The sequence below is a fragment of the Agarivorans sp. Alg241-V36 genome (assembly GCF_900537085.1).
GTDB lineage: Bacteria > Pseudomonadota > Gammaproteobacteria > Enterobacterales > Celerinatantimonadaceae > Agarivorans.
The window spans coordinates 173,015-288,357 of record NZ_UNRE01000005.1; the positions used below are offsets into that span (position 1 = coordinate 173,015).

98 protein-coding genes and 1 tRNA gene (1 of these 99 cut by a window edge) are annotated in these 115,343 nt (G+C 44.2%); 65 read left to right on the top strand and 34 right to left on the bottom strand.

What is annotated here, in order from left to right; translation table 11 throughout:
* The first annotated feature begins 26 nt into the window (after nucleotides 1–26).
* Together G6R11_RS12785 and purF are read left to right on the top strand one after the other, a co-directional pair.
* Entirely contained in the window at nucleotides 27–518 is a 492-nt protein-coding gene (locus G6R11_RS12785; RefSeq protein ID WP_163133468.1) for a CvpA family protein, read from the top strand.
* Nucleotides 519–532: 14 nt separating this feature from the next.
* Nucleotides 533–2,056, top strand: a complete 1,524-nt coding sequence (gene purF, locus G6R11_RS12790; RefSeq protein ID WP_163133469.1) for an amidophosphoribosyltransferase — start codon at nucleotides 533–535, stop codon at nucleotides 2,054–2,056.
* Nucleotides 2,057–2,129: 73 nt separating this feature from the next.
* On the opposite strand, the gene G6R11_RS12795 is transcribed toward purF, so the two are convergent.
* From G6R11_RS12795 to G6R11_RS12815, 5 genes are all read right to left on the bottom strand, one after another.
* The gene (locus G6R11_RS12795) at nucleotides 2,130–3,086 is read right to left on the bottom strand and encodes an alpha-L-glutamate ligase-like protein (RefSeq protein ID WP_163133470.1); all 957 of its coding nucleotides are present in this window, start codon (nucleotides 3,084–3,086) and stop codon (nucleotides 2,130–2,132) included.
* The gene (locus G6R11_RS12800) at nucleotides 3,086–4,609 is read right to left on the bottom strand and encodes an inactive transglutaminase family protein (protein WP_163133471.1); all 1,524 of its coding nucleotides are present in this window, start codon (nucleotides 4,607–4,609) and stop codon (nucleotides 3,086–3,088) included. Before G6R11_RS12800 ends, G6R11_RS12795 begins: the two co-directional genes overlap by 1 nt.
* Before the next feature lie 5 nt (nucleotides 4,610–4,614).
* The gene (locus G6R11_RS12805; protein WP_163133472.1) at nucleotides 4,615–5,328 is read right to left on the bottom strand and encodes an ATP-dependent zinc protease; all 714 of its coding nucleotides are present in this window, start codon (nucleotides 5,326–5,328) and stop codon (nucleotides 4,615–4,617) included.
* Between the two features lie 72 nt (nucleotides 5,329–5,400).
* Complete coding sequence (gene cmoB, locus G6R11_RS12810) at nucleotides 5,401–6,375, bottom strand: tRNA 5-methoxyuridine(34)/uridine 5-oxyacetic acid(34) synthase CmoB (protein WP_163133473.1); 975 nt, start codon at nucleotides 6,373–6,375, stop codon at nucleotides 5,401–5,403.
* Nucleotides 6,376–6,495: 120 nt separating this feature from the next.
* The gene (locus tag G6R11_RS12815) at nucleotides 6,496–7,059 is read right to left on the bottom strand and encodes a hypothetical protein (RefSeq protein WP_163133474.1); all 564 of its coding nucleotides are present in this window, start codon (nucleotides 7,057–7,059) and stop codon (nucleotides 6,496–6,498) included.
* 268 nt (nucleotides 7,060–7,327) lie between these two features.
* Here G6R11_RS12815 and G6R11_RS12820 point away from each other — a divergent pair, with 268 nt between their 5' ends.
* Nucleotides 7,328–9,193: a methyl-accepting chemotaxis protein gene (locus tag G6R11_RS12820; RefSeq protein ID WP_163133475.1), complete on the top strand. Its 1,866-nt coding sequence runs from the start codon at nucleotides 7,328–7,330 to the stop codon at nucleotides 9,191–9,193.
* Nucleotides 9,194–9,236: 43 nt separating this feature from the next.
* Here the strand turns inward: G6R11_RS12820 and chrA are convergent, their stop codons facing one another.
* A complete protein-coding gene (gene chrA / locus G6R11_RS12825) occupies nucleotides 9,237–10,400 on the bottom strand; it encodes a chromate efflux transporter (protein ID WP_205472793.1) in 1,164 nt (387 codons plus the stop codon).
* 148 nt (nucleotides 10,401–10,548) lie between these two features.
* On the opposite strand from chrA, the gene G6R11_RS12830 reads away from it, so the two are divergent.
* Complete coding sequence (locus G6R11_RS12830) at nucleotides 10,549–12,000, top strand: hypothetical protein (protein ID WP_163133476.1); 1,452 nt, start codon at nucleotides 10,549–10,551, stop codon at nucleotides 11,998–12,000.
* 58 nt (nucleotides 12,001–12,058) lie between these two features.
* Nucleotides 12,059–12,478 carry an HIT family protein gene (locus G6R11_RS12835; RefSeq protein WP_163133477.1) on the top strand — a complete coding sequence of 140 codons (420 nt, stop codon included), beginning with the start codon at nucleotides 12,059–12,061 and terminating at the stop codon, nucleotides 12,476–12,478.
* Between the two features lie 59 nt (nucleotides 12,479–12,537).
* Here G6R11_RS12835 and cmoA read toward each other — a convergent pair whose 3' ends face one another.
* Entirely contained in the window at nucleotides 12,538–13,266 is a 729-nt protein-coding gene (cmoA, locus tag G6R11_RS12840) for a carboxy-S-adenosyl-L-methionine synthase CmoA (protein ID WP_163133478.1), read from the bottom strand.
* A gap of 247 nt (nucleotides 13,267–13,513) precedes the next feature.
* Between cmoA and aspS the strand changes: the two genes are divergently transcribed.
* Nucleotides 13,514–15,274: an aspartate--tRNA ligase gene (gene aspS, locus G6R11_RS12845; RefSeq protein WP_163133479.1), complete on the top strand. Its 1,761-nt coding sequence runs from the start codon at nucleotides 13,514–13,516 to the stop codon at nucleotides 15,272–15,274.
* Nucleotides 15,275–15,343: 69 nt separating this feature from the next.
* Here aspS and G6R11_RS12850 read toward each other — a convergent pair whose 3' ends face one another.
* The 3 genes from G6R11_RS12850 to G6R11_RS12860 all read right to left on the bottom strand — a co-directional run bounded on the left by G6R11_RS12850 (nucleotide 15,344) and on the right by G6R11_RS12860 (nucleotide 19,520).
* Entirely contained in the window at nucleotides 15,344–17,818 is a 2,475-nt protein-coding gene (locus tag G6R11_RS12850; RefSeq protein WP_163133480.1) for a bifunctional diguanylate cyclase/phosphodiesterase, read from the bottom strand.
* Between the two features lie 75 nt (nucleotides 17,819–17,893).
* Nucleotides 17,894–19,087, bottom strand: a complete 1,194-nt coding sequence (locus tag G6R11_RS12855; RefSeq protein ID WP_163133481.1) for a hypothetical protein — start codon at nucleotides 19,085–19,087, stop codon at nucleotides 17,894–17,896.
* On the bottom strand, nucleotides 19,056–19,520 hold the full coding sequence (locus G6R11_RS12860) for a hypothetical protein (protein ID WP_163133482.1): 465 nt from the start codon (nucleotides 19,518–19,520) through the stop codon (nucleotides 19,056–19,058). Before G6R11_RS12860 ends, G6R11_RS12855 begins: the two co-directional genes overlap by 32 nt.
* 414 nt (nucleotides 19,521–19,934) lie before the next feature.
* On the opposite strand from G6R11_RS12860, the gene G6R11_RS12865 reads away from it, so the two are divergent.
* From G6R11_RS12865 to G6R11_RS12890, 6 genes are all read left to right on the top strand, one after another.
* Entirely contained in the window at nucleotides 19,935–20,678 is a 744-nt protein-coding gene (locus G6R11_RS12865; protein WP_163133483.1) for a YebC/PmpR family DNA-binding transcriptional regulator, read from the top strand.
* A 6-nt stretch (nucleotides 20,679–20,684) separates the two neighbouring features.
* A complete protein-coding gene (ruvC, locus tag G6R11_RS12870) occupies nucleotides 20,685–21,206 on the top strand; it encodes a crossover junction endodeoxyribonuclease RuvC (RefSeq protein WP_163133484.1) in 522 nt (173 codons plus the stop codon).
* A 125-nt stretch (nucleotides 21,207–21,331) separates the two neighbouring features.
* Nucleotides 21,332–23,680 (top strand): endopeptidase La, encoded by a 2,349-nt coding sequence (gene lon, locus G6R11_RS12875; RefSeq protein ID WP_163133485.1) that lies wholly within the window; start codon nucleotides 21,332–21,334, stop codon nucleotides 23,678–23,680.
* Between the two features lie 212 nt (nucleotides 23,681–23,892).
* Nucleotides 23,893–24,165: a nucleoid-associated protein HU-beta gene (hupB, locus tag G6R11_RS12880; protein WP_016402624.1), complete on the top strand. Its 273-nt coding sequence runs from the start codon at nucleotides 23,893–23,895 to the stop codon at nucleotides 24,163–24,165.
* Between the two features lie 84 nt (nucleotides 24,166–24,249).
* The gene (gene ppiD, locus G6R11_RS12885; protein ID WP_163133486.1) at nucleotides 24,250–26,118 is read left to right on the top strand and encodes a peptidylprolyl isomerase; all 1,869 of its coding nucleotides are present in this window, start codon (nucleotides 24,250–24,252) and stop codon (nucleotides 26,116–26,118) included.
* A 68-nt stretch (nucleotides 26,119–26,186) separates the two neighbouring features.
* The gene (locus tag G6R11_RS12890) at nucleotides 26,187–26,546 is read left to right on the top strand and encodes a DUF2850 domain-containing protein (RefSeq protein WP_163133487.1); all 360 of its coding nucleotides are present in this window, start codon (nucleotides 26,187–26,189) and stop codon (nucleotides 26,544–26,546) included.
* Nucleotides 26,547–26,600: 54 nt separating this feature from the next.
* On the opposite strand, the gene fabV is transcribed toward G6R11_RS12890, so the two are convergent.
* A complete protein-coding gene (fabV, locus tag G6R11_RS12895; protein ID WP_163133488.1) occupies nucleotides 26,601–27,803 on the bottom strand; it encodes an enoyl-ACP reductase FabV in 1,203 nt (400 codons plus the stop codon).
* 294 nt (nucleotides 27,804–28,097) lie between these two features.
* On the opposite strand from fabV, the gene G6R11_RS12900 reads away from it, so the two are divergent.
* Nucleotides 28,098–28,961, top strand: coding sequence for a PEP-CTERM/exosortase system-associated acyltransferase (locus G6R11_RS12900; RefSeq protein ID WP_240352466.1), 864 nt, complete (start codon nucleotides 28,098–28,100; stop codon nucleotides 28,959–28,961).
* A 9-nt stretch (nucleotides 28,962–28,970) separates the two neighbouring features.
* Here the strand turns inward: G6R11_RS12900 and G6R11_RS12905 are convergent, their stop codons facing one another.
* The 6 genes from G6R11_RS12905 to pspF form a co-directional block, all read right to left on the bottom strand.
* A complete protein-coding gene (locus tag G6R11_RS12905; protein WP_163133489.1) occupies nucleotides 28,971–29,750 on the bottom strand; it encodes an ATP-binding cassette domain-containing protein in 780 nt (259 codons plus the stop codon).
* On the bottom strand, nucleotides 29,743–30,750 hold the full coding sequence (locus G6R11_RS12910) for an oligopeptide/dipeptide ABC transporter ATP-binding protein (protein ID WP_163133490.1): 1,008 nt from the start codon (nucleotides 30,748–30,750) through the stop codon (nucleotides 29,743–29,745). Before G6R11_RS12910 ends, G6R11_RS12905 begins: the two co-directional genes overlap by 8 nt.
* Entirely contained in the window at nucleotides 30,750–31,637 is an 888-nt protein-coding gene (locus tag G6R11_RS12915) for an ABC transporter permease subunit (RefSeq protein ID WP_163133491.1), read from the bottom strand. Before G6R11_RS12915 ends, G6R11_RS12910 begins: the two co-directional genes overlap by 1 nt.
* Entirely contained in the window at nucleotides 31,624–32,589 is a 966-nt protein-coding gene (locus G6R11_RS12920; protein WP_163133492.1) for an ABC transporter permease subunit, read from the bottom strand. The genes G6R11_RS12915 and G6R11_RS12920 overlap by 14 nt, the downstream gene beginning before the upstream one ends.
* Before the next feature lie 3 nt (nucleotides 32,590–32,592).
* Nucleotides 32,593–34,191, bottom strand: a complete 1,599-nt coding sequence (locus tag G6R11_RS12925; protein WP_163133493.1) for an ABC transporter substrate-binding protein — start codon at nucleotides 34,189–34,191, stop codon at nucleotides 32,593–32,595.
* A 72-nt stretch (nucleotides 34,192–34,263) separates the two neighbouring features.
* Nucleotides 34,264–35,244 carry a phage shock protein operon transcriptional activator gene (gene pspF, locus G6R11_RS12930; RefSeq protein WP_163133494.1) on the bottom strand — a complete coding sequence of 327 codons (981 nt, stop codon included), beginning with the start codon at nucleotides 35,242–35,244 and terminating at the stop codon, nucleotides 34,264–34,266.
* A gap of 172 nt (nucleotides 35,245–35,416) precedes the next feature.
* On the opposite strand from pspF, the gene pspA reads away from it, so the two are divergent.
* From pspA to G6R11_RS12965, 7 genes are all read left to right on the top strand, one after another.
* Nucleotides 35,417–36,085, top strand: coding sequence for a phage shock protein PspA (gene pspA, locus G6R11_RS12935; RefSeq protein ID WP_163133495.1), 669 nt, complete (start codon nucleotides 35,417–35,419; stop codon nucleotides 36,083–36,085).
* Nucleotides 36,086–36,093: 8 nt separating this feature from the next.
* Nucleotides 36,094–36,318, top strand: a complete 225-nt coding sequence (pspB, locus tag G6R11_RS12940) for an envelope stress response membrane protein PspB (RefSeq protein ID WP_163133496.1) — start codon at nucleotides 36,094–36,096, stop codon at nucleotides 36,316–36,318.
* On the top strand, nucleotides 36,318–36,692 hold the full coding sequence (gene pspC, locus G6R11_RS12945; RefSeq protein WP_163133497.1) for an envelope stress response membrane protein PspC: 375 nt from the start codon (nucleotides 36,318–36,320) through the stop codon (nucleotides 36,690–36,692). Before pspB ends, pspC begins: the two co-directional genes overlap by 1 nt.
* A 259-nt stretch (nucleotides 36,693–36,951) precedes the next feature.
* Complete coding sequence (locus G6R11_RS12950; protein WP_163133498.1) at nucleotides 36,952–38,424, top strand: TyrR/PhhR family helix-turn-helix DNA-binding protein; 1,473 nt, start codon at nucleotides 36,952–36,954, stop codon at nucleotides 38,422–38,424.
* Between the two features lie 263 nt (nucleotides 38,425–38,687).
* Nucleotides 38,688–39,794, top strand: coding sequence for a 3-isopropylmalate dehydrogenase (gene leuB, locus G6R11_RS12955; RefSeq protein ID WP_163133499.1), 1,107 nt, complete (start codon nucleotides 38,688–38,690; stop codon nucleotides 39,792–39,794).
* Nucleotides 39,795–39,908: 114 nt separating this feature from the next.
* Nucleotides 39,909–41,087, top strand: coding sequence for a cystathionine beta-lyase (locus tag G6R11_RS12960; RefSeq protein ID WP_163133500.1), 1,179 nt, complete (start codon nucleotides 39,909–39,911; stop codon nucleotides 41,085–41,087).
* A gap of 148 nt (nucleotides 41,088–41,235) precedes the next feature.
* A complete protein-coding gene (locus G6R11_RS12965) occupies nucleotides 41,236–42,312 on the top strand; it encodes a DM13 domain-containing protein (protein WP_163133501.1) in 1,077 nt (358 codons plus the stop codon).
* A gap of 55 nt (nucleotides 42,313–42,367) precedes the next feature.
* Here G6R11_RS12965 and G6R11_RS21710 read toward each other — a convergent pair whose 3' ends face one another.
* The 4 genes from G6R11_RS21710 to pdsR all read right to left on the bottom strand — a co-directional run bounded on the left by G6R11_RS21710 (nucleotide 42,368) and on the right by pdsR (nucleotide 49,116).
* Nucleotides 42,368–45,145, bottom strand: coding sequence for a bifunctional diguanylate cyclase/phosphodiesterase (locus G6R11_RS21710; RefSeq protein ID WP_205472801.1), 2,778 nt, complete (start codon nucleotides 45,143–45,145; stop codon nucleotides 42,368–42,370).
* Nucleotides 45,146–45,384: 239 nt separating this feature from the next.
* Complete coding sequence (locus G6R11_RS12975) at nucleotides 45,385–46,137, bottom strand: ABC transporter substrate-binding protein (protein ID WP_163133502.1); 753 nt, start codon at nucleotides 46,135–46,137, stop codon at nucleotides 45,385–45,387.
* Between the two features lie 124 nt (nucleotides 46,138–46,261).
* The gene (gene pdsS, locus G6R11_RS12980; RefSeq protein WP_370525661.1) at nucleotides 46,262–48,421 is read right to left on the bottom strand and encodes a proteobacterial dedicated sortase system histidine kinase; all 2,160 of its coding nucleotides are present in this window, start codon (nucleotides 48,419–48,421) and stop codon (nucleotides 46,262–46,264) included.
* 2 nt (nucleotides 48,422–48,423) lie between these two features.
* On the bottom strand, nucleotides 48,424–49,116 hold the full coding sequence (pdsR, locus tag G6R11_RS12985; RefSeq protein ID WP_163133504.1) for a proteobacterial dedicated sortase system response regulator: 693 nt from the start codon (nucleotides 49,114–49,116) through the stop codon (nucleotides 48,424–48,426).
* A 221-nt stretch (nucleotides 49,117–49,337) separates the two neighbouring features.
* Here pdsR and pdsO point away from each other — a divergent pair, with 221 nt between their 5' ends.
* The 3 genes from pdsO to G6R11_RS13000 all read left to right on the top strand — a co-directional run bounded on the left by pdsO (nucleotide 49,338) and on the right by G6R11_RS13000 (nucleotide 52,996).
* Nucleotides 49,338–50,078, top strand: coding sequence for a sortase-associated OmpA-like protein PdsO (pdsO, locus tag G6R11_RS12990; protein WP_163133505.1), 741 nt, complete (start codon nucleotides 49,338–49,340; stop codon nucleotides 50,076–50,078).
* Nucleotides 50,079–50,104: 26 nt separating this feature from the next.
* Nucleotides 50,105–52,288: a marine proteobacterial sortase target protein gene (locus tag G6R11_RS12995; RefSeq protein ID WP_163133506.1), complete on the top strand. Its 2,184-nt coding sequence runs from the start codon at nucleotides 50,105–50,107 to the stop codon at nucleotides 52,286–52,288.
* An 87-nt stretch (nucleotides 52,289–52,375) separates the two neighbouring features.
* A complete protein-coding gene (locus G6R11_RS13000) occupies nucleotides 52,376–52,996 on the top strand; it encodes a class GN sortase (RefSeq protein WP_163133507.1) in 621 nt (206 codons plus the stop codon).
* Between the two features lie 58 nt (nucleotides 52,997–53,054).
* Here G6R11_RS13000 and G6R11_RS13005 read toward each other — a convergent pair whose 3' ends face one another.
* A complete protein-coding gene (locus tag G6R11_RS13005; RefSeq protein WP_163133508.1) occupies nucleotides 53,055–54,131 on the bottom strand; it encodes a DUF3179 domain-containing (seleno)protein in 1,077 nt (358 codons plus the stop codon).
* Nucleotides 54,132–54,533: 402 nt separating this feature from the next.
* On the opposite strand from G6R11_RS13005, the gene G6R11_RS13010 reads away from it, so the two are divergent.
* From G6R11_RS13010 to G6R11_RS13065, 12 genes are all read left to right on the top strand, one after another.
* Complete coding sequence (locus G6R11_RS13010; RefSeq protein WP_163133509.1) at nucleotides 54,534–55,400, top strand: AraC family transcriptional regulator; 867 nt, start codon at nucleotides 54,534–54,536, stop codon at nucleotides 55,398–55,400.
* A gap of 150 nt (nucleotides 55,401–55,550) precedes the next feature.
* Entirely contained in the window at nucleotides 55,551–57,689 is a 2,139-nt protein-coding gene (locus G6R11_RS13015) for a TonB-dependent siderophore receptor (RefSeq protein WP_163133510.1), read from the top strand.
* 45 nt (nucleotides 57,690–57,734) lie between these two features.
* Complete coding sequence (locus G6R11_RS13020) at nucleotides 57,735–58,481, top strand: siderophore ferric iron reductase (protein WP_163133511.1); 747 nt, start codon at nucleotides 57,735–57,737, stop codon at nucleotides 58,479–58,481.
* Nucleotides 58,469–59,239, top strand: a complete 771-nt coding sequence (locus G6R11_RS13025) for an ABC transporter ATP-binding protein (RefSeq protein WP_163133512.1) — start codon at nucleotides 58,469–58,471, stop codon at nucleotides 59,237–59,239. Before G6R11_RS13020 ends, G6R11_RS13025 begins: the two co-directional genes overlap by 13 nt.
* A complete protein-coding gene (locus tag G6R11_RS13030) occupies nucleotides 59,230–60,141 on the top strand; it encodes an iron-siderophore ABC transporter substrate-binding protein (RefSeq protein ID WP_163133513.1) in 912 nt (303 codons plus the stop codon). Before G6R11_RS13025 ends, G6R11_RS13030 begins: the two co-directional genes overlap by 10 nt.
* Nucleotides 60,138–62,108, top strand: coding sequence for a Fe(3+)-hydroxamate ABC transporter permease FhuB (gene fhuB, locus G6R11_RS13035; protein ID WP_240352467.1), 1,971 nt, complete (start codon nucleotides 60,138–60,140; stop codon nucleotides 62,106–62,108). The genes G6R11_RS13030 and fhuB overlap by 4 nt, the downstream gene beginning before the upstream one ends.
* 99 nt (nucleotides 62,109–62,207) lie before the next feature.
* On the top strand, nucleotides 62,208–62,987 hold the full coding sequence (locus G6R11_RS13040) for a DUF3450 domain-containing protein (protein ID WP_163133514.1): 780 nt from the start codon (nucleotides 62,208–62,210) through the stop codon (nucleotides 62,985–62,987).
* Complete coding sequence (locus tag G6R11_RS13045; RefSeq protein WP_163133515.1) at nucleotides 62,984–64,318, top strand: MotA/TolQ/ExbB proton channel family protein; 1,335 nt, start codon at nucleotides 62,984–62,986, stop codon at nucleotides 64,316–64,318. Before G6R11_RS13040 ends, G6R11_RS13045 begins: the two co-directional genes overlap by 4 nt.
* Nucleotides 64,308–64,847: a MotA/TolQ/ExbB proton channel family protein gene (locus G6R11_RS13050; protein ID WP_163133516.1), complete on the top strand. Its 540-nt coding sequence runs from the start codon at nucleotides 64,308–64,310 to the stop codon at nucleotides 64,845–64,847. The genes G6R11_RS13045 and G6R11_RS13050 overlap by 11 nt, the downstream gene beginning before the upstream one ends.
* On the top strand, nucleotides 64,844–65,248 hold the full coding sequence (locus G6R11_RS13055; protein WP_163133517.1) for a biopolymer transporter ExbD: 405 nt from the start codon (nucleotides 64,844–64,846) through the stop codon (nucleotides 65,246–65,248). Before G6R11_RS13050 ends, G6R11_RS13055 begins: the two co-directional genes overlap by 4 nt.
* A complete protein-coding gene (locus tag G6R11_RS13060; protein ID WP_163133518.1) occupies nucleotides 65,248–65,886 on the top strand; it encodes a TonB family protein in 639 nt (212 codons plus the stop codon). Before G6R11_RS13055 ends, G6R11_RS13060 begins: the two co-directional genes overlap by 1 nt.
* Nucleotides 65,879–67,072, top strand: a complete 1,194-nt coding sequence (locus G6R11_RS13065; RefSeq protein WP_163133519.1) for a hypothetical protein — start codon at nucleotides 65,879–65,881, stop codon at nucleotides 67,070–67,072. Before G6R11_RS13060 ends, G6R11_RS13065 begins: the two co-directional genes overlap by 8 nt.
* Here the strand turns inward: G6R11_RS13065 and G6R11_RS13070 are convergent.
* The 4 genes from G6R11_RS13070 to G6R11_RS13085 form a co-directional block, all read right to left on the bottom strand.
* Nucleotides 67,069–67,515, bottom strand: a complete 447-nt coding sequence (locus tag G6R11_RS13070; protein ID WP_205472803.1) for a copper resistance protein CopD — start codon at nucleotides 67,513–67,515, stop codon at nucleotides 67,069–67,071. The two genes, G6R11_RS13065 and G6R11_RS13070, sit on opposite strands and share 4 nt — an antisense overlap.
* Nucleotides 67,516–67,808: 293 nt before the next feature.
* Nucleotides 67,809–67,885, bottom strand: a tRNA-Pro gene (locus tag G6R11_RS13075).
* A gap of 87 nt (nucleotides 67,886–67,972) precedes the next feature.
* Nucleotides 67,973–69,787, bottom strand: a complete 1,815-nt coding sequence (locus G6R11_RS13080) for a DUF3413 domain-containing protein (protein ID WP_163133520.1) — start codon at nucleotides 69,785–69,787, stop codon at nucleotides 67,973–67,975.
* A 27-nt stretch (nucleotides 69,788–69,814) separates the two neighbouring features.
* Nucleotides 69,815–70,036: a DUF1414 domain-containing protein gene (locus G6R11_RS13085; protein WP_163133521.1), complete on the bottom strand. Its 222-nt coding sequence runs from the start codon at nucleotides 70,034–70,036 to the stop codon at nucleotides 69,815–69,817.
* A 75-nt stretch (nucleotides 70,037–70,111) separates the two neighbouring features.
* On the opposite strand from G6R11_RS13085, the gene yejK reads away from it, so the two are divergent.
* From yejK to G6R11_RS13110, 5 genes are all read left to right on the top strand, one after another.
* Nucleotides 70,112–71,116, top strand: a complete 1,005-nt coding sequence (gene yejK / locus G6R11_RS13090; protein WP_163133522.1) for a nucleoid-associated protein YejK — start codon at nucleotides 70,112–70,114, stop codon at nucleotides 71,114–71,116.
* Between the two features lie 285 nt (nucleotides 71,117–71,401).
* Nucleotides 71,402–72,583 (top strand): maltose/maltodextrin ABC transporter substrate-binding protein MalE, encoded by a 1,182-nt coding sequence (gene malE, locus G6R11_RS13095; protein ID WP_163133523.1) that lies wholly within the window; start codon nucleotides 71,402–71,404, stop codon nucleotides 72,581–72,583.
* A gap of 87 nt (nucleotides 72,584–72,670) precedes the next feature.
* Nucleotides 72,671–74,302 carry a maltose ABC transporter permease MalF gene (malF, locus tag G6R11_RS13100; protein WP_163133524.1) on the top strand — a complete coding sequence of 544 codons (1,632 nt, stop codon included), beginning with the start codon at nucleotides 72,671–72,673 and terminating at the stop codon, nucleotides 74,300–74,302.
* Nucleotides 74,303–74,314: 12 nt separating this feature from the next.
* Complete coding sequence (malG, locus tag G6R11_RS13105) at nucleotides 74,315–75,205, top strand: maltose ABC transporter permease MalG (RefSeq protein ID WP_163133525.1); 891 nt, start codon at nucleotides 74,315–74,317, stop codon at nucleotides 75,203–75,205.
* Between the two features lie 87 nt (nucleotides 75,206–75,292).
* Nucleotides 75,293–76,429: an ABC transporter ATP-binding protein gene (locus tag G6R11_RS13110; protein ID WP_163133526.1), complete on the top strand. Its 1,137-nt coding sequence runs from the start codon at nucleotides 75,293–75,295 to the stop codon at nucleotides 76,427–76,429.
* A 69-nt stretch (nucleotides 76,430–76,498) separates the two neighbouring features.
* Here the strand turns inward: G6R11_RS13110 and G6R11_RS13115 are convergent, their stop codons facing one another.
* Nucleotides 76,499–77,215, bottom strand: a complete 717-nt coding sequence (locus G6R11_RS13115; protein ID WP_163133527.1) for a PilZ domain-containing protein — start codon at nucleotides 77,213–77,215, stop codon at nucleotides 76,499–76,501.
* A 117-nt stretch (nucleotides 77,216–77,332) separates the two neighbouring features.
* On the opposite strand from G6R11_RS13115, the gene G6R11_RS13120 reads away from it, so the two are divergent.
* The gene (locus tag G6R11_RS13120) at nucleotides 77,333–78,205 is read left to right on the top strand and encodes a 6-carboxytetrahydropterin synthase (protein WP_163133528.1); all 873 of its coding nucleotides are present in this window, start codon (nucleotides 77,333–77,335) and stop codon (nucleotides 78,203–78,205) included.
* Nucleotides 78,206–78,262: 57 nt separating this feature from the next.
* On the opposite strand, the gene G6R11_RS13125 is transcribed toward G6R11_RS13120, so the two are convergent.
* Nucleotides 78,263–80,200 carry a methyl-accepting chemotaxis protein gene (locus G6R11_RS13125; protein ID WP_163133529.1) on the bottom strand — a complete coding sequence of 646 codons (1,938 nt, stop codon included), beginning with the start codon at nucleotides 80,198–80,200 and terminating at the stop codon, nucleotides 78,263–78,265.
* Nucleotides 80,201–80,613: 413 nt separating this feature from the next.
* Between G6R11_RS13125 and G6R11_RS13130 the strand changes: the two genes are divergently transcribed.
* The 6 genes from G6R11_RS13130 to G6R11_RS13155 all read left to right on the top strand — a co-directional run bounded on the left by G6R11_RS13130 (nucleotide 80,614) and on the right by G6R11_RS13155 (nucleotide 86,192).
* Nucleotides 80,614–82,074 (top strand): COG3014 family protein, encoded by a 1,461-nt coding sequence (locus tag G6R11_RS13130; protein ID WP_163133530.1) that lies wholly within the window; start codon nucleotides 80,614–80,616, stop codon nucleotides 82,072–82,074.
* Nucleotides 82,075–82,087: 13 nt separating this feature from the next.
* Nucleotides 82,088–82,477 carry a YcfL family protein gene (locus G6R11_RS13135; RefSeq protein WP_163133531.1) on the top strand — a complete coding sequence of 130 codons (390 nt, stop codon included), beginning with the start codon at nucleotides 82,088–82,090 and terminating at the stop codon, nucleotides 82,475–82,477.
* A gap of 14 nt (nucleotides 82,478–82,491) precedes the next feature.
* Nucleotides 82,492–83,082 carry a penicillin-binding protein activator LpoB gene (gene lpoB / locus G6R11_RS13140; RefSeq protein WP_163133532.1) on the top strand — a complete coding sequence of 197 codons (591 nt, stop codon included), beginning with the start codon at nucleotides 82,492–82,494 and terminating at the stop codon, nucleotides 83,080–83,082.
* Nucleotides 83,083–83,088: 6 nt separating this feature from the next.
* The gene (gene nagZ, locus G6R11_RS13145) at nucleotides 83,089–84,120 is read left to right on the top strand and encodes a beta-N-acetylhexosaminidase (protein ID WP_163133533.1); all 1,032 of its coding nucleotides are present in this window, start codon (nucleotides 83,089–83,091) and stop codon (nucleotides 84,118–84,120) included.
* A gap of 44 nt (nucleotides 84,121–84,164) precedes the next feature.
* Nucleotides 84,165–84,713, top strand: coding sequence for an alpha/beta hydrolase YcfP (ycfP, locus tag G6R11_RS13150; protein ID WP_163133534.1), 549 nt, complete (start codon nucleotides 84,165–84,167; stop codon nucleotides 84,711–84,713).
* A gap of 183 nt (nucleotides 84,714–84,896) precedes the next feature.
* Nucleotides 84,897–86,192, top strand: a complete 1,296-nt coding sequence (locus G6R11_RS13155) for an NAD(P)/FAD-dependent oxidoreductase (protein WP_163133535.1) — start codon at nucleotides 84,897–84,899, stop codon at nucleotides 86,190–86,192.
* A gap of 100 nt (nucleotides 86,193–86,292) precedes the next feature.
* Here the strand turns inward: G6R11_RS13155 and G6R11_RS13160 are convergent, their stop codons facing one another.
* The 4 genes from G6R11_RS13160 to G6R11_RS13175 are packed head-to-tail and all read right to left on the bottom strand — an operon-like array spanning nucleotide 86,293 to nucleotide 91,903.
* Nucleotides 86,293–86,676 carry a DUF2919 family protein gene (locus G6R11_RS13160; protein WP_163133536.1) on the bottom strand — a complete coding sequence of 128 codons (384 nt, stop codon included), beginning with the start codon at nucleotides 86,674–86,676 and terminating at the stop codon, nucleotides 86,293–86,295.
* Between the two features lie 3 nt (nucleotides 86,677–86,679).
* The gene (locus tag G6R11_RS13165) at nucleotides 86,680–87,876 is read right to left on the bottom strand and encodes a CsiV family protein (RefSeq protein WP_163133537.1); all 1,197 of its coding nucleotides are present in this window, start codon (nucleotides 87,874–87,876) and stop codon (nucleotides 86,680–86,682) included.
* Nucleotides 87,860–91,315, bottom strand: a complete 3,456-nt coding sequence (gene mfd, locus G6R11_RS13170; RefSeq protein ID WP_163133538.1) for a transcription-repair coupling factor — start codon at nucleotides 91,313–91,315, stop codon at nucleotides 87,860–87,862. Before mfd ends, G6R11_RS13165 begins: the two co-directional genes overlap by 17 nt.
* Nucleotides 91,316–91,324: 9 nt before the next feature.
* Nucleotides 91,325–91,903 carry a hypothetical protein gene (locus G6R11_RS13175; protein ID WP_163133539.1) on the bottom strand — a complete coding sequence of 193 codons (579 nt, stop codon included), beginning with the start codon at nucleotides 91,901–91,903 and terminating at the stop codon, nucleotides 91,325–91,327.
* A gap of 212 nt (nucleotides 91,904–92,115) precedes the next feature.
* Here G6R11_RS13175 and G6R11_RS13180 point away from each other — a divergent pair, with 212 nt between their 5' ends.
* From G6R11_RS13180 to lolE, 3 genes are read left to right on the top strand one after another with little or no spacing between them, the layout of a single operon-like run.
* Complete coding sequence (locus tag G6R11_RS13180) at nucleotides 92,116–93,300, top strand: lipoprotein-releasing ABC transporter permease subunit (protein ID WP_163133540.1); 1,185 nt, start codon at nucleotides 92,116–92,118, stop codon at nucleotides 93,298–93,300.
* A complete protein-coding gene (gene lolD, locus G6R11_RS13185) occupies nucleotides 93,293–93,991 on the top strand; it encodes a lipoprotein-releasing ABC transporter ATP-binding protein LolD (protein WP_163133541.1) in 699 nt (232 codons plus the stop codon). Before G6R11_RS13180 ends, lolD begins: the two co-directional genes overlap by 8 nt.
* A gap of 1 nt (nucleotide 93,992) precedes the next feature.
* A complete protein-coding gene (gene lolE, locus G6R11_RS13190; RefSeq protein ID WP_163133542.1) occupies nucleotides 93,993–95,231 on the top strand; it encodes a lipoprotein-releasing ABC transporter permease subunit LolE in 1,239 nt (412 codons plus the stop codon).
* A gap of 52 nt (nucleotides 95,232–95,283) precedes the next feature.
* Here lolE and G6R11_RS13195 read toward each other — a convergent pair whose 3' ends face one another.
* Nucleotides 95,284–95,787 (bottom strand): DUF2062 domain-containing protein, encoded by a 504-nt coding sequence (locus G6R11_RS13195; protein ID WP_163133543.1) that lies wholly within the window; start codon nucleotides 95,785–95,787, stop codon nucleotides 95,284–95,286.
* 68 nt (nucleotides 95,788–95,855) lie between these two features.
* On the opposite strand from G6R11_RS13195, the gene G6R11_RS13200 reads away from it, so the two are divergent.
* The 6 genes from G6R11_RS13200 to G6R11_RS13225 are packed head-to-tail and all read left to right on the top strand — an operon-like array spanning nucleotide 95,856 to nucleotide 102,237.
* Nucleotides 95,856–98,036: a DNA internalization-related competence protein ComEC/Rec2 gene (locus G6R11_RS13200; RefSeq protein WP_240352468.1), complete on the top strand. Its 2,181-nt coding sequence runs from the start codon at nucleotides 95,856–95,858 to the stop codon at nucleotides 98,034–98,036.
* Between the two features lie 56 nt (nucleotides 98,037–98,092).
* Nucleotides 98,093–99,841 carry a lipid A export permease/ATP-binding protein MsbA gene (gene msbA, locus G6R11_RS13205; protein ID WP_163133545.1) on the top strand — a complete coding sequence of 583 codons (1,749 nt, stop codon included), beginning with the start codon at nucleotides 98,093–98,095 and terminating at the stop codon, nucleotides 99,839–99,841.
* 3 nt (nucleotides 99,842–99,844) lie between these two features.
* Nucleotides 99,845–100,825, top strand: coding sequence for a tetraacyldisaccharide 4'-kinase (gene lpxK, locus G6R11_RS13210; RefSeq protein WP_163133546.1), 981 nt, complete (start codon nucleotides 99,845–99,847; stop codon nucleotides 100,823–100,825).
* On the top strand, nucleotides 100,815–101,003 hold the full coding sequence (locus tag G6R11_RS13215) for a Trm112 family protein (RefSeq protein ID WP_163133547.1): 189 nt from the start codon (nucleotides 100,815–100,817) through the stop codon (nucleotides 101,001–101,003). The genes lpxK and G6R11_RS13215 overlap by 11 nt, the downstream gene beginning before the upstream one ends.
* On the top strand, nucleotides 101,000–101,734 hold the full coding sequence (gene kdsB, locus G6R11_RS13220; RefSeq protein WP_163133548.1) for a 3-deoxy-manno-octulosonate cytidylyltransferase: 735 nt from the start codon (nucleotides 101,000–101,002) through the stop codon (nucleotides 101,732–101,734). The genes G6R11_RS13215 and kdsB overlap by 4 nt, the downstream gene beginning before the upstream one ends.
* 26 nt (nucleotides 101,735–101,760) lie before the next feature.
* The gene (locus G6R11_RS13225; RefSeq protein WP_163133549.1) at nucleotides 101,761–102,237 is read left to right on the top strand and encodes a DUF2947 family protein; all 477 of its coding nucleotides are present in this window, start codon (nucleotides 101,761–101,763) and stop codon (nucleotides 102,235–102,237) included.
* 71 nt (nucleotides 102,238–102,308) lie between these two features.
* Here the strand turns inward: G6R11_RS13225 and gltA are convergent, their stop codons facing one another.
* Nucleotides 102,309–103,580, bottom strand: a complete 1,272-nt coding sequence (gene gltA / locus G6R11_RS13230) for a citrate synthase (protein ID WP_016402545.1) — start codon at nucleotides 103,578–103,580, stop codon at nucleotides 102,309–102,311.
* 399 nt (nucleotides 103,581–103,979) lie between these two features.
* Between gltA and sdhC the strand changes: the two genes are divergently transcribed.
* The 9 genes from sdhC to G6R11_RS13275 form a co-directional block, all read left to right on the top strand.
* On the top strand, nucleotides 103,980–104,360 hold the full coding sequence (sdhC, locus tag G6R11_RS13235) for a succinate dehydrogenase cytochrome b556 subunit (protein WP_163133699.1): 381 nt from the start codon (nucleotides 103,980–103,982) through the stop codon (nucleotides 104,358–104,360).
* Entirely contained in the window at nucleotides 104,354–104,695 is a 342-nt protein-coding gene (gene sdhD / locus G6R11_RS13240) for a succinate dehydrogenase, hydrophobic membrane anchor protein (protein ID WP_163133550.1), read from the top strand. The genes sdhC and sdhD overlap by 7 nt, the downstream gene beginning before the upstream one ends.
* A gap of 5 nt (nucleotides 104,696–104,700) precedes the next feature.
* Entirely contained in the window at nucleotides 104,701–106,470 is a 1,770-nt protein-coding gene (sdhA, locus tag G6R11_RS13245) for a succinate dehydrogenase flavoprotein subunit (RefSeq protein WP_163133551.1), read from the top strand.
* 10 nt (nucleotides 106,471–106,480) lie between these two features.
* Nucleotides 106,481–107,194 carry a succinate dehydrogenase iron-sulfur subunit gene (locus G6R11_RS13250; RefSeq protein ID WP_137673005.1) on the top strand — a complete coding sequence of 238 codons (714 nt, stop codon included), beginning with the start codon at nucleotides 106,481–106,483 and terminating at the stop codon, nucleotides 107,192–107,194.
* Nucleotides 107,195–107,318: 124 nt separating this feature from the next.
* The gene (sucA, locus tag G6R11_RS13255) at nucleotides 107,319–110,120 is read left to right on the top strand and encodes a 2-oxoglutarate dehydrogenase E1 component (RefSeq protein ID WP_163133552.1); all 2,802 of its coding nucleotides are present in this window, start codon (nucleotides 107,319–107,321) and stop codon (nucleotides 110,118–110,120) included.
* A 21-nt stretch (nucleotides 110,121–110,141) separates the two neighbouring features.
* Nucleotides 110,142–111,326, top strand: coding sequence for a 2-oxoglutarate dehydrogenase complex dihydrolipoyllysine-residue succinyltransferase (odhB, locus tag G6R11_RS13260; protein WP_163133553.1), 1,185 nt, complete (start codon nucleotides 110,142–110,144; stop codon nucleotides 111,324–111,326).
* A 92-nt stretch (nucleotides 111,327–111,418) separates the two neighbouring features.
* Nucleotides 111,419–112,585 carry an ADP-forming succinate--CoA ligase subunit beta gene (gene sucC / locus G6R11_RS13265; protein WP_163133554.1) on the top strand — a complete coding sequence of 389 codons (1,167 nt, stop codon included), beginning with the start codon at nucleotides 111,419–111,421 and terminating at the stop codon, nucleotides 112,583–112,585.
* Complete coding sequence (gene sucD, locus G6R11_RS13270) at nucleotides 112,585–113,457, top strand: succinate--CoA ligase subunit alpha (RefSeq protein ID WP_163133555.1); 873 nt, start codon at nucleotides 112,585–112,587, stop codon at nucleotides 113,455–113,457. Before sucC ends, sucD begins: the two co-directional genes overlap by 1 nt.
* 216 nt (nucleotides 113,458–113,673) lie before the next feature.
* Nucleotides 113,674–115,343, top strand: the 5' portion of a protein-coding gene (locus G6R11_RS13275; protein WP_163133556.1) for a hypothetical protein. Its footprint extends 418 nt past the window's final position; 1,670 of the gene's 2,088 nt are visible here — the first part of the coding sequence; its start codon is at nucleotides 113,674–113,676; its stop codon lies off the right edge, out of view.

The following is a 115,343-nucleotide window of genomic DNA, read 5'->3' on the forward strand; positions in this document are numbered from 1 at the left end:
AGCGTTTTTCAACAAGTAGAAAATTTATGGCTTGGGTAGACTACGTCATCATCGGCGTAATAGTATTGTCGGCATTAATTAGCTTGGTTCGCGGCTTCGTTAAAGAGGCCCTGTCGCTGGTCTCTTGGGTAGCGGCTTTTTTCATCGCGTCACAGTTTTATCATGATCTATCCAGTTATTTCACTCTCATTGAAAACCCTTATTATCGCAGTGGCGTAGCCATCGTTCTGCTGTTTATAGCCACCCTTATACTTGGTGCGCTGGTTAATTACTTATTTAGTCACTTGGTCAACTCAACGGGTTTAACCGGTACCGATAGGGTATTGGGGATCTGTTTTGGAGCTATCCGAGGGGCATTAGTGGTAAGCGCTTTGCTGTTTGTATTGTCGTTTACTGGTTTTCCAGAATCCTCATGGTGGAAGGGATCGTTATTGATTCCCGAGTTCACAGTGATTGTTCAATGGTTTTTTGAGTTTTTAAAAGATTCTTCTAGTTTTTTACATAACTACCAATCTTAATAAGGAAAAGCTTCATGTGTGGTATTGTCGGCATTGTCGGTGCTAGTTCCGTTAACCAAGCGATTTATGATGCGCTAACAGTTTTACAGCATCGTGGTCAAGACGCTGCGGGTATCGTTACTATTACCGAAGGCATGTTTAAACAACGCAAAGCCAACGGATTGGTAAGAGATGTGTTTGAAGTTAAACACATGCAGCGTTTACGTGGGAATTTAGGAATAGGCCATGTGCGTTACCCAACCGCAGGTAGCTCTAGTGCTGCTGAAGCCCAGCCTTTTTATGTTAACTCTCCTTTTGGTTTAGCCTTAGCGCACAATGGTAACTTAACCAACGCCAAAGAGTTACGCGAAGAAATGGCCAAGCGAGCTCGCCGTCATATCAACACCACCTCTGATTCAGAAGTGCTACTTAATGTGTTAGCGCACGAGCTAGATAGCATCGTTAAAGATGAATTATGTGAAAAGCAGGTGTTTACCGCGATTAGCAGGGTGCATAAGAAGATTCGTGGTGCTTATGCTGTTGCTGCGTTAATCATTGGCCAAGGTATGGTGGCATTTCGTGACCCTAACGGTATCCGTCCTTTGGTTCTTGGTAAGAAAACCAGTGATGAAAACCCAGAGAAGATGGAATACATGGTTGCCTCTGAAAGTGTAGCCCTTGATGCTGTCGGCTTTGAGTTTGTGCGTAGCGTAGCCCCTGGTGAAGCTGTTTATGTAACTGAAGATGGTCAGCTATTTACTCAGCAATGTGCAGAAAACGCGGCTCATAACCCGTGTATTTTTGAGTATGTTTACTTTGCTCGCCCTGATTCTATTATCGACAAAATTTCGGTTTATGGCGCTCGAGTAAATATGGGTACCAAACTTGGTGAGAAGATTGCGCGCGAATGGGATGATTTAGACATTGATGTTGTGATCCCAATTCCTGAGACCTCTTGTGATACGGCGTTGCAAATTGCCATGCACCTTGACTTGCCTTACCGCCAAGGCTTCGTTAAAAACCGTTACATTGGCCGTACCTTTATTATGCCGGGGCAAACTCAGCGTCGTAAATCGGTTCGCCGTAAACTGAATGCCATTGATGTTGAGTTTAAGGGCAAAAATGTACTGTTAGTTGATGACTCGATTGTTCGTGGTACCACTTCAGAGCAGATTATTGAAATGGCTCGTGAAGCAGGCGCAAACAAGGTTTACTTTGCTTCAGCATCTCCAGAAATCCGATTCCCTAATGTTTACGGCATTGATATGCCTTCAGCGAATGAGTTAGTTGCTCATGGTCGAGAAGTTGACGAGATTTGCCAGTTGATTGGTGCTGATGGTCTGATTTTCCAAGACCTGGAAGACTTAATTGTGGCTTGTCGCGAAAGTAACCCTGAGATTCAAACTTTTGAGACCTCAGTATTCAACGGTAAATATGTAACCAACGATATTGATCAAGATTACTTGAACTACTTAGATCAGCTGCGCAATAACGATGCGAAAGCCGTTCAAGCTCACGAAGAAGTAGCAAACCTAGAGTTACATAACGAAGGTAGTTAATACTTTTAGTGTTCTTTAGATATTAAAAAAGCACCCAGATGGGTGCTTTTTTGTTATAGCGTCGAGGGTAATACTACCTAGAGAATTCAGTTTTACTGAATTCAACTCGCTCAAGCGGGTCTCTTTGAATCCCTTCGGCTATAATTTTCTCAACCAGTTTAAGGCGGGGTAAAATACCCTCACCATTGGCGATTTGGATAGCTAGGCCTGGTCGGGCATTAAGCTCTAACAGCATCGGGCCATTGGATTTATCCAGTACCATATCGGTACCCAAATACCCCATCCCTGACATTTCATAACAGCTAGAGGCCAGTTCAAGTAGGCGTTGCCAATGAGGAACTACCAACTCCTTCAGCGGCCGGTCAGTATCTGGGTGTTTTTCTATCGGTCTATCAAACTGTACAGCATGTAATGCGCGGCCAGTACCAATATCAATACCAACTCCCACAGCACCTTGGTGTAAGTTAGCCTTACCGTCTGAAGCAGCAGTAGAAAGGCGCATCATAGCCATAACGGGATAACCCTGAAAAACAATCACTCGCACATCTGGCACACCTTCAAAGCTGAAGCCATCAAAACACGAATCGAATTCGATTAAGGCTTCAATCACCGCTACATCTGGGCTACCACCTAGTGAGAACAAGCCCGCTAAGATATTTGAACAGTGACGCTTAACATCTTCTTCATGAGTAGGCGCACCACTGGGTTTAAAGAATACCCCAGACTCTTGCTTGGTAATCACCAAAATGCCTTTACCACCGGAGCCTTTAGCTGGCTTTATCACAAAGCCAGGGTGCTTATGCAGTAAAGGAATGATGGACTGAATATCATGCTGAGTGCGCACCACTCCAATTAGAGCTGGAATAGTAACGTCATCACGCTGAGCAATAATTTTAGTTTTAAGTTTATTGTCCACAAGAGGATAAAGCTTACGCGGATTATACCGGCTAATATAGCCGGTATTGCGCTGATTCATCCCCATGATGCCCTTGCGGGCAAGTTTAAAGGGGCTAGTGAATTGACTAAGCATTAGCCCTCCTTATCCGCAAGAGGCTTAAAGCGGCGTAATTCTAATAGACGGTATCCGGTGTAGTTACCCAGAATCAAAATAACACCTAGTACAATAAATTGAATACCCATGAAGTTAAACGTTAAATGGCGAACGTATTCGTTGTTCATGGCGAGGAAAGCCAAAACAGCAACTAGCAAACTACCGCCGCCTTGCATAACCACTTCTTTAGGGCCTTCTTCTTCCCACAGTACCGACATCCGTTCGATGGTCCAAGAAAGAATAATCATCGGGAAGAAGGTGATTTTTAAGCCTTCAGTTAAACCTACTTTGAAACTCATTACACTGAAGATAGAAATGATACCAATTACCGTTATGATTACCGCGGATATTCGCGATACCAGCAGCAAGTTTAAGTGGGATAGGTAACCTCGTATCACTAAGCCAGTACCAACAACCAATAGGAAGCCAATTAGTCCGGTCATTAGTGAGGTTTGCATAAATGCCATGGCGATAAGCACTGGCATAAAGGTACCAGAGGTTTTAAGCCCTACTAGTACTCGCAGTAAAACCACAATTAGCACACCAATAGGGATCAGTAAGATGCCTTTAAATAGTGCTTGTTCTTCCAGTGGTAAGCTATCGATAGAGAAGTTAAGGAAATCTGCTTCACTAATTTTAGGAGCAACCGCTGACTGAGCGCTTTGCTCTACCAGTAACATTGAGAAGGTCACTTGAGAATCTTTACCACCAACTACTTCAAGTAAGCTGTTGCCGTTGTATTCCCATAATAAAGTGTTGTCTGGTCGACCTTGAATACCGGTGGCCAAATCAAATATTTGCCAATCATTTTCATCTTTAAATACTTGAATATATTCGGTAATACCTTGGCGGCGGCGACCATCTTCTAGCTGTAAGCCTCGAACAATACGTGCAGGAACATCGGCATTGTTTAATAGGTCTACCACTAAGCGATTTTTAGGTTTGTAATCTAAAATTAGGCCGGTATTTTGGCTTTTACTCGCGGTGTCGCCGGTTAAGGCTTTAATTAGCTCGCGGGTAAAGCTATAAGCATCTGCCGAAACCTCTTCTGCTTGCTTGGCTAAATGATTAGCGGCAGTGAAGTAGGGTTCTGGGTATTCGGTAAATGGGGTATCAGGCATTTTAGGCTGATAAATATCTGCGGCTTTTGGATCAACCAAGAAGTCTACTTTATAGTACATCTCTTGGTGACCATCGGCAGTTCGCTTAGTCCAAATAGCGCGAGGATTATCTTGGTCATTCACAAAAGATAAGCCGTAAGCTAAAGATGCTGTTGATTCGTGGATACGGGTATAGCCACGTTGGGTTAGTGGCAAAGCAAGAACTGCTTCAACGCTTTCACCTTTGGCGTCAAATTCTACTTTGGCTTCTATCGACCAAATCTGACGCTTTTCGCCAGGAAACCAAGGCACTTCAAATTGAACATGCCGATAAAGTGTCATGCTTATTCCTATCAGCATGCACAGGGTAACAATAAAATAAAATATATTGCGAGAACTCATGGGCATTAATCCTTAAATGTCGGCTTCGCTTGGGTAAATTTTTGGCTTATATCTACCACACTTATATCCTTAAGAAAGCTACGTCCCAGTAGCACTGGATAACTAAGGTGGTTTCGGTCGGTTAGGGTAAATTGGGCTTTTTCAGAAATCGGGCCTAGTTTCACTAGCATTGAGACTACCGGGCGTTTATCAACTTTGTTAGTTGATGATTGAGTTACCTCGGCGGTGCGTATTACTGGGCGTTCTACAATAATATCGCTATCAAGGGTTTTATGGCGCATGTTAAAGCGTACCCAATTTTTACCGTCGCGCTCAAATTTTACAATGTCGGTAGCATTAAGTGATGATGTTGCTGCACCAGTATCGATACGCGCTTGAAAGGCCTTTTTTTGTCCCTCTAGACTTACCCACTCAGATTCACCTAATACAGTTTTATTACCAAGTTTGTAACTCGTTTGCTTACCACAGCTCTGTGGGCTTGCCTTTGAAGAGGCTACAGGTGCAGGAACAATGGCGACAACTTTCTCTTCAAGTTGGTCAAAACGTTGCTGTTGTGCAGCGAGTTGTTCAGAAATAGATTCACATTGACTCAAAACCGAAGTCTGCTGAGCCGAGAGAGCTGACAATTGTTCGAGAGTTTGATCGTTAGATTGAGAGGCTTGTTGGCTCGCGCAAGCGGTAAGCGCGAGAGACAATGAAATTATTGAAAGCTTTTTCATAGTTCAAATCCATTAGGCAAAAGTAAAAACTGCGGTTTAAGTAATTGTTTTAGCATAGCGTATGAAAACTGTTTAGTCTGGATTAATTGCAATTAAAACAGCACGTTTGGGAGCCGGTAGCCCTTCTACAGTTTTCGAATTATCATTTGGGTCTAAGTAATCTTCAAGCGACTCGTGGGTCATCCATGAGGTACTTCTTTGCTCCTTGGTTGAGGTAACATCAATATCCACAACTCGTACATCAATAAAGCCGACTTTTTCTAGCCAGAGCTTTAAGGCGGCGGTACTTGGCAAAAACCAAACATTAGGCATTTTGCCGTATCTGCCAGCAGGCACCAGTACTTGATTTTCATCGCCATCTACCACTAAGGTTTCAAGCACCAGCTCGCCGCCTTTATGTAGTTGTTCTTTTAACTGAATCAGGTGATCCATTGGCGAGCGGCGATGATAAAGCACTCCCATCGAAAACACCGTATCAAAGGCGCGCAGTTTAGGAAGCTCTTGAATGCCTAAAGGCAACAAGTGAACGCGTTGGTCATTGTTGGCAAAATTGCGAATGGCTTCAAACTGCATAAGAAAGAGGGTAGAAGGGTCGATACCTACTACAAACTCAGCGTCATCCCCTAGCATTCGCCACATGTGATAGCCGCTGCCACAACCCACATCTAATACATAACGATGTTTTAGAGGAGAGATATGATTGCGGATACGCTCCCACTTCCAATCAGAACGCCATTCGGTATCGATGTTTATACCATAAACTTCAAATGGGCCTTTACGCCAAGGGTGTAAGTGGCGCAGTAAACTCTCAATTTTTTTTCGCTCGCCTTCAGGCATTTCTTCGGCTTTGCCAATACTGACTTTATCTTTAAGTTCTATGTGAGCGCTTGTTTGTTGGGGAAATTTATTGAGCACACGCTGCCAGCGTGGAAAATCGCCATGAGCATGTTCTTTTTGCCAGTCACCTAGTTGTGCAGGGAGTGTATATAGCCAGTGCTTTAGGCGGTTTTTAGCAATTATTTGGTAAAAATCAGAGAAGTCTATCATTGGTTACAAGAGCTTGATATTACGTAGTTATATGTGGCTAATTGTAGCAAGCTTTAGCAATTATTGGTGATATTGCTGCAAAGATACTTGGCTAAAGTTGGCATTTGCTCACTAAACGCTCTAATCCACCCTGTCGATTTTTATCCATTTTATAAGCTGCCCATTTTCGTCGCTCCAATTGCCGCTATCACATACATCAATAGCCTTACTTGCGATGATGAGTTGGTCTTTAAAGTGAAGGCGCATTCCTAGCCGCTGAAATTCACCGATAGCCGATTTACTTAGCGGCTCATGCACCTTAACAAATACGATCAAAGGGCTACGTTGAGCAATGAAGTCATCGTTTAAAGCACTAAGTAATTGTTGGCTATTGTTACTACTGATACTTGCTAGTGCTAGCGTTTGTCCTTGGTAACGGGCAAGCGCTAAAAAGGGAGCAGGTTTTAGCTGGCTTTGATTGGAGTTATAAGCACTAAACCATTCGAAGCTTTGTTCTCGCCAAGCATAAGATAAGGGGAAGTCACTACTTTTACTTGAGTTGAAGTTTATCTTTTTGTTGTTAGGTGAATAATTTCTATAGTTTTGTTGTTGTGCGTCGATATTTAAAGAGGGAAGAGTTGCCACCAAGATACTATCATTAATGGTGGAACGCGCTTCAAGTGAGAGCTTATCTAGTTGGGTCATCACTGATGACTGCGTTGTGCTTATGGTTATAGCGGATTGAGAACAATCATTAATGAGCAGCGAATCGTAATCCAGTTGCTCTACTTGTACGGTGGCTTGTACTTGAGCTGTTAGGCAAAGTAAGGCAACTGACGCTAAAACTCTTTTTATTAAAATCATAATTAAATACATAGGGTTAGTGTGAGCACCATTGATGCTAGCACATATTCTAAATAACAAGAAAATCGGTCAATAATAAATACAGCGGGATGCTGGCAAGGGGTGTTTGATGGGCAACTTATCGATTAAACAACGTTTAATCTTAACAATCTTAATCCTGTTAGCGGTGTTAAGTGGGGTGCAAGCATGGTTTCAAGCTAGGACTTTATCTGAAGAAACTCGCTTAGATATTGCGGGTGATGCCAAACAGTTGTCGCAAGCTGCTACTGACCAAGTCAGCTTGTGGTTTGATTCCAAACTGGCGATTGCCAGAGGAATGTCTTCAGATCCCAACTCATCTGGCTTTGTATCTGATCTTGTTCAAGCCAAACAAAGTGGTGATTTTATCTATTTTTACTTTGGTAGCAGCCAAGGGAAAATGACCATGCATGACCCAAACGAAACCTTACCAGATGGTTATGACCCCAGAACCCGGCCTTGGTATAAAGGAGCGCAAGCTAATGGTTCATTTGTTTCCGACCCGTACGTTGATGCTACCTCGGGTCAAATGGTTATATCGGTAGCTCAACGAGTTAGCGGCGGCGTTTACGCCGGTGATTTGGGCTTAGATGTTGTGACTCAACGAGTGTTAAACCTTGCCAGCGAACAGGTTTATCCGGTAATTGTTGATCAGCAAGGTTTGGTGATAGTTCATAGTGATAACAATTTAGTGCTAAAAAAAGCCACTGAGTTGTCTTCTGAACTCAGCGCTAGCTTCATTGAAAAAACCGCTAACACTGGAGAGATGAGCGATCTAAATGTAAGTGGCAAAGATAGCTTTGTAAGCATTACGCCTATAGATGGTACTGACTGGTATTTGATGTTTGTTTATGACAAGAAAATAGCCTTAGCGCCAGTGCAAGCCATGGTGCAAAGTTCGGTTATTTTTGCTGTTATTCTATTTATTATCATTGCCGTCGTAATGCTTAAAGTGATTTCTGCGATGCTTAAACCAATCGAAGTATTAGGCGATGCGATTCACGAGCTATCTTCGGGTGATGGAGACCTTACAAAACGCATTAACTTAGAGCGAAGTGACGAAATAGGCACCTTAGCTGCGGGAATTGATAGTTTTATTGACCAATTACATGCCTTAATGAAAGACATTGCACAGGATGCTGATCGCTTACAGCAGGCAGCAGCGCTTACTAACAGTTCAACCAGTGAGTCAAACCTACAGATTGAGCGTCAGCAAGCTGAAGTTACCCAAGTAGCTACCGCTGTTAATGAGATGGCAGCTACTGCCAATGAAGTTGCCAACAATGCTGAACAAACGGCTGAAGCTGCACGCGAATCCGCAGATTCTTGTGAGCAAGGCAAAGTATTGATTGGCCGAAACCAACAGCAAGTGAATAGCTTGGCTGGCCAGTTAGATGGTGCAGCGGAAACCGTGCAAGAGCTAGAGAGGAATACTCAAGAAATTAGCGATATCTTATCAACCATTCAGGGCATTGCAGAACAAACTAACTTGTTGGCACTAAATGCTGCTATTGAGGCCGCGCGAGCCGGTGAGCAAGGGCGCGGATTTGCGGTTGTTGCAGATGAAGTACGTAACTTGTCGCAGCGCACTCAAAGCTCAACAGAAGAAATTAAAGCGATGTTAGAGCGTTTGCAGGGCAATACCCATAGCACCGTTCAAACTATGGATGAAAGCCAACAACTAGTAAGAATAAGTGTTGAAGAGGCCACTAAAGCAGCAGAAATGCTAGAGAATATTACTAATTCAATTACCCACATTAGCGATATGGCCACGCAGATTTCTAGTGCCGCAGAGGAGCAAAGAGCGGTAACTGAAGAGGTGGGGCGTAATACGCAAGGCATTCAAGATGCATCCTTAGAGTTGGCTGAGCAAGCAGCAGGTAGCTCGCAACGAGCGACTGAACTAGATGAAATTGCCGATAAGCTACATAAAGAAGTCGGTGCGTTTAAGATATAAACGCTTTTATACTAAAAGGCCTGCGAAAGCAGGCCTTTTGGTTTTAGCTCAAAAATAATAATCCTGCGCCACCGAGGCATATTAACATTACGTATAGTGGCAACTTAAACACTCGCAACAAGCAAAAGCCAAATAAGGCTAATACTACCTCCAAATTAGAGTGGATGGCGCTGGTGAAAATAGGTTGATACAGAGCCGCTACAAGTAAGCCAACCACTGCGGCGTTTACCATTTGCATTGCTGCAGAGAACTTCGCCTTGTTGGCTAAGGCTTGCCAAGCATCAACAAAGGCCAAAACCAATAGGAAACCCGGTAGAAAAATCGCTATGGTGGCAACTAAGGCATAAACAATAGGACTTTGTTCACCGACTATCGCCCCAAGGTAGCTAGCAATAGTGAACATTGGGCCTGGCACAGCTTGAGCTGCAGCATAGGCGGTTAAAAACTGTTCTTGGTTTACCTCATTAACTAAGGTTTGTTGCAGCAATGGCAGAACAACATGACCACCACCAAATACCCAACTACCTGCTTGATAGAATTGGCTAAAGCTTGTTGCTAGTTGCGGTAGCTCAAAAAAGGCTAGCAGAAGCAAAACACCAAACACCAGTAGATAAGGCAGCTTAATGGCGCCGGATTGTTCATTTGGTTTGGTTGCTATGGGTTTAAGTGCGTTTAACTTTTTTTGCAAGCTAAGCCCAGCAATGGCCGCTATAGCCAAACACAATAACTGCGTACTCAAATTGGGCAGCAATAACAATGCCGCAGCGGTGATAAAACAAGCACAACTTAAATATAAGTTACTGCAAAACTGGCCATACATTTGGCGAACAGCATCAACTACAACAACCAAAGCCGCTATTTTTAAACCTGCGATTAGCCCCAATACCAAAGGATTATTGTCGCTATAGCTTGCTGCTAGAGCCAAGGCTGTCATTAATGCGGCAGAGGGCAGGGTAAAGCCAATAAAAGCGGCTAGCGCACCGAGTTTTCCGGCGCGACGCAAACCTATAGCGAAACCTACTTGCGAAGAACCCGGACCGGGAAGAAATTGACTTAAGGCCACCAAGTTTGCGTATTCTTGCTGACTCATCCAGTTTCGGTTGTCAACAAACTCTTGTTTAAAAAAGCCAATATGCGCAGCTGGGCCACCAAAACTAACTAAACCTAAGCGAAGAAACGCGACAAATACTTCTATTATTGCTGTCATAATTCTTAATGTTATAAGCAAAAATTCGATTTTATGAAGCTTTTGTTACAGGAATATTTCCTTTAACAAATTGTTTAGCATGTACTAAGTGACTGTAGTGAAATAAGCTTAAGCGGCGTTGAGCGAAGTAAAGGAATAGGTCGTTTTCATGAGTGCTTATAATAATGCCTTAAAGCATTGGTTATTAATCATCCCTGTATTGTTGATACAAGCCTGTAGTACTAAGCCTGAACTGTATTCTTGCGAAGGCGCGTTAACTGACTTTGACCAGCTACTCGAACGAGAGATTGGAACGCTCAATGCCAAACGCATTTCTAAGCATCCTGGCTTACGCTATGACCGTTTTGTCTACAGCTATGTTAGAGAGCTAGATAAGGGCTCAAATGTTAGCCAGCAGGATCTTATCGCCTACATGAGCGATGCAGCCAAAACTGGCCTACTGTTGGAGTGGCAGAACCTAAACAGCCAACAAATGGGTGAATGGAAACAGCGTTATCCAGAATATTCATCAGATACTTTTATTGAAAGCTGTGTGGCGAAAGCTAAGCAGCAATATCTGGCTCAAACAGAGCAAAGCGCAGCGCTGCTTAGCAGCTTGTTACCAGATGATGATTACTCAGATACAGCAAAGTTTTTCGGCATTTACCCAATTAGCTCAAAAGTATTTGCCAGTGCGGTTAAAAAAGAACAGCAGAGCTTAACAGAACACTGGCAGCAAGCTTCACTTGAGGCTCTCTCTGGGTTTAATCCAAACCAAGCAATACTTTATACACCTGAACCGCAAAAGCATTTAGCTCCCCCCTTAAGCCTAGAGCACTTAAGCTTTGATCACTTAGGCAGGCTAAGTAACGAGCAGCAAGGCCAGCACTTGCTAGATAAGTTTGCCCCGCAGTGGTTAATAGAAAATGCACATCAAGACAATCTGCCGGGCAGCCCGGTTTGGCAGGGCGAACAGCTGCAAGTAGATACAGATAAAGCCACTAGCTTTTCACTGATTAGCTATGGCAGGTATAAGCAGCAAACCACCATTCAGCTCAACTATGTAATGTGGTTTAAACAGCGGCCTGAACTTAGCGCGGTTGATTGGGTAGCAGGGCAGCACGATGCGGTTATTTTTCGTATTCACCTAACGCCTCAATTAGAGATACTGGCTTACGATAGCATTCACCTTTGTGGCTGCTGGTATACCTTAATGCTGCCAAATGACCAAGCGTATCAAGCCGTTCAAGATAGTTCTCAAGAGCCTGTATTGATGTATAGAGTGGATGCTCAAAGTAAAATGCGTATTAGCATTAGCGCCGATACCCATCACATTGTGGGATTGGCTCCAGCAGAAGAACATCCAGATTTGAAGACTATTGAATATCAGTCTTTAGCTTGGCAGCAGCTAAATGTGTTAGCTAAATCTGAGCTGACAAAAAGCGTATTTGATAAGCAGGGCTATGTTCATGATTCACAGCGTTTGGAACGTTGGTTTTTTTGGCCAATGGGAGTAAAACAACCGGGTAGTTTACGGCGCTTTGGTGACCATGCCATAAGCTTTGTTGGTGAGCGTTATTTTGACCAAGCCTACTTGTTAGAAGAACTAGGTGTGCAATAATGCTTGGCACTTACTTTAGTGCCTTGCTAACTATATAAAATATTTAGGAATAAAGACGATGAGTTACGATAATAACAATATCTTCGCCAAAATTTTGCGTGGTGAAATGAGCTGCTTAAAAGTATATGAAGATGAACATACTTTAGCGTTTATGGATATCATGCCTCAAGCTGATGGTCACACCTTAGTTATTCCAAAAGAAGCTGCAGAAACCTTATTAGAACTGTCTGATGAAGCAGCTGCCGCTACCATTAAAACCGTGAAAAAAGTGGCTAAAGCGGTTAAGCAGGCTATGCAAGCCGAAGGTGTGAGTTTAGTGCAATTTAACGGTGCAGCAGCGGGCCAAACGGTTCCCCATATTCACTTCCATATTATTCCTGGATCTTTAGCCGACGCGCGCAGTCACGCTAGAAATATGGTGGATAATGAAAGCCTGAAACCTTTTGCGGATAAAATCTCAGCCTTATTGGCTAGCTAATTACTGATAGCTAAAGCCTGCACTTTTTTTGAGAGCAGGCTTGGCTAATTAGCACTCAGTTATTTGATGGCCACCAATGAGCCAAAGTTAAAGCATTGAAACCACAACTCACTGGCCGAGAAGCCGGCATCAGTAAAGCGCTGCTTATGTTGCTCAATGGTATCTGGTACTAATACATTGTCTAAAGAGCTGCGCTTTTGACTTATTTCTAATTCGCTATAGCCATTGGCTCGTTTGAAATCCAGATGAAGTTCGCTAATTAAGCCTTGGATGCTGGCTTGGCTAAAGTGAAACTTTTCACTCACTATCAATATTCCGCCAGTTTTCATGCCTTGGTGAATCTTCTTCAGCAATGTTAAACGTTGCTCTTGGGCAACAAATTGTAGAGTGAAGTTAAGCACCACAACAGAGGCCTCACTTATTTCGATGTCGCAAATATCCTCGCAGATAACAGCAACGGGTACTGAGCCGCGAAAAGCATCTAAATGTTTTTGGCAACGTTCGACCATGGCAGGGGAGTTATCGACGGCCACAATCTCGACGTTCTCTTGTTTTACCGCACGGCGCATGGCCAGTGTTGCAGCACCTAGCGAGCAGCCTAAGTCATACAGCTTGCTGTTGGGCTGGTGAAACTGTTCGGTTAAATGGCCAATAGTAGAAATGATGTTGCTGTAGCCGGGCACCGATCGCTGGATCATGTCGGGGAAAACCTCAGCAACCTGGTCATCAAATTTAAATTCGCCCAGCTGAGTAATGGGTTGAGAGAAAAGCTTATCTTTGCCTTGCATGGCGGAGTCTCGTAGAAAACGTGTGTGAATTAAGCGCTGTTAATCGTTAAGCGGGCTATTGTAACCAGCAAATTCCTGCTTGTCTTTGGCAAATTTAAGCCCTTCGCTAGATTTATTGCTCTATCACTATTCTTATTTGTAGTCGCTTTCCTTTATACTATCGCCCTTTCACTGAACAAAGCTAACCAGCGCTTTGTTCAAGATGATTATTCGCTGAAATTTTAAAACGTAAAACGGGAAAGGCCAAATGCGCACTGTTTACTGTGGACAAGTAACCAAAGAGCTAGTTGATCAAGAAATAAATTTAGTGGGTTGGGTAAATCGACGCCGTGATTTGGGCGGTGTTATTTTCATCGATTTACGTGACCGTGAAGGCATTGTGCAAGTGGTGTTTGACCCGGATCGTGAAGACGTATTTAGCACTGCAAACAGTTTGCGTAACGAGTTTTGTGTTCGACTAAAAGGTCGCGTGCGTGCTCGTCCAGAGAGCCAGATAAATAGCGACATGACTACCGGTGAAGTTGAGTTATTAGGCTTAGAGCTTGAGATCTTAAACCGCTCAGCACCTTTGCCGTTAGATAGCAACCAAGACAACTCGGAAGAGCAGCGCTTAAAGTACCGCTACTTAGATTTACGTCGCCCTGAAATGAGCCAGCGTATGGTGTTCCGTGCCAAAGTAACCGGCTTTGTTCGTCGCTTTATGGAAGACAATGGCTTCCTAGATATTGAAACGCCGATCCTTACTAAAGCTACGCCAGAGGGCGCGCGTGACTACTTAGTACCAAGCCGTACTCATAAAGGCCAGTTTTTTGCTTTGCCGCAATCGCCGCAAATCTTTAAGCAATTACTAATGATGTCGGGCATGGACCGTTACTACCAAATCGTAAAATGTTTCCGCGATGAAGATTTACGTGCTGACCGCCAACCTGAATTTACTCAGATTGATATCGAAACCTCATTTATGAGCTCAGACCAAGTAATGGCTGTTACCGAGCAGATGGTTCGTGAGCTGTTTGTTTCGATGTTAGACGTAGATCTTGGCGAGTTTCCGCAAATGACTTACGCAGAAGCGATGCGTTTGTACGGTTCAGACAAGCCTGATTTGCGAAACCCTATGCAGCTAGTAGATGTTGCAGACTTGCTCAAAGAGGTTGAGTTTAAAGTATTCTCAGGCCCAGCCAATGACGAGAAAGGGCGTGTAGCAGTATTACGGGTACCTGGCGGCGCTAAGCTTTCACGTAAGCAAATTGATGATTACGGTAAATACGTAGGCATTTATGGTGCTAAAGGCCTAGCGTGGATGAAGGTTAACGACTTGTCGGCTGGCCTTGAAGGTCTACAATCACCCATTCTTAAATTCCTGAACGAAGACGTGGCGAAAGCTGTTGTTGAGCGTGCCGGTGCACAAGATGGTGACTTAATTCTATTTGGCGCAGATAAAGCTAACATCGTATGTGAAGCGATGGGCGCACTGCGCTTGAAAGTTGGTGAAGACTTAGGCCTAGTGTCTGACGAGTGGAAACCGCTGTGGGTTGTTGACTTCCCAATGTTTGAAGAAGTGGACGGTCAGTTCCATGCTATTCACCACCCATTTACAGCGCCAGTACAGGGCGTAACAGCAGAGCAGCTTACCGCTTCACCTGAAGGTGTATTGTCTAATGCCTACGACATGGTGTTAAACGGTTGTGAACTTGGTGGTGGTAGCGTGCGTATTCACAAACAAGATATGCAAGCGGCAGCCTTTAAAGTACTAGGCATTAGTGATGAAGAAGCTCAAGAGAAGTTTGGCTTCTTGTTAGAAGCGCTGCAATATGGTGCTCCACCACACGCTGGTTTAGCCTTTGGCTTGGACCGCTTAGTGATGCTAATGACTGGCGCAAGCTCGATTCGTGACGTGATGGCTTTCCCTAAAACTGCCACTGCAGCTTGTCCGTTAACTAGCGCACCAAGTGCAGCCAACCCGGCAGCACTAGAAGAGCTAGCACTAAATGTAAAACTGCCTGAGTAGATTTTACCTGATTAAAAAAGGCGAGCATCTGGCTCGCCTTTTTTGTATCTACTGTTTCTTAGCGCTTAGTTAACTTGTGCCGTTAGAGTGGCTGGGCGCTTGAGGAATTTTGAATAAAGGATGCAGGTGCAACACATTGCCATCTTTATCTAGCAACGCGCCTTTCTCGGTACATTGTTGATAAAAGGCCAGCGCTTCTTGTTTGGTTTGGGGCCGACCAAAGAAGTAGCCTTGCACTTTATCAAAACCGTTTTTCTTCAGCCAATTCGCATGCTCAAGGGTTTCGACTCCTTCCACCAAAATCTCGTAATCAAGAGTATCCATAAGCCTACGCATGCTTAAAACAATGTTTTGCGTAGACACCGATGTGATGGCGTTATGGCCAAACTCGCGGTCAAACTTAATTTTGTCGCAAGCTAGGTTGCTTAAATAACTTAGAGAGGTAAAGCCCTTACCAAAGTCATCAAAGGCCACACGAATCCCTGCGGCTCTAATCTCATTAAGCTGGGTTTTAACTTGCTGATAGTTTTGCACTGCTACGCTTTCGGTAATTTCAAGCTCTAGGTAATTACTGCCTACGTTTACGGTTTTGAATTTACTAATGAGCTTTTGAGCAAAGTGCTTATCTTCAAATTGTCGCCCGCTAATATTGAAGGCAATGGTTAACTCTTCATAGCCCTTGCTGGTTAGCTCTTCAAGCAAGGCTAAAGACTTATCGATTACCCAGTAACCCAGCGGTAGAATGTGTCGGCCTGATTCAACAGTATCAAGGAACTGACCAGGGTTCATTAGGCCTTGAGTAGGGTGATTCCAGCGGAGTAATAATTCAAAGCCAGTGACCCGTTGGTGCTGCATTGACACTTGTGGTTGCAAGTAAAGCTCTAGCTCATTATTGCTCATGGCATTTTGAAACTGGTTCTCAATGGTGAACACCATGTCGTTTTGGCGGGCTAATTCGATATCAAAATGGGTGCAGCAGTTTCTGCCTTTGCGTTTTGAAGAATACATGGCTAAGTCGGCATATTTCACCAACAATTGCGGCTCGTATTCAGCTTGTTTGGCTGTGGCAATACCAATACTCAGCGTTACCTTCATCGAAATACCCGAAATAGTAATATCGCGAGCAATTTCTTGGGCCAAGCTATACGCAAAACCTAGTACGCTATCTTTGTCTTTTTGATTGATAAGAAGAGTGAATTCATCACCGCCGAGCCTGAAGGTACTGGAAGCGAACTGACTGAGACGCATAATGCGTTTAGCGACTTGTACTAACAGCAAATCACCAAAGTCATGGCCCAAGGTATCGTTAATGGTTTTAAAGTTATCGAGATCAATATATATCAGGCTGAGCTCTTCGCCTTGTTTAGCTGCTTCCTCTAAAGCCTCACCGAGCTGCTTCAAAAAGGCGGTTCGGTTAGGCAGCTCTGTGAGTGGGTCTTCCATGGCCATTTTTTCGAGCACTTTAGTATTGGCCGCAATGCTTGAGCGCATGTCTGAAAAACTGTTGGCGAGTTCAATGGATATATGGTCTAAGGAGTCAAATTCATCATTAAATAGGTGTAATTTATTTTGTGGTTTGTAGCTTTCATTTTCTAAAATCGTTGGCAAGCTTGCGGTGTGGTAGCGCAGGTTGCTTAGTGGCCGACGCATAAGCATAAGGCCAATTGCGATGGCTAAGGCCATGGTGAACAATAGCAGCATTGTTAGCTGGTTCTCGAAGCGAGTTTGTAAGAAAACTTGTTCGCTCCAATCTTTTAGAATCACTAACTTAAGAGTGCTATTTGAGCTGTCTTTAATGGGGTAGAGCTTACCAACAATAGTTTTATCTTCTACCTTGAATTCCATGTTGTCATGATTGCGATACTCAATTGCGCTGTCGAACCATTGCTGACTTAGCACCTGAGTATTGGTGGCTAATAATATGCTTTTATATAAGGGGCGATCTAAATCGACTATCGCTAGCTCAATGTCATCACGTTGAGTTACGTTAATTAGCGCATCTGCCAATTCAAGTTGAAAGGCTAAAACACCTTGTTCAGCATTGAGAGTTCTGATGGGAAGGGATATCCACAGATAACATACTTCGTAACACTCGATGAGGCGCATCGGCTTTGAGCGCAAGGTGACTTGTTCAAGCAGCTCTTTAGGTGGCGGGGAATCTAATACACTACAAGCATAATTATCTATGGCAAATACCGTACAGCCGTTGGCAATTGGCATCAACCATTGTAAATCTGGTAACTGGCGGTTGAGGTAACGCTCAAGGTCTTGCATGCTTTCTGCTTGACTCAGTAAGGTTTGAGCTTCAAAAATATACGTGATGCTATCGCTTAAACGTTCGATTTGGTCGTTAAATTCTAAAGCATAGTTATCTAGGTAGCTTAGTTTCAATTGCGCTTGTTGGTTTTGGTAGTGTTCCATTGCAGTTAAACCAAAAATAGAAACTACAATGCCTGCCGCGAGAATGAGCACCAAAGTGAGTTTTAGTCGCACGCTAACGTAGCGATTTTTGAGATCCACCAAGGGGAACTTGCTTAACTTCATTGGCTATTCCATTGATTTAGCATAAGGCAATAACAGGCTAATTAATTGCTTACTTACTAAGCATAGAGTGAAATATCAAAAGCGGTAACTTAGTTGCAGCGCAAACAAGCGCCAATATCGCTCAGGATTATTGTTTCGAGTTGGGTTAAGGTCTCGAACTGGAGGAAGCATAGAGGTACCTACAAACCAATGGTGTTCTAGCTTTAATTGAAAGTTACGATGGAAATTCCAAGTTGCTCCAAGGGTAAAATCTTCAAGGTCGCGCAGGTTTGTTTCAATATCATCATCAATAAAATGACTGTTGTCATAACGAGCTAGCAAATTCCATTGCTGATTCACAATGTAAATACCTTGCAGGTAATAGGCGTTCATATCGATGCTGCCATCAAAAATTGGGGCTAAAGGTTTAGAGGCATCGGTTTTCCCTTCGGCATAAGTGCCACCACGTCGCATGGTGAACTCACCCGTTAATTCGTAGCTCTGTTGCGCATATTGCAGCGACGCAATGTATTGGTCGGTATCAATAGTAAAATCGAAAGGTAAACTCGCAGAGCTAGCCGGTGGTGTCACATATATCGAATCTTTTAAGTGCATTTTTAAGCGGCGATATTCTAAGCCTAAGTACCAATTGGCGTTGGGACGAGCAGAAAAGTGCAGTGAACTATTCCATTCGCTTTCAAAGGTGCCACCTTGTTCTTGACCGAAGAAGCGGCGACTAAAGCTTTCATCAAAGGCTTCTTTACCAATAGATGCGGCAAATGTGTATTGCTGACCATTTAGTGTGAAATAGTCTAAATCTAGTCTTACACCGTCGGCCCTCAAGCTTTGCTCTTTGAGAATATGCGGGTAAACCGATAGCGGTAGTACAATACTGGGGCGAGTAAAGGGCACGTCACGAGTCTCACCATAAATGCCATTGGATATTTTGAAACGGCCCAATTTAAAGCCAAGTTCCCAGTCTTCGTTTGTAGGGACCTTGTAGTTAAGGCTTAAATAATCTACCTCTACACCTGACTCGAACCAGTCACCACTTTCTTGGGCAATTACTAAGCCTGATACTGACCAGTTAGGGTTGATATACCAGAAACCTCGAAGACCTGCTTCAAGCACCGGGCCGCTATCGCCCGAGTTATAACCGTAATAGTTATTAGCGTTTACATCGATATAGCTGGCTGAAACAAAGCCACCCCAAGAGAGTTTACCTTTAGCCTGCGCAGGAAAAAAAACAACGCTTAAGCTAGTCAACAACAGTAGAATGAAGTTCTTCATTGCTCACCTCTTGGCTGGTGTATCCAATAGCGTTGGGATTATTTTTTATAGTGTCTAGCATTTCTTGTTCAGAGTTCACAATGGTTGGAGCAATAGCTGTGCCCGTGTAGATTTGGCGTTCCCAAATACGAGTTAGCTGATAGGGAAATAGTTTGAGTGCGTCTAAACAAAACTGTTTATGCAGGTCGTTATTGTCATCCATTACAACCAATTCAATAATTTGGCCATCAGGCCAGTTTTTTTGCCTTAGCGAAAATATGGCACGGATCTGTTTAGCACTAAGCTCGACCTGCTGGTTGGAATGAGTGAGCAACCATACCTCAGCATGAATGGGTATGCTTAAACTTACTAAAGAAAATAGCGCAACAATTTTTAAAGCTATTGTTCTTCGCTTTAAAAACTGAATTAGATTACGCCAATAAATTACAATCATAGCCTTCCGTGGTTAGCTCATAACTATTGTGTTAAAGATTATGTCTTTAAATATAGGCTAATTTTTTCAATAAGTTAAGTTAAATGATTTTTTGTTTATCATTGTTTAAATATCCAACAGGGTGTCTTAGCTTGTCTGTTATTTTTATTAGAATTATCAATAGAAAGGCGAGATTTAAAGCTAATCGTTATCTGATAATTATGTAATATCAATGAATAACATTACAAATTCCATGGTTAAGTGCTTATCGTAAAAATGGGCTTTGCTTCTACTGGATCCATCTAATATTTCTTATCGTTTCACTAAAGTGGAGCGCTTTGTCGAGTTAGATCCATGTTCAGCTAGATAATTCTAGGCTTGTCATATTGTTAGCGTTTATCATCATGACTTAATTATAAACGAGGGAGAGATTCGATGGCAGGTCATAGTAAATGGGCCAACATCAAGCATCGCAAAGCTGCTCAAGACGCAAAACGCGGCAAAGTGTTTACCAAGTTTATTCGAGAGTTAACGGTAGCAGCTAGGGAAGGCGGCTCAGATCCTGATGCAAATCCTCGATTACGAGCCGCAATAGATAAATCCCTATCGAACAATATGACTCGCGATACTATCAATCGAGCGGTTCAACGCGGAGCGGGAGAACTTGATGGTCAGCAACTCGAGACGGTGATTTATGAAGGTTATGGGCCTGGAGGAACTGCGGTATTAGTAGAAACCATGACTGATAACCGTAATCGCACAGTGTCTAGCGTTAGACACGCTTTCTCGAAAAGTGGCGGCAATTTAGGCACCGATGGCAGTGTGTCCTACCTATTCGAGAAAAAGGGCATTATTTCTTATTCCGCCGAAAGTGACGAAGACGCGATTATGGAGGCTGCACTGGAAGCAGGTGCAGATGATGTATTAAGCCACAATGATGGCAGCGTAGATGTATACACTAACCCACTGGAGTTTGGTCAGGTAAAAGATGCGCTAGATGCTACAGGGCTGGTGGCTATTAATTCCGAAGTCACTATGATTGCTTCAACCCAGGCAGAATTAGACGCCAGCACCGCTCCAAAACTATTGCGGTTAATTGATATGTTAGAAGATGATGACGATGTTCAAGAGGTTTATCACAATGGTGAGATTTCTGATGATGTCGCAGCGCTGCTTTAACCAACCGTGAGTATTATTTTAGGCATTGATCCCGGCTCGCGGATCACCGGTTATGGTTTAGTTAAACAAGCCCAGGGACGAATAGAGTACTTAGGCAGTGGCTGTATTCGCACTAATGAAAAAGAATTACCGCTAAGATTGAAGCAAATCCATGCTGGGGTGAGTGAAATTATTACCCAGTTTTCACCCGACGAATTTGCGATAGAACAGGTATTTATGGCTAAGAATGCTGATTCTGCCTTAAAGCTTGGTCAAGCGCGGGGGGCGGCTATTGTATCGGCAGTAAGCCAAGACTTGCCGGTGGCAGAGTACTCGGCACGGCAAATTAAGCAAGCAGTAGTAGGAACCGGTGCTGCCGACAAATCACAAGTTCAACATATGGTTACCCAGCTTTTAAACTTGTCGGCTAGCCCACAAGCAGACGCCGCAGATGCTCTTGCTGTTGCTTTATGTCATTGCCATACCAGACAAAGCTTAATTGGAATGGCGGGCAAAGTGAGAGGTACAGTGAGGCGTCGACTTCGCTAAATTTTTGTATGAAAAAACAGCAGTCAGAAGTTTTTTTTGAATTATTCTGCGTAACTAATTGAAACCATCAAGTTTGACCCAATATATTGCTGATAGAGATTATTAGCTAAGGTAAAGAGGACGACATGACCTTAGAGCGTTCAGAACGTTTCGAAATTCCCGTATTACCGCTACGCGACGTGGTGGTGTATCCACACATGGTTATTCCATTGTTTGTTGGTCGTGAAAAATCTATTCGTTGCTTAGAAAGTGCAATGAGCCAAGATAAGCAAGTATTGCTAGTGGCTCAAAAGGACGCAAGCAATGACGACCCGCAGGTAGATGACCTATACACGGTAGGTACCGTTGCTAATATTCTTCAATTACTTAAGCTGCCAGATGGTACCGTTAAAGTACTAGTTGAAGGTAGTCAGCGCGCTAAGCTTGAGCAAATCGTTCAAGAAGAAGAGTACTACGTAGCCGCCGCAGAATATGTAGTATCTGCCCAACCTGATGAAAAAGAGCAAGAAGTAATGGTGCGCTCTGCCATTAGTCAGTTTGAAGGCTATATCAAGCTAAACAAAAAGATCCCACCAGAAGTACTTACTTCTGTATCGGGTATTGATGACGCTGCACGTTTAGCCGACACCATGGCTGCTCACATGCCGCTCAAGCTAGAAGACAAACAGTCGGTGCTTGAAATTGCCAGTATTCCAGAACGTCTTGAATACCTAATGGCAATGATGGAGTCTGAAATCGATTTGCTACACGTTGAGAAAAAGATCCGTGGTCGCGTGAAAAAGCAAATGGAAAAAAGTCAGCGTGAGTATTACCTCAACGAACAGATGAAGGCTATTCAAAAAGAGCTGGGTGAGTCAGAAGACGGCCAAGACGAGTTTGAGCAGCTTTCTCAACGCATTGACGAAGCCAAAATGCCTGAAGAGGCAAAAGAGAAAACGCTGGCTGAACTTAACAAGCTTAAAATGATGTCGCCAATGTCAGCTGAAGCCACAGTAGTGCGCGGCTATGTTGATTGGATGCTTAGTGTACCTTGGGTTAAACGCTCAAAAGTGAAGCGAGACCTAGCGAAAGCCGAGCAGGTGCTTAATCAAGATCATTATGGTTTAGAAAAAGTAAAAGAACGTATTTTGGAATACTTGGCAGTGCAAAGCCGAGTTAACAAACTCAAAGGTCCAATCCTATGTTTAGTGGGGCCTCCTGGTGTAGGTAAAACCTCACTGGGTCAATCTATCGCTAAATCAACCGGGCGTAAGTATGTACGTATGGCCTTGGGTGGCGTGCGTGATGAAGCTGAAATCCGCGGACACCGCCGAACTTATATTGGTTCAATGCCAGGTAAGCTGATTCAAAAAATGTCTAAAGTGGCAGTGAAAAACCCACTGTTTTTACTGGATGAAATAGACAAGATGGCCTCTGACATGCGTGGCGATCCGGCCTCAGCATTGCTAGAAGTGTTAGACCCTGAGCAAAACAATAGCTTTAACGATCATTATCTGGAAGTTGATTACGACTTATCAGATGTGATGTTTGTTGCTACTTCGAACTCAATGAATATTCCTGGTCCATTGCTTGACCGTATGGAAGTGATTCGTCTATCGGGTTATACCGAAGATGAAAAACTGAATATTGCTAAACAGCATTTAATTAGCAAGCAGATTAAGCGTAATGGTTTGAAAGAGCATGAGATTGTTATAGAAGACAGCGCAATCATCGGCATCATTCGTTACTACACCCGCGAGGCTGGTGTGCGTAGCTTAGAACGCGAAATCTCTAAGTTATGTCGTAAAGCAGTAAAAGAAATTTTGCTTAATAAAGACACTAAGAAAGTAGAAATACGCCAAGATAATCTTAGTGAGTACCTTGGAGTGCAGCGTTGTGATTATGGTAAAGCCGATGAAAACAACCGAGTAGGTATGGTAACAGGCCTTGCTTGGACCGAAGTTGGCGGCGACTTATTAACGATTGAAACTGCATCGGTACCTGGTAAAGGCAAACTTAGCTATACCGGTTCTCTTGGCGACGTAATGCAAGAGTCGATTCAAGCCGCGATGACAGTGGTAAGAGCCCGCGCTGACAAGTGGCGTATTAACAGCGATTTCTATGAAAAACGCGATATTCACGTACACGTGCCAGAAGGTGCAACACCAAAAGATGGTCCAAGCGCCGGTATTGCGATGTGCACCGCTTTAGTCTCTAGCCTAACCGGTAACCCAGTTAAAGCCGAAGTGGCAATGACCGGTGAAATTACCTTACGTGGCGAAGTTTTGCCGATTGGCGGCTTGAAAGAAAAGCTATTGGCTGCTCACCGCGGTGGAATTAAAACCGTTCTTATTCCACAAGAAAATGAACGTGATTTAGAAGAGATACCAGAAAATGTTATTGGCGACCTGAAAATCATCCCAGTTCGCTGGATTGAACAGGTTCTGGAAGCGGCTTTAGAGCAAAATCCTGAAGGCTTTGAAGTAAAAGCTTGAGTCAATGCAAATAAACGATATTCAATCGTGAAATAGTACTTGCCAGCCTTGTTCAAGGGCTATAGCCTAAGGCTGGCAAGGAAGCCGTTGATAACAATATTGATGGTATATTTTAACTAGATGTAGACTGACGAACCTCATTCTGAGCCGCGATTTTTAGGGAAGCTTCCCTGCGGTGAGAAGAAAAGGAATAACAACAAGGGGAACCAATTGTGAATAAAGCTCAACTCGTAGACAAAATCGCTGAAGGCGCTGACATTTCTAAGGCCGCTGCAGGTCGTGCGCTGGATTCTTTCATTGACGCGATTTCAGACACACTTAAAGAAGGCGACAACGTTGCTTTGGTAGGTTTTGGTACCTTCCAAGTTAAAGAACGTTCAGCCCGTACCGGTCGTAACCCTCAGACTGGTGCAGAGATTCAAATTGCCGCTGCTAACGTACCATCGTTTAAAGCAGGTAAAGCGTTAAAAGACGCTGTAAACTAACTGTCAGACGCAATTGCGATCTGTCAAAGGCGCATCCATTCGATGCGCTTTTTCATTATTTAATGTGGTAAAGAGTAATTAAGCATGTTGGAAAAGCTCCGTGAAGGAAGCCAAGGTCCGGTAGCCAAAATCATCCTAGGTTTGGTCATTTTATCTTTCGCTCTGGCGGGTGTAGGTAGCTACATCGCAAGCCCTAGTGAGCAATTAGCCGCCGAAGTTAATGGTGAGTCCATTAGCCGTGCAGAATTTGATCAAGCATATCAAAATGAGCGTGCCCGCTTAGAAAGCCAGTTTGGTGCAGCGTTTAATCAACTAGCCGCTGACCCAGGTTATATGGCTCAGTTTAGAAGCAACGTATTAGACCGAATGATTGGTGAGCGCTTGCTTGACCAAGCTGCAGAGAACTACGGTTTGCGAGTGAGTGACGCGCAAGTTAAATCACAGATTTTAGGCATGCAAGAATTTCAAGTAGATGGTCGTTTTGATAACGAGCGTTACTTAGCTGTTCTTTACCGCGCTAACCTACAACCTGCTCAATTTCGCGATATGATTCGCAACGACTTAACCCGTCGTCAATTGCAGCAAGCTTTGTTAGGCAGCGAGTTCGCTTTACCTAGTGAAGCAGAATTATTGGTTAAGCTAAATCAACAAACTCGCGACGTACGCTACGTTACGGTTCCTGTTGCTCAGTTTGCTAACCAAGAAGCGCCAAGCGAAGAAGATTTACTGGCTTACTACGAAGAACGTAAAAACACTTTCCGTACCGAAGAGTCGGTAGATGTAGAGTACATCGTTGTTGATGCAGAAAAAATTGCTGCAAGCATAGAAGTTAGCGATGAAGACATTCAGCAGTTTTACGATGCTAATCAGTTAACATACTCTCAACCAGAGAAGCGTAAAGTTGCGCATATCTTGCTTGCTGATGAAGCTAAAGCTGAAGAGCTATTAGCTAAAATCAATCAAGGTGAAGACTTCGCTACGTTAGCTGCTGCAGAATCAGAAGATACTTTCAGCGGTCAAGAAGGTGGTGAGTTGGACTGGTTTGAAAGTGGCGTAATGGCGCCAGAGTTTGATACTGCGTCTTTCGCACTGGTTAACAAAGGCGACGTTAGTGAGATTGTTAAAACCGAATTTGGTTTCCATCTTATCAAGTTGTTAGACGTGCAAACTTCACAAGCTAAACCTTTAGACGAAGTGAAAGAACAAATTAGTCAGCGCTTGCAACAAGAACAAGCACAAGATGCGTTCTACGAGCAAGCCCAACGTCTTGCAGAAGTATCTTTTGAGATCCCTGACTCATTAGTAGACGTAGCTAGCGAAACAGGCTTAGAAGTTGAAACAATTAAAGGCTTAACGCGTGCTGGTGCAAATGGCGCCTTAGGCGAGCCACAAGTTGTTAATCAACTATTTAACTTAGACTTCATTGCTGAAGGCCTAAATAGCGATGCTATTCAGCTGTCAGATAACAGCTCAATTGTTGTTCGTGTTATGGCTCACCAAGCTTCAGAAGTGAAACCTTATGAAGAGGTTAAAGCACAAATTAACACTGCGCTTACTCAGTCGCGTTCAACTAAGGCTGCGCAAGATTACGCTGATAGTTTAATCGCAGCGCTAGAGAGTGGTGAAGGCCTAGACGCTCTGTTGTACGAGCAAGAGTTAAAACTTGATTCTAAGTTTAAAGTAGCTCGAGACAGCCAAGACTTTGAGCCTCAAGTAGTACGTCATTTGTTTATGATGGCAAAACCCTCTGAGCAAAAAGTAGCTAGCCGTATTACTACCATGAACGGTGATCAGCTAGTTATTCAGTTAACAGCAGTGAACGAAGCAGAATCTGTTGATGCAAGTGAAACTAACCAATGGTTACAACAACTTAGCAATGTTAAAACTGAAGCAAGTTATCAAGTATTGATTGATGTCTTAAAAAGCAAAGCAGAAATCCAAAACTTGTTGTAAGCTTAGTGCTTACGTAAGATACTGAAAAAAGGACGTTTTACGTCCTTTTTTAGTTTTTGGAGAACAACGTGAAGAAATCCATTGTGCTGCTAGTGGCACTTCTTGGTATTGCCTTGGGCGTAATGTCTTTTGTTTACTTCGCTTATCCGGAGTTAGTTGGCTTAGAGCGAGAGCACAAAGTTAATCCTATTGTAGGCACCTGGGAAGCTGAACATGACTTTTATGGCAAGAAAGAGCGCCTAGTGTTTTCAGAAGATGGCCAAGTTAAATCAGGCAGTAGGGTAGCCACCCAATACAAAATAAACGGTAATCGGGTAGTGGTGACTTCAGCAGATAAAGTGATTGAATACCGTATTTCAAAAGATGGTCAAACATTGGATGCTTACTTACCAAGAGCAGGGCGTATTCGTTACAAAAGAGTCAATTAAAAAAGCCCTTAACAGAAGCTGTTAAGGGCTTTTGATAGCTTTTAAAATTAGAAATTAATCTAAAGTTACTACCTCAAATGGCACTGCTGTTGCCACATCTTCTTCGTAATCAACACCGCTTACACCAAAGCCAAATAGCTTCAAAAACTCTTCTTTATAATATTCGTAGTCGGTGTGTTCTTTAAGGTTCTCAGTGGTAATTTGTGGCCATAAATCAACACATGCTTGTTGAATATCTTCACGTAATTCCCAATCGTCTAAACGTAAGCGATTGTGCTCATCTACCGGTGCTGTTTCGCCTTCTAGGTAAAGACGTTCGTTAAATAGGCGATAGATTTGTTCCATACAGCCTTCATGCAAACCTTGCTCTTTCATGATTTTGAAAACCATTGAGATATACAAAGGCATCACCGGAATCGCTGAGCTAGCTTGAGTCACAACACTTTTAAGTACAGCCACATTAGCTGAGCCTTGTTTACTGCTTAGTTTTTCATTCAGTGCTGTTGCAGCGCGGTCTAGGTCCATTTTCGCTTTGCCTAAAGCACCGTCCCAATAAATTGGCCAAGTTAGCGCGGTACCGATGTAACTGTAGGCAACGGTTTTACAGCCTTCTGCTAGCACGCCAGCTTCATCTAAGGCTTTAATCCAAAGTTCCCAGTCTTCGCCACCCATTACTGTTACGGTATCAGCGATTTCTTGCTCAGTCGCAGGCTCTACACTCGCTTCGATAATGGTATCTTTATTGGTATCTACTGCTGTTGCTGTATAAGTTTCACCGATAGGTTTTAAGCTAGAGCGAATCAGCTCTCCGCTATCTGGTAGTTTGCGAACAGGAGAAGCTAGTGAATAAACCACGAGGTCGATTTGTCCAAGATCTTCTTTAATTAAATCAACAGCAGCTTGTTTAGCTTGGTGCGAGAAGGCATCACCGTTGATGCTTTTAGCGTAAAGGCCAGCCTCATGGGCTTTTTGGTCAAATGCAGCAGCATTGTACCAACCCGCGGTACCAGGTTTCTTTTCAGTGGCAGGCTTTTCGAAAAATACGCCAATGGTTGCCGCATCACTACCAAAAGCTGCTGCAATGCGCGATGACAAACCATATCCGCTTGAAGAACCAACCACCAATACTCGCTTAGGGCCATTACTTACTTTGCCTTGCTGTTTGGTGAAATCGATTTGCTCTTGTACATTAGCCGCACAGCCTACTGGGTGAGTGGTAGTACAGATAAAGCCTCGGATCTTGGGTTTGATGATCATACTAATTCCTTTAAGGTGTCCGATAATAAGGCGCTGAATACATGATTGTTATAGCGCTAAAAAATGCAGTGATTCTAGCATGTTTACCGCTAAAGTTGCATTTAGCCTAGCTGATCAGAGCAGTTAGAAGCGGCTAAATTTATCTTGTTTAGTTAACTCGCTTAGCGGCTATAGTTGTAGTGATATAAATTTATTATCAAAAGAACTATACATTATCTTATTTAGGTAGTATCAATAACATAACGCGATAAAAACATATAACTCAAAACACTTAAGGGAATAAGGGTTAAGCTTTTGAAAAGTAAAATATTGCCGACCAGCATCAAAGGGAAGGTGGTTGGTTTACCCACCAGTAAAACCACTCAGCATGCCGCTAAAAAGAAAGCCGCAGAAATTGCTAAGCATTATGAGACCTATTTTCAACCCATGGTGGCTTTAAACGATGAGGATGTAGATAGTGTTTACCGGCTTCGTCACGATGTTTATTGTGAAGAGTTAGGTTTTGAGCCGGTTAATCCGCAAAGAGTAGAACGTGACGAGTTCGATGATTATTCTGATTATTGCCTGGTACGACATAAATCCTCTAATACCTATGCAAGCACCGTTAGGGTGGTGGCTCCTTCTGGTGAGCAATTACTACCCTTAGAAAAGTATTGCGAAGGGGCCATCACTGATGAAGAGTTGCACCCGCAAAACTTTGCTCGTGAAGATGTTTGTGAAATTTCTCGATTAGCCCTTAGAGCCACATTCCGACGACGTAAAGCGGATAAATTTAAAGACTCTGCGGTCGGTGGTATCAATATTAATGAGCTCTATGAAGAGGAGCTGCGCTGCTTTCCCTTTATAACTGCCAGCATGTATCTAGCGGCTACAGTGTTGGTGGAACGGCATAATATCAAGCATGCTTATGTGATGATGGAGCCACGTTTAGCACGCAGCACAGCGCTCTTGGGAATTAAGTTTCAGCAAATTGGCCCTGTTGTTGAGTATCACGGACAACGCGCCCCTTATTACATTACTGCTGAGAAGATTCGTAGTGACCTCCCCATCACCTTGAAACCCTTAATGGATATGATAGAACGCGAAGTTAACGCTTCATTGTCTATGTCGCAGGTAGTGGGTGCCCAAGAAAGCATTCTTTATCGCGGTAATTCTTAAGCGCTTCTGCTATTTGCGAAAGGCATTTTGGTAGGCGTTAATCAGTCGTTGGCTTAGCTCGTGCTCGGGCTGAGTAAAAAATGCTTCGGTATTTTTAAATTCTACCGCTTTGCCTTGCTGCATCACTAGTACTTTATCTGAGAAGTGCCTAACCAAACCCAAATCATTGGATACAAAGATATAGCTAATAGCAAAGCGTTGCTGTAGCTCTAGCAATAGGTTAATGATTTGAGCTCTAACCGAGACATCAAGGGCGGCAATACTTTCATCAATAACGATGATTTTGGGGCTCAAAATTAGCGCTCTGGCAACGGCGATACGCTGTTTCTGACCACTTGATAACATGCTAGGGAAGAACTCGGCGTGCTCTTCTAATAAACCTACCAATTTTAATGTAGCAATTACTTTTTGCTGCTGCTCTTGCAGCGAAAGTGCGGTATTTAGAATGAGTGGCGCAGATAAAATTCGACCGATGTTGGAGCGCGGGTTGAGCGAGCTATTGGGGTCTTGAAAAATCATCCTAATTAAACGGCATCTGCGGGTGTAATCACCAAACTTTAAAGCTTCGCCATTAACAAATATGTCGCCGTTACTCGGCTTGTTAATACCCGCTAGTACTTTGGCTAAACTAGATTTACCTGAACCTGACTCACCAATTATGGCTAAGCTTTCACCCATGTTAAGTTCGAAACTTATATCATCGATGGCGGCAAAACGTTGTCTGCTCAACCAGCCTTTGTGAACATATACGTGTTGAGATAAATTTCTTACGTGCAGTAAATTAGCCATTGTTGCCCGCTTTTTGCTCTAGGTTTAAAGGATAGTGGCAAGCATATTGATGACCTTTCACTTTTTTTAGTTTGGGCTGAGTAACGCATTTTCGTTGCGCTTTGGGGCAGCGTGGGCCAAGCCGACAGCCTATGGGTAAGTGCTGTAAAGCTGGAATTGAGCCGGGTAGGCCGGGTAAAAGAGCCTTACGCTCGAAGGGCTTATTAAATTGCGGTGCTGAGCTCAGCAATGCTGAAGTATAAGGGTGCCTAGAACTTCCAACCACTTGCTCAGAGCGACCCACTTCTACCATTTGGCCGCAATATATTACGCTAATGGTATCTGCTAAATCAGACAGCGTGTTTAAATCATGGCTAATCAACAAAATGGCAGTGTTATTAAGTTTATTCAGTTTGTGCAATAAACGCAGTATCTGGCTGGCCGTCGTCACTTCCATGGCGGTGGTAGGTTCATCGGCTACTAACAGCTTGGGTTGTCCAGCAATCGCCATCGCAATCATAACTTTTTGGCAAAGCCCATCCGATAACTCATAGGGGTAGCTACGCATCACCTTATGGTGGTCTTTTACGCCCACTTTATGCAGTAAGGCTTGTGCTTGTTTCTTTCGCCATTGAAAGCGTCGCCAAAATCCGCCTTTAATATTGTGGCAGGGAATAGCCTCTTCGATCTGTTTGCCCACTTCTTCAGAGGGATCTAAACATGAGCTAGGTTCTTGAAATATCATGGCAATTTCATGACCAAGTACTTTGCGTCGCTGACGGGTAGTTAGTGACATTAGATCAACGTCACCCAAACGCATGCGATCAGCTTTAATCGTCCAGCTGGGTTTAGTCACTCCTAGTAATGCTTTGGCAATCAGGCTTTTACCTGAGCCTGATTCACCTACCAAGGCCTTTATTTCGCCTTCTGCCATGGTAAGGCTCACGCGGTCGACCGCTTTAACTATGCCGGCTGGCGTATTGATTTCAATGGTTAGATTGCGAATGTCTAATAAAGCCATTAGTCGACTCCTTGAATCATCGCTTGGCGTAAACCTTCGCCTACCATGTTCACACTAAGAATACTGGTCATGATAACAAAGCCCGGTAGAGTTACTGTCCAAGGTGCAGAGAAGAGTAAATCTTTACTTCCACCTAACATCGCGCCCCATTCTGGTAACGGCGCCTGTGCGCCGATGCCAATAAAGCCTAAAGCGGTGATGTCGATAAGTGATGAAGAAAAACTACGACTAATTTGAAACACAATTGAGTCAGCGATATTGGGGAGCACGCCGTTTTTTAGAATACGGTAGTTAGTGGCGCCATCTAGGCGAATCGCCGTAATGTATTCTTTTTGAATTTCACTTGAAACAGCAATGTAGGTAAAACGAATAAACTGCGGGATTTGTGCTAGTGCAATCGCAATCAGAGTATTTTCTAAACCAGTCCCGAGAAAAGACACCACCATAATGGCAATTAACAATGAGGGGATTGATAAGGCTGTATCCATCACGTGGTGGAGAACGCTGGATTTAATCCCACGGCTCATGCCGGAAAGAATGCCAATGGGAATGCCAATTAAAGCGGCAAGGGTTACCACTATAAAGCCGCCACCAAAGGTTAATTGGCACCCGTAGATTAAACGGCTAAGTAGATCTCTACCTAAATCATCTGTACCTAAAAAGTTATCGACATGCCCCTGCTGATTCCAAGACGGAGGCTGTAATAGGTTGTCACCTTGAAAATCCAGTGGGTAAGGCGCAATCAGTGGGCCAAATAAGGCTAACACTAAAAAACCGAGTAGCACCCAAAACCCAATCATCGCGACAGAATTGTCTCTAAAACGAATCAGTACCTGCTGTAAGGCACTGGAAATGGTCGTTTCAGAAAATACATTAGTGCTGAGCATAAACTTCTCTTCGACGCAGTGGGTGAATAAGCGCAGTAAATAAATCGGTTAAAACAAAGGTAATAATTACTAAAGTCGCTACCGCTAGCATACCGCCTTGAATGGCGATGTAATCTTGCTGATAGATACTTGAAATTAACCAACGGCCAATGCCTGGCCAGGCAAATACCACTTCTAGCACCATGGCCATGGTTAATACATTGCCAAATTGTAAACCTAAGCTGGGAAGAATAGGGGGCAGGGCGTTATGCAAGGCATGTCGAGTAACTATTTGCCACTTAGACAAGCCTTTTGTAGCCGCTGCCTTAATGTAGTTTTCACTCATCACCTTGGCCATGGAATTGGATAGTTGACGGATCACTTCGGTGGTGGGTACTACAGCCAGTACCAAGGTAGGTAGGGCTAAGTGGCTTAATATACTCATGAGCGCCGGCCAACGAGCTTGAGGCTCTAACCACATCACGTCAATAATGCCAAAGCCAGTTACTTGGGGAATCTCTAATAGCAAGTCATAGCGCCCCGATACTGGAAACCAGCCTAGCAGTAGCGAAGAGTTCATCACCAATAGTAGCGCTAACCAAAATACAGGGATGCTGTAACCCACCATCGTAACACTAAGAATCAGGTTTCTAATCCAGTGTTGATGGTAAATTCCAGCCAAAGCACCTAGTGGAATTCCTATAATAAACGACAGTAGAAAAGCAGAAAAACAAAGCTCTAAGGTAGCGGGGAGAAAGCTCACCAGCTCATCAAACACGGGCTTGCCACTAATGCTGGATACACCCAAGTCACCGTTAATATTCTGTACAACAAATAAGGCATATTGTTTAAACCAAAAATCATCGGTTTCAACAAACAGGTTTTGATTTTGCTGAAAAACGAAAGCAATCAAGTTGATGATTAAAAAGGTAATCACCAATAGGTTTATGCGTCGAATAAAATATCGGAGCATGGCTTACTTCCTATAGGCGTTGTTGAACGAAACGCCTCCAAATGGATTCCAAGTAATGCCGTGAACGCTATCGTTGTAGGAATACATTTTTAATGCGTGTGTTAAAGGCAATACTGGCACATCTTGCTCAATGAGTTTCTGAATTTTGTAATAGTTTCTTACTCGGTCAGCAAGGCGAGGAGAAGCGGTTGCGGCGTTGAGTAACTGTTCAAAGTGGCCATTACACCAGCGGCTAAAGTTATACCCTTGTTCTACCGCATCACAAGAAAACTGCTGCCTAAAGAAGTCATCGGGGTCACTGTTATCGGTAGACCAACCTACCAATAATAAATCGTAGTTTACTTCTGGGGCTCTTAGGTAGCGACGCAAAACTTCCCAGTCAAGTAGACGTACATTCACTTGGTAACCATCATTGACCAAGTCGTTGCGAATTAACTCGGCAGTTTTACGTGGTTGAGGATTGTAGCTTTTGGCTTCGTTCAACACCCATAACTCAATGGGATCTTGTTTGGCCTTTTCGACATAAGGATAAACGAGGTGATCTTGTTCTGGCGAGCGAGATTGATGGCGGTAAGCCCAAGATGAAGGCGAGAGCACACCCGCTGCTATGTCGGCTGTCGACAAATACACTGAATCAACGATGCGTTGTTTGTTTACTAATCCGGCTACATTGCGGCGAATTCGCACGTCGGCAAAAGGAGGCTTTTGGGTATTAAATGCCAAATAAGAAACATTTAGCCCAGCCTGTACCGATACTAATAGTTCTTCGCGCGCTTTGAGCACTTCTAGCTGATTAGCAGCCGGCTGCGCCATAATATCGCATTGACCAGTGAGCAACTTGGCTAAGCGAATAGACGAGGTTGGAGTTATATCAAATACCAACTGTTGCATCGGTGGGGCACCGCGCCAGTGTAACCAATGGCGGTAGTATCGAATAAAGTGATCTTTACGCTGGTTAACGTAATAAAACGGCCCGCTGCCAATCGGTAACTGGTCAAATTGTCCTAGTTGGTTTGCTTGACTGAGTTTGTCGGCATACTCGGCTGACAAAATCACCGCGTAATCGCTGGCAAGATTAGCTAAAAATGCCGCATCGGGTCGTTTTAACTCAAACTCAACAGCACTTTCTGAGAGCTTGGTGAGCTTACGAATATTGCTGCCAAAGCCAATATTATTGAAAAAGGGATAATCGCCGTTGGCCAAAATGTATAGCGGATGTTCAGTGTCTAAAATGCGTTCGAAACTCAACATTACATCATCGGCATTTAGATTACGCGATGGGCTAAAGTAATCGGTTTTATGAAAATGAATACCTTGGCGTAAGTCGAAACGATAACGTAAACCGTCTTCACTCACCTGCCAGTTATTCGCTACGCCGCCAATCAATTGCTGAGTAATAGGATCAACTTCAACCAAACGGTCGTAAAGATGCCGCGATGTCACCGCAATTGCATTAATTGAGCTTTCAAGTTGCGGATTAAAAGTAAGTGGCGCAGTTTCGGTACAATAGACTAAACCAAGCTTTTTTACGTCTTTTTGCTGGTCGCAGCCAAGTAGCAAAAAAGCCAGACACATCACTGTGCCAATTGAGAATGCATTCATGGGAAGCTGATATCCTGATAACTGCTTGATAATTTACCATTAACCATCTGCTTATCTCAACTAATGAAAGGCTTAGCCTTGAGTATTAATGTGATGTTTTTTGATCAAACCCCTTAGTTGATGGTAGCTGATCTGCAGGGCTTTAGCGCTGGCGGTTTGCTTGTAATGATTGTTAGCTAAGGTCTTAGTAATCAATTGCTTCTCAAAGTTAGCCACTTGTTGATTAAAGCCACCTTGTTCAAGGCTCTCTTGCTGACTGTTATGAGTTGGTTTTAGTGGCCGCCACGGAGAAGCAAAAGGATCTAGGTTAATGGCATCCACCATCCCTTGATTATCGCTGCTTTCTACTACCGCACGTTCCACTACGTTTTTGAGCTCTCGAATATTGCCCGGCCACGAATATTCATTTAGTTGAGTTAACACGGTTTTGCTAAAACTGGGAACATGGGAGAAATTTAACTCTCTCGCCATTTTGTGAGCAAAATGCTCCGCCAAGAGTTGAATGTCTTCAACGCGGTGGCGTAAGGGCGGCAGGGTGATCACCGCAAAGGATAATCTGTCTAGCAAGTCAGCCCTAAATTCTCCTTGTTCCACTAGTTCAGGTAAGTCTTGGTTGGTGGCGCACACGAGTCTTACGTCTACTTCAATCGACTTGTTGCTGCCTAGCCGCTCAATTTTGTTGTATTCAATGGTGCGTAATAGCTTCTCTTGCACTTCATTTGGCATGTTGGCGAGTTCATCCAAAAACAAGGTGCCTTTATCGGCTTGCTCAAATCGCCCAATTCGTTGTTGCGAGGCGCCTGTATATGCTCCTACCTGGTGGCCAAAAAGCTCCGACTCAATCAGGTTAGGGTTTAAACTCGCACAATTTAAGCTGAGGTAATGTTTATCCCAGCGCTCCGACAAAAAATGCAAGCGCTCGGCTATCAGCTCTTTACCGGTACCGCGTTCACCAATAACCAGTACCGGTCGGTTTAGCGGGGCCAACAGTGATACTTTGTCTAGTACTTCCAAAAAACTTGGGGCGTTACCTAATAGGCTTGGGGAATCCATTGTGGTCTCTTTGACTAAAAGTTGGTCAGTATAACTATATAGCCAGTGTGTGGTGTTGTCATTTTTATATAAAAGTTATAAATATCAGTGTATTGACAACTTGGCACACGACTTGTAATCAATTATCTCGAAAACATAGATTGATCCCTTTCGACCTTATTAGGAGTGCACCATGGGAATGTTTAGCCGTTTAACAGATATTATTAATTCCAACATCAGCACTATGTTAGATAAAGCCGAAGATCCACAAAAGATGCTACGTCTTATCATTCAAGAAATGGAAGACACCTTGGTGGAAGTTCGCGCTAGCACTGCAAAAGTACTGGCCGATAAAAAGCAGCTGATCCGTAAAATTGAACACTTAGAAGAGCAGGCCAGTGATTGGCAAGCTAAAGCTGAGCTTGCCTTAAGTCGCGAGCGGGAAGATCTAGCGCGCTTAGCCTTAGTAGAAAAAAAGCACATTCAAGAATCAATTAAGCAACAGCAAAAAGAGCTAGGCTTAGTGGATGATAGCTTGTTGCAGTTGCAGCAAGAGATTGAGCAGCTAGAGCTCAAATTAAGCGAATCAAGAAATCGCCAAGCCGGTTTATTGGCGCGTCAGACAACAGCTAAAAACCGTCATGCTGTAAGACAACAATTAGACAATGAACGCGCTCTAAAAACCCGTGAAAAATTTGAACAGTTTCAAGCTAAAATCGATCAACTAGAGGCACGCGCTGAAGTGTTTGGTAAAGAAAGCGATAACAACCCAGACCTCAACAAGCAGTTTGCCGAGCTAAGTGCCGACGCTGAAATTGCCGAAGAGTTAGACAAACTTAAAGCCAAGTTAGAACAAAAATAGGAGAATGTATGTTGACCGTATTGGTGACGCCGTTAATTTTGTTTATGGCCATAGTGGCCCCGCTTTGGCTTATTTTACATTATAAAAGTAAGCGCCAAGTGGAACATGGGATTAGTGAACAAGAGCGCGAGCAGCTAAACGCTTTGGCTACTCGCGCAAAAGATATGTCGACCCGAATTCAGGCACTAGAGAGCATTTTAGATGAAAGCGTGCCGCATTGGAGGGAGCGCTAATGTTTGATAAACCACTGTATCGCGATCCACAAAAAGGCAAAATTGCTGGGGTATGCGCCGGCTTAGCTCACAGCCTTGGCGCTGAAACCTGGTTAATTCGCATCATTGCTGTGACCTTAGCAATTACCAACCTAGGTCTATTTTTTATCATTTATGGAGCGGCTTGGTTATTTATGGACAAGCGGCCTAGCAACTTAAAGGGAGACGACGGGGTAACCATTAAGTCAAAAGTATGGCAACGCGGCGAAACACCTAGCCAAGCGGTGGGCGAGTTGGAACATCAATTTGATGATTTTGAACAGCGTTTGCGCAAAGTAGAAAAAGTGGTGACAGCCCGTGATTTTGAGCTTCACAGCCAGTTCAAAAACCTTTAATTCAGCGCAATTTGCAAATACCTAGTTCAAATTAACTCAAGTGAATCTTAAATGACGCTTGGGTTAAGCTTACTTTTTTGGTTAGACTAAAGAAGTATATACATAATTGGGCAGTCTAAACCACTGGCTTGATAGGGAAATAGGAGTGCTTTTTGCGTTTAGTATGGATTGTTGGAGAAGGCGGTATGTGGTGTTGCTGTGAGTTTTTGCAGGCCCTTCAGCTGCTGTCTACATCACTAAAAGAGCAAGCGGCAACAACATGCGCATAGAGTTAAACTGCCAACAAAACACCGAAGTTTTTAGCGCGGTTCTCGGCGTTTTAGTCAAACATGGTTTAGCGCTACAGGCCATGCAGAGTGTCGACACTGGGCACTTGTTTCTTCATCTTACCGAATTAGAGCTTCCTCTTACACAGCAACTGCTTAGCGAGTTTCGATGCCTAAATGGTGTGTCTGATGCGCGTATCGTCTCAGCATTGCCCTCAGAAGTTGAGCACAAAGAAGTTCAAATTTTGCTGGATAACGTGCCTTATCCGGTGGTGCTTATTGATAAATCAGGCGAGATTCGCCAGTTTAATCAGGCCTTTGAACAATCCTGTGGTGACACACCGCACCCGCTAACCAACAGCGATATAAGTAAGTTTTTACGTGGCTTTAGTGTGCAGCGTTGGTTTGGCAGTGGCTCGGGTAAACGTGAGCTCGCAGAAATTCAACTTAGCGGCCGAGTATATATGGCCGACATTATTCCTCTTTCAGAAACCGCCCTGTTTTCGCACTTACCTGGCGCAATTATGCTGTTTAAATCAGCGCATTGGTTAGAGTCTAGTTTCGATTTATCACAGATTGAGCTTGGCATTAGCGAAGGCCGTTTAGTGGCCACTAGCGATGAAACCAGCAACGTGCTAAATAGCTTAAAACGTTTGGTTGAACACCCTATGCCTAGCTTGTTGTTTGGTGAAGCAGGTGTGGGTAAGCGCTTTTTAGCCCGCTTATTAAACGAACTATCCATGGGCAGCGATGAGCGCTTTCATGTGGTGAGTTGCCATAGTCAAGAATATAGCTTGTCTGAACAACTGGCTGAAATTGCCGCCGAGCAACCTAATACGGTATTACTAAGTAACATTGAAAAGCTCAAAAGCAGTGAAGTAGAAGATGCTGTTAGCTCGTTAAGTGCCCCTCAACTAGGCATTAAACACCTGTTGTTTTCTAGCCGATATACGCCTGAGCAGTTGGCAGCCTTGTGGGGCGGAGACTGCTACTATTCTTTGATTAAAAATAGCATCAATGTTCCGCCGCTTCGTCAACGTAAAGAAGACATTGTGCCTTTGGCGCAGTCTTGGTTAGATTTCCAATACGCCAAGCATCAAGAAGTGCCGCCGCCTATGGGCAGAGAAGTAAAACGCTACTTAAGCTCATTAAGTTGGCCTGGCAATATTCCTCAGCTTTACCAAGTACTGCAGGACTCGTTAGATATTGGCAGTATGAAAAAGTGGCAAGTGAGCGACATTAAGTATCACCATGAAAAAGTGGTGGATAACGTTAGTATCGAGAGCTTATTGCAGCAAGACTACCACTCGGCGATGGGAGAGTTTGAACACTTATTGCTCAGCTACCACTATCCTCAACACCCTAGCTCACGCTTATTAGCGAAGAAGTTAGGTTTGTCTCACACGGCAATTGCCAATAAATTACGTGAGCACAACATTCGCAACAAAACCGACTTAGATAACTAAGCAAGTAACTTGCTAGGGTCACCAATGTTTAGATTTTCGGTGGCCAGCTAAGCCTATCTCCGTTTTCTTCGCTATCTCAAATATGGCGCCACTGTTGCTACTTTGTTTAGAGTCTTCACTAAACCTTTTCAAAAATTAAAGCTTTTAGTAAAAACAGCGTTGAAATAGCCCTTCAAAGCGCGATCGGTGGTTTACCCGTGCGCTGGTTTTGCTATGATGCGGCAAGCAAAAAAATAAACTAATGCAACGGAGACGCAAACACAATGAAGACCTATAAGATCGCCTTATTGGCCGGCGACGGCATCGGCCCAGAAGTAATGAAGCAAGCGGTCAAAGTACTTAAAGCGGTTGAAGCGCGTAACCCTGAAGTAGCATTTGAGTTAAACGAAGCACTATTTGGTGCAGTTGCCTACTTCGAAACGGGTAAATCTTTCCCCGCTGAAACCATCGCTATTTGTGATGAAGCAGACGCAATCTTGAAAGGCACCATTGGCCTTAACCACGAAGATTCTAAAAAGATCCCAGTAGACGAGCAACCAGAGCGTGGCGCGCTACTTCCTTTACGTCGTCGTTATAATACCTACGCTAACTTCCGCCCAGTATACTTACCTCAAGAACTCGCTCACTTCTCGCCACTTAAGCCAGAAGTCATTGGTGACGGCATTGACCTGATGATTATCCGCGAGCTAGTGGGTGGTTTGTACTTTGGCGAGAAAGAAGTTGGCAAAGACGACAATGGCAAGCGTTACGTTCGTGAAGTACTTGAGTACGATGAAGATCAAATTCGCGACATTCTAAAAGTGGGTTTTGAAACGGCCCAACGCCGTAAGAAAGTCATGCATAACATCCACAAAAGTAACGTACTAAAATCAAGCGTACTGTGGAACGAAATTCTTGAAGAAGTGGCAGTAGACTACCCAGACGTAGAAGTTAAGCACATCTTGGTTGATGCAGCGGCTACTTACTTATGTTTGAATCCAGGCCAGTTTGACGTGATGGTGATGGAAAACATGTTTGGTGACATTTTAAGTGACCAAGGCGGTGGTATTCTAGGTTCATTAGGCCTAATGCCTTCTGCATGTGTTGGTCCAGAGAAATCTTACTACGAGCCTTCTCACGGTAGCGCACCTGATATTGCAGGCCAAAACATCGCTAACCCATACTCAATGATTGGTTCAGTAGCATTAATGCTTGAAATGAGCTTTGGTATGGAGCAAGAAGCGAAGAACCTATGGCACGCTATGAAGTCAGTATTTGCCAACGGTTACGGCACACCTGACCTTGCTAAAGGCGAAGACGCTAAACTGATTGATACCGACGCCTTTGGCGACATGGTAGTTGATGAGTTGAATAAAGCACCGCGTGCTTAATTCGTAGAATGATAATAACCAGCCTGCGGGCTGGTTTTTTGTTATAGCGCTCCAATCAGTCAGTATGAAGGCATTACAAGGTGCTTTGTACAAACCAAGCTGGATTTAACTACCATGAAAAAATCAACCAAAATAGTCAGTGCTGGTCGCGATAAAAAGTGGACCCAAGGCTTAGTTAACCCTCCTGTTTCTCGCGGCTCTACTGTTGTATTCAACAGTGTTAAAGAGATGAAGCAAGCTACCGCCAAGCGTCACGATAAAACTTTGTTTTACGGGCGCAGAGGCACTCAAACCCACTTTGCTTTTCAAGAAGCCATGGTAGAGATTGAAGGCGGGGCAGGATGTGCATTGTACCCTTGTGGTACAGCTGCAATTAGTGGCGCGTTGTTGTCTTTCTTGAAGCAAGGTGACCATCTGCTAATGGTAGATACTGCCTACGAGCCCACCCGCGATTTATGCGACAAATTGCTAACCCGCTATGGCATCGAAACCACTTATTATGACCCAATGATTGGCGCTGGTATTAGCGAGTTAATCCAGACTAATACCAAAGTTATTTTTTTAGAGTCTCCCGGTTCACTTACCATGGAAGTTCAAGACTCTCCAGCGATAGTGGCTGCTGCGCGCGCTGCCGAGCAAGATATCGTGGTGATGTTAGACAATACCTGGGCATCTCCAATTAACTTTAGCCCATTTGATTTCGACATCGATATTTCTATTCAGGCTGCCACTAAGTACATCGTTGGGCATTCTGATGTGATGTTAGGCACCGCGGTTGCTAATCAACGCTGTTGGGATCAATTGCGTGAAAACTCTTACCTATTGGGTCAGTGCACTTCACCTGACGACATTTATTTAGCCATGCGCGGCATGCGTACTCTCGGTGTTCGGTTAGCTCAGCATGAGAAAAATGCTTTAGAAGTGGCTAATTGGTTAGCCCAGCGTGATGATGTTGACCACGTTCGTCATCCGGCGTTAGCCAGTTGCCCTGGGAATGAATTTTTTAAGCGAGATTTTCAAGGTTCCTGCGGCCTGTTCTCTTTTGTGATGAAAGGTGGCAACCAAGCGGCCTTGACAGCACTGCTAGATGGAATGGAGCATTTTAAGATGGGCTATTCTTGGGGCGGTTACGAAAGCTTAATTATGGGTGTTAACGGTGTAAACAAGTTACGTACTGCCACCCAGTGGAAAGCAGAAGGTACCTTGATTCGAGTGCATATCGGCCTTGAGGATACCAGTGATTTAATCGCCGATTTAGAGGCTGGCCTAGCGAGATTTAACGCTGCCTTGTAGTGCTTAATCCCGTGGCTGTTTGTTAAGTCGCCTATATGGCGACTTTTTTGTGGCTAATTATCACAATTTGATAACATTTGCCTAATCGGCTTGTTGCGTGAAATTTGCTTTGTTAGCGTTAATGCATAATTAAAGCAAAGGAATGCCCATGTTATCTCAAGCAACTTTAAAATGGTTTACCACACTGGCAATGGCGAGTTTACTTGCAGCCTGCGGAGGTGGAGGCGGTGAAAGTGAAAATCCATCAACGCCTTTATCAGGCGAGCAACTGTTTAGCCAAGCCGATTCAGCAGGTAATCAGTTTTCTTGTAGTACCTGTCATGCCACCAGTGAGAATGGCCAAGGCTTAGATGAACAAGGCCTACATAGACCAGCCCATTCCTTACTCAATGCGACCCATCGAAACGCTTTTTATAATGGCAGCTTTAGCGAGGTGATAGACGCGGTAAACAATTGCCGAGTAGATTGGATGGATGCGAGCCCCTATGCCAGTGATAGTGCACAGTGGCTGTCTCTTGAAGAGTACTTAGTTAGTTTGAGCGATAACGGAGATGCGCCAGAAATCACCTTTAACCAAGTCGCAGCTATTAGCTATTTTAGCGCTGCCGACCCAAATGAGGGTCATGATTTATTTAATCAAACTTGTGCCACTTGTCATGGGCAAAATGCTGCGGGGAGTAATTTAGCAAGAACTCTGGTAGCCAGCGGCTTAAGTGCTCAACAGGTGGCCAGCAAAGTGCGCAGTTCTGGACCTACCAGTAGTAGTTATTTTAGCAATCTTTCTGGAGGCAATATGCCATTTTGGAGCGAACAGCGACTAAGCGACGCTGAGCTAGCCGATATTGCCACTTACCTTGAGAGTATTAATACTGCGCAAAGCTATACCTGTAATGCTAGCGACCATCCAAAGGTTGGCCAAGTAGCAATGTTAAGCACGTTGTCGCACGGTGTGAGTGGGCGGGTGGAAATTTTAGATAACTGCACCATTGAAGTCAGTGAGTTTAACTACGATGGTGGCGGGCCTGATGTACTGTTTTATGGCGCACCAAGCAGCAACTATAACCAAGGTGGATTTGCCATTGGCGACACAATTAATGGCCCAATCTACAACAATGATACTTTGCAGCTAAGCCTTGATAATGCTGAACAACTCGATCAATTAGCAGGCATTAGCGTCTGGTGTCGAGACTTTAGCGTTAGCTTTGGCGATGGTTTATTTAATTAGTGGCTACGCAAAGGCGAGCAACGCTCGCCTTTGTTAATTGTTGGTTTTAGCTTTGCTATTCGCAAGGTTGTGGTTTGCCAATGCCATAGCCTTGAACAAAATCCACACCTATCTCTTCTAGTACCGCGTGGATCTCGGCATCCTCTACGAACTCGGCCACGGTTTTCATATTCATTAGATGGGCGATAGCGTTAATTGATTCAACAATGGCTCTGTCGGTTGGTTCTTTTACGATGTTTACCACCAAACTGCCATCAATTTTTACGTAATCAACCGGAAGGTTTTTTAAATAGCCAAATGATGATGCACCGCTGCCAAAATCATCGAGGGCAAAGCGTACACCCATTGCTTTCATTTCTTGGATAAACTCTAGCGCCCGCGATAGCTGTGAGATTGCTGCAGTTTCGGTGATCTCAAAGCAGATGTTTTTGGGATTAACCTGCGAGCTTTGCAGTAAGTCTTTTACCCGGCTTACAAATTCATCGTTACTTAAACTTAAACCTGATAGGTTAATGGATACCACTGTATCTTCTTCGGGGAAGTATTGCTGGTAGCGCTCTAACACGGTTTTAAGCACCCATTGGTCAATTATGGTGATTACGCTGTGCTTTTCTGCCGCTGGAATAAACAAATTGGGAGAAATAGTTTTACCGTGGTCATCACGGTAGCGGATTAAAATCTCATAGTGTTTTTGGGCGCTTTGTTGGCTGGTTGGTGCAATAAGCTGTTTCACTAAGTAAAACTGATTTTGCTCCATGGCTTGAGCAACATTAGCAATGTAGCCCATTTGCTGCTCTTCATTAAACAGCTCTTCGTCGTTGAGGTTAGCTATGTATACGCGACCGCGGCCAGCCTCTTTGGCTTTATAGCAAGACAAATCCGCTTTGCTAAGTAGCTCGGTGTCGTTTAATGCGCCGGTAATAGGCACCATGCCAATGCTTACGCCTACATTAAATAGTCGCTGGTTCCAGTGAAAGCGGTAGCTGTCTACCTGCGCAATAATGTTCTCGCATAGCTGCTGGGCCTCTGCCAAGCTCTTATTTAGTAATATTAAGCCAAACTCATCGCCACCTAAGCGGCCAACAATATCTAGGTTTGAGGTACAGCGTTTAATCACCGTAGCCACCTCTGCCAGCATGGCATCTCCGATAAGATGACCAGCAGTATCGTTAACTAACTTGAAGCGATCTAAATCTAAGAAGCAGACAAACCCGCCTACAGCTTGTTGCTGCGATTGTTCCACATAGTTTTTTAATTGTTCGTTAAAGCTTGAGCGATTGATTAGGCCGGTTAATTCATCATAAGTGGCTTGATAAGCGAGTTTTTTGCTCAGTAGGTGCTCTTCGGTAATCTCTTTACTGATGCCTCGGTAACCAATATACGCGCCGTACTTGTCAAACACTGGCTTACCGTTTAGCAAGAATATCTTAATATCTTTACTCGACAGTTTTAGTTTAAAAGTAAGGTTGTTTACCGGTTTTTGATAGGCGAGGGCGGTTTCGTATTCCAGCCAAGGAAAAGTAATATCAGGGTCATTTTTACATAACTCAGCTAAAGTTTTGCCAATTAACTGTGGGGGCGCTAGCCCGTAAAGCGCCTGGGTTTCGCCCGACAAATAGCTAAAACGTTGCTCGGTATCTGTTTCCCAGAAAACGTTAGCGCCCGCATTGGCCAAATCGCGGTAGCGGTTTTCGTTTTCCGCTAGAATATGGCGAGTAATACTGCCGCGCCGGATCACTTCAGCTAACAGGATGATGATCAGAATGCTTGCCATAAAGGCCGATACCACAAGGCGCACCATCAGTTTATATTTTTCGTAGAAGGTATCTTCTTTGTTGACGATGACAGCATCTTTGGGCAGTGAACTTTGTTTAAATCCGTGCTCTTTCAACTGCTCCCAGTTAAATACCCATTGGCTACGCGCTAAGGTAATCGCTTCTATTTGCTCTGGGGGCTCACCATCTAAAAGGCGTTTTACTAGCTCAGCAGCTCGCATTGCATGTTGACGACCATCTAGTTCATCAGCACCAACAGCGCCATATTTAAGCGTGGTAATGGCAATGGTGTAGATTGGGTTGTTAGTCCAAGTTACCAGTTGTTCGGTGCCGAGATTCCAATTTAGCAGTGCGTTGTTTTGATTGGGGTTTGTTAGTTGGCCAAGTAGCAGCACTGGCACATTACTAGAAAACTGGCTAAATACTTCACTTATTTCGTCTAGGGCAAGCTCTTCAATAACGTGAATTTTGCTGGGGGCTTCAGGTTTGCCAAATACCAAACGTGCTTTAGCTAAGTTGGCTAATCCAGTAGCGCTTTTATCGACAATGAGTACCAGTTCATCAACCCCGCTTTGGCTTTTAATGCTGGTAATGGTGCCTGCAATATCTCGGTTCTCAAATACCCCTGTCATATTGTGTGTATTGAGAACTTCGTCTGTGACGCGGTTGATGCCTAAATAAACGATAGGGATACTGCTGAAGAACTGTTGGCGATTATGACGGATTAGCTCAAATGCTGGATCATCGGAAACAACAATCACTTTTAGTTCGGTATTAGCGTATTTTGTTTTGAGGTAGTCTAAAAAACTAATGTCAAACTCGCCTTGTGGATAACGCTTAGCATCTAGGTACTCATGGAACAATCGAGTATCTTGCTCATCCTTGAATGAGCTGTCTAGGCCCTGTTTTAGGTAACCTGTCCAAAAGTGTTCGGCATGGTAGGAGTGAATCACTAATACATTATTGTTAGCTTGGGCGGAGAAGCTTAAGGCGGATAATAGCGCCACAAGTGGCAATAAGCCTTTTAAAAGAAGCTGTAGAATACCAGAGGTTTGCAATTTGGCTCCTTGCCTTAATCTTGTGTTCACTGCACCAGGATGTGGTAACAGTATTAATTGCATTTTTAAGCCTAGGTCATTGGCTGATACTAGCACTTAGATGTAAATAATCGCACAAAGATTGTGATATATCGTTAATTGATTAAATGCCAATTAACAAAGCGTGAACTAAGTTACAGCTTTACTTAGTTGAGCTACTTTCAGCTAATCAATCGCTTTAATACTTTAATAAATAGGGCCTAAGGCTTTAGCTTTTGTTGTTGATAGCTAAGAAGTAATTGGCGAAAGGCTGAGGTTTGTTTGGTTTTTTCAAGAGCCTGTTTAAATTGTTCAATAATGGTGTCGTCAACCGATGAGTTAAAGGCGTAACAAAGCTGTTCTTCCTTGAGTACCCATTTGATCTCGTAGTCTGCAAGAGAAAAGCCGCCAGCCTTGGCGGCGTGTCTAATGGTTTGTTCGGTACCAGCGATTAAGTCTACCCTATTGGCGACTAGCATTTTTATTAGGTGGTGGTAGCTATCGGTAAGCATTAAGCTGGCATCGTCTACTTCATTGTTCAGTAGAATTTGCTCGCCAACATCGGCACTTAACACACCGGTTGTTAACTCATCTAGCTGAGCAAAGGATTCTATTTTTGCTGTGCCCTCGGCCTTTCCCATTAGCACCACATTTACCGTATCTATCGGGCATACCCATTTAAAAAACTGCTCTCGCTTGTTAGTACGCACCGTAGCAAATAACACTGTATTAGGCTTTTGCCCTAGCAGGTAATAAGCGCGCTCCCAAGGCATCACTGTTATTGTTTGCTCGGCTTGTTCCATCTGTTGCCACATAAGCTTTAATAACTCGACCGAGAAACCTTGTGCTTGGCCTTTATCGTCTAGGTAATTAAGTGGGTAGGCATCCTCGGTGAGGTAATCGAGTTTATCCAGCGACGCGAGACTAGATAAACTAAAGCAATAGATGCAGAACAGGGTTAGCAAGCGGTGCATAGCGACACTCACGATGATGAATTAGCTTAAGTATAGAAAGTGAGTTACGAAGCTTGCTAGATTTCTGTGAAATGTGCGCTAGGTAGTATTTTGACTCACTACTTTAAAGCTCCATTTTTAGTGATTACTTGAGCGGAAGCCTTACACAAAATTCTACGCCGCTGTTGTCGGTAAAGTTTCGCGCACTAATGCTACCACCATGAAACTCTGTAACGAGTCTTGCGATGTACAAACCTAAACCAAGGTGAGGTTTTTGCTGCGCTTGCTGGCTACGAATAGACACCATCGATTCAAAAATTTGTTCCACCATGTTATCTGGCAGAGTAGGGCCGTAGTTACTAATTAACAATACAGCATCTTTGTTATCCTGCTGAAAGCTGACTTTAATGGCTTTTCCAGGAAGACTAAACTCCATGGCATTGGCCACCAATTTATCCATCAGCTGGGCAATGTATTCAGGTACCCCGTTAATCAGCATGGTGTTGGGGCTAATATCACAATCAAAGGCTTGTTCGGGGTAGGTATATTGGTAGCCTTGCATACAGCCAGAAATGACCTTATTCAGCGGGAATTCACTGGTATCGGCTTGAGATAAACTTTGCTCTAAGCGCGTTGCTTCGCTCATGTTATTAAGGATCATGTTCAAACGGTTTACCCCTTCTTGGGCACGGTCGACATATTTTTGGGTATCTTGATCATGAGTTTTTAAGCTTAAATGCTCTAAAGATGAACGCACTACCGCAACCGGAGTTCGCAATTCGTGAGAAAGGCGCGATGACATGTTTTCCAAATAGTGGGTGTATTGGCCTAAGCGGCCGACAATATTGGCAAAGCTACGCGATAAATCACCAATTTCATCTCGGTCTTTAGCGCCGTTAAATGGAGCGGTAACACGCCCTTGGCTATCAATGGCTTGCTCTGCTTGGTCGCGCAACTTGCGAATACGGCTGGAAATGCTCGAAGCAAACAAAAACAGAGCTAATGTGCCTACCCCCATAACTAGCAAAATAATGTTAAATAGGCGCTCCAGCGCGCGGTTACGCAGGGTGCGGATACCGTTGGTGGTTTCCTCTGCTACCACCACACCCATTACTTTATCGTCAATCCAAATTGGGCTGGCTGCGGCTAATACCACTGCTCTTCCGTCGGGAGTTAAACGCCAAGTAGAGCCGGGTTTGCCGCTTAATGCTTGCTGGATATGGCTACCTTCTAGCTGGGTGGAGTCTTGTAAGGAGTCAACAAAATCCTGAGGCGGTTTGGTTAATACCTTGTAGTAAAGAGGATGAAGGTATTCGCTGGTGAATTTGTTCCACCAGCTTTCTTTATTCACTGGGCTTAAGCTGCGCGCCCAGATGCTTTGAGTACTGCGAATATCGCCCGATTTTGCCAGCACTCGCCCGTGTTTATCTACTACCCAAATGCGCGAGCTGTTGTGGCTCATGCCTTTAATTATGCTTTCTATCTCAGGAGAGGGTACTAACACCGTGCCAAGATTATCCACAGTATCGATGGCCGAGGTACCTACAATAGACACTAGCTCACGCTTGGGAGTTCGGTTTACATCATAAACAGAGAACCCCAATTTGCTGCCAACCATAGTGAGCGGAATACGCAGCTCAATGTTGTATCCTTTTGCGGTTTTTAACCACTGGCCTTGAATTTTTACTTCCGGCTTTACCGGCGTTGTTTGGTTGGGATCGAGTGGTAACTCAAAAGCGTTGATCCAACCATCTTCGGTAGTGGCAACAATGTAGCGGCGGAACTGGCCGTCAGGCGCTAAAGTCGCGATCGCCAAATGGTCGTTATTGTCTACCCGCAAAGTGTTTTTACCGCGATACACCACATCACTGTCGGTCACTTCAAAATAGGCGTATAAGTAGCGGCCAAATTTGCCGACCATGTGAGTGAATTCGCTTTCTAGTGGGCTATCGGGCTTGGCTTGGTAGATTACGTGTTCTTTACCGTAGCGCAGCATTCGATGTTGGTAATCTTGCCAATCGTTTAGCTTGCCATCTAATTGAATCGGCCCCGATAAAGGGTAGGCATACAAGTCGCGGCCTTTTTGAACTTGGCTTAAAAAACTGGCTTGGCTGTTAAACAGTTTTGGCCGCTCATGCAGGGCGGTTGCCAGTGCCTGAGTGGTGCCTTCCAAGGTCTTCTCTTGGCCTAAGCGCAGGTACTTTTCCATTTCCCACACATATTGATAACCAAGCCAAGGCAGGCACAACAAGAACAGTGACAAGATGGTGACCTTGGCGCGCAGGCCAATTGGCAATACTGGCAACATTAGGCAAGGCTATCCCAGCGATAACCCATGCCATATACCGTGTCGATGCATTCAAAATTGGCATCGGCGGCGAGAAACTTTTTGCGGATCCGTTTTACGTGAGAAGTAATGGTGCTGTCATCAACAAATATTTTTGCTTCTGTCATCAGCTCTTGGCGGCTACGCACATGCCCTGGGCGCTTAGCGAGTGCGTGCACCATCCAAAACTCGGTCACGGTGAGTTCGATGGTTTGTTGATTCCAGCTGACTTGCATGCGGTTGCCATCAATTGCCAGTGGGCCGCGTTCTAGCAAATTGTTTTCTTCTGGCGCTGCACCAACTAACTCCGAGCGGCGAAATAGCGCGGCAATGCGCGCCACTAAATGAGGAAAACTGATGTCTTTGGTTAGGTAATCGTCGGCACCTAAACGTAAACCACATACCGTATCAAAGTCACTATCGCGCGCAGTTAAAAAGATAATAGGTAGGGTGCTAGACATTGCACGCAGCGATTGGCAAAGCGAAAACCCACCGTCTATTTCATCTTCTAAACCAATATCAATAATGGCGAGATCGGGTAGGCGAGTATTAAAAGCGGCTAGTGCACTGGGGCGATTGGCGTAAGCCTGCACGCTATAACCTTGCTGTTGTAATACGTCTTTGTAGTTTTCGCGGATCGCCGCTTCATCTTCTACGATGGCAATTCGTTTCATGTGGATACTTAAGTTCTAAGCTGCTGACTTGCATAGACTATACATTATTTTTACGCGGCAATGGGCGCTTCAGTCAAATTGCCATTTTGTTGCCACAATTGATAAGCGAACTGCCATTTTTAGCGCCTGATAAAGCCATTTCAGGAGTGTTTAATTGATTCATCGAAAGGGCAAGCACAAGCAAGCCCAATAAATTAAACACTACTGAGAAGGACATACTCATGAAAAAGCACCTAATTGCATTAACAGTTATCAGCACTTTAAGCCTTTCTAGCCAAAGCATGGCAAATAATGACACTCAACCAACAGAGCGTAACGGTAAAACAGAAATGATTGGCTTTGGTTCTGGTGCCGCGGTAGGCGCATTGGTAGGTGGGCCCGTTGGCGCATTTATTGGCGGCTTTACCGGCGTTTGGATTGGTAAGTCGGTGGCCGATGAAGAAGAGCTAGCCGCTCAGCAGCAACAGTTGGGCGAGCAGCAACAAGAGATAGACGTTCTCGCTAAGCGAAGTGAACAGCTTGAATCGTTAACCGAGCAGCATGCGCGAGTAAATGCACAGTTGTCGCAGCTCAAAATGGCCCAGCAGCAAAAGCTTGAAGAGCTGGCGATTGGTTTGAATGTGCAGTTTAAAACCGGCTCGTCTTTGATTGAACCTCACTTTAAACAACAGCTTGATGACGTGGTATACGCCATGAGTTTAGCGCCAGATTTAAAGCTAGATCTTACCGGTTACGCCGATCGCCAGGGTGACTCAAGTTACAACCAAGCGTTATCTGAGCAACGCTTAGCCGAAGTGCGCAGTTACCTGATAAACAATGGGATCGATGAATCTCGTTTACATTCTCAAGCCTTTGGCGATACCGCCCCGCTTAACGCTGAAGCAAATTTAGAAAACAACTTTTTTGACCGCCGAGTAACCCTAAAGCTGATGTCTGAACGAGGCATGTTAGCAGCACAATAAATCAACCAGCTAAAGGAGATAGCGTTATGAAACTAGACATGCTGCAAATCAGCACCCGCTTTTGCTATAGCCTCTCTTTTGGCGGCGCACTCATCGTATTATGGGCGGCATTTATGTCGCCCAGCCAAGCGGCTTTGTATAGCGAAGGCCAAGCCGCAGATGAGTTCGAACAAGCCAGCTTGGTTTATATCGACAGTAATGGCCAACGGCAACATAGCTTACCCTTGTCTACTGAAGTAGACATGCAGGTCTCTGGCATGACCAACCGAGTTACCTTGAGTCAAACCTTTGAAAACAATAGCGAAGACTGGGTAAATGGGACTTATATGTTCCCATTACCCAATGATGCTGCTGTTGACCAAATGCAGTTGATAATAGGCGAGCGCATCATTGAGGGGAAAATCCAAGAAAAGAAACAAGCCAAACGCACCTTTGAAACGGCAAAAAAACAGGGCAAGCGTGCTAGTTTAGTTGAGCAGTTAAGGCCAAATGTTTTTACTACTGCTGTCGCCAATTTAGGGCCAAATCAACGCTTGGTGGTGAAGATTTCTTATCAGCAACAGCTCACTTATCAAGATGGCGAGTTTAGCCTGCGTTTCCCCATGGTGGTTAACCCGCGCTATACCCCACAAATTTTTAAAGACCAAGTTAGAAAAACACTGGCAGACGAAAGTGAAATGCCCTTGTCTTTAGCCAGTTTGCTGCAAGAGCCCTATCAAGAGCTCAATAATAGCAGCGAGTTTAACCACGCTTATCAATTGTTAAGCCATAGCGCACGCCAGTATTCACAAGCTGCAACTAACAAGTCACTTCGAGCAAGTATAAAGATTGCGCTAAACAGTGGTTTTGAACTGGAAAGCTTAGAGAGCCTTTATCACCCTATAGATAAGAGCATTCGTAGCGATGGCACCATAGACATAAGCTTGCTCGATACTAAGGCCAATCGCGATTTTGTCTTAAAGTGGCGGCCGATAGTGGGTAGCCGACCAGAAGCCGCGCTATATAGTCAAACTGGTTTAACTCACCCAAGTAATCAATTACCGGCGAAAGATGACTACGCCCTGTTAATGCTGATGCCACCACAAGGTAAACCTGCCGATATTATCGACATTCCCAGAGAATTAATTTTGGTGATTGATACCTCTGGCTCAATGTCGGGCGAGTCGATGATTCAAGCGCGAGAGGCCTTGCATGAAGCGCTATCTGGCTTATCCGAGGGTGACTACTTCAATATCATTGAGTTTAACTCAAACTATCGCCGCTTTATGGCGAATGCAGTCAGCGCCAATGCCAGCAATAAAGCCAAAGCACGCCGCTTTATTAACGGCTTAAGTGCCAACGGCGGCACCGAGATGTTTTCTGCATTAAATATTGCGCTTAGCGATCCCAAGCAAGCTGCGACTAATGCCTTACGCCAAGTTATTTTTATTACCGATGGTGCGGTTAGTGATGAACAATCGTTGTTTGAGTTAATTGATAATCGCCTCGCTGATAATCGCTTGTTCACCATTGGCATTGGCTCGGCGCCGAACTCCCATTTTATGCAACGCGCGGCAGAGATAGGCAAGGGTACGTTTACCTACATTGGCAAGCAAAGCGAGGTTAAACAACAGGTCACCCGTTTGTTTAAACAGATAGCTCACCCTGTGGTGAGTGATGTGCAGCTTGCCTTTAGTGATGGCACCGTGCCTGAGTATTGGCCAAGCACCATTCCCGATTTGTACTTAGGCCAGCCACTTATGCTTAGCCTTAAGTTACCTAGCGGGGCGCATCCGCAGTTAGTGGTGAGCGGCAATATTGGTGGGCAGTTTTGGCAACGTAGCCTTAATTTGCAAACCAAGCAGCCAGCCGCAGGTTTAGATTTACTGTGGGCGCGGCACTATATCGCGGCCTTAGAGCTTAGCAATCGTTATTTATATGAAGAACGAATAGAAAAACAAGTACTTGCCTTGGCACTCAAATATCACCTAGTGAGTTCGCAAACCAGCCTAGTAGCAGTAGACGTGACCCCAGCAAGGCCAGCTAACCTACCCATGGTGAATAAGCAGATAGATGGCGGCATGCCTCATGGCTGGCAGCAACCAGCGGTGCTACCGCAAACCTCTACCGCTAGCCGTTTGTGGATGTTGTTAGGTGCAATGTTGTTAGCGCTTGCAGGGCTGTCATTTACGCTAAGGTCTAGAGCTTCTCAAGGAAAGGTTTCTATTTAATCTAGGTCGTCCATCTCTGAGCTACTGGCTAAAGCTTGCTAGCTCAGGCTCTTTCACTTTGCAGATAAACAGCGTTTAGGGAACATGATGAGCATAAGTTTTTTAGCCAAACACCCAGTACCTTGTAGCCTGTTTTTGTTGGGCATTTTGGTATTAGGCCACGGAGCTTATATTCAAGCAAAAGCATATTTGGCCCAGTTTTTAATTGCTCAAGCTTGGCAGCAAACCTTGGACGACCAGCAAGTTCATAAACCTTGGCAGTGGGCCGATACCTATCCGGTTGCCAAGCTGAGTTTTGTGACCAAACAAGAAAGCATAGGCTTTAAGCATCAAGTTGAGTCTGTTTATGTGCTGGCGGGGGCATCGGGTAGAACCTTGGCATTTGGTCCAGGTTTAGTACTTAGCGGGGCAAAAATTGGCGAGGTAGGCAACACCGTGATTGCTGGGCATCGCGATACCCATTTTGCCAATCTAGCAGCCGTAAACAAAGGCGACTTATTACAGGTTGAAGCGAGCAATGGCGAAATTTTGCTATATCAGGTGGTGAATACACAAGTTGCTCACCAAAGTGATACTCAGTTTATGGCGCCCAGTGATGATAACCGCTTAACCCTGATCACCTGTTACCCCTTCAACCAACTGAGTGGCGGGGCAGAGCAGCGCTATATAGTGGAAGCGCTGTATGTGAATAAACCCTCGGCTATATAGCTGAGGGCTGAAAAGGCCACTAATGCGGCCTTTAGTTGTTAAATTGCAATAAGCTTTGTTAGCTTAGCACTAGGGTGTTAGGGAAGAATTGCGTCCAAATACCATAGTGAACTCCATTATGAGTAGCGACCTGCTTACCTTCGCTGTTAAGCAACCTTACTATCTCACCATCACTTTCAATTTGCAGGGTTTCTCCGCCAAACTCAAAGGCAAAACCGTTATTCTTGCGAGCAAAGTTAGGGTCAATGGCAAGTTGCTGATGGCCGTTGTCATAGCCAAATATCTCTAACTTAGGGTTTAGGCGCGTATCGTCTAGGTTTAAGGTATCGAAGATAAAGTCTGGGTTCTCAATATTGCGTTGGTCTTTAAGTGGTTGTTCAAATAAACCTAACAATACTTCATCTAACAAACGCTCCATTCCATAAATGTATACTTGAGCATCAGGGTACATCTCTTTAGCCGTTTGCCACTCCATTTGAGTGTTAGGTAGTACCGACGTTTTGTGCTCGGTAAACTCAGACTGCATGGTGATTTGCTGGATGGCAGTACCATTATTAATGTCTTTAAACACTAGGTTGTTATGCACTTGGCCTAATACCTGTAGGTTTGACTCGCCCAAGCCATAGTCGGTTTCTACTACCATAGGCAAATTTGATAAACCACAGTAGGTAACGGCATATTCATTACCATCCTGTTCAAAGCCTGCAACGTGAGGCACTTGTAAATGATAGCGAGGGAAGATGTAGCTTTGCTCGCCCATTTCTACAACATAAACTCGTGAATCTTCTTGAGGGATCAGCGCGTCGGCTTGTTCAACCGAGTAATATTGAGCGCTAAATTGTTCTGTTGGAAAGGCCGTAGGCATGGCGTACGATTGCGCCCAAAAGGTGAGGGCAACACCAGCGGTGGATAATGCCATCCAAACCGGTTTCCAAGAGCGGGTTTTGGCATTGGCATACCACAACACCGCTAATGCAATAGCTTGACCAGTCCAGTAATAAGGCATGTAACGGAAGTAGTGCAAGACTAAATCTCTAGGAACACCAATAGTTTGCCCTGGTTCGGTCATTAACACCGCACAAAAAATAGCAAAGCTGGCTAACACTAAGGCGTATAAGTTAAAGAGTATTTTCATTGTTTCCCCTGGGTGCAATTGTTTTGTGCGCGCAGAGAGTCTAATCATCAATTGTGGGACAATGCCCGCCATCACTCTTGCACGCTAACTGAAAGAAAATGACAACCTTTGGTTGCCTAAATGCTTACAACGGGGTGAATTGTTACATAGTGATTGGTGGTGAATAAGCTGTATAGGTGAGAAGTATTGTTGCAAATTATGAATCAATATCGGTAGTTCAATATTGTGAACGGGGCTTAAATCAAGCAAAAGCTGTATACCGAAGAGCGGGTTACCTGCATCAACCAGACATTTTGGCTGGCAATTAACTAATAGCTTAAAATTAGACCACTGTTGAAAAGCCTAGGCAGTTCGTATTACCTTTAGGTCATCTTAAATATTCGATAGTGTAAGGGAACTATATTGTCGCATCTGTCACCTCAACTCATTCGCATTAATAAATTGCTGGCCTATATACACCAAAATATTGAGCAGAGTATGAGTGTGCACGATTTAGCGGCCCAAAGCTGTTGGTCGCGCTGGCAGTTGCAACGTGTTTTCCAAGAACTTACTACCAAAAATTTAGCCAAGTACGTCCGTGAGCAAAAACTAAGTCGAGCCGCAGAGCAGTTATTAGATGGGAATGCGCGCCTGACAGATATTGCCCTGCAATACGGCTTTAGTTCGGAAGTCAGTTTTAGTCGTGCTTTCAAGCAGCACTTTGGTGTAGCGCCCGGTGCATATAAACGCAGGGGCGAGCGTTTAGGCATTAGTGCGCCAATGGTGTTAATGGATAACTACCGCAGCCAAACCCAGCGTATGATAGAAGTGCGCATCGAGAGCCGTCCAGCGCTTGAGGTTTGGGGGGTGGCAGGGCAAATAGATAACTTATACACACCTCAAGCCGATTTTAAATTGAAGGTGCCAGCCTTATGGAAGGCTTTTCATCAATTTCACCCTGAGCAGCGTGAAGGCTTAACCGGTGTGGTGGATACCTTAAATATACATTCCAGCGGAAAATTAAATTATTTAGCCGGAAGCCAAGATCTTAAGCAATCCAACCAGCAGCTACAGTGCTGGCAAGTTCCCGAGCAGCTATATGCCATTGTTAGTCACCAAGGCCTTATTCAAGATTTAGCGGCCACCATTGACTGGTTTATTCACCAGTGGTTGCCTGAATCCCAGTACCAAGGTGTAGATGGTTATGAGCTAGAATGCTACCCCTCAAACTATCTACCACAGTCGCCGTCAGCGACTATGGAATATTTTTTGCCCATTCAAAAACGATGATTTGAATCAAGCTCAATTCACTTAGTCATATAAATCCGTCTTTTTGCACCAAATTGTTATGTTTTTAAAAAGTGATCCGTATAGAATTACAAATGAGAATTATTATCAGTATCATTTAACTTAAAACTAACAAAAGACAACAAACGGATCATGTTTAAAACTAAAATCACTACAATTGCTGCGTTGGTTGGCTCTTTATTGAGCGTGCCTGCATTGGCTCAAGAAGCCACTTCTACTGAAAAACAAGCAGATGAAAAGCTTACGGTGTTGGGTAAAACTTACCGTAACACGGCAACTAAAACCTCATTACTGCCTGAAGAAACGCCACAGTCTATCTCTACAGTAGACCGAGAAACTCTCGATCTTCGTGGGGTAAACTCTGTGTCAGAAGCTCTACGTTATGTACCTGGGGTGCATACTCAGTTGCGTGGCGGAGCGGTAAGCCGCTTAGATTTGTATAATATTCGTGGTTTTACTAACTATCAAAACTACTACGACGGTTTACAACTTCAATACAATGCGTGGAACTTGCAGCCGCAAATTGATGCATTTGCCTTAGAACAAGTTGAAGTATTTAAAGGCCCAACATCGGTACTTTATGGTGCTATGCCTCCTGGGGGCATGGTTAACTTGATTGCCAAGCGCCCAACTATGGAGCGAGCAACCGATGTAAGCGTTGCGTCAGGCAGCCATAACCTGTTAGAAGCAACGGTAGATTCACGCGGCCAAATTGGCGATAGCAATGTAGCGTATCGTTTCTTAGGTAAGGCTACCAAGCAAGACGGCATGGCGGATACCTCTAAGCAAGAGCGCTATATCATAGCACCATCTATTGATTGGCACGTAAGTGATAAAACACTAGTTAACTTTAATGCTTACTATCAAAATGATCCTCACGCCGGTATTTACACCACCATGCCAGCTTATGGCACGGTGCTAGATAATCCTAATGGCAAGCTATCGAAGAATTTATTCACCGGTGATGAAAATTGGAATAAATTTGAACGTGAATTTGGCTTGTATGGCTTTAAGGTTAACCATGAGTTCAATAGCAATTGGACCCTGTTACACGCCACTCGCTACCTAGATGCGAAAGCCTTACAGCACAATACCTACAACGTTGGGCTAGAGGCTGATGGTCGCACGGTTAACCGCCGCGCTTATTTAACCGACGAGACCTCAAAAGGCTGGACTACCGATACTCAACTAAATGGTAACTTTGTTACTGGAGTAGTAGAGCATAGTTTACTGATTGGTTTTGATTGGCAGCAATTAGATTCTGAGGTGACTTATTACGATGGCGCGACCACCTCAATTGATATTTACAACCCAGACAATAACCAGCTAAACCCTAATGAGGTTTACGATTACATTAAAAGTAATCCTGATTACTACAACCAAGTGAATAGCTATAAAACCACGCAAACGGGCTTATATATTCAAGACCAAATGCGTATCGAACGATTAGTTGTTATGGCTGGCGCGCGCTTTGACCAATACAAAAGTGACAGCGTTTATCATTTGGCGGGTGACTACACTGATACTATTGATCAAAATAATACCTCTTATCGCTTAGGTGGTTTGTACGAGTTTGATAATGGTATTTCGCCTTACATTAACTACGCAGACAGCTTTGAACCAACGCCAGGTACCGATAAAGATGGTAATGCCTTTGAGCCGTCTACTGGCAGCCAATGGGAAGGTGGTGTTAAGTACAACTCTGCAGATATGAGCCAAATGCTTAACTTAGCTGCTTTTCATATCACTAAAGAAGGCGCGTTAACACAAGATCCAGATGGTGCACCGCACAATCAAATCCAAGTGGGTGAGTCTGTATCTAAAGGCTTTGAAGCAGAGGGGCGTTGGTGGGCAAGCAGTAACTTGGATATTACCGCAAGCTATACCTATCAAAATGTTGAGATCACCAAAGATAACTCAGGTTTAGAAGGTAAAACACCGGTTTGGGTACCAGACCAACTTGCTAACCTTTGGGCAAACTATCACTTCTATAGCGGCAGCTTAGATGGCCTAACGCTAGGTGGCGGAGTACGTTACATCGGCGAAACCCAAATAGATGCTGCAAACAGCAGTACTGTGCCAGGCTATACCGTAGCCGATGTATCACTAAACTATGGCTTAGGTCGCTTGGGTAGTGGTATGGAAAGATCGGCAGTATCCTTGGCTGTGACTAACTTGTTTGATAATGAGTCATACAGTTGTTACGACACCCTAAATTGTTGGGCAAATGACGAGCGCCGTGTGGTTGCTCGAATTAAAATGGGCTTCTAAAAAAGGGTGATGGAGCTAGCGGCTTATCGCTAGCTCCAAGCAGTAATGACGGTAGATAACGACATAAAATATAATCAACTGCTGCAACAATTCGCTGTTGCAGCTTTTGAGTTTCTAAGCCCTGCAGAATCGGCTGAACAATGGGTGAGTAAAGGCACCAGTCAGAGCTTCGAGCAGTTGTATCAGTTTTGGCAGTTTCAGCACCCAGAAGCCGGCAAAATATATTGGCAAAGCCGCAGTTGGAGCATGTTAGCTTGGCAGCCAATTAGCTTGGCCTTAATTGCTTATTATCAAGTGCAAGCTAGTCCTGACTTTTCCCGCTTAAAGCAGCGCTATCACCTTGGTAATGTGTTTGGTTATCAGTTTGAACATTCTGAAAAAGCCTTATGGCAGCAATTTGATACGCCCTCACTACTGCGAAAATCTATCGCACAGTCCTTGCGAAGGGTGTTGGATCAATTACTCGAGGACTTTTCCCAAGTCACCAGAATTAGCCCTAGTACTGCCTATCGTAACATTAGCGATGGTTTGTTCGACATGATGTTAAGAGGAGCAAAAGCTAGCTCGCAGAGCATACAGATAGAGCAGCTAGAACATGAATTTAAACACTGGGTAGAAGATTTAGGCTTACCGCTTCAACCAAGAGCTCATTTATTTGAAGATACGGCAGATGAACTGCAGGTGGCTCGAGTGAGTTGTTGTATGGATTATAAAAAACAGCAGGGGCGCTATTGTGTTGGCTGTCCATGCGAGCCGAATCAAAAGCAGAACAAGAAAACATGTATCAATTAACAAACATCCACGTTGAACGTGGCAAAAGAACCATTTTAGCGATTGATGAACTTAGCATTGACCCTACTGCATTCACCGTGGTGTTAGGTCACAACGGTTCGGGTAAATCAACATTGCTTAATTTGCTCACTCAACAGTTTGCGCCGGAGAAGGGCGAAATTAGCCTAAACGGTAAGCCACTTAGTGATTACAAAGCCCGACAGCTTGCCCAGTTAGTTGCTTACTTGCCACAGCAGTTGCCGCAGGTGGCAGGCATGACAGTTCAAGAGTTATGTAAATTGGGGCGTTTTCCGTGGCGCGGCAGTTTTGGCCGCTGGCAGCCTGAAGACTATCAAGCTATTGAGCAGGCCATTACTCAAACTGATTTACTGGATTATCGCGAAAGCTTTGTTGATGAACTGAGTGGCGGGGAACGCCAGCGAGCGTTTATTGCTATGTTACTTGCTCAGCAGTCTCCTTTATTGGTGTTAGATGAGCCAACCTCTGCTCTAGATATTAGCCATCAATACCAGCTCATGGAATTGCTACAAACCCTAAATAAGCAAACGCAAAAAGGCATTGTGGTGATTATTCATGAGCTTAATTTAGCCCTGCGGTATGCCACTAATGTCATTGCACTTAAAGATGGAGAAGTGGCTTTTTCTGGCCCTAAAGCCTTGCTAGAAAACGAAAGCACTTTATCCGAGTTGTTTGCTAGCAATATTAAGTTACTCAATCACCCACAGGATAACAGCAAGGTCGCCACAGTATGTTTATAAAGTTTGTTGCCAAAGTATTGTTGTTTTGCTCGGTTGTTGCGGTGGCGAAGGCTGAAATTACGGTTGAAGATAGCTTAGGTAAACATTCCCTTAAAGCACACCCAACCCGCGTTGCAGCATTAAACTGGGATGTGGCAGAGCAAGTGCTTGAGTTAGGTATAAAGCCCATTGCGATGACAGATATCGGCGGTTATCAAGAGTGGGTCGTGCAACCCGCTGTGCCAGAAGGTGTGGTTGATATTGGTACTCGAACTGAGCCCAATTTATCCTTGTTAGCTGAGCTAAAACCCGATGTGATTTTGATTGCCTCACCGCAACGAGACTTAATGGCAAGGCTGTCTGCTATTGCCCCTGTATTGTTTTACCAAAACTATAGCGCTAAGCATAAAAATGCCGAAGCGGTGGTTGAAAACTATCAGCGTATTGCACAAGTGCTTAATCGACAAGAATTTGCCAAACAACGTTTGCAAGATATGCAGCAAGAGCTTGATGAGTTAGCGCAACAGTTGCGTGTGGCTTATAAGGAGCAGGTTCCAGAAGTTGCCGCGATTCGTTTTGCCAGTACCAGTTCGGTATACCTTTACGATGATAACTCTATTCCGGTTCATGCCTTAAATCGTTTAGGTATAGAGACCGCAATGCCAGAGAGGGGCAGCCAGTGGGGGGTCGCTAAGAAACGTATTACTGAATTGGCCAAAGTAGAGCAGGGCATGGTCTTGTATTTCGAACCTTTTGCCCATCAAAAACAGCTCGACAGTTCAAGGCTTTGGCAAGCCATGCCATTTGTAAAACATAGCAGAGTAAGCAGTGTACCTGCTACTTGGAGCTATGGCGGGGCAATGTCGATTTTGTATAACGCTCGCGCCTTAAGTCAAAGCCTATTGGAATTAGCGCCACAATGATCAAAGCCTATTTTATCGCGGGTGGCATGTTGCTAGCCGGCCTTGGTTTAAGTTTGATATTTGGTAGCGAGTTAAGTTTTCAGCGCCAGTGGCAATTAATTGGTGGTCTTGAACCTGAGCAATTTGTTGATTTTGCCTATCTTTATTCCCTATTGCCGCGCTTAACTATGGCTGTTTTAGTGGGGGCAAGCTTAGGTTTAGTGGGAAGCTTAATGCAGCAGATCACTCAAAACCCCTTGTTGTCTCCGCTAACCATGGGCACCTCGTCGGGTGCTTGGTTGGCCTTAGTTATGTTGAACTTATGGCTACCTTTAGACATTGCAGACTTGAGTGTTGCTGCGGCAATGCTCGGTGCTATGTTCGCAATGTTTTTGGTGATTGCTATTGTGGGGCTACGCAATCTTAGCGGTTTACCGGTTGTGCTGGCAGGCATGGCGGTGAACATTGTGCTTGGGGCAATTGCTACTGCGATCATTTTGCTTAATGAACAGTTTGCCACCAACTTGTTTATTTGGGGCGCCGGTGATTTAGAGCAAAACGACTGGTTTTGGCCGCTATGGTTAGCTCCACGTTTGTTGCCTGCAATACTAATCTTTGCGCTTGCTCCGCGGGTATTAAGTTTACTAAAGCTTGGTCAGCAGGGGGCTGCTGCTCGTGGCTTAAATGTTGTGCCAATGTTCATATTATTGGCAGTTGCTGGTGTTTGGTTAGTGGCTGCCAGTATTACTGCGGTGGGTGTTATCAGCTTTGTTGGTTTAATTAGTCCAAATATTGCACGACGGATTGGCGCTCGAAGCCCTAAAAACGAGTTGTGGCTAAGCTGTCTTATTGGCGCTTTGCTGCTAGTACTTACCGATTTATTAGCAAACTACTTAAGCACATTAATTGGCGACGTGGTGCACAGCGGCATTGCTGCTGCCATAGTTGGCGCTCCTATCCTGATTATTTTGTGCCAGCGACAACTGCGTGCGCAAGATCAGTTGTCCTTAAGTTTGCCTCAATCTAGGCTGCAGTGGCGCAATGCTTATTATATAGTTGCGCTTGTTGTTATCGCCATTGTCGCGCTGTTGTCTTTACTAGGCCAGCACAATGCCGGAAGTTGGAGCCTAGGGATCCCCGATGCTTTTAATTGGTTGTTACGCTGGCCTCGCTGGTTAACAGCGGTGTCTGCGGGGGCAGGCTTAGCGGTAGCTGGGTGTATTTTGCAGCGTTTAATTTTCAACCCGCTTGCCAGTCCAGACATTCTTGGAGTATCGGCAGGCGCCACCATGAGCTTGGTGGGCTTAAGTGTGGTGACCGGAGCCAGCATTTTTAGTGCTTCTCCTTGGGTGGCGGTAATAGGCAGTACTGTTGTGCTGGCGCTATTGTTTTTGTTCAGCACTTATCGCGGGTTTTCTCCTGCCAAATTAGTGTTGTGTGGGATAGCTTTAGCGGCACTAATTGAGGGTTTGGTTCATTTTGCCTTGGCTAGCGGTCAACAAGAAATATACGAAATACTGGCTTGGTTAGCTGGTTCAACGTATCGGGTAAGCCCAGAAGCTGCTTCGCGCTTAGCCGTGGTTAGTCTAGTGGTAATAGTAGGCCTATACATGTTGCATCCTTGGCTGAGCTTAATTTCGGCGGGTCGCTCGTTCGCTCAAGCGCGAGGGCTAGGGCTAACTCGCGCTTATCTGTTGTTGCTGCTGGGTGTGGCATTTCTGTGTGCAATGGTCACCGCGACAATGGGGCCGGTAGCGTTTGTGGGCTTGTTAGCGCCGCATGTTGCCATAATGCTAGGCGCTAGGTTGGCGAGACAACAGATTATTGTATCTGCCTTGGTTGGCGCACTGTTGATGTCGATTGCTGACCTAATTAGCCAATGGATTTTTTACCCGAGTCAGGTTGCTGCGGGTACTTTGGTCTCTATTATTGGTGGAGGCTACTTTATCGCGCTATTGGTGCGTGGTCAGCGTCAAGCTAGATCGTAATCAATGAAAATGAGAATTACTTGCGTTAAACTCTGCGCGTATTATTTTTGCCGTCAGCTTTATGTAAAAGCTGGCTTTATTAATCTATCGGAATGACTCATGTTTAGTGATTTTCTTCGAGTAAAAAGGCTCATTTTGGCCACTTGCTTAATCGCAAGCTTTTCTTTTAGCACTCAGGCTGAGCAATTAAATCAAGCTCGTGATCTTGAAGGGCAAATTATTGACCAAGCCAAGCACAGCCAGCAACGTATTGATAAGTCTAGTGATGAAGCGCTGGCTCTAGATGCTGAAATTCAAGCTTTGGAGCGTGAGATTAATCAACTTAGCATTTATAAAAATCACCTCGAGCGTTTGGTCGAGAGTCAGCAAGCAGAGCAGTTAAGCTTAGAGTCTCAACTTACTCAAATTGATTCTACCCGTTTGGGTGTGGTGCCAATGATGTATCAAATGCTTGACGGATTAGCAGAGCTACAGAGCCAAGATCTACCGATTCGAACTGAGCAGCGCCAACAACGCTTAGCTAATTTGAATGCACTTATGAGCCAAGCCGATATAAGTGATTCAGAGAAATATCGCCGAATACTAGAAGCCTACCAAATTGAATTAGATTACGGCCTTAAGCTGGGCAGCTATGAAGCGCAAATTGAGCTAGATGGATTGCGACAGGTTGAGCTATTAAACCTTGGCCGAGTGAGTTTAATTGCCCGCAGTTTAGATCATCAACACTATTGGGCCTGGAGCCAAAATCAACAACAGTGGCAAGCCCTGGCTAATAAAGAACATAACGATGCCCGTATCGCCTTTGACGTGGCGCATAAAGTTGCTGCGCCGAGCTTGCTAACGCTGCCTTTAGCAATTAGTGCGGAGGAGCTGAAATGAGACACTTATTATTAGTAGGTTTAGTGGCGTTGACAAGTCACCTCGCTGTAGCTCAAGAAAACTTGTTAACTACCACCCAGCAAGCTCAGCAGCAAGAGCAGCAGCATAACCAAAACCGAGAGCAGGGTTTTGAGCAAGATTTAGCCACACTTAAAAAGCGCCAAGCGGCATTACTAGCCCAGCGTGATGCCTTGATAGCCGACACCGATCAATTAAGTGGTGCTTTCGCCAATAATGAAAAATCTTTAGCTGAATTGGAAACAGAGCTTCACCTTGCTACAGGCAGCTTAGGTGAACTTTTTGGGGTAGTAAGACAAGCCGCCAAAGAACTGAACTTAGAATTGCAATCCAGCGCCTTAGTTGCAGATAAACCAGAAGTGTTAGCCACTTTAGCCACTATTGAACAGGCACGAGCGCTGCCCTCAATGCAAGAACTAGAAGGTTTGTGGCAAGCCTATGTAAGTGCTATTCAAGCCAGTGCTCAAATAACCTTACTTGAGCTGCCTTACTTTGATGGAGAAGGGCAACTACAACAGCAAAGCTTGCTGCGCTTAGGTGGTTTTGGCTTGGTTAACCAACAAGGCTATGTAGCATGGGATGGCACACAAGCTAAGTCTTATATTGTGCAGCCAGATTTGACGCCAACTATCGGTGGGTTGCAACAAGGCAGTAACGCCATTGTTAGCCTTGACCCAAGCCACGGCGGCTTATTGCAACAACTGGCCGAGCAGCCCAGTTTAGCCCAACGTTTTGCCCATGGAGGGGTGGTGGGTAAAATTATCGCTGGCCTATTTGCGATTGGTATGCTGATTGCCTTATATCGCGGTTTACGTTTGTTTATTACGCGCAGCCAAATTAACGCGCAACTTAAACGACCAGAGCAGCCGCAAAACAACCCGCTTGGGCGAGTATTACAAGCTTACAAGGCAGACCAAGATCAAGCCATTGAGGCCATTGAACTGCGTTTGCTTGAGCAAATAGTGGATGAGCAACAACAGCTAGAGCGCGGCTTAAGCATGATTAAATTACTAGCAGCGCTTGCGCCAATGTTAGGTTTGCTTGGTACCGTGACCGGCATGATTGAAACCTTCCAAGTGATTACTCAGTTTGGTAATGCCGATCCTAAAGTAATGGCCAGTGGTATTTCTATGGCGCTAGTCACTACCGTGCTAGGTCTTATTTCGGCCATGCCGTTATTGTTATCACACAACATTTTGCATGCGCAAGCCGAAGCCATTCGCAACATACTGGAAAAACAAAGCTTAGGTTTAGTAGCACAACGCGCCGAGGCCAACCATAGCTTAAAGGCTGTAAGCGACAATGCTGCTTGAGATAATTAACCAGTTTCCTGACTGGGCCAATATCAACGAGTTTATGCTACGAGGTGGTCCAGTTCTTTGGGCGCTGGTGGCAGTGGTTGCTTGTTTTTGGTTGCTTTGTTTAGAGCGAGTATTGTTTATTGCCTGGGATTTCCCTCGATTACAACTGGCTTGGACATCTCGCTGGGACGCGCGTAGCGAACAGAGCTCTTGGTTGGCGCTGTGGCAGCGTAATGCGTGGTTGAGTGAGGCTGAAAATGCCTTAAAACGACATTTCAATATATTGAAGTTACTGGTAGCGCTTTGCCCTATGTTGGGTTTGCTTGGCACCGTAACTGGCATGATAGTGGTATTTGACACCATGGCTAACCAAGGCAATGCCGACCCCCGGTTAATGGCTGCCGGTATTGCTAGGGCCACACTGCCAACTATGGCGGGTATGGTTGCGGCACTTACTAGCATGTTTGTTTATTCGCGGTTGTTGCGTTTTAGTCAGCGTAAGCAGTTGCACTTAGAGAGATTGTTAAGGAGTCGCCGATGAGATTAGGTCATCGCAGACAGCAGCACGAAGAGGCCCAAGTGGACCTTACTTCAATGCTAGATATTGTTTTTATCATGTTGATTTTCTTTATTGTAACCAGCTCTTTTGTTAGAGAGTCGGGCATGGAAGTGCAAAGGCCCCAAGCCAGCAATGCCGTTGCCCAAGCTAACGCAGGGATCTTTATTGCGGTAGATGCACAAAATCGAATTTACATTGATCAACGAGTAATTGATGTAGAACGAGTTCAGGCCAATTTAGAACACATGCTATTGGAACAACCCAGTGCAAAATTGGTGATTCAGGCTGACAAACACGCCTATAACGGAACTGTGGTAAAAGTAATGGATGGCGCTAAAGCGGCCGGTATTCAAGACATTGCTTTAGCAACCGAGTCACCTTAATGCTTCGTTTGCTATTAATAAGCCCGCTTGCTGTGTTATTGGCCTTAAGTTTGTTTGTGGCTATGAACTCGATGGTGCATTTTCAGCGCAGTGTTCCAGAAGATAACTCAGCCAAACCGAGTTTGTTTATTCAGTTGCAGCAGCCAGAAAGCGTAGCCCAACGTAGGCAACGCCGATTACCTGAACCCCCTGAGCCCATGCCGGAAGCACCAAGCACTAGCGCAATGAGCGCACCAGAGCAGGCTTCGGCAAGCAACCAACAACTTAGTGCTTTAGCCATGTCGAGTATAAGCTTTGAGAGCAGTGTGACTGCTTTAAGTTTATCGGCACCAAGCTTACCCAAAATAGCCAGTGTTCAGCAGCAAGAAATAATGCCTTTGCATCGGGTTCAGCCTCAGTATCCTGCACGCGCTAAAAGGCGCAACCTTGAAGGCTACGTAACGTTTAGCATATCCATCAATGAAGCCGGGCAGGTAGAAGACATTAAAGTGATAGAGGCTAATCCAAAGGGTGTATTTGAACGGGAAGCATTTAAAGCCTTATCTCGCTGGCGTTATCAACCGCAGTTAATTGATGGTAAAGCCGCAAAAATAACTGACCATACTGTGACCATTGATTTTGAGATTTCTGATGATTAGGGCTGTACTGCTAATTCTATGTGTTTGTGGCTTGGCTGCTCAGCAGCTAAGTGCGCAGGAGCTTAATCGAAAAAATGCCGAGCTAGTACTGCGAGCGTTTCAGCTTCAACAAGAAGGTGAGTTAGGCAAAGCCATTGACCAATTAGAACAACTTTCTCCAAGCGCCAGCTATGACCAAGCCTATGTCGCGAGAGTGCTGGGAGATTATTACTGGCGAGACGACCAGCCAGCTTTAGCCATAGCAAAGCTAAGCGAATCGGTGGAGTTAAATGTGCTGGCTCCCCAACAAGCCTGGGAAACCCGCAATATGTTGGCGGAAATCTTACTCAACGAACAGCAAGTTGAAGCCGCGTTAAAGCATTTTGATATACTGGTTTCTCGAGCTAGCCAACCAGAGTTAACTATCGTGCTTAGCCCGTCTCAATGGCAAAGGTTAAGAAACAACTTGGCCTATGTTTACTATCAATTGCAAGACTGGCCTTCGGTGCTTGAGCAACTTGCTGAGCTAGAAAAGCTGCAAAGCTTGGATATTAATCCACTAACCATGCGCTTTGTTGCTCAAGTGCAACTCAAGCAGCTAAAAGCCGCTATTGAAACCAATAAAGCGCTACTTGCCTTAGCGCCAGAAACCCTGCGCTGGTGGCAGCAATTAAGCGCCTTGTATAGTCAAACTCAACAACACCAGAAAGCCTTATCTACCTTGGTTTCTGCTGAGCGCTCTGGCTTGTCTTTAGGACAACACTTACTTAAGCATAAAGCGCAGTTATACGCATACTTGCAAGTACCAGAAAAAGCCGCCATGGCGTATGCACAGTTGGATAATGCTGGCTCTGATCTTCAGCTATTAAAGCGCCAAGCTCAGTTATGGCAGCAAGCAAGAGAGTGGCAGCACTCTGCTGACTATTGGCAAAAGTTGGCTCAACAAGAGCCAAAGTATAATCTGCAGTTAGCGCGAGTGTTGTTGCTAAATAAGCAGTACTCGCAAGCAATTAAAGCCTTAAACTTGGCTAAACAAGAAGGGCAGGAAGCTAAGGCACAATTATTGTTAGTGGAGGTACTGGTGGAAACAAAAGACTACCAGCAAGCCTACAATGCCGCGCAACGCGCGCACAGCATTGAACAGAGTAAACAAACTGAGCGGTGGCTTGAGTATTTATCGGCGCTGATTGCAGAGTCTGAAGTTTAAGCAAACCAACCTAAGCGAAAAGAAAGACCTACGATTACAAAGCCAATACTTAATATGGTCACTCCTATAATGTGAAAGGCCATGTCCCATAGCTTTTCTTCAGATAAGTTAGGTAACACTCTTAACTTGGCATCTATAGCTAAGCCAAATGTTAGGGAGAGTAATAATAACTTTGTGGCTATGGCGTGACTTATGGGGTTATTAAAAGCAAACCCTAAGCTCAGGTCTGGAAGCCATCGATAGGCCAGCAATAAGCCGGTAATCACTTGAATGATCAGCGCTGGCATTCCCACCTTTTCAAAACTTTGCTCAAAATCTAACAACATTTGTGGTGTTTTAGCTTTTAATACTTTGGGCAAAATCACAGTACTCAACACTATGTGCCCACCAGTCCAAACCGTTGCTGCAACGAGGTGGCTAATTAGCAAAAGGCTATAAATCATATGGTTTCCTTACCTATCTCTTAACCCATGTACTATAGGCTTGGCTTTAACAAACAGGCTTGATAATTATCAACTAGCTACGAGGCTTGAGGAATTCTGTAAGAAGGCTTTCTGGCGTATAGCACAGTGTGTTGAAACAGGCTTAAACGGGCGATGTTGTAAGTAACAATAGTTCGGAAAATGGTGTAAAAAAAGGGTGTTGAAAGGTCATCCTAGAGACGGGAGGGCAATTGTTGCCAGCTTGGTATTTCAGATAAAAAAGCCCGTAGCTCTTTGAGCTACGGGCTGCTATTTGGTCGGAACGAGAGGATTTGAACCTCCGACCCCCGACACCCCATGACGGTGCGCTACCAGGCTGCGCTACGTTCCGATTTGAGCACTGAATTTACTTAGCTATCAGGGTGCTGTCAATACACTGCTCTGGTTTTTGTGCTTAAGTGTTCACTCAATGTACAAATTATTGTTGTGGTTGATAAAAACGTTTTAAGTCGTTTAATACTTGTACCAACATTGGTACCGACACACGGGCGTTGCTGGATTTTAGATCGCGATCTAAAACCTGATAACTACCCGACTGATTGAAGAGGGTAATTTGGTTGTGTTGAACAACCGCTTGTTGTTCTTGATTACCAATTAGTATCCAATCGCGCTTACGCTTTTTAAACAAGTTTTGCCCGATACTATAGTTTGCGCTGGTAGATGCTACTGCAAGCATTTCTTCAAGTAGGGTAGGCATAATGTCGTTGTGGCTGGTATCACTGTGCAACAGTGAGGGATTTCTATCTGGCCAGCTAATGAATAAAGGCACTTGAGTTTGATAGCGGCTAAAGTTGCTATTGTTACCCCAATAGTTGCTATTTCCATCATTTAGCTCGTTTCCGTAGTCGGATGTAACCACTAAGATGGTGCGCTCTAACTGACCGCTTTGAGCCAATTGTTGGTATACCTTGTTCAGTTGCAAATCGACAACCGTTGCGGCGTCTGAGTAGTGTTGGCTTAAGGACTCAGGCGTCACTTCACTCATGGTTTCACCACTGCCATCATCGTATGCGGCAACGCCATTTAGATACAAAAAGTTAAACCAAGGAAGTTGAGCATATTGGCTTTGCTGCCACATTAGCCATTCCTGTACCGCTTTCTCATCGCCAGCTGCCCCGCCTGGCCATTTGGTCATATCAAGGTTTGAAAGCTCGCTAAAGCTGGTCCCAGCTAATTCAGGAAGGTTTAAGCCGCGACTGCTAAATAATTCAATTTGATAATTGCTGTCTTGAAGTGCAGACACCAGTACAGAGCCTTGGCTTTCGGTTTTAAAGCTCGGCCAATAGCTAGTTGGGATACCGTAGAACAAACTAAATAAACCTTCTTGGGGTTTATTGCTACCACTGTAGTGGCTAAAAAACTGACTAGAGCGTTTTGCTTGCTTCCAGCTATTTGGCATTGCTTGTTGATTAAGCATGTCCCAGCGTAAACCTTCTACAACTACAAGCATTAGGTTGTAACGTTGTTCAACTTGGTCGTATTTAAGCGGTGAGATAGGGTAGCGAAGTTGCCCTTGCTGCTCTTGCTCTTGAGCTTTGATTTGCTTGTAGTAGGCGTCTACATCAAAAATGCCTTGCTCTTGCAGGAAGCTTCGCGCCGTAAGCGGGTAGAACAAGGGGTAGTTATTCTTTTGTCGAGTAATGGTGGTGTAGTTGGTTGCATCGGCCCAAGCGTGTACAAAGTGGGTTAATAAAAAACAGATGAATAAGACACCAGCAATCGGTCCGCCTAAGCGTTTGTGTTCTAGGCGGCGTAAATACTTCCAACACAGTTTTGCAAGCCAAAGCTCTAATAAAAAGATGAAGGGTACTGATACAAACAATAAATTAAGCGTATTTGCTTGGCTGTTTTGCTCCTCATCGACAAGTAGTTCCAACAAAGCTGGATTTAGGTGCAAATTAAAAGTAGCAAAAACCTCAGTATCGACAATTAGCAAACTTATTCCGATGGTGGCGAACAATGCCCCCACAAAACGCATTGAGCGATTACTAGGTATAACAAAACTGAGAGGGAACAGGGTGAGCAAGAAAATAACAAAGGCTATAAAGGAGAATTGTCCTAACCAACTCACTATTAAATAGCTTTGACCTAAAAATGATTCCGGTGGCGTAGCCAGAACCAGATAACGTAGACCAACAATTAAGGCCAGAATTATATTCGATAAACAAAACCAGTGGCCCCAGCTGATAAGCTGAGACACTTTGTCGCGGTACTGTTTTGAGCTATTTACCATTGCGAGACAGAAAATCCTTTAGTGTGCTTATTTTTCTTCGTTAATCGAATTCTTTAGCGCTTTGGCAAAGCCCTCGGTGAGCTTTTTTCTTTGCTCAGGCGCAACACGCTGATTGATCATACAGGTAGCTGCATTGCCCAGTACCATTAGCGCCAAATCAGTGGTTACATTGTGATTGTCGACTACTTTGAGTACATCATTAAGTAATTGTTCCACCTGCTCTGTGGAATATTTTGAAACTATTGCCATTACTTCTCTGCAAATTTGCTAATAAAGACGCGTATAATACCCCACCTTGTCAGCAAACACTAACAGTAAGAGACTATGAGTATTTCCTTAAAACACCTTATTTTACATTCACTAGAGCTAGTTGAAGATGGCACCATTGGCTTGCAAGCGCGAGCCGAAGAAATGGCTCATAGCGAAGAGGCGCTTAGCTTAATAGAGAGCTTGCATCTCAACTATAGTGGACGAGCGGCTAAAGGCTTTGGTTTTTATAACCAAGAAAACGACAGCCCATTTAAGCAGCAACTTGATGCCTTGCTCAATCAAGAGGTAGATTTTCATAAATACAGTGTTGATGCGGGGACTGTATTGGTTGAAGAACTAAAGAAATATGATTTTGTTGAACAAGGTGTATTGCTTTTGGCCAACTACGAGCACGTTGCTGGCGAATACCTACTTGTTATGCTGTTAGAAAACAAAACTTCGCCTGCAGTAGACGATAGCTTAGAGCTTACCGCTAGCCGTTATTTAGAAACGAGCTCTGTGCAACTGGCTGCACGTATTGATATTACCGACATGCAACGTAATCCAGAATCTCAGCGATACGTTTCCTACGTTAAAGGTAGAGCTGGGCGTAAAATTGCTGATTTCTTTGTAGAGTTTTTGGGCTGTGACGATGGCCTAGATGTTAAAATGCAAAACGCAGTGCTGATGCAAGCGGTTGACGACTATTGCCAAGCCACTCAGTTAGATAAAGAAGAAAAACTCGCCTATAAAGATGAAGTTAAGTCTTATTGTGAGCAACAATTAAAGGATGGCGAAGAAATTGTAGTAGGGGAGTTAGCTAAAGCCTTACCTACTGCTGAAGAGAACGTAGATTTTTACCAGTTTGCCGCTGAGAATTACCCTCTTGAAGAGCAGTTTCCTGCTGATCGTACCGCACTCAAAAAGCTGGCTAAATGTTTTGGTCAAGGTAAAGGTGTGTCTGTAAGTTTCGAACAAAAATTGTTAGGAGATCGTGTTTTTTACGACGAAGCAACAGATACATTGACGATCGTAGGAATCCCTCCTAACTTAAGAGAACAATTGAAAAATAACAATTAAGTTAATTGGATTGCTTGAAAAGGTTATCAATTTCATTTTTGTAGTTTAATTACTACATGGAAAGGTTTTCAAGCTTATATTTTGTTTGATATGTTGTTTTATTACCACCGTTAGGTGATTAAATCACCTCTTGAGGCAGGCTGTACCTCGGTTTGGAGGTTTGTAGTATAATTTCAAAAGTGCGAGCTGAGTCATGTGTTAAGCCAGTCTTATGAGCTAGAATCTAGCTCAGCAAGTTACTCTTGCGACCCAAAAATAATCATAACGACAGTTAAGGAAAGGCTAATGAAAAAGACAATTCTTGCATCTGCTATAGCGGTTGCTTCTTTAGGCATGGCATCTAATGCTTTTGCTGCGATTGAAGAAGGCCAATTAACCATTTGGGTAAATGGTGATAAAGGCTACAACGGCTTGGCTGAAGTAGGTAAACGCTTTGAAGCTGATACTGGTGTTAAAGTAAGTGTTGCACACCCAGACGATGCCCCTGGTAAATTCCAGCAAGCGGCTTCAACTGGTTCAGGTCCTGATATTTTCTTATGGGCTCACGACCGTTTTGGAGACTGGGTTGATGCTGGTCTTTTAACCGAACTTAAGCCAAGTGCTGAAAAAAAAGCAGCAGTAGAAGACTTTGCTTGGAACGCGGTTACTATCGACGGCAAAGTATACGGCTACCCAATCGCTATTGAAGCGGTAGGTCTTATCTACAACAAAGACTTAGTGCCAAACCCTCCTAAGACTTGGGAAGAAATCCCAGCTCTAGATACAGAGCTTCAGAAGTCTGGTAAGCACGCTATCCTATGGGATTACAACAATACTTACTTCTCATGGCCTCTACTGGCTGCGAACGGTGGTTACATCTTCAAATACGAAAACGGTACTTATGACGTTAAAGATACCGGTGTAGCAACTGACGGCGCTAAAATGGGCGCTCAAGTAATTAAAGATCTTATCGAAAATGGTCATATGCCAAAAGGCGCTGACTACGGTGTAATGGACTCTGCCTTTAACAAAGGTGAAGTTGCAATGGTTATCAACGGTCCTTGGGCTTGGGATAACATGGAAAAAAGTGGCATCAACTACGGTGTAACTTACATTCCAACTATCAACGGTAACAAAGCTAAGCCAATGGTAGGTGTATTAGCTGGTGCGGTTAACTCTGCGTCACCTAACGCTGACTTAGCGGTAGAATTCCTAGAAAACTACCTTGTTACTAATGAAGGCTTGAAATCTGTGAATGACGATGTACCACTAGGTGCTGTAGCGCTTAAGTCGTACATGGAAGAGCTTTCAAGCGACCCTCGCATCGCTGCAACTTTCGCAAACGCTCAAGATGGTGAGCCAATGCCTAACGTAGCTGCAATGGGTAAATTCTGGTCTGCGATGGCAACATCTCTAACCAACATCACTAGTGGTCGTCAACCTCTAGAGAAAGCACTAGACGCCGCTGCGCGTCGCATAGCGAAATAATACGGTCATATTATTTCGGTCAGGAGGAGGATATTGGTCTATCCTCCTCTTTATTAATTTCGGTCAAATACAAAGGTTGTACATAAGATGGGTCTTTCTGCGTCTCCAGGTTTTATGCAGGGCAAGTATGCTTGGCTAAAACTGCTGCTGATCACAGCGATTGTATTGCTTAACGGCTATGCAATTGTTTTGATGTATGCAGGTGGTGAATATGCATTTGCATTGCTCACCCTTGTTGTTGTTTCTACCGGTGTTTACGTTTTTTTAAGTAAAAAAATGTATGCGCACAGATATATCTTCCCCGGCATTGCGGGGATGGTTGTATTTATCATCTTCCCTCTGGCATATACCATTGGCATTGCTTTCACCAACTATAGTGGCACTAACTTATTGTCGCTAGAGCGGGTAGAGCAGTTACATACCCAGAAGACTTACATGGCGAAGGGCGGTTCATTTAACTTTCAGTTACATCAAGAATCTGAAGGTAAATACGTTCTAGCACTATCTCAAGACGATAAGTTGTTTGTTACACGTCCTGTTGAAGTAGTGTCGAATGCTGATGTACGTGCTCGAAAACTTACGCTTAAAACTAAGCGAATTAAATTACATGAGGTTGACGCTCTTCCTGCAACGGATAAAGCGCCAATTAAAGAAATTATCTCTCATCGTCAGTTCTTCAATAGCATCTTACTGGTTACCCCAGAAGAGCATGAATTGGTTATGAATGGTCTTCGCAAGTTCTCTGCGATGAAGCCATTGTTTACCCGCCTAGAAGACGGAGTAGTACTAAAAGAAAGTGGTGCTATTCTTCCTGGCCCTTCAATTTTGCGTAACAACCAGACTGGCGAGCTCATGCTGCCAAATATGGAAACAGGTTTTTACCAATACATTGACGGTGACGGACAGTTTGTTGGCAGCCGTTTAGCACCTGGTTTTACTGTTAGCGTAGGCTGGAAAAACTTTGAACGTGTTGCTACCGATAAAGGTATTAAAGAACCGTTTATCGAAATCTTCATTTGGACAGTGATTTTTGCTTCAGCATCTGTAGCCTTTACCTTGGCTATCGGTATGGTGCTAGCTTGTCTAATTCAATGGGAGGAGCTTAAAGGTCGCGCCATATACCGCGTAGTACTCATTCTTCCCTATGCGATTCCCGCATTTATTTCAATCTTGGTGTTTAAAGGCTTATTCAACCAGAACTTTGGTGAAATTAACGAAATCTTAAATGGCTTGTTTGGCATTAAACCAGACTGGTTTACTGATCCAGTAATGGCCAAGTCTATGATTTTGATTGTTAACACTTGGTTGGGTTACCCCTACATGATGATTTTGTGTTTGGGTATGCTTAAGTCTATTCCAGAAGATTTATACGAAGCATCTGCAATGGATGGTGCTGGTCCCATTAACAACTTCTTCAACATTACTGTTCCGTTGTTAATGAAACCTCTAACACCATTACTGGTTGCTTCTTTTGCCTTTAACTTTAACAACTTTGTTTTGATTCAGTTATTGACTAACGGTGGTCCAGATATTATTGGTGCTTCAACACCAGCTGGTACAACCGACTTACTTGTAAGTTATACCTACCGAATTGCCTTCCAAGGTGACGGCGGTCAGGATTATGGTCTAGCTAGTGCCATCGCAACCCTAATTTTCTTAGTGGTAGGTGCACTCGCATTGATTAACTTGAAACTAACTAAAGCTGATAAAGCGGCGTAAGGAGAAGCTACTATGGCAATGGTTCAACCTAAATCATTGAAATATAGAAAACTAGCTACTCACGTAGTGCTATGTTTGTTTCTATGTTTAATTATTTTCCCATTATTAATGGTAATCACTATTTCATTCCGTACGGGTAACTTTGCGGTAGGTGAATTGATTCCATCAAACCCTACTTTAGATCACTGGCGTTTGGCCTTGGGGATTACAGTTGTAAACCCTGATGGTTCATTAACACCTCCTCCATTCCCAGTATTAACTTGGTTATGGAACTCAATTAAAGTAGCGGGTATCTCAGCCTTATTAATTGTTGCTCTATCAACTACTAGTGCTTACGCATTTGCTCGTATGCGCTTTAAAGGTAAAGCTACAATTCTTAACGGTATGTTGATTTTCCAAATGTTCCCATCTGTATTGGCCTTGGTTGCAATTTATGCCTTGTTCAACAAGATTGGTGACTACATTCCTTGGTTGGGTCTAAACACTCACGGCGGTTTAATCTTCGCTTACCTTGGTGGTATTGCACTACATGTGTGGACCATTAAAGGCTACTTCGAAACCATTGACCCGGCGCTAGAAGAGTCTGCAGCTATTGACGGTGCAACTCCTTGGCAGGCGTTTAGATTGGTATTGTTACCGCTTTCTGTACCTATTTTGGCAGTTGTGTTCATTCTTGCATTCATTGGTGTAATTACCGAAGTACCAATGGCATCTGTCTTGATGCAAGATGTTGATAAGCTAACGCTCGCCGTAGGTGCTCAACAATATCTCTATCCGCAAAACTACTTGTGGGGCGACTTCGCCGCTGCAGCTGTTTTGTCAGGATTCCCTATCACGCTAGTGTTCCTAATGGCTCAACGTTGGTTGGTCGGCGGGTTAACAGCTGGTGGTGTTAAAGGTTAAATTATTTGGGCGTAGCTACTGGTGTAGCTACGCAAAACAAGATTGATTGCGAGTAAAGCGAGCGCTTTACTCAGTTTGGAGCTAATAATGGCTGATGTAATTCTAAAAAATGTACGTAAAAACTACGACCCGGCAATTCACCAAGACACTTTGCGTGATATTAACTTAGACATTCAAGACGGTGAATTTGTAGTATTCGTTGGTCCGTCAGGTTGTGGTAAGTCTACACTTTTACGTATGATTGCTGGTTTAGAAGATATTACGAGTGGTGAGCTTAACATTGGTGGTAACTTCATGAATGACGTACCACCAGTAGAGCGTAACGTAGGTATGGTATTCCAGTCTTACGCACTATACCCACATATGGATTTACGCGAAAACATGTCTTTCGGCCTTAAGTTGAAAAAGGTTGATAAAGAAACAATTACAAAGCGTGTAGATAATGCTTCTGACATCCTAGGCTTAGACCCGCTTTTAGACCGTAAGCCTAAAGAGTTAAGTGGTGGTCAGCGTCAACGTGTTGCAATTGGTCGTTGTATTGTACAACAGCCGGGCGTATTCCTATTTGATGAGCCACTATCTAACCTTGATGCTGCACTTCGTGTGAAGATGCGTATCGAGATTGCTAAACTTCACAAAGAACTACAATCTACTATCATCTACGTTACCCACGACCAAGTGGAAGCGATGACCTTAGCGGATAAGATTGTGGTACTTAGCCCACTAGACCCTAACGCTGCAACTAACTTAGAGCAATACGGTTCTCCGTTAGATCTTTACCATAACCCTGCTAACAAATTTGTTGCTGGCTTTATTGGTTCGCCAAAAATGAACTTCATTGAAGGCGAGATAGTTGAAACTGGTGAGCAAGAAAGTAAAGTTAAATTGGTAACTGGTGACGTTATCACCATTGCAGTAGACACTAGCCGTGCAAGCGTTGGTGATTTAATTGAGCTAGGTTGCCGCCCAGAGCACTTGGTAGAAGATACCCATGCTCATGCAGAGAACTTCATAACAGGTACAGTAGTAGTTGCTGAGCACCTAGGTTCAGAGTCTTACGTTTATATGGACGTTAAAGGCTTTGATTTCACCTTTAAAGCACGCAGTGAATTCCCAACTCAAAATGGTGATGAACTACGTGTAGGTCTGCCAACTAAAGCGTGTTACCTGTTTGATAGTAATGGCATTGCGTTCCCACGTACTGCCAAGTACAACAAAGACTAGAAGTTGACCGTTAATTCAAAAGCGACCCTCGGGTCGCTTTTTTTGTGTCTAGAAACTATGTTTTGGATTTTATCCGGGGGTTTTGTTTTCTCGTTGAACTATTTCAAGCAGCGCACTTTCGATGAACTGCTGTTTAGTTTGCTCGTCTTCATCAAAGCTTAAACCGTAATGGACCTTTTCGGGTGAACGTTGCTCTAAATGCTGATTACAGATATTGGCTGTGATCGACAATGCTTCTTGCCCTTCCACGGCTAACTCTAGGGTGAAGGCCTTTTTAGTTAAGGGTAGAGGAATAGGGCGAGAAACAAATCCACCGCCGTTAAGTGAAAGGTCTTTTAGTAAACCATCAAAAGACTCTTGGCTATCGGCACTGGTGTTGAGCTTACATGGCAGAGAGATGGGTAATCTGCTGTGTTGGCGTAAGCTGATTTTTTGCACGTTACGTGGATAATCTAATACTACCCATCGGCCAACACTACTCATTAATTTAGATATAGAGCCTCTATAAGCAAAAATAGTGGCGTTTGGGTCACCTTCGTTAACAATGCGAACCACAATTGACTGACCTTCTCGAATTAAGTCTCTGGCAGCTTCCCAATTTTGATCCATGCCGCGAGATAGGATGACACACATGCCTGGTTCGATACCTATGAGGCGACTTCTTAAGCGTAGTGGCTTGGTGGGGGTAGGGATTTGCAAATGCACTTCGGTTTGACAAGGAAGGGCATTAAATTGCTTGAGAAGTTCAGGTGCTATTGGGTCCACATCAATATCTATTCTTTCCATGACATAGTTTAACCATATCATAGTTCGTGGCTGTTTGGACTGCAGGTGTATTGAGGCAATGACTAATCTATGCGCTTGCCGTTATAATGAGCCGCATTCGCGTTTATGAGTATCACTATGAAACTATTTGTAAAAGATCTAACCGTTATTGACTCAACCTATCTATGCCCCGACCGTGGTTTAGTGGGGGAGAGTTGGTTGGTCAACATTGAGTTAGGTGGCTCACTTAATGATATGGATATGTTGTTAGATTTTGGCCAAGTAAAAAAGCTGATTAAACGTTTAATAGATGAAAAGGTCGATCATAAGCTGTTGGTTCCGATTCGCTCACCCTTATGTAAGGTAAATGCCAGCGAAGGCTATACTCAATTGGACTTCATGCGACCGCATGGAAAAAGCATTCATTTACGTTGCCCAGATGAAGCTTACACTTTTATTGATTCGGTAGAGGTGAGTAACGACGCCTTAACTGCCTATGTAAAAAGTGTAGTATTGGAACAGCTGCCATCTAATATTCAAGATTTAGACATTACCTTACGCCATGAATCTATCGACGGCCCTTATTACCACTATAGTCATGGCTTGAAAAAACACGATGGCAATTGTCAGCGTATCGCTCATGGTCATCGCTCCACCATCGAAATTCTTGTCGATAGCGAATATGATATCGACTTAGCAACCAGTTGGGCGATGAAGTGGCGCAATATTTACCTTGGTAGTGAAAGCGATGAGATTAGCCGGCAGGATATCAGCTTTTATGAGCAGCAGGATTGGCAGGAACACTACGCGTTTGCTTACCAATCGCCGCAAGGTTTTTTTGAATTGGTGCTACCTAAGCAAGAAACCGATATTTTGCCCTGTGAGACTACGGTAGAAAACTTAGCTGCTTATATTGCGTCTACCTTAGCTAAAGTGATGGAAGGGCATAGCTTAAAGGTTATTGCTTACGAAGGCGTGGGTAAGGGCGCTATTTCAGAAGTATATAGATAACAAAAAGGCTCCTTGGGGAGCCTTTTTTGATACTGAGTACAGCTTAAAACTGCAACATTACAAGGTAAAACGCTTCACTAGCGAGTCTTGCTGTCCTGCTAATTCACCAAGCTCTTCACTGGTGCTGGTCACAATTTCAATGCTTTGATAATTCTCGTCACTGATGTCTGATATACGGTTAAGGTTGTTTGATATCTCAGCTCCGGTAGCTTGTTGTTGTTCTGCTGCTGCAGCAATTTGACTACTCATATCAGAAATCTGGGTAATAATGCCCTGAATTTCTTCCATTGCGCCGTTAGCATCAGAGCTTTGAGAAATGCTGGCTTGCATCTCTGAAGAACATTCAGACATCACTGATACAGCACGTTGAGCACTCTTTTGCAGATTCTCAATCATAGATTGAATCTCAGTTGTTGAGTTAGTTGTCTTCTGTGCTAATACTCGTACTTCATCTGCAACTACCGCAAAACCACGACCTTGCTCGCCGGCGCGAGCAGCCTCAATTGCTGCGTTTAAGGCAAGCAAGTTGGTTTGGTCTGCAATTCCTCTAATTACATCTAAGATTGAGCCAATGCTGTTACTCATGCTATCAACTTCGCCAATTACCGAACTACTATGGCCCAATTTTTCAGATAATTGATGGGTGGTAGTGATGTTGTTGCTCATTACTTGGCGACCAGAGTTTGCCGCTTCCTCAACTTCCATTACTTTTTCTAGAGTAATGTTAGCGCTTTTAGCAACCTCTCTAACCGATTGCTCCATTTCGGTCATAGCTGCCGCAACCGATGCTGTTTCTTGGCGTTGATTATCTAGCTCAACCTTGGCTGTATTTAGGGTAGTGGAGTTACCATTAGATACATTAGAAAGGCTTTCTGCTGCTTGGCTAATATCATTTAGCACCGAGCGCATTTGCTCCATCATGCTATTAGCTGAGTCTGCTAATTGGCCAAATTCGTTGGTACTTTGGTATTTTACGGTTTCGGTCATATCACCAGCCGCTGCCGCTTTAAGTGTTTTAAGCAACAAGTTAAGCGGTTGTTTAATCGAGCTTGCAACGTTCCAGGCTACCAATAGTGCTAGGGGAATCACAATCACCATTGCTGTAATTAACTGAATGCGGCTCGCTTCTAGCATTTTATTCGCGTTTTCTGAGGCGCTATCTACTTGAGCGTTGGCGATGTCATTGATACTAGAAAGCTGGCTAATAGCTTCAGTAATTTGTAGCGATGTTTCCCCAACTCGTTGTGCAATAGCTTCACTGTCTTGGGTTACTTTTAAGTGTGCGGCCAATACACCATCAGACTTGGTTGAGTCCTTCACGAATTGGTCAATCTGATGGCCCATATCGTTACGTAATTCTGGAATTTCTTCTTCTAAATCAGAGGTGGCGCTTAAGAAATTTTTGATTAGCTTGTTATTGCGCTTAAGAATGACCGACACTTTTTTAGATTGGCTAGTATTTAAGCCTTCTAAGGTATTAAGCTCGATAACGGCCATCGCGTTTAAGAAGCTCTCAGCAGCCCAACGGATGTAATCATCGTTTAATGCCGCTACTTTATCTGATAAGTTTTTCTTAAGTTGCGGAAGCATTACCGACAATTGGTTGGAGCTGCGCTTGACAGCCTGTAGGTCTTCTAGGTAATTAATGTTGTCGTTCATTACCTGTTTAGCAACTTGGAAGTAATTTTGATCTAAGGCGTTTAGTGCATCTAGTTGAGATTCCAACTCTTGATTGCCTTCCGACATCGAGCGCAAAGTGCCAAGTGAAGAAATGAAAACTAACTCGCTTTGCTCAAAAGCCTCGCTACTGGCTTTAATCACATCGGATTCGCTAGAGGTTAGGGCATCTTTAAAGTATTTATCCGCGGTGAGTAAATCTACCGCAAATTGACTACTTTGTAGCACTAATGGCGTGGCTTCTTCTGTTACGGTATCGAGCTGCTGGTTGAAGCGACTGCCGGTTTGTAAAGACAATACATTAGTGAGTACCATCATTAAAACTAGAAAGCCGAATCCAATGTTTACTCGATGAACAATAGAAATATTTTTAAAAAATTGGAGCGATGAGGCTACGTTCAGTGACTTTTTTTTCATAATTCCTCGACCAACCGATCTTGTTAGCTATTTATAGTTTTTATATTGTTTTATTTTGTTAAAAGTATGCCCTGTGTTGGCTGTTCTTACTATGTAAGAGATCACAACTCTACTCGCGCAGGCCGCTTTTATACTGATATTAGCGGCTGATTTAACTAAGACTTTACCTTTTAAACTTTTATCTAAAGCTAATCGTTCAAATAAAGCACAACTAGGACGCTTTTTTGCTAAATAGGCTACTGCTAAGTTGGGACTGCATAGCAAAATAGTTTATAAATAAGGTTCTTCATCCAGATGAGTTTTAGCTAAGACAAATGGCCTTTGCACCTCGCATGTTCAAGTGCATGTTAGTAAACCGTCAAATTCAGCGTTTTCTTTCGCATAAACCGCGAGTATTTGCGGCTGCATTTTTTTCTAGCATCGTATTGCTTGGTTGTAGCAGTGCAGTTTTTAGTGATCTTTTTGTGAGTTATGACGAGCAAATACGCGCTAGCCGTTATCAACTTGGTTCAGGAAAATTTGAGTTGGCCTCGGATTTATTAGACGAAGGTAAACGAGGCGACAATAGCTACTACCTCAAGCAATTAGAAAAAGGCCGGATGAGTTACTTAGCCGGTGATTTTGAACAAAGCCAAACGCATTTCACAAACGTTGACGAGCAGCTAAGCTGGTTATCTCGACAAGCCGAGTACCGTTTATCAACGGGCTTACAGAATGTTTCGGCCTTGGCGACTAACGACAACTTTATTGAGTACCACATTCCCGTATATGAACAAGTTATGTTGCATCATTATCAAGCGATAAATTACCTGCATAGCAATGGCCTAGAGTCTGCGTTGATCGAAGTGCGCCGCGCGGGAATGATTCAACAACAAGCCATGCAAGAAGCACCAATCAGCTTAGAAGAGCAATTACGGGATTACAAAAAGCAATACGACGATTTAATGCAAGAATATCCGCAATTAAGCTCTAACGATAAAGCCTTGGATAATGCTTTTCAAAATGGTTTAACGTTTGCCTTATCTGCTGCATTGTACTTGGCGGCAGGCCAAGAGGATGATGCTTACATCGATTACCGAAAAGCCTTGGCCTTGGCACCTAACAACAGTTATTTACAGGCCGAAGTTGCCCGCCTTGGCAAGAAACTCTCGATGAGTGACTACAAAAAATATACCCCAGCTGAAGCCACTCCCTTAAGCAAACAACAGGGTTTATTGATTGTTCTTCATGAACAATCAATTGTAGCCGCTCGGCAAGAAGCACGTTTTACCTTGCCACTTTATAACCATAATCGTTGGGAAACCTACACGGTTGCGCTGCCCATAATGAGCGGAAATGCCCAAGTCAGCATTCCTCAAAAGCTTGCTGTTAATGGAGAGCAGTTTGGCACTGAGCGTTTAGTGCAGTTTGATGCTTTAGCCGCTAAACAACTGCAACAAGATTTACCCGGCATACTACTGCGGCAAATCTTGCGGGTTATCACTAAAGATCAATTTAGGCGAGAAGTGAATAAAGATAAGGCCGATGACGAAGAGAATTGGGCAAACGCTTTAGTTAATATTTACAACGTTGCGTCAGAACGCGCCGATACTCGGAGTTGGCAAACCCTTCCTGCCTTAGCGCAGATTGCAGTTAAGGCTTTGCCTGTTGGAGAACATACTCTAGAATTTGAAGGATTAATTGAACCATCAACAAACATTACTTTAAGGCCTAGAAGGGTTACCTTAGTGTTAACCAATGACTTGGGTTCCCCTGCTCAAGTATTTAACTTATGAAGAGGGTAAAGCTATGAAATATTTGCTGTTACTAAGCGTATTGTTGGTTGGTTGCACCACTGATACTTCAGGAATTGCCGCCGACTCAGACAAACCTGATGGTAAACAATGGCTAATTGTAGATAACCTTAACTTAGGGCGTAAACTCACCATTATTGATGCGGCCACTCACCAAGGTATGGATCGCCTGCGTGGTGTTGCCACAATACAATCTTTATACAAAGGTGATTTAAATTTACAGTATCGTTTTTATTGGTACGACAGTAACAATGTACAACTAAATAACGCTACCACAGCATGGACGCCGCTAAGCTTGCACGGCAAGCAACAAATTCAGGTCCAATCGGTGGCGTTGGTCAACAACGCTAACCATTTCAAAATTTATGTTAGAGAAGTTGAATAACAGAGAGATATCCCATGAAAAAACTTGTATTAGCAGCATCCGTTCTCGCATTTACCTTAACTGGGTGTTCAACTCAGGTGAGTTATGGCGACCCACAAGAAGTTGAAACCGTAGATGTTGCTTTTGGTTCAAGCGATTTGCAGAAAATTGCTGGCGAAATGACTGACTCAATGATCTCTTCTCCTTTGTTGGCTGAAATTACTGCCAACAATCGCCCAATTGTATTTGTTGAACGGATCAAAAATAAAACGACTGAACATATTGATACTGAGTCTGTTACCGACTCAATTAGCACCAAATTGTTGCAGTCTGGCAAGTTTCGTTTTGTTGATATGACCCGCGTAACTGAAGTGCGAGAGCAGTTAGATTTCCAAAATGATGGTGGTTTGGTTGACCCCTCAAAAGCGATTGCTTTTGGCCAACAGGTTGGCGCCGAATACATGCTCTACGGTAACCTTGCCAGTATCGTAAAAACTAACAAAAAGACTAAAGACGTTTATTACAAAATGACAATGCGATTAATGGATCTAAAAACTGGTCTAGTTGAATGGGCAGATGAGACAGAGATCCGTAAGGCCGAAACTAAATCTACCTTTGGTTGGTAGTGATTAATGGGTCCTCTTTTTATTGATTTGCTCGGCACTGAGCTGAGTGCTGAAGAAGCTGAAATGCTCCAGCACCCCTTGGTTGCTGGGGTTATTTTGTTTAGTCGCAACTATCAAGACCGCGCTCAATTAATTGAGCTGGTACGCACCATTAGAGCCGCTAGTAAACGGCGTTTGCTCATTGCGGTTGATCATGAAGGCGGCCGTGTTCAGCGCTTTAGGGAACAGTTTTCTGCTATCCCCGCAATGGGACAAATAGCTAATTCAGCCAATGCGCTTGGTTTGTCGGCTGTTGAATGGTCAAAACATTTGGGCTGGTTAATGGCTGTTGAGCTGCGAGCCTGCGACATTGATATCAGCTTTGCGCCAGTATTAGATATTAACGGTGTGAGTGATGTTATTGGCCAACGTGCTTTTAGCGACAAGCCAGAACAGATTACCCAGCTTGCCAGTGCATTTATAGGCGGTATGTCAGTGGCTGGTATGAAGGCCACCGGAAAGCACTTTCCTGGTCATGGTAATGTAAAGGCAGATACTCACCATTTAGAAGCGCGTGATAACCGTTCTTTTGCCGAAATTCAGCAACAAGACATGCAAGTATTTGCCACGCTGATTGCTCAGAATAAATTAGATGCAGTGATGCCAGCGCATGTTATTTACTCGCAAGTTGATGATAAGCCAGCAGGCTTTTCAAAAGTTTGGTTGCAGCAAATTCTACGCAAAAACTTAGCTTTTAAAGGCCTAGTATTTAGTGATGATTTAAGCATGAAAGGGGCGGCGGTGGCGGGCGATCATGTAGCTCGCGCGAAACAGGCATTAAATGCTGGTTGTGATTTATTGCTCGCCTGTAATGATCGAGAAGCGAGTATTAGCTTGTTAGATGGCCTAGATCATACAGAAGTAACTGATGGTGAGCGTTTAGTTGGCAAAGCCTATCCACTTAGTTGGTCTGAGTTGGAAGCGCAAGCCCAGTATAAAGAAATTGCCGCTCGCGCTGCGAAAATAGCGCAAATGACTAGTGAAACAAACAGTTTATAAATACACTTGTTTTTAGTGTGTGATTCTAAGGAAGGTAAAGCGAGATGATTATTTATCTACACGGCTTTGACTCAACAAGTCCGGGTAACCACGAAAAAGTGCTGCAGTTACAATTTGTCGACCCCGATGTACGACCAGTTAGCTACAGTACTATTCACCCAAGGCATGACATGAGCCATCTTCTTAAAGAAGTGCACAAACAGCTAATGTTAAGTGCTGACGAAGAAGTAGTGATTTGTGGCGTGGGCTTAGGCGGTTATTGGAGCGAACGAATCGGCTTTTTATGTGGTATTCCTTCGGTAATTTTTAACCCTAATTTGCACCCAGAAGTGAATATGCAGGGCCGAATAGAGCGCCCAGAGGAGTACATCGATATTGCCTCTAAATGCGTAACCGAGTTTAGAACCAAAAACAAAGGCAATTGTACGGTAGTGTTGTCAGAAAACGACGAAGTGCTGGATAACAAAGTGTCGGAGCAAGAGCTTAAAGATTACTACCAAGTGGTGTGGGATAAAGAGCAGAGCCATAAGTTTAAAGATATTAGTCATCACTTACAGTTGATTAAGTCTTTAAAACGTTTACCAAGCCTGTAGAAGCTTATATTTTTGTCAAAAGAGGGATTTAATCCCTCTTTTTTATTGCGCTATTTTTGTGATCTCTATCAAGTTACGTATAATGAGCGCTGCTTTACTAGCAGTTTAAGGCTCAAAAAATCAACAAAATGCCTTTTTGGTAAAGCAAAAACATTTCAAGTTGTTACAAGGAAACAAGCAAGCATGACTAGAATCGTTGTAGTAGGCGGTGGTGCCGGTGGCTTAGAGCTAGCGACACGTTTAGGACGTAAGCTAGGGAAAAAAGGCCAAGCAAGTGTAGTGCTGGTAGATAAAAACCGTACTCACCTTTGGAAGCCCCTGTTGCACGAAGTAGCCACAGGCTCGTTAGATGCCGGTATTGATGCGCTTAGTTATCGCTCTCATGCCGCTAACCATGGTTTTGAGTTTCAACTTGGTGAAGTGGCTGATGTAAATCGTGATGATCAGTTGGTGACTTTAAAGCCAATGGTGGAAGAGGGCAAAGAAGTATTACCCGCTCGCCAACTTAACTACGATTATTTAATCATGGCGATTGGCTCAGTTTCTAATGACTTTAATACCAAAGGTGTTAAAGACAATTGTATTTTCCTCGATAACCCAAGTCGTGCAGATTTATTTCATCGCCGCATGCTTAACCGTTTCTTGCAGTACTCGCAAAATGACGAAGCGCAAGACGGTGAAAAAGTTCGCGTTGCCATTGTCGGCGCTGGCGCAACTGGCGTGGAACTCTCTGCCGAGCTGCATAACGCCTTAGATCAGTTACGCGCCTATGGCGTACCAAACCTAAGTCATTCTAGTTTGGCGGTAACCTTGGTTGAGGCCGGTGAAAAAATTCTACCGGCTTTACCTGTACGCATTTCTAGCTCTGCCCATTCTGAACTGCAAAAAATGGGTGTGGATGTTCGCACCAAAACCATGGTGACAGAAGCAACACCAGAAGGTTTAACCACCAAAGATGGCGAATTAATTAAAGCCGATATTATGGTGTGGGCTGCTGGCATTAAATGCCCAGAATTTATGAAGGATTTAGGTGGATTAGAAACTAACCGAATCAATCAGTTAGTGGTTAGGCCAACCCTACAAACCTCACGAGACAGCAATGTTTATGCTATTGGCGATTGTGCTAGCTGCGCAATGGGTGAAAATGGCTTTGTTCCTCCGCGTGCTCAATCAGCTCATCAAATGGCAACCTTGGTGTTTAAAAACATCGTGCGTCAAATTGAAGAAAAACCACTGTTAGAGTTTGAATACAAAGACCACGGCTCCTTAGTATCTCTAAGCCGTTATTCAACGGTTGGCTCGTTAATGGGCAACTTGATGCAGGGCTCAATGATGATTGAAGGGCGTATAGCGCGGATTATGTATATTTCTTTATATCGTATGCACCAAATCGCCCTACATGGTTATATGAAAACCGGGCTAATGATGCTGGTAGGACGAATTAACCAAGTATTAAGGCCTAAGCTTAAGTTGCACTAGGCGTATAGTTTAGTATTAGTTAAAGCAGCCCAAGGGCTGCTTTTTTTATTGGTTTAAGGGCTTGGTGGAGAAGCTCGAGTTACAACGAGCAATGGTGCTGTTATTGCTTCTCTAAGGCTGATTTAAACACGATAAATGCCATCATTAAGCTGAGCCAAAGGGTGACAGCATTTAAGGCTTCAAAACGCCAATAATTAAGATTGATGGCGTGAACCTGAATGGCAATGTCAGCTAGCAATAACACAAGAATTCCCCACAGTTGGGTGGGAATAGAAAGCTTTTGCCAAAGCTTGGGAAATATTAGCCGAGTCAGTGGTAGTGCGCCCATGGCTAAGCCAACGTAAAACCAAAAATGATCAGGGTAAAGTAGACCGAGGATCTTGTCACCGGTTTGCCGTGAGCTGGCAGCGATGGCCAGCAACAGCCACGTTCTACTTAACAGCGCGCAAGCAAATAGCACGCTGGGTTGATTAGCAAGAAACACTAACTACGAAGCTGGCATAGCAGAGGTGCTTGCTTGTTCGCTAGTAAGCTCTGGTGCTTCTGTTAAGCTAGATTGTTCTGCTGCTTGAATTGATTCGCTTGTGGTGTCTGCCTGTTCTATTGAGGCATTCGTTTCCTCTTCTGGGCTACGACGAATTTGAATCAACATGCCCATTAGTGGGTGGTCAAAGTAGTGAATTTCGCCAGAGCGAACACGACGTTTTTGATCGAACTTAAAGCTGTGTAATTGCTCTTCGGTTTGATACTCACTAATTAAGCTGCCTTGCTCTACCGTTTCGGCGTCTGCACTTAACACCACCACTTGCTGTTCCTCATTGGGTACAACAACTTCAGCAACGGCAACATTGTCAGGAACTTCTACTGTGGTCTCTTCAGCAATAACAGTTTGTTGTGGTGGTAATTCAGCAGGTTGCTCAAGCTGAGGTTCAGGCTCGTTTAGCAACAGTTCTACTTCAACAGGACGTTTAAGCAGTAACTCGCTTTCAATATAAAGATAGTGCTGCAGGTAAACACGAATTCCGCCTTCAAGTTCCCAAATTGCAGGCTCGGGTTCAGGCTCTACGTCATAAGCGCCTACTGCTGTAGCGGGCTCATCGAACAGCGAAATGTTTTCAGCAGCCAAATCGAAGCTTTGACTTTCTTCTACATATTGCTCGTTAGAAAAGCTCACAGAGCCTAATAAGCGACCTTCTTGATTGAATCGGGTAGAAAAATCTTCGCCGGCTTGAACCTGGTAGTGTTTAGCGCGATTACGTGGGGCAACAATTTCTCGCCAGCCCAAGTGCAATAGGGGCGTGAATGCAGCGTGTTGAGTAAGCTTGGCAAACTCTTCGTTTAGCTCTAGCTGCTCTTTACTGAGCATTTGGCGTTTGGTCGCGCCGCTGATTGGCCAGCCTCTACCGTCGATGCTTACTGGTAACTTATCGAAGCGAGGCGCGATGCAAGGTTCTTGCTCTTCGCTGCAACCAAATAGTGGTGCTAATAAAGGTTCACTAGTGCTGGCATTAAGGCTTTGTGGCTGCGGCCAATACTCTTGGCTACTTTCTACAACGTTGCGTTTAAAAAAGATAACTTCAACGTCAAACCAGCGCGGCTCCTCTTGAGCGAAACTTGGCAGGCTGATAAGGCTTACTACAGCTAAGCTACATAGCGGCAGGGCGGTTTTAAGAGTTAGTCGCATTGGCAGTAAATTGCTCCAATAATGATTCGATTAAGCTTAAGCGCTGTTCTGGACTATCGCTAGGCACTGCAAACTTGAGTTTGTTGGCACCTTCTAGGCGATAAATAGCTGGCTGTGATTGTAACAGGCTTACTAGAAAAGCGGCATTAACTTTTGTGCTTTCAGCAAACTCAACTTGGCCACCTTTAGGTCCTGCTTCAATGCGTTTAATGCCCAAGTGCTCTGCATCAATTTTCAGCTTTTGAACTTCAAATAGATTCTTTGCTTGTTCGGGCAATAGGCCAAAGCGGTCTATTAGCTCCACTTGTAGTTCACGCATTTCTGCTTGGTTGGCACAGTTAGCGATGCGTTTATACATGGTTAAGCGAGTGGTTACATCAAAGATGTAATCGTCGGGCAGTAAAGCAGGCAAACGAAGTTCAACTTCGCACTGATCGTTTTGGCTTAAGTCCCAGTTTAAGTCATGGCCATTTTTAAGTGCTGTTACTGCTCTATCGAGCATTTCCATGTAGAGCGTGAAGCCTACCGCTTCAATTTGTCCACTTTGGTCATCACCCAACAGCTCTCCGGCACCACGAATTTCTAAGTCGTGGGTGGCGAGGGTGAAACCCGCACCTAAATCTTCTAATTGCGAAATAGCATCTAAGCGCTTTTTAGCATCTTTAGTAATTAGTTTTGGCGGTGGTGTGAGCAAATACGCATAAGCCTGGTGGTGTGAGCGGCCAACACGTCCACGTAACTGGTGAAGTTGGGCTAAACCAAAATTGTCGGCGCGGTTAATAATAATGGTGTTGGCACTAGGGATGTCGATGCCGGTTTCGATAATGGTGGTACATACCAATACGTTAAAGCGCTGATGGTGGAAGTCACCCATAATCCGTTCAAGCTCGCGCTCACGCATTTGGCCATGGGCCACGGTAATGCGTGCTTGTGGTAACCATTCTCTAAGTTCCTGGGCTACGCGTTCAATGGTATCGACTTTGTTATGTAGGAAATAAACCTGGCCGCCACGCATCACCTCGCGGCTAATAGCTTCTTTGATTAGCGCCGAATCATGCTGGCGTACAAAGGTTTTTACCGCTAAGCGTTTTGCTGGCGGCGTGGCAATAATCGATAAGTCACGCATGCCGCTCATGGCCATATTCAAAGTACGAGGAATTGGCGTAGCGGTGAGGGTAAGAATATCTACATTGGCGCGCATCGCTTTAATTTGTTCTTTTTGGCGTACCCCAAAGCGGTGTTCTTCGTCGATTACTAGCAAGCCTAAATCGGCAAACTTGACGTCTTTACTGAGCAGCTTATGAGTGCCAATAATCACATCAACTTTGCCGGCTGCTAATTCTTTTAGCACGGCATTTTGCTCTTTTGTGGTTTTAAAGCGAGATAGAGATGCCACTTCAATCGGCCAATTGGCAAAGCGGTCGCTAAAGTTGTCGAAGTGCTGCTGAGCCAATAGGGTAGTTGGCACAAGCACGGCAACCTGTTTACCGGCATTTACTGCTACAAACGCTGCGCGCATGGCCACTTCGGTTTTACCAAAGCCTACGTCACCACATACTAGGCGATCCATCGCATTAGGTGTTTGCATATCCTGCAAGGTTGCGCCAATCGCTTGTTGTTGGTCATCGGTTTCTTCGAAAGGAAAGTCGGCGGAAAACTGCTGATAAGCGTTATCGTCCAACTCATAACCAAAGCCTGGCTTAGCTGCTCGTTTTGCGTAGACCTCTAATAGTTCGGCAGCTACGTCTCTGATCTTTTCAGCCGCTTTTGCTTTGGCTTTTTGCCACTGGTCGTTACCTAGTTTGTGAAGCGGTGCTGTTTCATCATTGGCACCCGAGTAGCGGCTGATAAGATGCAAGGCATTAACTGGCACGTAGAGCTTGGCTTCGTTGGCGTACTCTAGGGTTAAAAACTCGGTTTTTATTCCGCCATTTTCAAAGCTGCTTAAACCATGGTAACGGCCCACTCCATGCTCAATGTGAACCACCGGCTGGCCAACACTGAGCTCGGCCAAATTGCGTATTAGTACATCTGGATTAAGTGTTTTACTTGAGGCCTTGCGCTGCTTGGCGCGAACCTTATCGCCCAACAAATCTACTTCGCTGATTAGCTGAATGTTGGGATCTTTTAGCTCAAAGCCTTTATCTAAGGGAGCAACCACCATCGCCAAGCTGTCCTTACTGGCTAAAAAGTCGTTAATGCTGGCTACGTCTTTAATTTTTAACTTTAGCGGGCTAAGCAGATTCTTTAAGGCTTCGCGTCGGCCTTCGGTTTCGGCGATAAAACAAGTTTTAGGCTGCGGGTGATGATCCAAATAATGGCTTAAGGCTTGTAGCGGCAGATTTAAGCGGTGATTTACGCTTAAATCTGGCAACGCGTGGGCATCGAGGTTCAGTTTACCTTGGCTATTACGAGCTGGTCCTTTATGCAGTTTTACACCAGCAAATTGTTTTAGCTCTTTAAAGCACTGCTCGGTGCTTTGGTATAACTCGTCGGGCGCTAAAATTGGCCGGGCTTTGTCGTAGCGACGGTTTTCATAGCGCTCGGCTAATTCATGCCAAAACTGCTTACCTGCATGATCCAAATCGCCCACTTTAAGAATCACCGTATTAGCCGCCAGTTGGTCGGTTAAGCTTTCGGTGTGATTATGAAATAGCGGCAGATAGTACTCGATACCCGCCGGCATGATGCCTTTGGTAACTTGCTGATAAATAGAGCCTGCATCTCGGCTTGGTTCAAAGCGGTCACGCCATTGTTGGCGGAAGGTTTCGATACCGCCAGCATCAGTAGGAAACTCGTGAGCTGGTAACAAAGTAATGCTTTTATGTTGCTCTGCACTGCGCTGGGTATCGGGATCAAACTCGCGAATGCTGTCTAGTTCATCATCGAAGAAGTCTAAGCGGAAAGGCTGGTTACTGCCCATGGGGAACAGGTCCAGCAGGCTGCCTCTAAGCGCAAATTCGCCATGCTCCATCACTTGGTCAACATGTTGATAACCAGCGCTCACTAAGCGTTCTTTAAAGGCATTGAGGTTTAAGCTTTGGCCAACCTTTAATTGTAAGCTGTGTTTAGCTAAAAATTCTGCCGGAGCACAGCGTTGCAACCAAGTGGCGATGGGCGAAATAAGTACACTGTTTTTGTCGTGACTAAGTTGATTAAGGCTAAGAATACGCTGCGAAACAATATCTTGGTGTGGTGAAAAGGTATCGTAGGGCAGGGTTTCCCAGTCTGGCAGTAGGTGCAATGCACGCTGCGGCTTTAGTCCATTAACTTCACGCTCTATTTGCAGGGCGCTACGGGTATCTTCGGTAAGAATCACAATCGGCGCATCAAGTTGAGCGATGTATTCTTGAATAACAAAAGCAAGCGCGCTTCCGGGTAAGTTGCTAACTTGCTTTTGGTCGCCCGCATCAACTGGGCAAGGTAAATTTAGTAACACTGAGAACTCTTATTTATCGGCTTGTTGGCGAGCGTCGGCTCGAGCTTTTAATTGCTGGCTTTGAATGTGTAAACTGGCTCTAACCAGAGCTTCAACATCTTCATCACGAATCAACTTGTAGTTTATTTCTAGTAGGTGCTCGCTGCGATGAGCAATAGCTTTGCTTTGTTGCACTTCGCCGTAGCAATAAACCGCGGTTGATTCTTCAGGTAGAAAAATCTTGAGTCTTACTAGTTGACTTGATTCTAAGGCTTGCGGCCAAAAGCAATGAATCTCTGAGCCGCCAAATTGGTGACTTAGCGTGCGATGCTCTGGACTGTCTTGTTGCACTAATACGTAGCTTAAGACTCGGTTTAACTTTTGCTCTTGGGCTTGCAAGTAAGATAATAGCTGTTCGCCAGCTTCACCCAATTGTTTAATGGCACGCAAACCAAGCAAAGAGTGGTGCTGCCCCGGGTTGGCTAAGGTAAAAGGCTCAGGAATGCTGGCTTCAAATGCCGCCCTAGACTGAGGTAAGTCATTTTGCTCAATGGGTTCAAGGTTTACATTAAGCTGATGAGTAACGCTAAAATACTGTTGTTCCTGCATACATTCCCAGAAGCGCCGTGCGGCGAGTTGTCAAATAGACCATGCTTAAAGCGTAGTTGAAGGCGAAATTACAACAAGTTGCGTAGCGGAATGCAAATAATCTGAATATCTTTGTTTTTTATGTGATTAAGCAAGGCTTGTCACTTGTTGGCCTTTAGGTCGCGCGGTATGATTAGCGCGTTTTTTTGTGCCTAGGGATGTCCGTTGCTTCAATGAAATTAATTGGCTTTATTGCATGGCGGTTCTCGCGAGGAGCCAAACAGCAACGTTTTGCTTCGTTTGTGAGTTGGTTTTCTACCTTGGGTATTACTTTAGGGGTGGCCGCGTTAATTACGGTTATCTCTGTAATGAATGGCTTTGAAAACCAATTGAAGCAACGTATCTTAAATTTGGTTCCTCACCTAACCATTGCTAATCAGCAAACTTTACCCGATAGCTTATCCTCATTTTCTAGTGCGCCCTTGGTGCTTAGCGAAGTGGTACTGCAAAGCAGCACTAACCTGCATGCAGCAATGATGCAGGGTATTGATGTGAAGCAGCAAAAGGATGCTGCTTTACTGCGTGAAAAGATGCTCATTGGCGAGCTTGATAGTTTGCAAGCAGGCAGTTACAAGGTAGTGATTGGTATTGGTACCGCTAACGCATTGGGTGTGCGTTTAGGCGATACTATTCGGCTGCTCGCCACCGACAGATTAGTGTATACCCCTTTAGGTGAAATGCCTTCTCAACGTAACTTTGTAGTATCGGGTATTTTTGAGTTTGCTGCTGAAGTCGACAAACAATTTATCTTGGTGAATATAGAGGATAGCGCACGTTTACTGCGCTCACCGCTTGAATCTGTGAGCCAACAGCGGGTGTTTCTCGATGACCCTTTCCAAATAGAAAGCATTGCGGCTAGCCTCAAGCAAGATACCATTGCATTTCAAGATTGGCGCCGTTATTACGGTGAATTATTTGCCGCAGTTAAAATGGAAAAGAACATGATGGGCATGTTGTTTTGCTTAATTATTGCTGTAGCGGCCTTCAACATTTTATCTAGCTTAGTAATGATGGTGGGCGAAAAACGCAGCGACGTAGCCATTTTGCAAACATTGGGCTTATCACGCGGCAAAGTGGTAATGGTGTTTGTGATGCAAGGCGCTTGGAGCGGTTGTATTGGTGCCGCCGTTGGTGCCTTAAGCGGTTGGTGGTTAAGTTCTAACATTAACAGTGTTATGTCGGGCATTGGCCTTAACTTCGCTGCCAACTTTGGTGGCGCCGGCTTACCAGTGCTACAGCGCAGTGAGCAAATTCTATTTATCACTATTGCAGCGATGTTATTAAGCATTGTAGCGACTATTTATCCCGCTTGGCGCGCCAGCAAAATCCATCCCGCAGAGGCTCTTCGATATGAGTGAGTTAACAGCTCAGCCCGTGTTAGTGGCAAAAGATATATACAAAACCTACCAAGACGGCAACCAACTAACCGAAGTACTACATGGTGTTGACTTTGAGGTGAATGCTGGCGAAGCCGTAGCCATTGTTGGCAGCTCAGGTTCGGGAAAGAGTACTTTGTTGCATATCCTTGGTGGCTTAGACGAAGCCAATAAAGGCGAGGTAAACATTGATGGTCAAGCTATCGCTGGATTAAGTAGTAAGCAACTGGCTAAATTGCGTAATCAAAAGCTGGGCTTTATTTACCAGTTTCATCACTTGCTGGGTGAGTTCTCGGCGATTGAAAATGTGGCTATGCCCCTGTTAATTGCAGGAATGGCTAAAAAAACTGCCATGCAAAAAGCTCAAGCTTTATTAGAGCGGGTAGGCCTAGGTCATCGCTTAAAGCATCGACCTGCAGAACTGTCGGGTGGGGAACGTCAGCGCACGGCTATCGCCCGCGCCTTGGTTAATGAGCCAAGCTTAGTGCTGGCCGATGAGCCTACCGGAAATTTAGATAGCCATAGTACCGAGTCTATTTATCAGCTCATTCTTGAATTAAACCGTGATTTAAATACAGCATTTGTTGTGGTTACTCATGACTTAGCCTTAGCGGCTAAGTTTAGCCGTCAGGCTTATATGCAAGATGGCAACTTTGTGAGCAAGGGCGAATAAGATGCGTTTGCCTTTGTCATTCTTTATTGGCTTGCGTTACCACCGCGCCAAAAATAGTAACGGCTTTATTTCGTTTATTTCGGCTTCTTCCACCTTAGGCATTGTGCTTGGTGTTGCTGTGCTTATTATCGGTCTTTCGGTGATGAACGGGTTTGAGCGTGAATTGCGTGACCGCTTTTTGGCAATTGTAAGCCATGGTGAACTTGAGGCTGTTAACCCACCCTTAATAGATCATCAACAGCTACTAAGCGGTGCCAGTGAACATAGCAAAGTGTTGGGTGCAGCGCCTTATGTTAGCTTTAGTGCCTTAGTGCAAAAAGGCAAACAGATGAAAGCCTTGTCGCTGAAGGGAATAGACCCAAGCCTCGAGAAAAATGTAACTAATCTTCATCAATATGTGGGCGATGATGCTTGGCAAGCTCTGGCAAGTAAACAGCCGCAAATTGTATTGGGTTCGGGCATTGCTAAGTTGCTTAATGTAGCCGAAGGTGAGCAAGTTACCCTGTTACTACCTAAAGCTAATCAACAAAACCGATTAAGCTCGCCGCAGCGAGTTAGAGTGAAAGTCGTTGGCTTGATGAAGGCTGGAGGGCAACTTGATAATCAATTGGCCTTTATTAACTTAGCCTATGCTCAAGAACTTATGAAATGGCAAGACGGTGTCTCGGGAATAAGCTTGCGGGTAGCCGAACCTTTGCAGGCCGATGAGGTTGTTCGCTCGGTAGCCAAAACCTTTCCGCAATTGGTCTATATCAAAAGCTGGATCCGCCAACACGGATATTTATACCAAGATATTCAACTCGTCCGCACTATCATGTACGCAATCATGTTGTTAATTGTCGCAGTTGCCAGTTTCAATATTGTATCTACCTTGATATTGGCGGTAAGCGAAAAACGCGGTGATATAGCTATTTTGAAAACCATGGGCGCCAGTGATCAAACCCTGCTTAAGAGCTTTATTGTTTACGGCTCGTATAATGGTGTATTGGGATGCGCCTGGGGTGCTTTGCTAGGAGTATTGGGCAGTTTTGGCCTACCAAAGCTAGTTGGTTTGGTTGAAAAGCTAATAGGTCATAGCCTGCTTTCAGCAGATATCTATTTTATCGATTTCCTACCCGTTAAGCTAATTTGGACAGATGTGATCGCGGTAGTGGCTGCGGCCTTGCTGTTGAGTATGTTAGCCACTATATGGCCAGCTTGGCAGGCTACCAGAGTTAAGCCGGCTCAAGAACTCGGTTGATTTTCATATCTACAAAAAAGGAGCTGCAAGGTTCCTTTTAAATTTGTGATATTTAGCGGCGTTTGCGATAACGGCGTCTTACCGAGTAACGCCAAAGAGCGTTAATAGCAAAATACCCACACACCGAAAAAACAATACCGTTCACCAAACTTCCCAATAAAAACGCTGGTCCAATTGTGGCAATCAAGTGCTCTAAACCATGCCAAGTGAGCTCTAAGTGATAGTCAGCAACAGGTTGACCTAAGATTCCGGTACCCACCAAATAACAAAAATAAAATATAGCCGGGATGGTAAAGGGGTTGGATATCCAAACCAAAGCCACTGATAGAGGCAAGTTTACCTTAAACATAATGGCTAAAGCGGCTGCGATAATCATCTGTGATGGCAAGGGAATAAACGCTACAAATAAACCTATGGCGAAAGCCCCAGCAGCCGAGCGCCGATTAAGGTGCCATAAATTGGGGTTGTGTAGCCAATCACCAAAAAATTTTAGATGCTTGTTTGCTTTTAGATCTTCAGTTTTAGGAATAAATCGTTGTATCGTTTTTTTTGGCATATAGTTTGTTATTGATAATAAACTTCTTATGACATATGAATGCCTTTTTACTAGCAAGTTTGCTAGCAATGACTTCATCACTATTTTGGCCGAGCTTACTTAGCCTACCGCTTCTATATGTTAGCTTCGTTGCACTTTTGGCTTTACTTTGGAAAAGAAAGCTTTGGGCTGCTGGCTTCATATTTGGTGTGTGCTGGATGACTAGCCACGCGCTGTATTATCAGTCATGGCTTGTTACTATCCAACAAAAAACGGCCAACTTTAGCATAATTGGTGAAGTCTTGGCAGTTGATAATAATCAATACTGGCAAAAAGTCACTGTAGAACTGCATCACTTAGATGCTAAAACCAGTATAGCCTTGTGGCAGCCAAAATTAACGCTTTATCATTCTCGGTCCAGAAAGGATTTTGTTGAGCTGAACGCAGGTCAAACAATTGTTGCTGAGGTTAAGCTTAAACCGGCATTTGCCAGTATTAATCCTGCCGGCTTTAACTATGCAAGGTGGTTAGTGTCTAAGTCGATAATTGGTCGCGGTAAATTGATCAGTTATCGCTTACTAGATGAGCAGCCATCATTACGAGAGAGTGGCTTAGAAAAACTGGTTGACTCGTTGCAGCACTTTCCATATTCAGGAGAAATGCTGGCGCTAATGAGTGGTGATAAACGGCTTTTATCACAGCAACATAAACAGCTATATCAGCAAGCTGGCCTCGGTCATTTATTCGTATTGTCCGGATTGCATTTGGGCATCGTTGCATTTTGGTCATGGTTACTCGCAAAATTGCTGAATATGATATTTCGGGTTCACCATCAAGCAGCGCCAATCATCTTTAGCTTGTTTTGCTGTTTGGCATTTTGTTGGCTGGCGAATTGGCAATTATCGATGATGAGAGCGCTGTTAATGTACGGCTGTTCGATGTTATTTATATTGTTGGGGAATCGCCGGAAGGTTGCTTCAGGGTTGTTGCTGAGCGCATTTCTTATTTTGCTAATCTGGCCCTTTAGTCTTTATAACAATGGCTTTTGGTTATCTTATCTTGCTGTTGCCATCGTTTTATTATGTTTATGGTTAGGACCCAAAAACAAACTAGCCATGTTAGTACTGATTCAATTGGCTATTGGCTTATTGATGATGCCGCTGCAAGTATTGCTATTTGGTTTAGTGCCTAGCTCCGCGCTATTGTTAAATTTAGTGGCGGTACCACTGTTTAGCTTGGTATTAGTGCCCGCTTTGTTATTGCTGATGTTACTCATAGGCATGAGTAGCCGTTTTGCCCAGCTCTTAGCGGAGTTTATTGATAGCATTTTTTCTTACCTTTACCACTCCTTAGAGTGGCTAAACGCTAGTTTGTCAGTGAGCTTAAACTCCTCATCGATGGTTATCGGCTTATTGTTGGTACTTCCGCTATCTGCAGTACTGCTCATTTTCTATCGAGAGCGTTTGTATTTGGCACTGTTGTTACTGTTATTGCTACCTAGTGGTTCCCGACTAAGTCAAGGGAACGCGCATTGGCAAGTGTTCGTCTTAGATGTAGGGCAGGGGCTTGCTGTAGTGGTGTCGCACCAAGGAGAAGCGTTAATCTACGATACTGGACCTAGGTTTCGTAGTGGCTTTAGCTATGCTGAGAGTGTGATTCTGCCATTAATCGCAGAACTAAGAACTCGCCATGTAGATAGCATTGTAATTAGCCATGGTGATAATGATCATGCTGGTGGGCGAGAAGTATTGGAACAGACTTTTCCGCAAGCCAAGCGATACTATGGCAGAGATAAGCGTTTGCCTGATGCGCATTGCCAAGGCAGTAGGTTGTGGGGAAACTTACAACTCGATTTTTATCTCGCCGATCTTGGCGATGGCAACAATGGCTCTTGTGTATTAAAGATCAGTGACAGTAATACCAGCCTGTTGCTGACAGGTGACATTGAGCTACTGGCGGAGCAGCAGCTAGTTAAGGCTGGTCTAACAAATATAAACATAATGCTAAGCCCTCACCATGGTAGCAATAGCTCATCTTCCGCCAGCTTTATTGATTCGCTACGTCCAGAAGTGGTGATTCATAGTAGTGGTGCTTTTAACCGTTTTGCTTTCCCTCATAACGCTGTGTTGAAGCGCTACGCTGCTAGTACTCAGTACATAACGGGTCGAGATGGCGCAATAAAACTTGAAATTGATGACCGTTCATACCAAGTTCATTCATATAGATATTTGAAAATGAGCCCGTGGTACCGACAAATCATCAGTTGGTGATTTGACTATAAACCGCTAAACTAAGGCAATTTTTCCGATGGAATAACTCTGTTCTTATGATTCCAGATACAGCTACGAATACAAAAGCTAATTTTATCCGTTTATTAAGCTACGTTAAAGACCGTAAAATTGGTTTGATTGTCGCCATTATTGGCATGATAGGTTACGGCGCCGTAGATACGCTTTTTGTTTACTCCATCAAACCACTAATTGACGAAGGTTTGTCGGGTAAAAACCCTGCAATATTGACTTACATGCCAGTGTTTGTATTAGGTATTGTATTGCTGCGCGGTATATGTGGTTTTGCCAGTAGCTACGGTATGTCTTGGGTGGGTGGTCACCTTGTGATGAAAATTCAACGACAGATATTTAATCATTTAATGCTAATGCCGGTATCGTTTTTTGATAAAAACCCAACCGGCACACTTATTTCAAAAATTACCTATGATTCTAACCAAGTGAGCACGGCCGCTACCGCAAGTTTAGTGAATTTGGTGAGAGAAAGTGCCACCATCATTGGGTTGTTGGTCCTTATGTTTTATAACAGCTGGCAACTGTCGCTAATCTTTTTTGTTATTGGTCCACCAGTGGGTTTTGCAATCAGCTTGGTTAGCCGCCGATTCCGTAAAATTAGCACCAACCTGCAACACGCGGTGGGTAACGTGACTACCACCAGTGAGCAAATGCTAAACGGCCATAAAGAAATTTTGTCGTTTGGTGGTCAACCTAAAGAAGAAGCTCGCTTTAATAGTGCAAGTAATATGATTCGTCGCCAGCAAATGAAAATGGCTACAGTAAGTGCTATCGCCAACCCTGCTGTGCAGTTCATTGCGTCTATTGGTTTGTCGATTGTATTGTTTGCCGCATCATCACCCGAGCTGGTGGCAGAACTAAGCCCAGGTACCTTTACCATCATTGTTACCTCTATGATGATGTTACTAAAACCATTAAGAGTAATTACCCAGCTAAATAACGATGTACAAAGAGCGATGGCTGCTTGTACCAGCTTATTTACCGTAATGGATATGGATACTGAAACTGATACCGGTAGCCATGTTACTAAACGTGCTAAGGGTAAAATCAACTTAGAAAATGTTGAGTTCAAGTATCCCACTAAAAATGAAATTGTGCTTAAGGGGATTAATCTCAGTATTGAAGCTGGCCAAACCGTTGCACTGGTAGGGCGCTCTGGTAGTGGTAAATCAACCATCGCAGGCTTGTTGCCCAAGTTTTATGAAGTGCAATCTGGGCAAGTATTACTTGATGATATTCCAGTTCAAGATTACCAACTCAAGAACTTACGTGAGCAATTTGCGCAAGTTTCGCAAACAGTCCACTTGTTTAGCGGCACTATTGCCGAGAACATTGGTTATGCTAACGAGAATGCCAGCCGTGAAGACATTGAGCGTGTGGCAGAGATGGCCAATGTAACCAGCTTTGTTGAAAAGTTTGAAGATGGCTTTGATACTGTTATCGGTGAAAAAGGCGTGATGCTCTCTGGTGGACAGCGCCAACGTATCGCAATTGCGCGAGCTCTACTAAAAGATGCGCCAGTACTGATTCTAGATGAGGCCACCTCAGCGCTTGATACTGAGTCAGAGCGAAAAATTCAGCAAGCAATTGACAGGGTTTGTTCTGATAGAACCGCAATTGTGATTGCTCACCGCTTATCAACTATTGAAAACGCAGACATGATTGTTGTTCTTGATGAAGGTGTAGTGGTTGAGCAGGGCAGCCATGCTGAGTTAATGGCAAATCAGGGTGACTACTTCCAGCTACATCAAATTCAGTTTGGTGAAAAGTAAGCAGTGAAGTTTTGGTATCAAGCTAAGCAGCAACATTGGATAAAAATTGTTTTATTGCTGCCGCTTAGCGGCTTATTTTACTTAGTGGCTAACGCCCGTCGTTTAGCCTTTAAACGGTCTTGGCTTAAAAGCTATCGCCCACCAGTTCCAGTGGTCATTGTGGGTAATATCAGTGTTGGTGGAAACGGCAAAACACCCGTTGTATTAGCCCTAGTTGAAGCCGCAAAGCAGCGCGGTTTTAAGCCTGCGGTGGTTAGCCGTGGCTATGGCGGTAAAGCACCGTACTATCCTTTTATTGTTAGTTTCACAAGTCAGTCATCGGAGTGTGGTGATGAGCCTTTGCTGATTCATCAGCGAACTCAGTGCCCTGTGATCGTTGACCCAAACCGCAGCGCTGCATGTAAAGCGGCTGTTGAGCAGGGCAGTGATCTGATTATTTGTGATGACGGAATGCAGCACTATGCCTTGCAACGCGATATAGAAATTGCGGTGATTGATGCCCAGCGTGGCTTAGGCAATGGTTTGTGTTTACCCGCTGGTCCTTTAAGAGAAACAGCTGCTAGGCTACAAATGGTAGACTTGATTGTGAGTAACGGCGAGCCGCTGTTTAACGCCAATAGTCATTTATTACAGTTGCAGGCCAGTGGTTTACGTCGAGTGAGCGATCAGCAATTAGTGAAGGATGTTACAGATTTTGAAGCAGCTATTGCCGGAATCGGCAATCCAGCGCGCTTCTTTGATTCACTTGAAGGCTTAGGCTTTGACTGTAAGCAGCAAGTCAGCTTAGATGACCACAAGCACCTTAGTGAAGAACAACATAAAGAACTCCTTGATAAACGTATAATCATGACAGAAAAGGATGCGATTAAATATCGTCATACAGCAGGTAATGAGTGGTATTATTTACCCGTGGACAGCGTGCTGCCTGACGCGTTTTATCAGCAATTTTTCTCATTGTTACAGGAAAAAATTCATGTCAGTTGAACATAATTTGTTAGAAATCGTTGCTTGCCCCCTATGCAAAGGTAAGCTGCATTACGATAAAGCCAATAACGAGTTAGTGTGTAAGTTTGACCGTTTAGCCTATTCCATTAAAGATGGCATTCCGGTTCTTTTAGTTAATGAAGCTAGAGAAATGTCGGCCAACGAGTTACCGCAATGAAATTTGTAGTGGTTATTCCAGCGCGCTATCAGTCTACCCGTTTACCGGCTAAGCCATTGCAAGATATTGCCGGTAAAGCGATGATTGAAAGAGTTTATCAGCAGGCGTGTAAATCAGGCGCAGAGCGCGTCGTTATTGCAACTGATGATCAACGTATCGTAGATGTTGCTCAGAGCTTTGATGCCGAGGTTGTGCTCACTGCCGCTTCTCACGAATCGGGGACTGAGCGTTTGGCGGAAGTGTGTGAAAAATTAGCATTCTCAGACGATACAATCGTGGTTAATGTTCAAGGTGACGAGCCACTAATTCCACCAATGGTGATATCCCAAGTCGCCGGTTTGTTAGAAGATGCGCCTGAAGTCAAAATGGCGAGTTTGTCGGTGCCTATACATGAAGATACAGATATTCATGACCCTAATGTTGTTAAGGTTGTTTGTGATAAAGACAATCACGCCTTGTATTTCAGCCGCTCCGCGGTGCCGCATGAAAGAGATGGGGACTGGCAATGCGAGTTGTATTCTCGGCATATAGGAATCTACGCGTATCGCGCTCACTTTGTTGGAGAATACTTGCAACTTAGTCCGTCTCCCATCGAGAAGATGGAAAAACTAGAGCAGCTACGTGTTCTTTGGCATGGTTATAAAATAAAAATGGCGAGAGCCATCGAAACACCGGCTCATGGGGTAGACACCCCAGAAGACTTAGAGAAAGTACGTGCATTATTCGGCTGATCTTAGCCACCAGTAATTGAGATAATATGAATTATATTCCCCTAAATGAGCACAAGAAGGCATGGATCTTCAGACGTGCTGATCTACCCATTAGCAGCGAAGATTGTTCTGCAATTAAACCGATGACCGAAGCCCGCGCTAATATATTGTGGAAAGACTTAGTCAGCAAGCAGGTCGACCATCCAGATTTTTTCCGCAAGGGAGATTGGGCATTTAGCATAGATACTTGGAGCGGGCAGGGTAACTGGGAAACTGTATGGGATAGCGAGCAGCTAGAGCTACCCGAAGAGTTACTCGCTCACCTTAATTGGCAAGACAACACAGTCGTTTATTATTGTAATGACCAAGGTAACGTTATTGAAACTACTTGGGCGGTTTTTAAACGCTGTTGGAAAAACTTTTTGTTCATGGATGACGGTGCTTTATTGATTGCGAAAAAACGCACCGAAGTTGCTCAGTTTCTCGCTAACGGTAGCTATCAATTTGGCAATAAGCCTGCTTAGCTGATAGCTTAAGAACTAATAAAAAACCGAAGCAAGTGCTTCGGTTTTTTTATGGCGCTAAGTAAGGAATATTACTTGAACGGACGGTGTGGTTCACCAGTGTAAAGCTGACGAGGACGACCGATACGTTGGGTTTCTTCTTCCATCATTTCTTTCCAGTGAGCTATCCAGCCTACCGTGCGAGATAGCGCAAAGATTACAGTAAACATACTTACTGGAATACCAATTGCCTTAAGAACAATACCTGAGTAGAAGTCTACATTCGGGAATAGTTTTTTCTCTTTGAAATAAGGGTCAGAAAGCGCGATGCGTTCTAATTCCATTGCTACGTCTAGTAGTGGGTCATCGATGTTTAACTCGTTGAGCACTTCATGACAGCTTTCACGCATTACTGTAGCGCGTGGGTCATAGTTTTTGTAAACGCGGTGACCAAAGCCCATTAAGCGGAATGGGTCATTTTTGTCTTTAGCGCGTTCAATAAATTCAGGGATACGATCAACTGAGCCAATTTCTTCTAACATAGTTAGACACGCTTCGTTGGCACCACCGTGAGCAGGCCCCCATAGACAAGCAATACCAGCAGCAATACAGGCAAACGGGTTAGCGCCTGACGAGCCAGCTAAACGTACCGTAGAGGTAGAAGCGTTTTGCTCGTGGTCTGCATGCAATGTGAAGATACGGTCCATTGCACGTTCAACAACAGGGCTTACCTTATATTCTTCAGTAGGTACTGAGAACATCATATTAAGGAAGTTAGCTGCGTAGCTTAAATCGTTGCGAGGGTAAACAAACGGTTGGCCAGCAGAATACTTGTAGCTCATTGCTGCTAATGTAGGCATCTTAGAAATTAGGCGGTAAGCTGCAATTTCTCGGTGACGCTCATTAGAGATATCCATCGAGTCGTGGTAGAAAGCAGACAATGCGCCTACTACACCCACCATAATCGCCATAGGGTGCGAATCACGACGGAAACCTTGGAAAAAGTGGATTAACTGCTCATGCACCATGGTATGGCGCGTTACAGTTGTTTTGAAGTTTTCGTATTGCTCAACGTTTGGTCGTTCGCCGAACAAAAGAATGTAACAAACTTCAAGATAATCAGCATGTTTTGCTAGGTCCTCAATTGAGTAACCTCGGTGTAACAAAATACCTTGCTCACCATCAATATAGGTGATTTTTGATTCACATGAAGCTGTCGCTAAGAAACCTGGATCAAAAGTGAAATACCCTTTTTTACCTAGTGTACGAACATCAATTACGTCATGTCCTGCTGTACCAGACATAATCGGCATCTCGTATGCCTCTTGGCCTGGCAGCGTTAGGGTGGCTTTATTGTCAGCCATAGCACGTCTCCCTTGCTTGTTCTAATTGTATTGTTTTTTTGGATACAAAGCGCAGCACATTCTCACCTAGATCAAGGTCCAATGTCAATTGGCTCTGGTTGTGAAATATGGTGACTTATAGCGTTTATGTTAAATTTTCGATTTAAGTTGGCTGTTTCGTTGCGCTAAATTAGCTAAATGGAGGAAATGTTAATTGTATTTGTATAATGTGGGCGTTATACTTTCCTCGAAGTATGGCGCTAGTCCGAGCATTTTTTGCGCAATATAAATGTGAGTTTTTATACTTTAGTCTTAATTTAGGCCTTAAGTTCACAAAATTAACATTATCGCAACTCGCTGCTCTGTCCAGAGCCTGACTTTATAACCATAATAATACTCAAGGACCTGAGTGGGCAGAGAATCGTGAAAACAAAACAAAGACCAGTAAACCTCGACCTACAAACCATCAGATTTCCCATTACCGCAATTGCGTCCATCTTGCATCGTGTTTCCGGTGTGATTACTTTTTTCGCCTTGGCTATTTTGTTAGGCCTACTTGCTGAATCCCTTCAATCAGCAGAAGGTTTTGCGAATGTGCAATCCATTATGGATAACTTCTTAGTGAAGTTAATCATTTGGGCAAGCCTTAGTGCGTTGATGTATCACATTGTTGGTGGAATACGCCACTTGATCATGGACATGGGCTATTGGGAAGAGCTAGATAGTGCATCATCTAGCGCTAAAATCTCATTCATTATCACTGCTGTACTGGCGGTACTAATGGGAGTAATCGTATGGTAACTAATGCTGCAACTTTTGGCCGTAGCGGCGTACATGACTTTTTGCTCATTCGCGCAACCGCCATTATTTTAACCTTATATACAATCTACTTACTTGGCTTCTTCGCATTTAACGATGTGACTTATCAGTCTTGGAGTGGATTTTTTGCTTGGCTTCCAACCAAAGTATTCACCTTACTTGCACTTTTATCGATGCTAATCCATGCCTGGATTGGTTTATGGCAAGTGTTAACTGATTACGTTAAATGCACTGCATTACGTGTTGGTTTACAGTTTTCTTTAACAGTTCTGGCGCTAGTTTATGTAGCGACCGGCCTGTTTGTTATTTGGGGGTAAGTCGAGTGGCAATTTCTATTCGAGAGTTTGACGCCGTAGTAATCGGTGCTGGCGGCGCGGGAATGCGTGCTGCTTTACAAATTTCTGAGGAGGGCAAATCTTGCGCTCTGATTTCAAAAGTTTTTCCAACCCGTTCTCACACTGTATCTGCTCAGGGTGGTATTACGGTTGCGTTAGGTAATTCGCATAAAGATAACTGGCAGTGGCACATGTACGATACCGTTAAAGGGTCTGACTACATTGGTGACCAAGATGCCATTGAATACATGTGTAATGTAGGTCCAGAAGTTATTATTGAATTGGAAAAGATGGGTTTGCCATTTTCTCGGTTTGATGATGGCTCTATCTATCAACGCCCATTTGGTGGTCAGTCTAAAGAGTTTGGTGGCGAGCAAGCTGCTCGAACTGCCGCAGCTGCTGACCGTACCGGCCACGCCTTGTTACATACGCTTTATCAGCAAAATGTTAAAAAGAAGACCACTATATTCTCTGAGTGGTATGCCTTAGATTTAGTAAAAAATGCCGATGGAGACGTTGTAGGTTGTACTGCAATGGATATCGACAGTGGCGAAGTGGTTTACTTTAAAGCTAAAGCAACTGTATTAGCTACCGGTGGCGCAGGGCGTATTTTTGCTTCAACCACTAACGCTCACATTAATACTGGTGACGGCGTAGGCATGGCTTTGCGTGCTGGCGTACCAATCCAAGATATGGAAATGTGGCAGTTCCACCCAACTGGTATCGCTGGTGCTGGTGTTCTAGTGACCGAAGGTTGTCGTGGTGAAGGTGGTTACTTATTAAATAAAGATGGCGAACGCTTTATGGAGCGTTATGCTCCTAATGCTAAAGATTTAGCTGGCCGTGACGTAGTTGCCCGCTCAATGATGACCGAAATCCGCGAAGGCCGCGGTTGTGAAGGTCCTTGGGGTCCGCATATTAAACTTAAAATGGATCACTTAGGCGAAGAAGTTCTAGAAAGCCGTTTGCCGGGTATTTGTGAACTATCGCGTACTTTCGCTCACGTTGATCCAGTTAAAGAGCCAATTCCTGTTATTCCAACCTGTCACTACCAGATGGGTGGCGTGCCTTGTAATGTAAATGGCCAAGCTATTACTCAAAACGAGAAAGGCGAAGACGAAATCATCAACGGTTTGTTTGCAGTGGGTGAAATCGCTTGTGTATCAGTACACGGCGCTAACCGCTTAGGCGGTAACTCATTGCTTGATTTGGTGGTATTTGGTCGCGCTGCAGGTAAGTTCCTTGGTGAATATCTAAACGATGACATAAATATGGCTGACGCCACTGACGCAGAGTTAGACGCTGCCATGGCTCGTTATAATCGTTGGGAAAATTCTACTTCAGACGGCGAAGACCCAGTTCAAATTCGTAAAGACTTACAGCAGTGTATGCAGCTTAACTTCTCGGTGTTCCGTGAAGGTGAGTCTATGGCGAAAGGTTTGGAAGAGTTACAAGTTATTCGTAAGCGTTTAGCCAATGCTCGTTTGGATGATAAGTCTAAAGACTTTAATACACAGCGCGTAGAGTGCTTAGAGCTAGACAATTTGATGGCAACTGCAATTGCAACTGCCCATGCTGCAAACTTCCGCACAGAAAGCCGTGGCGCGCACAGTCGCTTCGATTATCCAGAGCGTGATGATGCACAATGGCTATGCCACTCTTTGTTTGATCCAGCTAAAGAGACTATGGGACGTCGTGAGGTGAATATGTCACCAAATCTACGTGAAGCTTTCGAACCTAAAATTCGTACATATTAAGGAGGCGGTAATGAACGTTAATTTTTCTTTGTACCGCTATAACCCGGATACAGATACTAAGCCAAATATGAAGTCATATCAGCTTGAGGTCCCTGAGGGCTCTGATATGATGGTGCTAGATGCATTGATTTTGCTTAAAGAACAAGACCCTAGCATAGCTTTTAGACGCTCATGTCGTGAAGGTGTTTGTGGTTCAGACGGCATAAACATGAATGGTAAAAACGGTTTAGCTTGTGTTACGCCACTGTCAGACTTGTTAGGTAAGGGCGACATTGTGATTCGCCCATTACCGGGCTTGCCGGTAGTGCGTGACCTTGTGGTTGATATGGGCCAGTTTTACGATAATTATGCCCGTATTAAGCCGTTCTTAATCAATGATGAACAAATTCCGCCGGCTCGCGAAAACTTGCAGAGCCCAGAGGAGCGTGAAAAGTTAGATGGGATGTACGAGTGTATTCTATGTGCATGTTGTTCAACTTCTTGTCCTTCTTTCTGGTGGAATCCAGAAAAATTTGTTGGCCCTGCTGGCCTATTGGCAGCATATCGTTGGTTGGCAGACAGCCGAGATACGGCCACTGATGAGCGCCTTTCAGAATTAGACGATGCCTTTAGCGTATTCCGCTGTCATGGCATTATGAATTGTGTAAGTGTTTGTCCTAAAGGATTGAACCCGACAAAAGCTATCGGCCATATTAAGTCGATGCTGATAAAACGGGCTGTTTAGCAAAAAGTTAATTTTTATAATTAGCTGGTTCTAAATAGCCATTTTACTTCGGTAGGATGGCTATTTTTTTATAAAACCCTATAAAGTCATACAGTGACGTAGAAAATAAAGGGATAGCGTTTAAATGCAAAATGGCGTAATGAAGGCCTGGCTAGAGTCCTCGCATTTAGCTGGTGCTAATTCGACCTATGTGGAAGACCTCTATGAGGCATATTTAGAAGATCCTTCTTCTGTATCTGAACAATGGCAGGAAGTGTTCTCTGAACTCCCTGCTGTAGATGGTACATCTGAAGATACCCCTCACGCTCCTATTCGTGATTACTTTCGTCGCCTAGCGAAAGATACCTCTCGTTTTAGCTCTCCGGTTGAAGACCCTCAACACGGTGCCAAACAAGTTAAAGTATTGCAGTTGATTAATGCTTACCGCTTTCGCGGACATCAGCATGCCCAACTAGATCCTTTAGGTTTATGGCAACAAGAGCGAGTAGCCGACCTTTCTCCAGAGTTTCATGCTTTAGATAGCGCAGACTTTGAAGAAACTTTTAACGTAGGTTCATATGCCATTGGTAAAGACACCATGGCGCTTAAAGACTTGCACAAGTCTTTGCTTAAAACCTACTGTGGTTCTATTGGTGCAGAATATATGCACATTACCGACACTGATGAAAAACGCTGGATTCAAAGTCGTTTAGAGTCAGTTGAAGGGCAGGGTGATTTCACTCAAGAGGATAGGATCCGCTTTCTTAAAAGTTTAACCGCAGCGGAAGGTCTAGAAAAATATCTAGGCGCTAAGTTCCCTGGGGCAAAACGTTTCTCACTAGAAGGTGGTGATAGCCTGCTAGTGATGCTAAAAGAGATTGTGCGCTCGGCCGGTATTCAAGGTACTAAAGAAGTTGTAGTGGGCATGGCTCACCGCGGTCGCTTAAACGTACTGGTTAATGTGCTAGGTAAAAACCCGTCAGAGTTGTTTGATGAGTTTGCTGGTAAACATGATGATACCTGGGGCACTGGTGACGTTAAGTATCACCAAGGCTTTAGTTCAGACTTTGCTACCCCTGGTGGCAATGTGCATATGTCTTTGGCTTTTAACCCTTCACACTTAGAAATTGTAAACCCGGTTGTGATGGGGTCAGTGCGGGCTCGTCAAGATCGCCGTGCCGGTGAAAACTGTTTACCTATTACTATTCACGGTGATTCAGCCATTGCTGGTCAAGGTGTGGTGCAAGAAACCTTTAATATGTCACAAGCGCGTGGCTTTAAAGTGGGCGGTACAGTGCGAATTGTGGTGAACAACCAAGTTGGTTTCACTACCTCTAATCCGCGCGATACCCGTTCAACCCAATATTGTACCGATATCGCCAAAATGGTTCAGGCGCCAATTTTCCATGTGAATGGTGATGATCCAGAAGCCGTAGCTTTTGTTAGCCGTATGGCCTTGGACTACCGCAATACCTTTAAGCGTGACGTAGTGATTGATTTAGTCTGTTACCGTCGCCATGGTCACAACGAAGCTGATGAGCCAAATGCAACTCAGCCTTTGATGTACCAAAAAATTAAAAAGCACCCAACGCCTCGTAAGTTCTACGCAGACGTGTTGGTAGAGCGCGGACAATTAGACAGTGCTGAGGCTACCGCTTTAGTTAATGGCTACCGCGATCAACTAGATAACGGCGATTGCGTTGTTGAAGAATGGCGCCCAATGACCGAGCACAGTGTCGATTGGCGGCCGTATTTAGGTCACGAATGGGACATGGAATATAATTCTTCCTTACCTGTTGAGGCCATTCAAGATCTTGGTGAAAGGCTGACCAAACTGCCAGATGAACATAAGTTGCACCCTCGAGTTAAGAAAATTAACGATGATCGCCGTTTAATGGCTCTGGGTGAAAAACCACTTGATTGGGGTTTTGCAGAAAACTTAGCTTATGCAAGTTTGCTTGATGAGAAGCAAAATATTCGTATCACCGGGCAAGACTCCGGCCGTGGTACTTTCTTCCATCGCCATGCGGTATTGCACAATCAAACAGATGCATCTACCTATGTTCCGCTTAAGAACCTAGCGGAAGAGCAAGGTCATCTAGCCTTGTTTGATTCAGTATTGTCTGAAGAAGCAGTACTTGCCTTTGAATATGGTTACACCACTGCCGAGCCTTCTACCTTAGTGATTTGGGAAGCTCAGTTTGGTGACTTTGCTAACGGCGCCCAAGTGGTTATTGACCAATTCTTGTCATCAGGTGAGCAAAAATGGGGCCGTATGTGTGGCCTAGTTATGCTGCTTCCTCATGGCTATGAAGGTCAAGGTCCAGAGCACTCGTCAGCTAGACTAGAACGCTATTTGCAATTGTGTGCCGAGCACAACATGCAAGTATGTGTGCCGTCTACGCCAGCACAGGTTTACCACATGTTGCGTCGTCAACAGGTTCGCCCAATGCGTCGCCCATTGGTAGTTATGTCGCCTAAGTCTTTGCTTCGCCATCCTTTGGCGGTGTCTAGCTTGGAAGAGCTTGCTGAAGGGCAGTTCCAAAATGCCATTGGCGAGTTGGATGAGATAGACCCAACGCAAGTTCGCCAAGTGGTGATGTGTTCAGGCAAAGTATATTACGATTTGCTCGAACAACGACGTAAGAATCAACAAACTGATGTCGCTATCATCCGTGTTGAGCAGTTATATCCGTTCCCCGACCAAGACGTGAAACAAATTTTTGAACAATATCAACATGTAGAAAGATTTGTTTGGTGTCAGGAAGAACCGCTTAACCAAGGTGCTTGGTATAGTAGCCAGCATCACTTTAGATCTGTAATCCCTGCCGGTGCAGAGTTACGTTATGCTGGTCGTCCAGCATCTGCGTCACCTGCGGTTGGGTATATGTCCCTTCACTTAAAACAACAACGCGCCCTAGTTACTGATGCGTTGACAGTTGAATAAAAAAGAATAAAGGAAGCCTTAATGAGCATTGAAATTAAAGTGCCAGACCTACCCGAATCAGTAGCTGATGCATCGATTGCAACATGGCATAAACAACCGGGTGACGCGGTTGAGCGTGATGAAGTCATTGTAGATATTGAAACCGATAAAGTTGTTTTAGAAGTACCAGCAATGGAAGCGGGTGTTCTAGAAGAAATTATTGAAGCCGAAGGTGCTACTGTTCTTGGACAGCAGCTTATCGGCCGTATGAAAGCTGGCGCAGTAGCTGGTGAAGAAGTTAGCACCAAAGCAGCTGACGACGCTAGCGATAAAGCAGATAGCGGCGACGAGTTGTCACCTTCAGTGCGCCGCTTGGTAGCAGAGAAGGGCATCGATGCGTCTGCCATTAAAGGTTCTGGTCCTAACGGTCGCATTACCAAAGAAGACGTAGAAGCACACATCGCTAAACCTGCTGCCGCGGCGAAAGAAGCTAAAGCAGAGGCTGCTCCACAAGCGCCATTATCTTCGCGTAGTGAAAAACGTGTTGCTATGACTCGCTTACGTAAGCGTGTTGCCGAGCGTTTGTTAGAAGCGAAAAACACCACCGCCATGTTAACTACTTTCAACGAAGTTAACATGAAGCCAATTATGACTTTGCGTAAGCAATATCAAGAAGTGTTTGAGAAGCGTCATGATATCCGTTTAGGCTTTATGTCTTTTTACGTTAAAGCGGTTGTTGAAGCGTTAAAACGCTTCCCAGAAGTGAACGCTTCAATTGATGGTGACGAAATTGTTTACCACAACTACTTTGATGTGAGCATTGCGGTATCAACCCCACGTGGTTTGGTAACGCCAGTATTGCGCGACTGTGATTTGCTAAGTGTTGCAGATATCGAAAAGGGTATTCGCGAACTGGCTATTAAAGGCCGCGATGGTAAGTTAACCGTTGAAGAGTTAACCGGTGGTAACTTTACCATTACTAATGGTGGTGTATTTGGCTCGCTAATGTCTACGCCAATTATTAACCCACCACAAAGTGCCATTTTAGGCATGCACAAAATTCAAGACCGTCCAATGGCTGTAAACGGCCAAGTGGAAATTCTACCAATGATGTACTTAGCATTGTCTTACGACCATCGCTTGGTAGATGGAAAAGAGTCTGTTGGTTTCTTAGTAACCATTAAAGAGTTACTCGAAGATCCAACACGCTTATTGCTCGACGTGTAATAAAAGTTTGTATTGGGCCTGGTTTTCAGGCCCTTATTCGGAAAGGTGTTCAGCACCTCTAATGTATCCCCTAACACTATGGATAGAACATCATGAATTTGCATGAATATCAGGCCAAGCAATTATTTGCCGACTATGGCTTGCCAGTGCCAGAAGGTTACGCCTGTGATACCCCACAAGAAGCAGCTGAAGCTGCAGGCAAAATCCCTGGATCTACATGGGTAGTAAAAACTCAAGTTCACGCAGGTGGACGTGGTAAAGCTGGCGGCGTAAAAGTAACGTCTGATAAAGAAGAAATTAAGGCATTTGCTCAACAATGGTTAGGCAAAAACTTAGTCACTTATCAAACCGATGCTAACGGTCAGCCTGTATCAAAAATTTTGGTAGAAGAAGCCTCAGATATCGCTAACGAGCTTTACTTAGGTGCGGTAGTAGACCGCGCTACTCGTCGCGTTGTATTTATGGCCTCAACTGAAGGCGGCATGGAAATCGAAAAGGTTGCCGAAGAAACGCCAGAGTTGATTCACCAAATGGCGATTGATCCGCTAGTAGGCCCACAGCCTTACCAAGCACGTGAATTAGCGTTTAAATTGGGCCTTGAAGGCACTCAAATTCGCCAATTTACTAAAATCTTTGTTGGTCTTGCAGAAATGTTCACCGACCACGATTTAGCACTGCTAGAGATTAACCCTCTGGTAGTGACCGGTAGCGGTGATTTGGTATGTTTAGACGGTAAAATTAACATCGACTCAAACGCGATGTACCGTCAGCCTAAACTTCGCGAAATGCACGATCCTTCGCAAGAAGATGAGCGCGAAGCACATGCAGCACAATGGGAGCTAAACTACGTAGCTCTTGATGGCAGCATTGGTTGTATGGTTAATGGTGCTGGTCTTGCTATGGGCACCATGGATATCGTGCAATTGCACGGTGGTTCTCCGGCTAACTTCCTAGATGTTGGCGGCGGCGCAACCAAAGAGCGTGTGACCGAAGCATTTAAAATTATTTTGTCAGACGACAAAGTAAAAGCCGTACTAGTAAACATTTTTGGCGGTATTGTTCGTTGTGACTTAATTGCCGACGGTATTATTGGCGCTGTAGAAGAAGTTGGTGTAAGCGTACCAGTAGTTGTTCGCCTTGAAGGTAACAACGCTGAGTTAGGTACCCAACGTTTGGCTGAGTCAGGCCTTAACATTATTGCAGCTACCAGCTTAACTGATGCTGCAGAGCAAGTAGTTAAAGCAGCGGAGGCCAAATAATGAGCATTCTAATCGACAAAAACACTAAAGTGATCTGTCAAGGCTTCACTGGTGGCCAAGGTACTTTCCACTCAGAGCAAGCTATTGAGTACGGAACACAAATGGTCGGTGGTGTATCTCCTGGTAAAGGCGGTCAAACTCACTTAGGTCTTCCTGTATTCAACACAGTAAGCGAAGCGGTACAAGCAACTGGCGCAGACGCTACAGTAATTTATGTACCAGCTCCTTTCTGTAAAGACGCTATTTTAGAAGCTATCTCTGCGGGCATTAAAATCATTATCACTATTACCGAAGGCATTCCAACTTTGGACATGCTAGACGTTAAAGTGAAATTAGATGAAGCTGGCGCACGTATGATTGGCCCTAACTGCCCAGGTGTGATTACCCCAGATGAATGTAAGATTGGTATTATGCCAGGCCACATTCACAAAGCCGGTAAAGTTGGTATTGTTTCTCGCTCAGGTACACTTACTTATGAAGCCGTTAAGCAAACCACCGACGAAGGTTTTGGCCAATCTACCTGTGTAGGTATTGGTGGAGACCCAATCCCTGGTTCTAACTTCATCGACATTTTGGAAATGTTCCAAAACGACCCTAAAACCGAAGCAATCGTAATGATTGGTGAAATCGGTGGTAGTGCAGAAGAAGAAGCAGCAGCTTACATTAAAGAAAATGTAACCAAGCCTGTGGTTTCTTACATTGCAGGTGTTACCGCTCCTCCGGGTAAGCGTATGGGCCACGCAGGTGCCATTATCGCTGGCGGTAAAGGTACAGCAGCAGATAAGTTTGCAGCTCTTGAAGACGCAGGCGTTAAAACGGTTCGTAGCCTTGCCGATATCGGTAAAGCATTGCGTGAAGTTACCGGTTGGTAATTTTTAACTCAATGCAATAAGGCGCCTTAGGGCGCCTTTTTTAATGGCTAAGTTTTGTTAGCTCTTTGGTGGTATAAGCGCCCAGATTTGTAAGCGACTTACTATTATCACAATAACCATTGTTAAGGGGCTGAATAACTTGCTTTTAGGCGATGAATGAACAAGGATGAAGGGATAAAAATAAAATAATTACTAGACTAACGACAAGGATGAACTATGAAGGATTCTCTTCCTATAGAACATTTGTATTACACAGAGAGCAGCCTAGAGAAAATTCTAGGTAACCTCGATAAAGTTAGACAGAATATCTTTCCTAATTTGTCTGAAGAGAAAGACTTATTAGAACAAAGTTTCCCCTCTGTTTGCTTAATTGGCCTTGGTCGCTGCGGATCAAACATAGCACTTGATGTAGCCACTTTGGTATACAACTCCAGAAATCACTACCTTAACGAGCTGGAGTATCAAGACCAACTCGCTCAGGAACGTGAGTTTAAACCCATGCGCTGGATTAAAAATCATTTGCCACTGGATAGCGGTAACGGTGACAACCCAGTATTTTTAATTGAACCAGTAGTTCTGGTAGGCGATTTAGATAAAGACATTGCTGGTCGTATTAAGTATTCCTCACAGGCGGGTCGTCAAAAGTTTCTAGATGAATATAAGAAACTTCAGCTGATGGACTTGTCTGAAGTACACGCCGGAGGCGCAGGTAACGCGCCAATTCTAGGCCAGTACCTTGCTAAAATTATTCTTAATAAAGAAACTAGCAGCTTTAGAAATGAAGATTGGCGCCACATTCATTCTTACTTGGTTGACTCCTGCGGTATTAAAGCTAACCAATCGCGCCTTTACTTCTATATCTTTAGTGCGGGTGGTGGTACCGGTTCTGGTATGGCATCTGAGTTTGGCCTTGCGCAGCAGTTTTCTTACTTAAGTAAAACCTTTGATTATCAAGTATCGCCGTCTAATCAGCCCGATAAACGCGATTCTTTTGTTTTTGAACCTATCTTTACTTCGGGCATTTGTATCCTGCCAAACATCTCAGGTAGTAGTATCGAGGTGTCTGAAGCGCTACATATCAACGCAGGTCGTTTGTTATGTAAGTACCTCTCAGAAGAGTGGGACTTCTCCTATAACGTTGAGCGCGAAAGTAACGATGCGCCAGAAGACGTGATGAAGCGGATCCGCCCTTGGAACTCTATGATGCTGATTTCCAACGACATTATGCGTTATGTAGAGCAAGAAGAGAGCGACAATGGCAAAGATATTGACGTAAACACCATGGAGAAATATGCCAACCAGTATATATCTCAACAAATATTCAATATCTTAACCGCGCAAGCAGTTACTACCGATTACGACGAAAACTACTTCCGTCGTGCGGGCATTGATATTTCAGAAACCGTGCGCCTAGATGCAAACGATTTGTTCATGAGTATGGCGGGTCCTGTTGCGGTAGCTTACGCAGAGAGCGTAGTAAATAAGTCGGTAAATGACGATGTGGACATTGATGAGCTGTTTTTCCGCTCTATCGATTTACCGCACTTTAATCGTGATACTCAAGCCATTGAAGGCATCAGTATTTTACCTATCGAATCACAGCGCTATAAGCAGTCACTGAAAAGATATCAAGACAGCCAATACAACGCAGAAGAGTTAAACGACTTACACTTCTTCAAACACTGTTCGTCTGTTATTTCTATTATCTCTTTGCCAAAAGACTACAAGCTGTCGTTTATGGACTTAAACAAGCTTAAAGTTCACATCAATAAGCTGTTCCCTAATACAACTTTGAAGCGTTATGCATTGGTAATTGGTGCTTCGGCAAACTTGTCGTTAACGACTTTGGTAGCCAAAAGCCCCTGTTTGAGTGATGACTTTTTAAC

Bases quoted from the DNA above. Each gene is read 5' to 3' on its own strand.
- pspC (WP_163133497.1), top strand. From the start codon at position 36,318: ATGTTTGATAAACCACTGTATCGCGATCCACAAAAAGGCAAAATTGCT.
- G6R11_RS12800 (WP_163133471.1), bottom strand. From the start codon at position 4,609: ATGAGTTCTCGCAATATATTTTATTTTATTGTTACCCTGTGCATGCTG.
- sucC (WP_163133554.1), top strand. From the start codon at position 111,419: ATGAATTTGCATGAATATCAGGCCAAGCAATTATTTGCCGACTATGGC.
- malG (WP_163133525.1), top strand. From the start codon at position 74,315: ATGGCAATGGTTCAACCTAAATCATTGAAATATAGAAAACTAGCTACT.
- G6R11_RS12975 (WP_163133502.1), bottom strand. From the start codon at position 46,137: ATGCACCGCTTGCTAACCCTGTTCTGCATCTATTGCTTTAGTTTATCT.
- G6R11_RS12960 (WP_163133500.1), top strand. From the start codon at position 39,909: ATGAAAAAATCAACCAAAATAGTCAGTGCTGGTCGCGATAAAAAGTGG.
- lpoB (WP_163133532.1), top strand. From the start codon at position 82,492: ATGAAAAAACTTGTATTAGCAGCATCCGTTCTCGCATTTACCTTAACT.
- G6R11_RS12965 (WP_163133501.1), top strand. From the start codon at position 41,236: ATGTTATCTCAAGCAACTTTAAAATGGTTTACCACACTGGCAATGGCG.
- gltA (WP_016402545.1), bottom strand. From the start codon at position 103,580: ATGGCTGACAATAAAGCCACCCTAACGCTGCCAGGCCAAGAGGCATAC.
- sucD (WP_163133555.1), top strand. From the start codon at position 112,585: ATGAGCATTCTAATCGACAAAAACACTAAAGTGATCTGTCAAGGCTTC.
- G6R11_RS13250 (WP_137673005.1), top strand. From the start codon at position 106,481: ATGAACGTTAATTTTTCTTTGTACCGCTATAACCCGGATACAGATACT.
- G6R11_RS12865 (WP_163133483.1), top strand. From the start codon at position 19,935: ATGGCAGGTCATAGTAAATGGGCCAACATCAAGCATCGCAAAGCTGCT.
- G6R11_RS12795 (WP_163133470.1), bottom strand. From the start codon at position 3,086: ATGCTTAGTCAATTCACTAGCCCCTTTAAACTTGCCCGCAAGGGCATC.
- pdsR (WP_163133504.1), bottom strand. From the start codon at position 49,116: ATGAAACGAATTGCCATCGTAGAAGATGAAGCGGCGATCCGCGAAAAC.
- G6R11_RS12815 (WP_163133474.1), bottom strand. From the start codon at position 7,059: ATGACCCAACTAGATAAGCTCTCACTTGAAGCGCGTTCCACCATTAAT.
- G6R11_RS13025 (WP_163133512.1), top strand. From the start codon at position 58,469: ATGTATCAATTAACAAACATCCACGTTGAACGTGGCAAAAGAACCATT.
- G6R11_RS12785 (WP_163133468.1), top strand. From the start codon at position 27: ATGGCTTGGGTAGACTACGTCATCATCGGCGTAATAGTATTGTCGGCA.
- nagZ (WP_163133533.1), top strand. From the start codon at position 83,089: ATGGGTCCTCTTTTTATTGATTTGCTCGGCACTGAGCTGAGTGCTGAA.
- G6R11_RS13175 (WP_163133539.1), bottom strand. From the start codon at position 91,903: ATGCAGGAACAACAGTATTTTAGCGTTACTCATCAGCTTAATGTAAAC.
- G6R11_RS13085 (WP_163133521.1), bottom strand. From the start codon at position 70,036: ATGGCAATAGTTTCAAAATATTCCACAGAGCAGGTGGAACAATTACTT.
- yejK (WP_163133522.1), top strand. From the start codon at position 70,112: ATGAGTATTTCCTTAAAACACCTTATTTTACATTCACTAGAGCTAGTT.
- G6R11_RS12915 (WP_163133491.1), bottom strand. From the start codon at position 31,637: ATGCTCAGCACTAATGTATTTTCTGAAACGACCATTTCCAGTGCCTTA.
- G6R11_RS13065 (WP_163133519.1), top strand. From the start codon at position 65,879: ATGATTAGGGCTGTACTGCTAATTCTATGTGTTTGTGGCTTGGCTGCT.
- lon (WP_163133485.1), top strand. From the start codon at position 21,332: ATGACCTTAGAGCGTTCAGAACGTTTCGAAATTCCCGTATTACCGCTA.
- G6R11_RS13015 (WP_163133510.1), top strand. From the start codon at position 55,551: ATGTTTAAAACTAAAATCACTACAATTGCTGCGTTGGTTGGCTCTTTA.
- G6R11_RS13020 (WP_163133511.1), top strand. From the start codon at position 57,735: ATGACGGTAGATAACGACATAAAATATAATCAACTGCTGCAACAATTC.
- sucA (WP_163133552.1), top strand. From the start codon at position 107,319: ATGCAAAATGGCGTAATGAAGGCCTGGCTAGAGTCCTCGCATTTAGCT.
- kdsB (WP_163133548.1), top strand. From the start codon at position 101,000: ATGAAATTTGTAGTGGTTATTCCAGCGCGCTATCAGTCTACCCGTTTA.
- G6R11_RS13055 (WP_163133517.1), top strand. From the start codon at position 64,844: ATGAGATTAGGTCATCGCAGACAGCAGCACGAAGAGGCCCAAGTGGAC.
- G6R11_RS13005 (WP_163133508.1), bottom strand. From the start codon at position 54,131: ATGAAAATACTCTTTAACTTATACGCCTTAGTGTTAGCCAGCTTTGCT.
- purF (WP_163133469.1), top strand. From the start codon at position 533: ATGTGTGGTATTGTCGGCATTGTCGGTGCTAGTTCCGTTAACCAAGCG.
- G6R11_RS12830 (WP_163133476.1), top strand. From the start codon at position 10,549: ATGAGTGCTTATAATAATGCCTTAAAGCATTGGTTATTAATCATCCCT.
- G6R11_RS13155 (WP_163133535.1), top strand. From the start codon at position 84,897: ATGACTAGAATCGTTGTAGTAGGCGGTGGTGCCGGTGGCTTAGAGCTA.
- G6R11_RS13000 (WP_163133507.1), top strand. From the start codon at position 52,376: ATGAGCATAAGTTTTTTAGCCAAACACCCAGTACCTTGTAGCCTGTTT.
- G6R11_RS13130 (WP_163133530.1), top strand. From the start codon at position 80,614: ATGGCCTTTGCACCTCGCATGTTCAAGTGCATGTTAGTAAACCGTCAA.
- G6R11_RS13215 (WP_163133547.1), top strand. From the start codon at position 100,815: ATGTCAGTTGAACATAATTTGTTAGAAATCGTTGCTTGCCCCCTATGC.
- G6R11_RS13195 (WP_163133543.1), bottom strand. From the start codon at position 95,787: ATGCCAAAAAAAACGATACAACGATTTATTCCTAAAACTGAAGATCTA.
- G6R11_RS13180 (WP_163133540.1), top strand. From the start codon at position 92,116: ATGAAATTAATTGGCTTTATTGCATGGCGGTTCTCGCGAGGAGCCAAA.
- fhuB (WP_240352467.1), top strand. From the start codon at position 60,138: ATGATCAAAGCCTATTTTATCGCGGGTGGCATGTTGCTAGCCGGCCTT.
- G6R11_RS13080 (WP_163133520.1), bottom strand. From the start codon at position 69,787: ATGGTAAATAGCTCAAAACAGTACCGCGACAAAGTGTCTCAGCTTATC.
- cmoB (WP_163133473.1), bottom strand. From the start codon at position 6,375: ATGATAGACTTCTCTGATTTTTACCAAATAATTGCTAAAAACCGCCTA.
- G6R11_RS13040 (WP_163133514.1), top strand. From the start codon at position 62,208: ATGTTTAGTGATTTTCTTCGAGTAAAAAGGCTCATTTTGGCCACTTGC.
- G6R11_RS13135 (WP_163133531.1), top strand. From the start codon at position 82,088: ATGAAATATTTGCTGTTACTAAGCGTATTGTTGGTTGGTTGCACCACT.
- G6R11_RS12820 (WP_163133475.1), top strand. From the start codon at position 7,328: ATGGGCAACTTATCGATTAAACAACGTTTAATCTTAACAATCTTAATC.
- pspA (WP_163133495.1), top strand. From the start codon at position 35,417: ATGGGAATGTTTAGCCGTTTAACAGATATTATTAATTCCAACATCAGC.
- G6R11_RS13045 (WP_163133515.1), top strand. From the start codon at position 62,984: ATGAGACACTTATTATTAGTAGGTTTAGTGGCGTTGACAAGTCACCTC.
- G6R11_RS13165 (WP_163133537.1), bottom strand. From the start codon at position 87,876: ATGCGACTAACTCTTAAAACCGCCCTGCCGCTATGTAGCTTAGCTGTA.
- pdsO (WP_163133505.1), top strand. From the start codon at position 49,338: ATGAAAAAGCACCTAATTGCATTAACAGTTATCAGCACTTTAAGCCTT.
- G6R11_RS13050 (WP_163133516.1), top strand. From the start codon at position 64,308: ATGCTGCTTGAGATAATTAACCAGTTTCCTGACTGGGCCAATATCAAC.
- ycfP (WP_163133534.1), top strand. From the start codon at position 84,165: ATGATTATTTATCTACACGGCTTTGACTCAACAAGTCCGGGTAACCAC.
- fabV (WP_163133488.1), bottom strand. From the start codon at position 27,803: ATGATCATCAAACCCAAGATCCGAGGCTTTATCTGTACTACCACTCAC.
- sdhD (WP_163133550.1), top strand. From the start codon at position 104,354: ATGGTAACTAATGCTGCAACTTTTGGCCGTAGCGGCGTACATGACTTT.
- G6R11_RS12860 (WP_163133482.1), bottom strand. From the start codon at position 19,520: ATGATTGTAATTTATTGGCGTAATCTAATTCAGTTTTTAAAGCGAAGA.
- G6R11_RS13030 (WP_163133513.1), top strand. From the start codon at position 59,230: ATGTTTATAAAGTTTGTTGCCAAAGTATTGTTGTTTTGCTCGGTTGTT.
- aspS (WP_163133479.1), top strand. From the start codon at position 13,514: ATGCGCACTGTTTACTGTGGACAAGTAACCAAAGAGCTAGTTGATCAA.
- G6R11_RS13115 (WP_163133527.1), bottom strand. From the start codon at position 77,215: ATGGAAAGAATAGATATTGATGTGGACCCAATAGCACCTGAACTTCTC.
- pspB (WP_163133496.1), top strand. From the start codon at position 36,094: ATGTTGACCGTATTGGTGACGCCGTTAATTTTGTTTATGGCCATAGTG.
- malF (WP_163133524.1), top strand. From the start codon at position 72,671: ATGGGTCTTTCTGCGTCTCCAGGTTTTATGCAGGGCAAGTATGCTTGG.
- G6R11_RS12835 (WP_163133477.1), top strand. From the start codon at position 12,059: ATGAGTTACGATAATAACAATATCTTCGCCAAAATTTTGCGTGGTGAA.
- malE (WP_163133523.1), top strand. From the start codon at position 71,402: ATGAAAAAGACAATTCTTGCATCTGCTATAGCGGTTGCTTCTTTAGGC.
- G6R11_RS12910 (WP_163133490.1), bottom strand. From the start codon at position 30,750: ATGGCTTTATTAGACATTCGCAATCTAACCATTGAAATCAATACGCCA.
- odhB (WP_163133553.1), top strand. From the start codon at position 110,142: ATGAGCATTGAAATTAAAGTGCCAGACCTACCCGAATCAGTAGCTGAT.
- leuB (WP_163133499.1), top strand. From the start codon at position 38,688: ATGAAGACCTATAAGATCGCCTTATTGGCCGGCGACGGCATCGGCCCA.
- G6R11_RS13120 (WP_163133528.1), top strand. From the start codon at position 77,333: ATGAAACTATTTGTAAAAGATCTAACCGTTATTGACTCAACCTATCTA.
- G6R11_RS12805 (WP_163133472.1), bottom strand. From the start codon at position 5,328: ATGAAAAAGCTTTCAATAATTTCATTGTCTCTCGCGCTTACCGCTTGC.
- G6R11_RS13125 (WP_163133529.1), bottom strand. From the start codon at position 80,200: ATGATGGTACTCACTAATGTATTGTCTTTACAAACCGGCAGTCGCTTC.
- G6R11_RS13200 (WP_240352468.1), top strand. From the start codon at position 95,856: ATGACTTCATCACTATTTTGGCCGAGCTTACTTAGCCTACCGCTTCTA.
- ppiD (WP_163133486.1), top strand. From the start codon at position 24,250: ATGTTGGAAAAGCTCCGTGAAGGAAGCCAAGGTCCGGTAGCCAAAATC.
- G6R11_RS12855 (WP_163133481.1), bottom strand. From the start codon at position 19,087: ATGAAGAACTTCATTCTACTGTTGTTGACTAGCTTAAGCGTTGTTTTT.
- G6R11_RS13225 (WP_163133549.1), top strand. From the start codon at position 101,761: ATGAATTATATTCCCCTAAATGAGCACAAGAAGGCATGGATCTTCAGA.
- G6R11_RS12850 (WP_163133480.1), bottom strand. From the start codon at position 17,818: ATGAAGTTAAGCAAGTTCCCCTTGGTGGATCTCAAAAATCGCTACGTT.
- G6R11_RS13060 (WP_163133518.1), top strand. From the start codon at position 65,248: ATGCTTCGTTTGCTATTAATAAGCCCGCTTGCTGTGTTATTGGCCTTA.
- lolD (WP_163133541.1), top strand. From the start codon at position 93,293: ATGAGTGAGTTAACAGCTCAGCCCGTGTTAGTGGCAAAAGATATATAC.
- lolE (WP_163133542.1), top strand. From the start codon at position 93,993: ATGCGTTTGCCTTTGTCATTCTTTATTGGCTTGCGTTACCACCGCGCC.
- cmoA (WP_163133478.1), bottom strand. From the start codon at position 13,266: ATGCAAGGCAAAGATAAGCTTTTCTCTCAACCCATTACTCAGCTGGGC.
- G6R11_RS12905 (WP_163133489.1), bottom strand. From the start codon at position 29,750: ATGGCTAATTTACTGCACGTAAGAAATTTATCTCAACACGTATATGTT.
- G6R11_RS12920 (WP_163133492.1), bottom strand. From the start codon at position 32,589: ATGCTCCGATATTTTATTCGACGCATAAACCTATTGGTGATTACCTTT.
- G6R11_RS12995 (WP_163133506.1), top strand. From the start codon at position 50,105: ATGAAACTAGACATGCTGCAAATCAGCACCCGCTTTTGCTATAGCCTC.
- G6R11_RS13070 (WP_205472803.1), bottom strand. From the start codon at position 67,515: ATGATTTATAGCCTTTTGCTAATTAGCCACCTCGTTGCAGCAACGGTT.
- G6R11_RS12950 (WP_163133498.1), top strand. From the start codon at position 36,952: ATGCGCATAGAGTTAAACTGCCAACAAAACACCGAAGTTTTTAGCGCG.
- G6R11_RS13110 (WP_163133526.1), top strand. From the start codon at position 75,293: ATGGCTGATGTAATTCTAAAAAATGTACGTAAAAACTACGACCCGGCA.
- msbA (WP_163133545.1), top strand. From the start codon at position 98,093: ATGATTCCAGATACAGCTACGAATACAAAAGCTAATTTTATCCGTTTA.
- pspF (WP_163133494.1), bottom strand. From the start codon at position 35,244: ATGGATTCCCCAAGCCTATTAGGTAACGCCCCAAGTTTTTTGGAAGTA.
- chrA (WP_205472793.1), bottom strand. From the start codon at position 10,400: ATGACAGCAATAATAGAAGTATTTGTCGCGTTTCTTCGCTTAGGTTTA.
- G6R11_RS12925 (WP_163133493.1), bottom strand. From the start codon at position 34,191: ATGAATGCATTCTCAATTGGCACAGTGATGTGTCTGGCTTTTTTGCTA.